The organism is Aliivibrio sp. S4MY1 (genome assembly GCF_028765545.1).
In the GTDB taxonomy this organism is placed as follows: domain Bacteria; phylum Pseudomonadota; class Gammaproteobacteria; order Enterobacterales; family Vibrionaceae; genus Aliivibrio.
The window spans coordinates 57,672-173,014 of the sequence record NZ_JARACP010000006.1; the positions used below are offsets into that span (position 1 = coordinate 57,672).

Genomic DNA, 115,343 nt, shown 5'->3' on the forward strand with positions numbered 1-115,343 from the left:
AGCTACGATGATGAAACGCTAGGTAAGAATCCAGCTGATGGCCGTAAGGTTAAAGGGGTGATTCACTGGGTATCAGCAGAGAAAGCGTTACCAGCAGAAATTCGTTTGTATGATCGTCTGTTTAATGTACCAAACCCTGCAGCGCTAGAAGAGTTTTCAGAGAGTATTAATCCTGAATCATTAGTTGTAATGAACGGTTTTGTTGAACCTAGCTTAGCAACGGCAGAAGCAGAGGCTGGTTATCAGTTTGAGCGTACAGGCTATTTCTGTATTGATAACAAAGATTCTAAGCCAGAAGCTCTTGTATTCAACCGTACAGTAGGTTTACGTGATACTTGGGAAGGTTAATCCTGACTAAGTGATTAATTGATAATAAAAAACCAGCAGAAATGCTGGTTTTTTTATGACTAAAATTTACGGTATTAACCGTTATGAGCGTCATCATTATCAATACAATCACCAGTAATGCAGTGGCCGTATAGATATAAACTGTGATTCGTTAATCGAACATTGTATTTTTTTGCGATCTCTTTTTGACGTTCTTCAATCATTTCATCAGAGAATTCGATTACTTTACCGCAATCTAGGCAAACTAGGTGGTCATGATGGTGCTGAGTTGCTAGTTCAAAAACGGATTTACCGCCTTCGAAGTGGTGACGAGTAACAATACCAGCGTCATCGAATTGGTTTAATACGCGGTATACGGTAGCAAGCCCAATCTCTTCACCAATATCGATTAATTTTTTATATAAATCTTCTGCACTAATATGTTGGCTATCTGGTTGTTGTAGCACTTCTAAAATTTTAAGGCGCGGTAGAGTGACTTTTAAACCGGCTTTTTTTAGTGCTTGGTTGTTATCTGACATCGACTTTTCCTGTATTGACATTCTGCATCGATTTTTTGTGCAGTTTTAATAACTTAATTATAGGGAACATTCAATCCAGTTGATACCTTATCTGTACGATCTCTTACAAAAAAATAGATGTTGATCTTTTGTTAACTATTAAATTATGATGAGGTCCGACCAGAATTAAGGATTGATCAATATGTATAAGTACTTTACCCCAAAAATTGTTAGAAGGGCACTTAATATTTGGCCACCATTCTGGGGTGCTGGGATCTCAATCGCAAATATTTCATCAAACTTTCAAGAGGTTAGTGTTATTTTGAAAGACCGATTTTGGAATAGAAATGCGAATAGAACTCAATATGGGGGTAGCATTTTTTCGATGACAGATCCTGTATTTTCATTCATGTTGATGGGGATTCTAAGAGAAGAGTATTTTGTATGGGATAAACAGTCAGAGATTGATTTTATTTCACCAGGAACTACCGACTTATACGCACATTTTGTGATATCGGATGGACAGTTAGCAGAAATAAAACAAGCAACAAAAGAGGGTGAAAAGCATTTTCCACAATTTGAGGTGTATATATATGATAAAAAAGGAAAGGTGGTAGCAAGAGTGAATAGAACGTTATATGTGAGAAAAAAACCACAATTTAGATAATGCTCTCTATCTATTTTAAGAGATAAGTAGAGAGCATTATAGGAACTAGGATATTAGTCTTCTAGTTCAGCAAGGCACATTTCTTCATGGATTTGATTTACCCATGCAGTTACACGTGCTTCAGTCAGTTCTGGTTGGCGATCTTCATCAATGCATAAACCTACGAAGTTATTTTCATCAACAAGTGCTTTTGATGCTTCGAATTCATAGCCTTCTGTTGGCCAGTAACCAATGATCGTACCGCTTTTTGCTTCTACGATATCGCGAATGTTACCCATAGCATCACAGAAGTATTCTGCGTAATCTTCTTGATCACCACAGCCAAAGATAGCTACCAGCTTAGTCGAAAAATCAATGCCTTCTAGTTCAGGAAAGAAATCATCCCAATCACATTGAGCTTCACCGTAGTACCATGTAGGGATACCTAAAAGAAGAAGATCGAAGTTATCAATATCTTCTTTACTACTTTTTGCAATATCTTGAACATGAACTAGCTTTTTACCAAGCTGTTTTTGAATCATCTTGCCAATAGCTTCAGTGTTGCCTGTATCGCTACCAAAGAAGAGTCCTACACTTGCCATATAATAAATACCTGTATTTGTCTGTATTAATTAAAAAGAGATGTTATTAAATCAGTACTTAGCTAAGGCCTGTGCCTTCCCAGCTTAGTTGAATAATTCCTTTCGCAATAAAACCTGCGCACCCTAAAAAGAGAACAAGCCAAACAATTTTTCGGCCAAAAGGAGGGACATTTGCTTGTTTAAGAACATCTTTGATAGCCATACCAATAAAAAAGAATATTGAGGCAAACAATAAATCTAAACCAATAGACTCAATGAGATCAAAATGTTCATATAGCATGAATCACCTTTAATTCTAGGTTAGCGATCGAAATCTGATCGAATAATTTGGCAAAACTATACCATAGCTTTGCTTTGGTTGGTATGGATTATCTTTTACCAACTTTTTCAATAAATCGATTTATGATTCGATAAATGGTTTCTGGTTTTTCTGCATGTAACCAATGACCGGTACCGCTTACTATATGGGCCTTAGCATTTGGAAATTGTGCCATTATGCTATTTTGGTGTTCGGGGAGAATGTAGTCAGAATTCTCTCCTTTTACAAATAGGACATTGCCTGTGAATGGAGTGATGTTATTCCAACCAATTATATGATGATAGTTTTCCAATAAAGCAGCAACATTAAAACGAAGAGATAGAAACTCGTCTCTTTTATATAACGATTTACTTAAAAATTGACGAACACCTGGCTCTATAATGGAAGTAGCAAGTAGTGCATCGGCTTCTTTTCTCGTTTTAGGTGGCGATTGAATAACTTGGTGTAACCCAGCAAATACAGCATCGTGTTTTCGTTCAGGGTAAGCAATAGGAGCCATATCTAATACAATTAGCGACTTAATTAGATCTGGTTTTTGATCTGCTATAGCCATTGCTACTTTTCCGCCCATAGAATGACCAATAATATGAGCTGATGAGATTGATAAATGAGCGAGTAATTGGATAACATCAGATGCAAGCAAAGGGTAAGAGTGATCTTCTGAGTGGAAAGAAAGTCCATGATTACGAAGATCAATGCTGATCACTCGATATTGATTTTCGAGCTGTCGAGCAAGTAAACCAAGGTTATCTAAGTTACCAAATAAGCCATGTATTAGGATCAAAGGATCCCCATTTCCTTGTTCTTTATAGTTAAGCTGCTTCATTTTTCTTTTTTGTGATAGGTTTGTCGTAGAGTATCACGATTATACAATGTATAATCGTGCCTTCATAAATAGATTATAGAATACGAACCATATAATGAAGACAATTGAAGTAGACGAAGAACTATACCGCTTTATTGCGAGCCAAACTCAACACATCGGTGAAAGTGCCTCTGATATTTTACGTCGCCTCTTAATGCAATCATCTCCTTTAGACTCTGTTATTTCTGTATCAACACCTGTTGAAGTTCAGAAAAAAGGCATTGTAGTCAGTAAAGATGCAGGTAAAGAGACATCAGTAGATCGCGTTAAAGCGGTACGTACCTTATTAATCTCTGATGAATTTTCAGCATTAGATAAAGCAATTGATCGTTTCTTAACGGTGCTTTCAGAATTATATAAAATTGACTCAAAAGCTTTCTCTGAAGCGACAGAAGTTAAGGGAAGAACTCGAGTTTATTTTGCAGACAATCAAGACACATTGATTGCAAGTGGTAAAACAACTAAGCCTCGTGAAATTAACGGCACTCCATTTTGGGTTATCACAAACACCAATACTAATCGCAAGCGCCACATGGTTGAATTGTTGATGGAGCGTATGGGTTTCCATCATGATTTGACAGAAAAAGTGTGTGCGGCGATTTAATTTTTTGAGTCATAATTTGTCACAAGGAATCGTCAAATGGCTATACATCCTCGCGCTGGGCAAAAAGCTCAGCAAGAAGATTTACACAATATCCCAGCATTAGTTTCTAATTATTTTTTACTAGAGCCTAATGCATCTAATCCAGATCAAAAAGTGCAATTTGGTACTTCTGGTCACCGCGGTACATCTGATAAAGCAAGTTTTAATCAGCATCATATTTGGGCTATTGCTCAGGCTGTTGCTGATGTACGTAAAGAAAATGGCGTAACAGGGCCGCTTTTTTTAGGTAAAGATACGCACGCTCTATCTGAGCCAGCATTTACCTCTACCATTGAAGTGCTTGTGGCTAATGGTGTTGAAGTTATTATTCAAGAAGATAATGGTTACACTCCAACGCCAGGTATTTCTCATGCAATTTTAACTCATAATATTCAATCTGATAAAAAAGCAGACGGTATTGTAATCACCCCTTCGCATAATCCTCCTCAAGATGGTGGGATCAAATATAATCCGACACATGGTGGTCCAGCTGAAGGCGAGTTAACTACGGCTATTGAAGACCAAGCAAATGCTTATATCGCGAATGAGTTGAATGGTGTGAAACGCATTGCGATCAATGAAGCAATGAAATCTGATCTGGTTAAGCAGGTGGATTTAGTGAAGCCATATATTGATGATCTTAAAAATGTTATCAATATTGATGCGATTCAAAAAGCGAATCTAAAATTAGGTGTAGATCCATTAGGTGGCTCAGGTATTGAATACTGGCGTCAAATTGGTCAAGCATTTGAGCTGAACTTAACACTCGTAAGTGAAGCAATTGATCCATCATTCCAGTTTATGTCGTTAGATAAAGACGGTGTAGTGCGCATGGATTGTTCTTCGCCTTATGCAATGGCGGGTTTGTTATCATTAAAAGATGATTACGATTTAGCGTTTGGTAATGATCCTGATTATGATCGTCATGGTATTGTAACGCCATCAGGCTTAATGAATCCAAATCATTATTTAGCGGTATGCATTGATTATTTATACCGTAATCGACCAGAGTGGAAGCCAGAAGTTGCTGTTGGTAAAACATTAGTATCTTCAGCGATTATTGATAAAGTCGTTGCTGATCTTGAACGTAATTTATGTGAAGTTCCAGTTGGCTTTAAGTGGTTTGTTGATGGACTGTACAATGGCAGTTTAGGCTTTGGTGGAGAAGAGAGTGCGGGAGCATCTTTCTTACGTTTTGATGGTACACCTTGGTCAACAGATAAAGATGGTATTCTTTTATGTTTACTTGCGGCTGAAATTACCGCGGTAACAGGCATGAACCCACAAGAATATTACAATAAACTTGCAGCTCAACACGGTGAATCAAGTTACAACCGTATTCAAGCAGTAGCAAATAAAGCGCAAAAAGCAGTATTAAGCAAATTATCTCCAGAGATGGTTTCTGCTACAACGCTTGCTGGTGATGAAATTACGGCTCGATTAACGCATGCTTCAGGTAATGGTGCAGCGATTGGCGGGTTAAAAGTGACAACTGAAAATGGTTGGTTTGCTGCTCGTCCATCAGGCACAGAAGAGATCTATAAGATTTACTGTGAAAGCTTTAAAGGTGCAGAGCATTTAGCATTGATTGAGCAAGAAGCTCAAGAAATTGTAAGCAACGTATTTAAAGACGCAGGCTTGTAATTTTTTAACATTATTAGATTAATTGTTCTTAAAGCAGCGCATGTCGCTGCTTTTTTATTATTGTCAGAATTTAAGATAAACAGGTAGGTAGTAGTGAATAATTTTCAGTTAGAGCAGCTATTAAATAAAGAACTTAACCCTCAGTTAATTAAAGATTATTGCCCAAATGGATTACAAGTCGAAGGCAAGCCTGAAGTAAAAAAAATAATTACAGGTGTAACCGCTTCACAAGCATTAATTGATGCTGCAATCGAAAAAAATGCCGATGCATTGCTAGTTCATCATGGTTATTTTTGGAAGGGTGAAAGCGAGTCAATTAAAGGAATGAAAGGTAATCGTATTCGCTCGTTAATTAAAAATGATATTAATTTATTGGCTTATCATCTTCCTTTAGATATTCACCCGACACTTGGTAATAATGCTGAATTAGCACGTTTATTTTCGATTGCAAATGTAGAAGGCCTAGAGCCAACTCCTCAATCTATTTCAATGAAAGGAGAGTTTGAGGTTGCATTATCTGGTAAAGAATTAAGTTTACGAATAGAACAAGTATTGAATAGAACCCCTTTACATATCACCCCTGATGTTGATAAAGAAATAAAAACAGTCGCTTGGTGTTCAGGTGGTGGGCAGGACTATATTGAGCTCGCAGCGCAGCAAGGCATTGATGCATTTATTTCAGGTGAAATTTCAGAAAGAACAACCTATATAGCTCGAGAATTAGGAATTCATTATTTTGCCGCGGGTCATCACGCGACTGAGCGCTATGGTGTAAAAGCCTTGGGTGAATGGTTAGTGAAAGAGTACGGTTTTGATGTTGAGTTTATTGATATTGATAATCCAGTGTAGGACGATATCAGTAAAAATACGTTTTTTATCGTCGTAATAAAAAAGGTTGATGCATTAGCACCAACCTTTTTTGTTTATAAGGCTAATTAATTCCAGTGTTTAAGAATTAATTATTCACGCTCATGAAGAGGCTTAAATTCACGAAGCTCTTCACCAGTATAAAGCTGACGAGGACGACCGATACGGTTGCTTGGGTCACTGTGCATTTCACTCCAGTGAGCAATCCAACCAACTGTACGAGACATAGCAAAGATAACGGTAAACATAGACACAGGAATACCAATCGCTTTTAGGATGATACCAGAGTAGAAATCTACGTTTGGATACAGTTTCTTCGATACAAAATACTCATCCGAAAGTGCAATTCGCTCCAGTTCCATCGCGACATCTAACAGAGGATCTTTGATGTTTAGCTCTTTCAGTACTTCGTGGCACGCTTCACGCATTACCGTTGCGCGTGGATCGTAGTTTTTGTAAACACGATGACCAAAGCCCATTAGACGGAATGGGTCTTCTTTATCTTTTGCTTTTGCAACGTATTCATCAATGTTATCAAGAGAGCCAATCTCTTCAAGCATACGTAAACATGCTTCGTTTGCACCACCGTGAGCAGGCCCCCATAGAGAAGCGATACCAGCAGCAATACATGCGAACGGGTTAGCACCAGATGAGCCCGCTAATCGCACTGTTGACGTTGAAGCATTTTGTTCGTGATCAGCATGCAGAGTAAAGATTTTATCCATAGCGCGAGCAACAACAGGATTTACTTCGTATTCTTCACATGGGTTTGCAAACATCATGTGTAAGAAATTTTCCGCGTAAGTCAGGTCGTTACGTGGATAAATAAACGGCTGACCGATTGAGTACTTGTAACACATTGCTGAAAGTGTTGGCATTTTTGACAATAGCCTAAATGCAGCAATTTCACGGTGCTCGTCATTATTAATATCTAGTGAGTCGTGATAGAAGGCAGCGAGTGCACCAACCACACCACACATTACTGCCATTGGGTGAGCATCACGACGGAAACCATGGAAGAAACTTGAAATTTGCTCATGCACCATAGTATGGCGAGTCACAATATCTTTAAAGGTTTCGTACTCTTCACGGTTTGGAGCCTGACCATTTAAAAGGATGTAACACACTTCTAAATAATCAGCATTATTGGCTAATTGATCGATAGGGAAACCACGGTGTAATAAAACACCTTTATCACCGTCGATATAAGTTATTTGAGACTCACAAGATGCAGTGGCAAGGAAACCAGGGTCAAAGGTAAAGTAACCATTGGCTCCTAATGTACGCACATCAATCACTTCAGGACCAATTGTCCCATCCATGATCGGCATGTCGATAGGCGCTTGACCTTCAATATGAAGCGTTGCCTTTTTATCTGCCATAACATTCTCCTTTTGTTATATTTTTATTCTATCCCGGATATGAGAGTGACAACTTTGTACCCATTACACGGGCTAATGTCAATTATTGTGCGCTTATGTGTGCACTTGTTTATATTTTTAATGAAAAAAAAGTTAATTTTCTGTGGTGTGATGTAGGTATTATTTATAGGTTTGTAATCAGATGTTTCACATCGTATACTGCGGCAGAGTTTCTGGTCTGTCCCTTATTTTATATAGGGTTAGCGTGATTTGCATCTACTTATAAATAGAGTGCGGTTTAGTAATTAAGCAGCATAAAGAGATGTCGCTCACAATGAAAGTTACGAAAATGTTAAATTTTCATGGTTTTTGATAGATCAGAGGTATCTATAACAATAAAATGCTCAATGGAGCTGAGTGAGCCCCTTGTGAAAGTTAAAAAGTCAAGACCTGTCAACCTAGATCTACAAACGATCCGTTTTCCTATAACGGCTATCGCCTCAATTGTGCACCGTGTAAGTGGTGTGATTACTTTTGTTTCTGTTGGAATATTGCTTTGGTTGCTCAACCTATCGCTTTCTTCTCCTATTGGATTCGCACAAGCTGCTGATTATATCGATGGCTTTTTTGTGACATTCATTATGTGGGGAATTCTAACAGCCCTTGCTTACCATATTGTGGTAGGTGTTCGTCACTTATTGATGGACATGGGATATTTTGAAGAGCTTGAGTCTGGTACTCAAAGTGCCAAGGTTGCGTTTGCAATTACGGCTGTATTATCTCTTTTAGCAGGAGTATTGGTATGGTAGCTAACGTATCTTCATTTGGTCGTAATGGCGTACACGATTTTATATTAATTCGTGCTAGTGCGATTATCCTAACCCTCTACACCCTATATATTGTTGGCTTCTGTGCTTTTGGCCCAGATCTAACTTACCTACCATGGACAAACTTCTTTGGCAGTTTATTCACGAAAGTATTTACGATGCTTGCTCTTTTTTCAATCTTGATTCATGCATGGATTGGTTTATGGCAAGTACTGACTGATTATATTAAACCTGTTATGTTGCGTGCTCTGCTTCAGCTTGGTTTAGTATCAGTATTATTAGGATATTTCTTCTCTGGTTTAATTATTGTGTGGGGTGTGTAGTGAGTATTCCTATTAGAGAGTTTGATGCCGTTGTAATCGGTGCTGGTGGTGCAGGTATGCGAGCTGCATTGCAAATTTCAGAACAAGGCCTATCGTGTGCTTTGTTATCAAAAGTATTTCCAACTCGTTCTCACACCGTGTCTGCACAAGGTGGTATTACCGTTGCTCTTGGTAATGCACACGAGGATCACTGGGAACAACATATGTATGACACAGTTAAGGGCTCTGATTATATTGGAGACCAAGATGCGATCGAATACATGTGTAAGAATGGTCCAGAATCGGTTATTGAATTAGAAAAAATGGGTTTGCCTTTTTCTCGTTTTGAAAATGGAACAATTTATCAACGCCCATTTGGTGGTCAGTCTAAGAATTTTGGTGGTGAACAAGCTGCACGAACGGCAGCAGCAGCGGACCGTACTGGCCACGCGCTTCTTCATACGCTTTATCAGCAAAATATTAAGCATAAGACGACGATCTTTTCTGAGTGGTATGCACTTGATTTGGTAAAAAATGAAGACGGTGCAATTTTAGGCTGTACTGCGCTTTGTATGGAAACGGGTGAAGTTTGTTACTTTAAATCTAAAGCAACAATTCTTGCTACTGGTGGAGCGGGTCGTATTTACGCATCAACAACGAACGCACACATCAATACTGGTGATGGCGTAGGCATGGCGATTCGTGCTGGTGTTCCAATGCAAGATATTGAAATGTGGCAGTTCCACCCAACTGGTATTGCAGGTGCAGGTGTACTTGTAACGGAAGGTTGTCGTGGTGAAGGTGGCTACCTATTAAATAAAGATGGTGAGCGCTTCATGGAGCGTTACGCACCAAATGCGAAAGACTTAGCGGGTCGTGATGTTGTTGCTCGTTCAATGATGGTTGAAATTCGTGAAGGTCGTGGTTGTGATGGTCCTTGGGGGCCACACATTAAATTGAAATTGGATCACCTAGGTAAAGAGACGCTTGAATCACGCCTACCGGGTGTATGTGAATTGTCTCGTACCTTTGCTCATGTCGATCCAGTTAAAGAGCCTATCCCAGTAATCCCAACCTGTCATTACATGATGGGTGGTGTACCAACACAAGTTTCTGGTCAAGCGATTAAGCAAAATGAGAACGGTATAGATGTAGAAGTTCAAGGCCTGTTTGCTTGTGGTGAAATCGCATCAGTATCTGTTCATGGTGCAAACCGTTTAGGTGGCAACTCACTGCTTGATTTAGTGGTGTTTGGTCGTGCAACTGGACTTCACCTAGGTGAAACTCTGAAGAAACAAGCAGAAGCTAAACCAGCAACTGAAGCAGATATTGAAGCATCACTTGATCGTTATAATCGTTGGGAAAATAGTACCGGTGGTGAAGATCCAGTTCAAATTCGTAAAGACTTACAGCAATGTATGCAAAACAACTTCTCGGTATTCCGTGAAGGTGACGCAATGGCAAAAGGCCTTGAAGAGCTTAAAGTGATTCGTGAGCGTCTAAAAAATGCTTATCTTGCCGATAAATCAACAGAGTTTAATACGCAGCGTATTGAGTGTTTAGAACTTGAAAACTTAATGGAAACGGCATTCGCGACAGCGGTAGCAGCAAACTATCGTACAGAGAGCCGCGGTGCGCATGCTCGATTTGACTTCCCTGAACGTGATGATGCGAATTGGCTATGTCACTCAGTGTATAACCCTGAGACAGAGTCAATGAGTAAACGTGGTGTAAACATGGAGCCAATCCATCGTGAAGCATTCCCACCTAAAGCACGTACGTACTAAAAGAGGGCAGAAAGATGAAATTAAGTTTTTCAATCTACCGTTACAACCCTGATGTAGATAATGCGCCTCATATGAAGGCGTACACATTAGAAGTGGATGAAGGCTCTGATATGATGGTGCTTGATGCACTTATCTTATTAAAAGAGCAAGATCCTACGTTATCATTCCGTCGTTCATGCCGCGAAGGCGTATGTGGCTCTGATGGTTTGAATATGAATGGTAAGAATGGATTAGCGTGTATTACTCCATTATCTGAATTAACAGGTAAGGGTGATATTGTTATTCGTCCATTACCTGGTTTACCTGTAGTTCGTGATTTGATCGTCGATATGGCGCAGTTCTACGTGAATTACGAAAAAGTAAAACCATTCTTAATCAGTGATGGTGCAACGCCACCTTCAAGAGAAAACTTACAATCACCAGAAGAACGTGAACATTTAGATGGTTTATATGAATGTATCATGTGCGCATGTTGTACTACATCATGTCCATCATTTTGGTGGAATCCTGACAAGTTCATCGGACCAGCAGGGCTTCTTGCGGCTTATCGTTGGTTAATTGATAGTCGTGATACTGCGACAAATGAACGTTTGTCTAATTTAGACGATGCTTTCAGTGTTTTTCGTTGCCATGGCATAATGAATTGTGTAAGTGTATGTCCTAAAGGGTTAAACCCAACAAAAGCAATTGGTCATATTAAGACCATGTTATTGAAAAAAGCGGTATAACTATTATTCCTTCAACTTTACGCATTGGTTTATTCAAGCGTAAGTTGAGGCTTATAAGCCCGGCACAAAAGACCGGGATAGACGTGAAACTACTGGATTAAGGGAAAATAATGCAGAATAGCGTGATGAAGGCATGGTTTGAGTCTTCACATTTAGCTGGCGCTAATGCAACGTACGTAGAAGATCTCTACGAACTCTATCTCAGTGACCCGGAAATCGTTAGCGATGAATGGAGAGATGTTTTTGATACGCTTCCAGTTGAAAGTACTGGCGCATCAGAACAAGCCCATTCCCCTGTACGAGAATATTTCCGCCGTCTTGCGAAAGAAACAAAGCAAGTTAGTGCTCAAGTTAATGATCCAGATGTAGATGCTAAGCAAGTAAGAGTATTGCAATTAATTAATGCGTACCGTTTCCGTGGTCACCAAAATGCGAATTTAGACCCATTAGCATTACAGCAACATGAATATGTGGCAGAACTAGAGCCAGAATTTCATAACCTTACCGAAGACGATTTTGAAGAGACGTTTAATGTAGGTTCTTTTGCTTCAGGGCAAGAGACAATGAAACTGTCTGATCTGTATGAAGCACTACGTGGCACTTATTGTGGCTCTGTTGGTGCTGAATATATGCATATCACCAATACAGAAGAAAAACGTTGGATTCAGCAACGCTTAGAGTCTGTTGCAGGCAAACCAACTTTTACTGCTCAAGAAAAGCTGACTTTTCTTGAAGAGTTAACGGCTGCCGAAGGGCTAGAACGATACCTAGGCGCTAAATTCCCAGGAGCTAAGCGATTCTCATTGGAAGGTGGCGATGCCATGGTTCCTATGGTGAAAGAAATTATTCGTCGTGCGGGTGAAAATGGTGGTCGTGAGGTCGTCATTGGTATGGCTCACCGTGGCCGATTGAACATGCTTATCAACGTTCTTGGGAAGAAGCCTCAAGATTTATTTGATGAGTTTGCTGGTAAGCATGGCGAATCATGGGGAACTGGGGATGTTAAATATCACCAGGGCTTCTCTTCAGATTTTGCAACGGCAGGTGGTAATGTTCATTTAGCATTAGCATTTAACCCATCTCACCTAGAGATTGTTAACCCTGTTGTTATTGGTTCTGTCCGTGCTCGTCAAGACCGCCTAAATGATACGGCGGGCGATAAAGTGATCCCAATTACTATTCACGGTGACTCAGCAATTGCTGGTCAGGGTGTAGTTGCTGAAACATTCAATATGTCTCAAGCTCGAGCATTCCAAGTGGGTGGTACGGTTCGAATTGTTATTAATAACCAAGTGGGTTTCACAACATCAAATCCAAAAGATACACGCTCGACTCAATATTGTACTGATATTGCAAAAATGGTTCAGGCGCCAATATTTCACGTGAATGCTGATGATCCAGAAGCGGTTGCTTTCGTAACTCGTATCGCTCTTGATTATCGTAATGAGTTTAAACGTGATGTGGTGATTGATTTAGTGTGTTACCGCCGTCATGGTCACAATGAAGCTGATGAGCCAAATGCTACACAGCCTTTGATGTACCAAAAAATCAAAAAGCATCCAACACCTCGTAAGATTTATGCAGATATGTTGGTAGCACGCCAAGAACTTGAGTTAGAAACAACCACACAATTGATCAATGAGTATCGCGATGCGCTTGATCATGGTGAAGTGGTAGTGAAAGAGTGGCGACCAATGCAGCTACATAATGTGGATTGGACACCGTTCATCGGTCATGACTGGAATATGGAATGGGCGAGTGAATTCGATAAAACACGTCTAGTTGAGCTTGGTCAACGTGTTTGCCAATATCCAGAAAGTCACAAATTACACAGCCGTGTAAATAAAATGTGTAATGACCGTATTTCGATGGTTTCTGGTGAAAAATCTATAGATTGGGGTATGGCTGAAACATTAGCTTATGCAACTCTGGTCGATGAAGGTAAGCGCATTCGTATTACCGGTCAAGATTCTGGTCGTGGTACATTCTTTCATCGTCATGCTGTTCTTCATAACCAATCAGATGCGAGTACTTACGTACCATTAGCTAATATTCATGATAACCAAGGCCCATTTGAAGTTCATGATTCAGTACTTTCAGAAGCTGCAGTTCTTGCTTTTGAATATGGTTATGCAACCGCTGAGCCGGGTGGCTTAACTATTTGGGAAGCCCAGTTTGGTGATTTTGCTAACTGTGCACAAGTGGTTATTGACCAATTTATCTCATCAGGAGAGCAAAAGTGGGGCAGAATGTGTGGCCTTACTATGTTGCTACCTCATGGTTATGAAGGTCAAGGGCCTGAGCACTCATCAGCTCGACTTGAGCGTTTCTTACAAATGTGTGCTGAGCAAAATATGCAAGTGGTGGTTCCATCAACGCCTGCTCAGGTATATCACATGTTACGACGTCAAGTTGTTCGTCCAATGCGTCGTCCATTGATAGTAATGTCGCCAAAATCACTATTGCGTCATCCTTTGTGCACCTCATCACTTGAAGAGCTTGCAGAGGGTAACTTCCTGTCAGCAATTCCAGAGATTGATGCCTTGGAACCAGCACAAGTGAAACGCGTCGTATTCTGTTCAGGTAAGGTGTATTTTGACTTGTTAGAACAACGTCGCCTAAATGAACAAACGAATGTCGCTATTGTACGTATTGAACAGCTTTACCCCTTCCCTAAAGAAGACGTAGAAGCTGCAATTGCACAATATACCAATGTAGAAGATTATGTTTGGTGTCAAGAAGAACCGCAAAACCAAGGTGCTTGGTACTCAAGTCAACATAACTTCCGTTCGGCGTTACCTGATGGTGCCATTTTACATTATGCAGGACGTCCAGCGTCTGCCTCTCCGGCAGTAGGCTATATGTCGGTGCACGTGAAACAACAAAAAGCGTTAGTTGAAGACGCTCTGACCCTAGATAAGAACTAGAAAGTATAGGAAAACGGATATGACAATCGAAATTCTGGTTCCAGATTTACCTGAATCTGTAGCAGACGCTACTGTAGCAACATGGCATAAACAACCTGGTGATGCAGTTGAGCGTGACGAAATACTTGTAGACATTGAAACAGATAAAGTGGTTCTTGAAGTACCAGCACCTGAAGCTGGTGTATTAGAAGCGATTTTAGAAGATGATGGTGCAACGGTTCTTTCTAAGCAATTAATTGCACGCCTTAAACCAGGTGTTGTGGTTGGAGAGCCAACAAAAGACGTAGCAACGGATACTGAATCATCACCAGATAAGCGTCATACTGCTTCTTTATCAGAAGAAAGTAATGATGCACTAAGCCCAGCAGTTCGTCGTCTACTAGGCGAGCATGATATTGCGTCATCTGATGTGAAGGGTACGGGGGTTGGTGGTCGCATTACACGTGAAGACGTTGATGCACATATTGCTGCATTGAAAACAACACCAAAAGCCGAAAAAGCAGCGGAAGCACCCGCAGAAGCATTAGCACACCGTAGCCAAAAACGCGTACCTATGACACGTCTTCGTAAGACGGTAGCAAAACGTCTACTTGAAGCGAAAAACAACACAGCGATGCTAACAACATTTAATGAAGTAAACATGAAACCAATCATGGAACTTCGTAAGCAATATCAAGAGCAATTTGAAAAACGTCATGGCACACGTTTAGGCTTCATGTCTTTCTATGTGAAAGCCGTAACTGAAGCGCTCAAGCGTTATCCTGAAGTAAATGCGTCAATTGATGGTGATGACATTGTTTATCATAACTACTTTGATATTAGCATGGCGGTTTCGACACCACGTGGCCTAGTAACTCCAGTACTAAAAGACTGTGATGCACTTGGTTTTGCTGATATTGAAAAAGGTATTAAAGAGCTTGCAATCAAAGGCCGTGATGGAAAATTAGCGGTTGAAGATTTAATGGGTGGTAACTTTACTATCACTAATGGTGGAGTGTTTGGTTCATTAATGTCTACTCCAATTATTAACCCGCCACAAGCTGCAATTCTAGGTATGCATAAAATCCAAGACCGCCCAATGGCTGTTGATGGAAAGGTAGAAATTTTACCAATGATGTACCTTGCTTTATCTTATGACCACCGTTTAATCGATGGTCGTGAATCAGTTGGTTTCCTTGTAACTATTAAAGAGTTACTTGAAGATCCTGCTCGTTTACTACTAGACGTTTAATCGTAAACTTTTAGTTATAAACAAAGGCTGCCATGCTCACGGCAGCCTCTTATTCAACTTCATTATTGGATAAAAATAGAAAGATGCCTTAGAGCGTCTTAGGACATTAAAAATTCCTATTTAAGGGAATAACATAAAATGGATAGAACATAATGAACTTACATGAATATCAAGCAAAACAACTTTTTGCTGAATATGGCCTTCCTGTACCTGAAGGCTATGCATGCGATACTGCTCAAGAAGCCTTTGAAGCTGCTGGACGAATCAGTACAGCGAAGAAAGTAGTAAAGTGTCAAGTACACGCCGGTGGCCGTGGTAAAGCAGGTGGTGTTGAACTGCATGATACAAAAGAAGGTGTTAAAGAATTCGCACAAAAGTGGCTAGGTAAAAATTTAGTGACTTTCCAAACGGATGCTAACGGACAACCAGTAACTAAAGTTTTGGTTGAAGAAGCATCAAATATTGCAAACGAATTATATTTAGGTGCGGTTGTTGACCGTGCTACGCGTCGTATCGTTTTCATGGCATCTACTGAAGGTGGTGTGGATATCGAGAAGATTGCTGAAGAAACACCAGAGTTAATTCACCAAGCAGCGATTGACCCATTAGTAGGTCCTCAAGCTTTCCAGGGTCGTGAATTAGCATTTAAGCTTGGCCTTGAAGGCGATCAAATTAAGCAATTTGTTAAGATCTTTTTAGGTCTTGGTAATATGTTCGCTGAGTACGACTTAGCTCTACTGGAAATTAACCCTCTTGTTGTGACAGCAGAAGGCAATCTTCTGTGCCTAGATGGGAAAATTAACATTGATTCAAATGCTATGTACCGTCAACCAAAACTGCGTGAAATGCATGATCCATCTCAAGAAGATGAGCGCGAAGCACATGCGGCACAGTGGGAACTAAACTACGTTGCTCTAGATGGCAGCATTGGTTGTATGGTTAACGGTGCTGGTCTTGCTATGGGCACAATGGACATCGTAAACCTACACGGTGGTCAACCTGCTAACTTCCTTGATGTTGGTGGCGGTGCAACAAAAGAGCGTGTAACAGAAGCGTTTAAAATTATTTTATCAGACAGTAATGTTAAAGCCGTTCTAGTAAACATCTTTGGTGGTATTGTACGTTGTGACCTAATTGCAGATGGCATTATCGGTGCTGTTGAAGAAGTGGGTGTAGAAGTTCCTGTTGTTGTTCGTCTTGAAGGTAACAACGCACCATTAGGTTCACAAAAACTGGCTGAAAGTGGCCTAAATATCATTGCGGCTACTTCATTAACGGAAGCCGCTGAAAAAGTTGTTGCTGCTGCGGAGGGCAAATAATGTCTGTACTAATTAATAAAGATACAAAAGTTATCTGCCAAGGATTCACCGGTGGTCAAGGTACATTCCACTCAGAGCAAGCACTTGATTACGGGACAAAAATGGTTGGTGGCGTATCACCAGGTAAGGGCGGTCAAGTCCATCTTGGTCTTCCTGTATTTAACACCGTTCGGGATGCTGTAGAAGCAACTGGCGCAACGGCTTCTGTTATTTATGTACCTGCGCCTTTCTGTAAAGACGCAATCCTTGAAGCAATTGATGCGGGCATTAAGCTTATCGTAACGATTACAGAAGGCATTCCAACACTTGATCTGCTTGACGTTAAAGTTCGTCTAGATGCTGAAGGCGTAGTAATGATTGGTCCTAACTGTCCGGGTGTTATCACTCCTGATGAATGTAAGATTGGTATCATGCCTGGTCACATTCATAAGAAAGGTAAAGTAGGTATAGTATCTCGCTCAGGTACATTGACTTATGAAGCCGTTAAGCAAACAACGGATGAAGGTTTTGGCCAATCAACGTGTGTTGGTATTGGTGGTGATCCTATCCCGGGTTCAAACTTTATCGATATCTTAAAGTTATTCCAAGAAGATCCAGAAACTGAAGCAATTGTGATGATTGGTGAGATCGGCGGAACAGCGGAAGAAGAAGCAGCTGAGTTTATTAAGCACAATGTTACAAAACCAGTTGTATCTTACATTGCGGGTGTTACTGCTCCTCCTGGTAAGCGTATGGGCCATGCCGGTGCAATTATTTCTGGTGGTAAAGGTACGGCTGAAGATAAGTTTGCAGCCCTAGAAGAAGCAGGCGTTAAAACAGTAAAAAGTCTTGCTGATATAGGTAAAGCACTGCGCGAAGTGACTGATTGGTAATAAGTTAAACCAATACATGAATAACTCAAAAGCCATTTATAGAAATATGAATGGTTTTTTTGTATTTGTTACTTATGGAAACATTTCCTTACAAATATAATGGGCGAAACAAGTATAAGTAATAATCAATCCTCTGATAAGATTTGGCGCTTTTCTTTCTCAGGATACATTCCATACCTATCTAAATAAGTATATGATTTGTTAAATAATCAAGTCACTTATTCAGAACCGTATAACAAAACTCAAAGAATGAATAGCATTTAATATCAAGTTCAATATTGGTATAAATTATTATTAGTTATTTAAATTTGAGAACACATATGCACCTTAATACTACAACTAAGTATGTCATTATTTATCTGATTTTTTCTGCTGCAATGTTTGGGTCTATTATTATGGGCGCATACAACGTTAGGTATACGTTAGAAACAAATAACGTAACAAGGTTAGAAAACTTACTCACAAACGCTAAAAATACAATAGCGACTTTAGAGCAGAAAGTGGTGACAGGTGAGTTGGATGAAAGTAAAGCAAAGAGACTAGCCAGCGAATTAATGCAAAGTTATGCGTACTCAGATAATGAATATATTTGGATGACGGATGAAAATCTAGTCTTTTTAGCTGCACCTTTAGATCCTCAAATTATCGGTCAGTCGTTTGAAAGTATTGTCAGTCATGAGGCAAAAAGTCATATTCTTAGTAACCTTACTGTAGCAGGCAGGTTATTACCTACTCTTGGTTTACAACACGAGAGAACATAACTACAGAAGTGAAATCTATAGCAGTTAAAACCAAGCATTGGAATTGGTATTTAGGTAGTGGTGTTCAAGAGAAAAAAGTAAATGATACTTTTAAAGCTTTTCTTTTTGAGGGTTTAGTCATAGGTTTCATTGTTAATTTATTTATTGGTTTTGTTATGTTTTTTGCGGTACGAAAATATAATAAAACATTAGGTAATGATCCTGAGATTATTTTAAATGTTATTGATCGTATTTCTCGTGGCGATTTAACACACATCAATGTAACAAGTGATCGCCATATTGGGATTTATGGGCGTATTCTTGAAATGGCGCAAAACATTAAAGAACTTGTGACCGATATTAATAAGTTAACTCTTGAGTTAAGTGAATCATCTCATCATTTATCTTCGTCTGCGCATACAATGAATATCAGTATGAAAGCTCAAATGGATCAATTAGGGCAAGCGGCTGTAGCGACAGACCAAATTGTGGTTAGTGTTGATGAAGTAACTAAAAGTGCGATTCAGGCTTCTGATTCGGCCTTAGAAGTTAATCAAACTTCAAGCCATTGCATTGATACTATTGGGAATATGAATAGTGATATGCAAACATTAGCGGTTAATATTCAAGATGTTTCATTAGTTATTGGGAACCTACAAGCTAAAACCGAGAACATAGGCAGTATATTAGATGTGATCCGTAGCATTGCAGATCAAACTAATTTGCTAGCCTTAAACGCAGCGATTGAAGCAGCAAGAGCTGGAGAGAGTGGAAGAGGTTTTGCCGTTGTTGCGGATGAAGTGAGATTGCTTGCGAGTAGAACTCAAGACAGTACCGCACAAATATCGACTATGATTGCAGAATTGCAAGATGAAGCGGTAAAATCAGTAACCTTGATACAAAGTAATTCGGATGATGCTCATCAAATTGCAGAGAAGACGGTAGATACCCAACACACCGTCAGTTCTATTTTTGAGTCTGTTGCGATTATTCAAACAATGAATAGCCAAATTTCAGCGTCAGCAGAAGAGCAACTAACGGCAACATCGAGCGTAAACCAATTAATTTCAGAAATTAATATTGTTGCAAAAGGAAACGCATCAGATGTTGATGCGACAGAAAAAGAATCGGAGCGCTTAGGTAAAATGGCTGATAATTTAACGACAATAGTAAGTCGATTTAAACTCTAAGAAAGTTAAATAAAAGCAATACGAACCATATCGTATTGCTTTTGTTTTTTTATGATGTTATACCGTTTTGGATAAGTAGTTGTTCAGATAATTGCGTAGAAAAAATCGATTAGAGCAAGGCATAAATTACAGTAACTAGTGGTTCTAATTACACCTAATTTTTGCAATAGAAAGGTATAACGCAGATATAGTCGATTTTAACAAGCAAGAATGATCAAATATTTATGTAGATTGGTATTAGCTATGCGCTTTCTTTAATTGGCTTAGCATAAATATAGCAGCCCCAGAAACGACAATAGAAGGCCCAGCAGGTGTATCATAATGCCAAGATAACGCTAAACCAACCATTACCGCGATACAACCAAAGATAGAGGCAAGGACTACCATTTGCTCTGGAGAGCTGGAAAAACGACGAGCAGTCGCTGCTGGAATAATAAGTAAAGACGTAATAATTAATGCACCGACAAACTTCATCGAAATCGCAATCACCAAACCAACCATTAACATTAGGACTAAACGCATTAGTTCCACATTAATGCCTTCGACCTGAGCTAATTCTTCGCTGATTGTTGATGAAAGTAATGGACGCCATACTAAAAGTATTAAGCCAAGAACAATAAACACACCAGTATAAATATAGATTAAATCATCGTAAGTGACTGCCAGCAAATCCCCGAACAAATAAGACATTAAATCGACTCGAACATTATCTAAAAAACTAACCGCAACTAAGCCTAATGAAAGTGAACTATGAGCCAATATTCCGAGTAATGTATCGGTTGCCACTAAGCGTTGTTTTTGTAAGGTAACTAATAACAAAGCAATAGCAACACAACAAACGACTAAAGCTAGGTTTAAATTAATATCAAACAGAAAACCAAGAGATAAACCGAGTAGAGAGGCATGAGCTAACGTATCACCAAAATAAGCCATTTTTCGCCATACAACGAAAGAGCCTAAAGGGCCAGCAAGTAATGCAATGCCTAAACCTGCTAACAGTGCAGGAAGTAAAAATTCAATCATGACGAAGCCTTTTTGTTTTTACTGCAGCATGATCCATCGGCAGGTTCACCGGATAGATTATGATCATGATGGTGGTTATGATGATAAAACGCCAATTGTTGATCACGTTGTTGACCAAATAATGCAATGTATTTTGGATGCTTAGAAATTGATTCTGGAGCTCCTGAACAACAGATATGATGTTGAAGGCAAATAACCTCATCTGTTTTTGCCATAACCAGATGCAAATCATGTGACACCATAAATACCGCACAATTAAAGCGATGACGGATAGATTCAATTAAAGCATACAGGCTAATTTGCCCTTGAACATCAACACCTTGAGCTGGTTCATCAAGAACAAGAAGATCAGGACGTTGTAATAATGCTCTTGCTAACAATACGCGTTGAGATTCACCACCAGATAACTTGTGCATGTTTGAATGAAGTAGATGTTCAGCCTCGACTAATTTTAAGGCATCAAGATGCTCTTGTTGGCTGTATTTTCCTGCTAATTTTAAGAAACCATTGACCGTTAAAGGTAAAGAGTCATTTAAATGTAGTTTTTGAGGAACGTAACCAATACGCAGCTTTTTATTGCGATTTATTGTTCCACTAGTCGGTTTTTGTAGACCAAGAATTGTTTTTACTAACGTAGACTTTCCTGCACCATTAGGGCCTATAAGAGTAATAATCTTGTTTGGTTCGATAGTTAAAGAAACATTATCGATCACATGGCGACCATCGAAGACCACACAAACATCTTGTAAATTGAGTAAAGAAGTCATTTTTTAAATAAGAGTCGTTTGCAATTAGTAAGTGTTATAATGTAACATTTTAGAATTCCAATCGCTATCACATTTTTTAAGAGAAGCAAATGAGAAGAAATATTCAAGTAACCTTGCTGTGTATGTTTACCTTTTTGAGTGGAACGGCACAAGCCACGACAGTATTATCGTCAGTAAAGCCAATTAATCTCATTGTTCAGGAATTAACGAATGGTATTTCTGAGTCTTCTTATCTTGTACCAAGTGGAGCATCTCCGCATGATTATGCCTTGCGTCCATCGGATATTAAGAAAGTTAAGCAAGCAGACGTTGTCGTTTGGTATGGGAATGACTTAGAGCCCTTTTTAAGCAAAATCATCGCAGATAAAAAAAATGTCATCACGATCAGTGAATTTCCTTCAGTAGATTTTCATCATTTTGATGAACATGGGGAGGAGGGGCATTCGCATAAAGATGGTCATTATCATAGTACCGACCCACATTTTTGGTTAGGTCCAAAAGAGTCTTTAGGTGTCGCAAAAGGGATAACTCATCAATTGATCAAAATTGATCCATTGAATAAAGATCGATATGAGTCTAACCTTACAGCCTTTGAAAGTAAGTTAGCACAGGCTGTGGAAACTATTTCAAGTCAATTAAAGCCAGTGCAAGACAAAGGTTATTTTGTTTTTCATGATGCATATGGTTATTTTGAACGTTATTTTGGAATGAATAACTTGGGGCACTTTACGGTGAGTCCGGATAGAAAACCGGGTGCAAAGTCTTTGATTAAAATAAAAAAATCGCTTTTAAATCAACAAGCAGTATGTGTTTTTTCTGAACCTCAGTTTGAGCCAGCAATAGTAACTACTATTACAAGAGGAACAGAAGTTAATAAGGGAGAGCTTGATCCCCTAGCCATACAGCAGCCAGATGAAATGGGAGCATATTTTATATTTTTATCAACCATAAGTAATGAGTTATCACGTTGTTTAAGTCAATAAAATATAAAGAAATAGTTACAACAAGATTGAGCACGCTATCTAAAAGACATAAATTCGCTTTATTGTCGTTATCATTGTTTACTTGTGCCATTTTGATTTGGGAGCCAACACATAATCTACACAGCGTCTCTTCAGAACAAATTAGAGGTGAGGTTAAGTTATCTAGTGAGAATCTGCAGACATTAGCCGATCAAAACAGTGAGCCCGTAGGGACTATTTTTGAACCTGATGATCCTGACTTTAATGCACCAAAAGATGAATTAGATCAGCAAATAGATGCTCAAGATATTGTTCATTCACACACTGTTGCGTCTGGAGAAACTCTAGGAGAGATCTTTAATCAATATGCATTGCCTATATCTGATATGTATGCATTGCTTACTGTAAATAAATCGGCAGCAAACATGCGTGTTGGCGTAGATTTAGAGTGGCAGCAAGATGAAAATGGCAAACTTATAGAGTTACAAATCCATCGAAATATTAAAGACACCGATGTGTATTCTTGGACCGATGGTAAATACAGTTTTACTCAAAAGGAAGAGAAAGGAGAGATTAAGCCAGTTTTTCTTTCTGGTCGAGTAACCAGTAACTTTTATAATTCTGCGCGTTCAGCAGGGCTTACTCCAGGGCAAATTCAAACATTAGCAAAACAGCTTCAATGGAAGTTTGATTTTGGGAAAGAAGCTCGAAAAGGGGATAAATTTGCGGTTGAAATTAATAAAGAGTTTATTGATGGTAAAGCCGTATCCTCAGGTGATGTAGAAGCGGTCTTGTATCAAAATGGTTCTCGAGAAATTACGCTGATTAAACACATTGATGGGAATTATTATGATGTGCAAGGACGCAGTTTAAACCGTGCTTTAGAACGCTATCCCACACATCAACGTTTTAGAATTAGTTCATCATTTAATCCGTATCGTAAACATCCAGTGACAGGGAGAGTTTCGCCACATAATGGTACTGACTTTGCCGCCCCTGTGGGCACATCAGTGTATGCCAGCGGAGATGGTGTTGTGGTAAGAGCACTACATCATCCATTGGCAGGTAACTATGTTGTTATTAAACATGGGCGCGAATACATGACGCGTTATCTTCACCTAAGTAAAATATTAGTGAAGAAAGGGCAAAAAGTATCCATGGGTGACAAAATTGCATTGAGTGGTAATACTGGCCGCTCGACTGGACCACATTTACATTATGAACTGATTAAAAATGGTCGTGCAGTGAACTCAATGAAAGTCCCGCTGCCTCAAGCATCACCAGTAAAAGAGTCTGAGAGAGCGAAATTTAAGCAACAGGCGAGATTGACGATTGATGCTTTGCGAGATCAAGTCTAAGTAACCATATTAACCAGTAAAGCCCTTTCTATTTAAAAGAATAGAAAGGGCTTTTTTGTTGGGCCTTACTTAGCAGTAATAGATTCTACGAATTAATGAATCACTTAGTATTCATTGCTATATAGAAAGAGTTTTCCTATCATGTTGATACTTTTTCTTTATACCCCAAGGCGAGTAGATGCTTTTATTCAGAATACTTATTTTAAGTATTTTCCTTTCTTTCTCTACTTACTCTTTATCTCGTTCAGATAATACTATTTTTTACCCAATGCCAATTCATAGTGATGGTCAGTATATTACAGCTCAGCAACTGTTTCTTCGCGATGATGGAGCATTATGGATGTACGATGTATATGGCCAGCTTCATCTATTTGATGGACAAAATATATTTACGTTAGGGGAAAAGTCAGACAAGACATTGCCTCGGCGAATTTCATTTTTTGATCAAAAATTTTGGTTCATTAAAGAGAATAAAATACAGTCATGGTCTGAAAGTAGTGGTTTTACAAACGAGGCCGCTTTACCTCAAGATTTTAATTTTCGAACCTTAAACCAAGAATATGGAGCTTTTTGGGGGAGCGATGCAGATCGTTTCTTTATCTATGAACCTGATACTCAGGAAGTTTATACATCAGAGATTAACAATTCAAACAGCAGTGTAATTGTTGATGCAATAGAAATTACAGGAGCCATTCAATTTGACAAAAGGTGGTTAGTTTCTACTTCTGCAGGAATATTTGAGTTTAACCTGCTTACAGAGAGCTTTACTCCGTTGCTTTTAGGGCAATATATTGATGCTATATTTTATTCTCAAGAGAAAAAACAGATAATTTTAGGCGCTCATAACAGCGTTTGGATAACAGAAATAAAAGGCGAATCATTAGAAGTCATTAAAAAAGTACCTACAGAGTTATCATTATTGTCTTTTGCTGAAACAACTAATAATTGGTGGTTTGGAACAGAGCAAGGCTTGTATAAGTGGAATATGAACAATGAGCATTTAGAGTATTTTAAAGCGGTAGTCCGTGATGACTATTCACTAGAGGGAAATAAAATATATGCGCTAGTTGCAGATAAAAATAATGGGCTTTGGATAGCAACAGATAATGGTGTGAGCTATTACTCTGAGAGTACACAGTTGTTCCCGCGAGTTCGATATAAAGAAGCAAATGGCCAATTAGATATTAATGAAATCACATCTATATTGCAGAGTGATAATAGCGAGTCTTGGGTTGGCTCATTATCTGGTTTATATTTATTGAATAGTCAAAGTCCTCAATTACCTATTGCTCAAATTATGTCTAAGCCTATTAATGCCATTTCTTCAGATGACATAAATATTTGGGTTGCGACAAAATCTGGTGTTTATCAGGTAGATCGTAAAACCAAATTGATAACAAGACCTTCCTCACTTAAAAGTGTTAACCATCGGAACATTAGTCACATACTTAAAGATTCTACAGGCATTTTATGGTTTTCTAGTGAAAACGGTTTATATAAGTTTAATACAAAAACCCAGCAGTTACTTAACTTGGGTTTTTCTTGGGTTGTTGAACAAAAATATTTAACTCATATAACTCACCTTTATGAGAATAAAAGCGGTTTAATATCTGTGGGTACAAATGTAGGGCTTTATCATTACGATAATGGGGCACTTATCTTTGATTACGCCTATACAAGAGCCGGTAGTATTATTGATATGTCTGATACCGAGTATGATAATACTTGGATTGTCAGTAACTATGGCTTGCAAATAAGAGATAAAAAAGGAATACGAGAAGATGTGGCACTTTCGGCCGAATATACGACGCCACATTGCGTAATGCCAACAAGTAATGGGGTTTGGTTGTCCTCAAGTAAAGGGCTGACTTTATACACACATCAAGGGCGAATAATTAAACATTTCGGGAGTCAGATAGGGTTAATTGATAATGAATTGTTGCCTGATCTATGTTCGATATCTACAGATGGAAACATGATGTTTGCTAGTAAAGATGGCGTAATATTTACGAACGAACTAGCTTTACTTGAGTATCAAATTGCGAAACCAAAGGTAGTACTTGGGAAGATTAACGTTGATCATAGAACAGTCAGTTACGGGGCTGATAAAGAACTAACATCGCCTCTTCCTTATGGCTCTAATATTTCATTTATTTTTGGGATACTTCCTGAATTTCAAAATACGTCACTTTCTTATCAATTAGTCGGAGGGACTGATGATCAGTGGCAAGATTTCGATGGTAATTCACTTATTTTTGATTCATTAAACTCAGGTAAATATACATTACGTATCAAGCCTCGTAATAATGGGCAGAGAAGCAGTAATGTTACTGAGTTTCAGTTCTATGTTGAAGTCCCTTGGTTTTTTGCTCCTTGGTTTATCGTACTAGTGCTTTCTTTATTAGTATTCACTGTTATTGGTATTTATTCTTGGCGTTCTAAAGAGATAAAGAAGAGCAATGAGAGATTGAAAAAAAGCGTAGAAATTAAAACCCAGCAGTTGAGTAATCAAGGCAAAGTTCTGGTTTCTAGTAACCGCCAACTACAAAAGTTACTTACTGTAAGGCAGCATGTTATTTCTGAAATTTCAGAGCAAGCTCAGCTACCAATTAAAGACATTCAAGTCGATCTACAGAAAAAGGGCTCATTAATAAATCTTGCTTTAGCTAATCAGTGTGAATACAGCTTAGCCTTATTAAAGCAGCTTTCTCATATAGAACCGCTAGATTTACGGCAGAAAAATATGCGAACTAATCAAGAACTGTCTTTATTACTAAGAGCTGTATCTAAAGGGTGGAAAGAAGAGTTCCAATCTAAAGGAGTCGTTCTTGAATTAGAAGATAACTCAAAATCTTGTTCAATATATGTTCAGCCTCTGCTGATCGACGCCATTTTTAATAATGTACTTTTAAGTTTATTAAAGAGAAGCGAATGTGGAGAGAAGGTTAATATTCGTATTGAATCTGATGATGTACGAGTAACGATTTACTTTATTAGTGTCGGACAATGTATTCCAGAACATGAGCTTGATGAATTAAAGAGGGTTGATTTAACTCAAGCAATTGAAATGTTTAATCAGGCAGTAGGTTTAGTATCGGTTAAACAATTAACCGTACAGAATGGCGGTCATTTTGAAATTGTAAAAAACACAGATAAAGATAATGAAATATTATTATCGTGGCCAATAGCGCTAGATATGTTAGTTGATAAAAAACTTAATGAATGTGTCGATACAAAGAGTAATGAGTTAAAGAATGTTAACCAAGAATGGTTAATTAGTGTGTATACAGTTGTTGAAGGCAATTACTCTAACCCTGCATTTGGAACCAGGTTAGTTGCAAAAGCATTATTTATCTCAGAGCGAAACTTCCAACGTAAATTTAAGCAGCTCACTCAGCGCTCGTTTATGGAATATCTGATTGACGTTAAGTTAGAAAAAGCTTGTGAGTTATTAATTTCAGGTAGTAAAGTTGCGGATGCAGCATTTGATTCTGGTTTTAATGACCCTTCGTATTTTAGTAAGCGATTCAAGCGACATTATGGTTTATCTCCCACGCAATTCGTTAGTGAGAATGAGGAGTGATGTAAACCATATTAGCTAGCATTATTAATGCTATAGATTAGATTTTTCGACTTATAGCTTAAAAATATGAATTGTAAGTAAGGTGCTGATAATTTATAGGATTATGAATTTAAAGAAGAGAAAAAAAGATCGCGACGTAGCCGGGGGGACTACGTCGCGGGCACCAATGATGCCTTCGCTTGCTGCCGAAGTAATAAGATAAATCTCATTACCTCTATTAGAATAAAAGTTTGAGAAGTTTCCCTCTCGATGTAGAAACTATACGTCGGCTTTCTTTTTTTACATATCAAAATAACGACAATCTACAGGTATAAATCCGCCATCAATTTAAGTTCTAGGTAAGCGGTTGAAATTTAATGTTTTTTGTTTTCTGTCGGTTTTGTTTCTATCCTTGCATTATTTTGACGTTGTTTTTTGCTTGAGGTTTTTGACGTAATTGACGTTGCCTTGGAAACGGTATCACAAAAGATATTTTCCGCATATAAAGTTTGAAATTATAGGTTTTTTGTCAATTTACTGACAAAAATTGATTTAGCGCAAGATAAATGTAAGCGTAAGTTATAGAATGAAACGAAATAATAATGATTCTCACTATCGTGGAGCTTGAGATGAAACTAACGCAATTAGATAGCGGAAAAAAAGCCGTAGTAACAGATATGTCTTTATTACCAACAGACACAAGAAAGAAGCTAATGGTAATGGGAATGCTACCGCATACGGAAATTTCTATTTTGCGTAAAGCTCCAATGGGTGACCCATTACAAATTAGCGTAAGAGGTACTTCTCTGGCTATTCGTAAAAATCTAGCAGAACAAATTACAGTTAAGGAATTATAGAATGCAGTATCAAGTATTAACTGTAGGTAACCCAAACAGCGGTAAAACAACTCTATTTAATGGTCTAACCGGTGCTAAGCAGCAAGTAGGTAACTGGGCTGGTGTTACGGTTGAAAAGAAAACAGGTAAATATACGTGTTCAGGTGATGAGTTTTTACTAACGGATTTACCTGGTATCTACGCACTAGACAGTGGTAATGATGTAAATAGCCTTGATGAAACCATCGCCTCAAGAGCGGTTTTAACACATGATGCTGACGTGATTATTAATGTGGTGGATGCCTCTTGTTTAGAACGTAGTTTATACATGACATTACAGCTGCGTGAATTGGGTCGCCCAATGATCGTTGTACTGAATAAAATGGATGTATTAAAGCGTCAACGACAAGTTCTTGATATTAAAGGTTTAGAGAAAAAACTAGGCTGCCCAGTACTTGCACTTTCTGCAAACAACAATGGCCAAGTTCATAAGTTTAAAGAAAAACTTCATAAATCTATTGCCCAAGGCATCAAAATGGCTCCGCTTGAGTTGACGTATGGCGAGCAAGTTGAGGCGGCAATAGAAGAAGCTTCATCATTATTTACAAGCGATTACGCATCAAGTCGTTCACTGGCTATTCGTGCACTAGAAAATGACGCGTTGGTATTGAATGCATTAGAATCAGAAAAAAGAAATGCAGTGGCTAATATCGTTAATGTATTAACGACGAAAGTCGAAGCTGATTTTCATATTGCGGATTGTCGATACACATTTTTACATCAATTATGTCAGCAATTACGTCGCCAAGAAGGTGGTTTAAGCCACAGTGTTAGTGAGAAAATTGACCGTGTAATTTTGAATAAATGGATTGGGATTCCTTTCTTTTTCTTGGTCATGTACCTGATGTTTATGTTCTCTATTAACATTGGTAGTGCATTTATTGATTTCTTTGATATTGGTGTTGGTGCATTACTCGTTGATGGTAGCCATTATTTATTAGATGGCCATTTGCCTGTTTGGTTAGTTACACTTATCGCTGATGGTGTTGGTGGTGGTATTCAAACCGTCGCGACATTTATTCCTGTGATCGGTTGTTTATACTTATTCCTATCTCTACTTGAAAGCTCGGGTTATATGGCTCGCGCTGCTTTTGTACTTGATAAAGTAATGCAGAAGATTGGTTTACCAGGTAAAGCGTTTGTTCCTTTGGTTCTAGGTTTTGGTTGTAACGTTCCAGCTATCATGGCTACTCGTACTCTAGAGCAGGAGCGTGAACGTAAACTGGCGGCATCAATGGCTCCATTTATGTCATGTGGCGCACGTCTTCCTGTTTATGCTTTGTTTGCTGCAGCTTTCTTCCCAGAAAATGGTCAGAACGTAGTATTTGGTTTGTATTTCTTAGGTATTTTAGCGGCTGTTTTCACAGGCTTACTATTGAAGCACACAATCTATCCAGGCCGTAGTGACACGTTCATCATGGAAATTCCAGATTATGAATTTCCAACAATACGTAACATCATGATTAAAACATGGCAGAAACTGAAGCGCTTTGTTCTTGGTGCAGGTAAAACGATTGTTGTTGTTGTAACTATTTTAAGCTTCTTTAACTCATTGGGTATGGACGGTTCATTTGGTAACGAAGACAGTGAAAACTCTGTATTATCAAAAGCCGCTCAAATCGTAACTCCAGTATTAGCGCCAATTGGTATTCAAGAAGATAACTGGCCAGCAACCGTGGGTATTATTACCGGTATTTTTGCAAAAGAAGCCGTAGTCGGTACATTAAACAGCTTATATTCAGATCCAGCTGATGAAGGTGCTGAGTTTGATTTAATGGCAAGTCTTGAAGAGGCGGTGATGTCTATTCCTGACAACCTATCAGGTTTAAGCTATTCAGATCCATTAGGTGTTGAAGTGGGTGACTTAACAGACTCTAGTGCTGTTGCAGAAGACCAAGGTGTTGCTGATTCAATCTTTGGTAATTTACAAGCTCACTTTGTGACAAGCGCAAGTGCGATGGCTTACTTAATCTTTATTCTGCTTTACACTCCATGCGTGGCTGCAATGGGGGCGTATATGCGTGAGTTTGGTCGTCAATATTCTTACTTTATTGCAGGCTGGACAATGCTATTAGCTTACGTATCAGCAACGCTGTATTACCAAATTGCGAATTTCTCTAATGCACCAATGACAAGCAGCATGTGGATTGCAATTTCGCTAATCGCAATGGCAGTGACTTATCTTGCCTTGAAACACAAGAGTAAAGAAGTAGAGCAACAAGAGGCAGCCTTAGTATGATTTTAACAGAGCTTAAACAATACATTGACGAGCAAGGTCGAGTTGAACGCATTACTTTAGCTAAGAAGTTCAGTATGAGTGAAGATGGTGTCGATGCAATGCTTGAGCTCTGGGTGAAGAAAGGGAAGTTAACTCGTGAGCTTATTGGGTGTGACAAGACTCAGTGTTGCCAAGAGGCAGAGCGTGTCTGGTATCGCCCAGTGTATCAAAACGAGTTAATGACTACTTACATACGATAGTCGCCTAGCTTTATTAGTGTAACAAATAAAAACGAGAGCCAATTGGCTCTCGTTTTTTTGTTTTTAAAACCTAGTCCCTGCTTTATAGACGCAAAAAAGACACGCAACTTTCATCGCGTGCCTTTCTATTTTCGTTAACTAAACTCTATTGCTAGAGCATAAAATTAGTTAATTACTTTTTCTTCAGCTTGCTCTGCTTGAGAAGCTTGGATAGCCGTTAGAGCTACTGTGTAAACGATATCGTCTACTAGAGCGCCACGAGACAAGTCATTTACTGGCTTGCGCATACCTTGAAGCATTGGACCGATAGATACTAGGTCAGCAGAACGCTGAACGGCTTTGTATGTTGTGTTACCAGTGTTTAGGTCTGGGAATACAAATACAGTCGCTTTACCCGCAACAGGAGAGTTAGGTGCTTTAGAAGCAGCTACGTTTTCCATGATTGCAGCATCGTACTGTAGAGGACCATCGATCATTAGATCAGGACGTTTTGCTTGAGCAAGTTTTGTTGCTTCACGTACTTTATCAACGTCTGCACCCTTACCTGATTCACCAGTAGAGTAAGAGATCATTGCAACGCGAGGGTCGATACCAAATGCCGCTGCAGAGTCAGCTGATTGGATAGCGATTTCAGCAAGTTGCTCAGCTGTTGGATCAGGGTTGATCGCACAGTCACCGTATACAAGAACTTGATCAGGCAGAAGCATGAAGAAGATTGAAGATACGATAGAAGCATCTGGTGCTGTTTTGATGATTTGGAATGGAGGAACGATAGTGTTTGCTGTGGTATGAACCGCACCAGACACAAGACCGTCAACTTCACCCGCTTCAAGCATCATAGTACCAAGGAATACAGAATCTTGTAGTTTCTCACGAGCCACAACTTCAGTCATGCCTTTCGCGCCACGTAGCTCAACTAAACGAGCAACGTAGTTTTCACGTACAGCTTCAGAATCGATGATCTCAACGCCAGCACCAAGTTCAACACCTTGTTGCGCTGCAACACGACGGATTTCTTCAGGATTACCTAAAAGAACACAAGTTGCGATACCACGCTCAGCACAGATAGCCGCAGCTTTAACTGTACGAGGCTCATCACCTTCAGGAAGAACGATGCGTTTAGCCGCTTTACGAGCAAATTCAGTTAACTGGTAACGGAATGCCGGTGGGCTTAGACGACGGATGCCTTCAGTACCTTCAGATAGAGAGTCAATCCAAGGGCCATCAATGTGGCTAGCAACGTGCTCGTTAACAAACTCAATACGCTCTTTATCATCTGCAGGAACTTCAAGGCTGAAGCTTTGTAGATTTAGAGAAGTCTGCCAAGTGTTACCTTGCGCTGTGAAGATTGGAAGGCCAGACTCTAGAGCAGGCTTACAAAGTTCAGCAATAGATTGAGGGATCTCGTAACCACCAGTTAGTAAGATTGCACCGATTTCTACGCCGTTCATTGCAGCAAGACATGCAGCAACAATAACGTCAGGACGGTCAGCAGAAGTTACTAATAGAGAACCTGGTTTGAAGTGCTCAATCATGTGCGGTAGAGAACGTGCACAGAAAGTGATGCTCTTAATACGACGAGTCGCGATGTCACCTTCGTTGATGATTTCAGCATTAAGGTGCTTAGCCATATCGATAGCACGCGTAGCGATTAAGTCGATTTTCCAAGGCACACAACCAAGAACACGAATAGGACTAGAGTTGAAGATTTGCATTACTTCAAGATTAGTCTTAGTCGTAGCATCTGCATCATCAAAGATTTCAGATAGGTCAGGGCGAGTACGGCCTGCTTCATCAACAGGTGCATTTAGCTTGTTAATGATAACGCCAGCGATTTGTTTGTTCTTAGTGCCGCCGAAGTTAGAACATGCTACTTCGATACGCTCTTTAAGTTGAGAAGGATTATCTGTACCAGGAGTAGCTACAAACACAATCTCAGCGCCCAGAGTTTTTGCGATTTCACCATTTAATTGGTTAGCAAATGGGTGCTTACGAGTAGGAACAAGACCTTCGATAAGTGTCACATCAGTATCTTCACTGATAGACTTATAACGAGCAACGATCTCTTCTAGAAGAACATCAGATTGTTCGTTACGTAGTAGTTCTTCTGCGCGAGAAACGGTAGTTGGTTCTGCTGCTTTAATATCGCTGCTGCTAGTCACAATTGAAGTAGTTAGATCAGGTTGATCACCACCGTGACGAGGTTGAGAGATAGGTTTGTAAAAAGAAACGCTTACGCCTTTACGTTCCATAGAACGTAAAACACCCAAACTTGCGCTAGTTAGACCAACACCAGCACTGATTGGAACAAGCATAATAGTACGAGACATGGAAGATTCCTCTACACTATTGGGGCAAGAGACCTTATTGAAAAAATAAAGCCATAGAAAGAAAAAAGGCTAACCTAATGGCTAGCCTTTTAGGAGATATATTATAGACCAGTTAATTTAGCTGTGTCTTCTGCGATTACTAGCTCTTCGTTAGTAGAGATAACCATTGCAGGAATGCGGCTGTTTGCTGTAGTGATAGTACCTTCACCACCGAAACGCGCTTTAAGGTTAGCTTCGCTATCAACTTCGATACCGAAGATGCCTAGACGGTTAAGAACCATTTCACGGATTGGAGCAGAGTTTTCACCGATGCCGCCAGTGAAAGTGATTGCGTCTAGACGACCTTCTAGAGTTGCTGTGTAACCTGCAACGTATTTAGCTAGACGGTGACAGAATACATCCATCGCACGAGTTGCTTCTTCTTTCTCGCCATAGTTGTCTTCAACGAAACGACAATCAGAAGTCACTTGAGTTAGACCTTGTAGGCCAGACTCTTTAGTTAGCATGTTGTTGATTTGCTCAACAGAGTAACCTAGTGCGTCATGTAGGTGGAAAACGATCGCAGGATCGATATCACCACAACGAGTACCCATTACTAGACCTTCAAGAGGAGTAAGACCCATAGAAGTATCTACAGATTCGCCGTTCTTGATTGCACATACAGATGCGCCGTTACCTAGGTGACAGTTGATGATGTTAACTTCTTCAACTGGCTTGTTTAATAGACCAGCAACTTCACGAGTGATGAACAGGTGAGAAGTACCGTGCATGCCGTAACGACGGATACCGTGATCTGTGTATAGGTTGTATGGTAGAGCGTATAGGTAAGACTCTGCAGGCATTGTTTGGTGGAAAGCAGTGTCAAATACAGCAACGTTTTGAAGCTCTGGGAAGTTTGCTTTAGCAGCTTCGATACCGATGATGTGAGCAGGGTTATGAAGAGGTGCAAAAGTTGCAGCGTCTTGAATACCTTTAAGTACTTCGTCAGTGATTAGTGCTGACTTAGTGAATTGCTCACCACCGTGTACGATACGGTGACCGATAGCACCTAGGTTAGCTTTAAGCTCTGGCTTAGAAGCAAGAATAGTTTCTACCATAAACGCTAGTGCTTCTTCGTGAGCAGCACCTTCACCTAGTTGAGCTTCGTGCTTGCCATCAAGTTTCCACTTCATACGAGCTTCAGGAAGACCAAGACACTCAGCAAGACCAGTTAAGTGCTCTGCACCAGATTCTGCGTCAACAACCGCAAATTTAAGAGAAGAACTACCGCAGTTTAAAACTAAAACCAGCTTAGACATGTATAAATACCTATTTATTCATCAGTAATTAAAGTTATGTCGTAAATGACATAACAATGACAAACGCAGTTAATTCAGAAGATTATTACCGCATTTGCATAAAAAAGTTGGCTATCCTTAGAAAGAGCATTACAGCAGTCCTTGCCGATTTATCCTTTTTTAGCTTATAGTAGAACTACAGCAAAAAAATAAATCAGCGCATAGGATAACGATTGTGCGCTAAGATAACAAAAATATTTTAAGATAATATTAATTCTAATCAAGTTTATTCTGTATATTTTTGAATAATTAAACTTTTGTTTAGAATATAAGGGGGCAATATGAGTGAAAACGGTTTTCTATTCCGATTTCGAGACGGCCAGACCTACATGGACGCTTGGCCTGAGCGAAAAGAGTTAGCTCCAATGTTCCCAGAACATCGTGTAATTAAAGCTACTAAGTTTGCTGTAAAGGTAATGCCAGCAGTTGCTGTTATTAGCGTTCTAACCCAGATGGCTTTTAATAATACAGCAGGGTTAGCACAAGCGATTATCATTGCATTGTTCGCATTAAGTATGCCATTACAAGGTTTTTGGTGGTTAGGTAATCGAGCGAATACAAAATTACCACCAGCGCTCGCTAGTTGGTATCGAGAGTTATATCAAAAGATTATTGAATCAGGGGCTGCATTAGAGCCAATGAAGAGCCAACCACGTTATAAAGAGTTAGCTAACATTTTAAGTAAGGCGTTTAAACAGTTAGATCGTAGTGAATTTGAACGTTGGTTTTAATGTAATATTGGTATAAATTTCTCGCCGCAATTCCTTTAAAAGATAAAAATGAGAGCCGAACGCTTAAGAGTAGCCTTAGACGTTCGGCTTTCTTGTCCGTGATGATTGACAAGTTGTCAGTCATTTTTAACGCTTAAATGATACTCAATAGTGAAGTTTATTAAGGATAAGTTTGATTTCATCGATGGTGTTTTCACAATAAGCATAAAGTGTATTTTGTTTTTTTTACAAAACATATTTATAGTTGTATATATGAAAAATTATTCATTAAAGAAAAAAATTCTTTTTATTACCCTTTTGTCGCTAGTTTCTGTTGTTTTTCTTCTTTCTTGGCAGAGTTACTCAGAGCAAAAAAAACATGTATATGAAACGGCATTACAGCAATTAAATCGCCTTTCAGATGTACACTCAACAAAAATTGATGAGTGGATGAACTTTAGAATCAGTATTGTCAATGGTTTAGTTAATCAGAAAAATGATAGTGAAGATTTGCTGTATTTGGCACAAAGTTCAGGCGGGTTTTTAATTAGTTATTATACTTATTATGATGGCAGTTTGCTTACGTCCGATCCAACTCTTGACGTAACAGGGTTAGATCTACGTGATGCTGATTGGTATATGGATGCTCAAAAGCAAAGTTCGACCTTAGTAACCTCGCCTTATTTAGAGCCAATTTTAAAAGATACAGTAGTGACAATAGCAAAAGCCACTGATGATGCAGTTGTGGCATCGGATTTATCGATTTCCACGCTAATTAAGCAAGTATCAGAAATGGCTTTACCTGATAATGGAGAAGCATTACTTATTGATAAGAACGGTAAGATCATTGCTTACAAAGATAAAGATTTAGTTCAAAAATCAATATCACAAGTGAGTGCTCAGCTAAATATCCAACAGATAGAGCAAGCCTCTAAAAATAAACAACTGACTCAAGTGATCTTTGACTCTCAAGGTAAGGAAAAATTAGCCTGGGCAACGACAATACCAGATCTTAATTGGACGTTATTACTTGTGATTGATAAAGAAACATTAGACGCGCCATTAAAAGCACAATTAACCAGTCAGTTATTGAGTGCAGGAATTGTTTTATCACTTAGTATTCTTATCATGGTTTATGTGATGAATTTTATGTTTGCTCCATTATTACGAATTACGCATGCATTAGGTGCTATTGCTAATGGTAATGGTGATTTAACACAGCGCTTAAAAATCGAATCTCATGATGAAATTGGTGAATTGGCAAACAGCTTTAATGTATTTACAGATAGCCAACACGCTTTGATCCGTCATATCAATCAACAAAGTGTGGATTTAGAAAAAGACGCGTCACATGGTGTGGAAAATAGTCAATTAACAATGAAGAGTTTAGAAAGTCAGCAAGAAAACCTGATTTCTGTAGCAACAGCCATGAATCAAATGTCCGGAGCGGCGAGTGATATCGCGATGAATGCTGCACAAACAGCGACGGCAGCGCAGCAATCAACGAAAAATTCTGAAGATGGATTAACGTTAGCTAGTTCGACACGTCACTCTGTTCAACAATTGGCGCTTGAAGTATCAAATACGACAGAAGTTATTAGTGAGTTAAATAGCCATGTAAATTCTATTTCTGGGATTTTGGTAACGATTCAAGCTATTGCAGAACAAACGAATCTATTGGCATTGAATGCGGCGATTGAAGCGGCTCGTGCTGGTGAGCAAGGTCGAGGCTTTGCCGTTGTTGCTGATGAGGTTCGTGTATTATCGAAACGAACACAAGATTCAACGCAAGAGATTTATTCAATGATTGAAACATTGCAAAAATCGACAAGTAAAGTAGTTGAGGCAATGGAGTCAAATAAACAAACGGTGGAAGGAACGGTGAGTGATATTGATCATCTCGCTGACAGTTTGAATGAAAGTAACCAAGCTATTGCATTAATTTCAGATATGGCCACTCAAATTGCGACAGCTGCAGAAGAGCAAAGCCAAGTGATTCTTGAAATGAATGATAATACGATGACGATAAAAGAAACCAGTGAAGATATCATGTTATCGGCTCAGAGCAGCCTTGGCCAAGCTCAAGAGTTAAAAATGCATGCTGATTCATTAAATGAGCAAGTATCTCAGTTTAAGATTTAGATAGGTATTACTCTAGTTATAAAAAAATGCCGCTAATGGAAGTTAGCGGCATTTTTTATCGTGCTATGTATTGGTTACATAGTTACTGCTTACATACGCTCTAGCGTTTCAATACCTAATAGTTCTAAGCCTTGCTTGATTGTTTTAGCTGTTAATGCAGCTAGCTTCAGGCGACTTTGCTTAACAGCTTCATCTTCGTTGTTAAGAATAGGGCACGCCTCGTAGAAACTAGAGAATTGACCAGCAAGTTCAAACAGGTAAGCACACATTAAGTGAGGTTGACCTTCACTTGCTACCGCTTGAACGGCTTCTTCAAATTGCATTAGTTTAGAAACAAGTGCTTTTTCTTTCTCATCAGTGATCTTAACTTCACCCGTTAGCTCATCCATAGACAAGCCAGCTTTGCTGAAGATAGAAGCAACACGAGTATAAGCATATTGCATGTAAGGCGCTGTATTACCTTCAAATGCAAGCATGTTGTCCCAATCGAAGATGTAGTCTGTCGTACGGTGCTTAGAAAGATCTGAGTACTTAACTGCAGCCATTGCAACCGTAGTCGCAATTTTCGCTTTTTCCTCAGCAGATAGATCTTTATTTTTCTCTTCGATTAGCGCTGCTGCACGTTGTTCTGCTTCATCAAGAAGATCAGCCAGACGAACTGTACCACCTGCACGAGTTTTAAATGGACGACCATCTTTACCTAGCATCATACCAAATGCGTGGTGTTCTAAAGATACGCTTTCAGGAACATATCCTGCTTTACGAACGATAGTCCACGCTTGCATTAGATGCTGGTGTTGGCGTGAATCGATGAAGTAAAGAACACGATCAGCATTCAGTTCTTCGAAACGGTATTTAGCACAAGCGATATCCGTTGTTGTATAAAGGAAGCCGCCATCACGTTTTTGAACGATAACGCCCATAGGCTCGCCATCTTTGTTCTTATATTCGTCAAGGTAAACCACTTGAGCGCCGTCACTCTCAACCGCTAGACCTTGCTTTTGAAGATCAGCAACGATTGGAGCAAGCATGCTGTTGTACATGCTTTCGCCCATTACGTTATCACGAGTAAGTGACACGTTTAGACGATCATAGTTGCGTTGATTTTGAACCATAGTAACGTCAACAAGTTTCTTCCACATCTCTGCACAGAACTCATCACCGCCTTGAAGTTTAACAACGTAACCACGAGCCGTTACTGCAAACTCTTCGTCTTCGTCATACAGTTTTTTAGATTCACGGTAGAAACCTTCAAGATCAGACAGTTCCATAGAAACTTCGCCTTTCTCTTTTTGGATGCGATCAAGGTTTGCGATAAGCATACCAAATTGAGTACCCCAGTCACCGATGTGATTAGCACGAGTAACGTTGTGACCTAAAAACTCAAGAGTACGAACAACAGCATCACCGATGATAGTTGAACGTAAGTGGCCAACGTGCATTTCTTTTGCAACGTTTGGTGCAGAGTAATCTGCAACGATGTTTTGTTGTTCTTCTTTAGCAACACCTAGGCGTTCATCAGCCAATGCCGCTTCTGCTTGTTGTGCTAGAAATTCTTCTGATAAGAAAATATTGATAAAGCCAGGGCCTGCAATTTCAGTTTTGCTAGCGATGCCATCAAGATCCAAAACATCCAGTACTTTCTGAGCAAATTCTCGTGGGTTTGTACCTAGTCGCTTAGCTACGCCCATTACGCCGTTAGCTTGGTAGTCACCAAATTGTGCTTTTGCAGATTGACGAACTGCTGCAGGGCTGCCTGCTGGCGCGCCGGCTGCTTCTAAGGCTTGAGAAACTTTGTCGTTAATAAGTGATTGAATATTCAAAGAGGTTATCCTTCATATCGCTGTTAAACAGGAATGCTGTTGCATGGAAAGCAAAATAGTGGGTAATAATAGCAATAAAACACGGGATATTTAATAGTTTCTGTTATTTTTTATTGCAACTTAGGGGCTATTTTTCGAAAGGTTCTAAACATCAAGTAAAGAGATTGATACAATTCAGTTTCTCTTTTTTACCGTTAGGTTGCCTTCATGTCATCACTGTTATTAAAACAACAACAATTAGAGCCTCAGCAATTAATTAATGCCTTGCCTTCTTTCATGGAGAGGATTCAAAAATTATTAGATGTATTAGAGATCGATTTAACTCAATATCAAGCGGATCATATTGCATTGCGAATTAATGATTGCGAGGTTGCAGAAGCTGCGCATCAAGCGTGGTTACAACAAGCAGAAGAGTGGTCTAATAATGAGATTAATGGTCGCCCAATTATCGCCTTAGGTTTTAATCAAGCGTTAACAAGTAATGGTTGGTCTATTGAATGTTTAGAGTTGCCATACCCAGGAGATAAAAGTTATCCGCAGCAAGGGTGGGAACATGTAGAGTGGGTGATCCCATGTAATGTGGATTCTCAAGAAGCGTTTTTAGATTACGTATTCAAAACCTTCCCAATATTAAAAGGGAAGTGGGATAACTTAGCGTCTTTAGGTGTAAAAGTTAAACAGAGTTGTCCATCGGGTGATGCAGAGCGAATTGCAAATTATACTATTGCTTTTAAATATCAAGGCGTGTGCATAAAGCTTCATCCACATAGCCTCAAAGCGGTGATCGAGAGTGAGCAAGCATAAATAGGCTTGATACCTAAAAATATAAAAGGCATCCAATCTAGAGGTTGGATGCCTTTTTGGTTTTTTTAGCTATACAGATATTACTGAGTCAATGGCTTACATAATTCAGCGATCACTTTTAAACGGCGTTCTGGTTCAGCAACAAAAGGATTCTCTTCATCCCACGCATAACCCGCCAAAATAGCACTGATCATTTGTTTGATTTTAGGGTTTGAATCTTCATGGAAGATAACATCTTGGAATGACCCTTCGTACCAACCTTCCACATAACAACGGAAGGTGTTTACGCCCTTCATTAGCTTATCTGAGTAATCAATGTGCCAATTAACCTCTTCTTGATTGAATTGTTTAACCAATAACTCGGCAGCTAACTCAGCCGATTTCATCGCAATAGTGACGCCAGAAGAGAACACAGGATCAAGAAACTCACCAGCATTACCTAAAAGAGCAAAGTTGCGATCACAAAGTGTCGTCACATTGGCTGAATAGCCCATGATCTCGCCACTTGGGTTTGGGTATTCAGCACGAGTCAGTAATTGTTTTAGGTTATTGTCTTCTGTTGCGAGTTGCTTTAATGCTTCTATATTATCTTGAGAATAGTTTTCAAAAAACTCAGGCTCACCGACAACGCCAAAAGAACAGGTACCATTGCTGAATGGAATTAACCAATACCACACTTGAGTGTTGGTTGGATGAACCGAGATAAGGATCTTATTTCGGTCATAGTTAATGTCAGTAATATTGTCAGTGATATGAGTAAAAATCGCTTTTCGTGGTGGAAGGCAAGAAGGTTCTTCTAATTCTAAAATTTTTGGAAGCACACGACCAAACCCACTCGCATCTAAGACAAAATCAGCTTCAACTTGATAAGGATTACCATCGGCATCTAAAACAGAAAGCAGGGCTTTAGCTTGAGATACGTTAACATCAGTAATTTCGTGTTGGTAACGGATTTCAACCCCTTGTTCTTGGGCACTGTCTGCCAATACTTTATCAAAGTTTCCACGTTGAACTTGATAAGTTGTTCCTGCGCCAGGAGAGAATTTTTCGGTAAAATTAAATGAAGTAAACGTACCATCAAAATGGAAAGCGGCCCCATCTTTATACTGGAAATTCGCTTTTTCCACGGCTTCAAGCATACCTGCTTTTTTGATTGATTCCATGCAAGCAGGTAAAAGACTTTCACCAATAGAAAAACGAGGGAATGTTGATTTTTCTAAAACAATGCAATCAATATTGTGTTGTTTTAATAACGCAGCAGCAATAGACCCTGATGGCCCAGCACCAATGATGGCAACTTGGGTTGATTGTGGTGATAGCACAAGCGCTCCTAATGAAGATACAAAATCGTCACTTTAGTTAATAAGCTAAGCTAAAGCGACGACAAAACATTTCTAATAATTATAGATATATCAGGTTAAGAAATGTAATTACTTAGCACGAAGCTCCAGTAACGTATGACCTAAACCAATATTATCGGTTTGCTCAGCAACAGCGAATCCAGCCTCTTCAATAATTTCTAAGAAATCACTGCAACGATAAAAACGACTGTTACCATTTGCTAAACACGTAAAGTACAGTGAGGTTGCATTTAGGCTATACGATGCCGCATCGTATTTTTGAGCATCCCAAAATAGCTCAAGAATATACACTTTGGCGTCTATAGACATTGCAGCACGAACGCGTTTTAAAATGCTTAAAATCTCCATTGGAGAGAAGCAGTCTAAGAATTGGCTCATCCACCACACATCAGCACCTTGGGGTAATGGTAGGCTCTTATCGAGCATATTCGTCGGGTGACCATTTATGCGATCAGCAAAGCCTCGTTGTTCTGCATTTTTTAATGCCATTTCGATTTGTTGTGGAAGATCGATAATCGTGACTTCAACATCATTGTCGTAATTACAGCACTGCAGTGCCCACTTACCCGTGTTACCACCAATATCAAAAAGACGTTTTGGTTTTTGACTTAATACTTTTTCTAATAAAATAGGGAATGAACGGTCAGAATAGAAATGATCAAATTTGAACCAACTCTCTTTTGCTTTTTCAGGCAGGCGAGATAAGCCTTCATAAATCGTTGGCCAGTCACCAAGCTCTTTTAGGCCTGCAGGCGTACCTTCTTGAATCGCTTCAGTAAGGTGCATCATTGCGGCGTAGCATACATCAGCGGTAAAATCTAAGTTCGCATTGGTCATGCCATCATGTAATAAAAAGTGACCTAAGTTGGCAAGGACATAATTAGGCTCATTCCATGTAACGATATGCGCACTAAGTGCCATATCTAGGAGAACTTTAACGCCATACTCAGAAACGCCAGTCTCTTGAGATAATTGCACAGCATCTAAACCTTGGTCGTTTGCTTTATCTAGCGCGGTAAGAATACCTAGATCTCTGAGGGTACGAGCGGTATGAAAAACGATAGGGGCAAAAGAGAGTTTCTGTGCTTCTGTTTTTGCTTCTAGTGCATTAAAAGGGTCATTTTTATATTGAGTCACGAAATTAGCCATAGTATTAGAAGATGAAAATGATCATATCAGTGGCGCAGAGTGAAACTTTGTTCAAAAGCAAGAAACCACTGATATTTATTAAAGTTCAATAGAATTAGTCGATAATATTGGAGACTTTATTGTTCTTAAATTCAACTTTAAAAGTATTGAATCTATTTTTCCAATATAGCCATTCATTGCCGTTTAGGTCAGGAGTTTTATGCTCAGGTGGGAAGCCAATCGCATATTTAACCCCTTCTTTGGTCATGCCTTTTGTGACAATTCCTTTTTTAATGCCTTGTTGATCTACTGTGCTGAGTTTTTTAATTTTTGAGCTATTACATTCAGTACCAAAATAGTTACTGAGATATTTTGTAAAATCGGGGGAAGACTTATGCTTAGTCAAAGTATATTGCTTATCTGTACTGCTAATTTTAAAGGTTAAATTTTTATTTGTTACACCAACGATATTAACTTGAGTACAAAGTGGAATTAAACCATCTTGTTGAAAATTAACAGAGTATAGTTTCATTTTTTTTTCATCAGGATGTAAATTTACCAAGGTGTAAACTGGTTTATTGGTTTGAAATAAGTCTTCACCAGTTACTTTATCAGTAAGAGGCATTACACTTGCACAGCCTGATAAAATAAGAGCCCCAGCGGAGAGCATAAATGGTTTGTAAAATGGCATCGTCAATCCCTTATTATCTATTTTTATATTAATTTACCGTATGACTCGTCATTTTTGTATTTGCGCCAAGTCACTGAATTCATATATCCTATATGAGTAGGGTAATAAATTGTAATATTTTTACGACTAGATGGACATCATGGCATACGCAAATTTTAATATTATTGATTGGCACGCAATTTCTGCTGGAATAGGCACAAAAACAGCGTGGCAGGAATGGCAGGAAACTAATTTCATCTGGCCTGAGGGAGAGAAAGCCTCTGTCGATAAAATCCCCGCGATGGCTCGAAGAAGAATGAGCTCATTAAGTAAGTTGGCTGTTCAAACTGCACTTACTTTAGTTCAAGAGCAAGAGGTTGATTATTTAATCTTTGCTAGCCGTCACGGAGAATTAACAAGAACCTGCGCTTTACTAGAAGACATTTTAAAAGGTGAAGATGCCTCTCCAATGGCGTTTTCTCAATCAGTTCATAATACGGCTGCTGGTTTGTTCACTATTACAGCCAAAAAGGCCATCCCAGTAACTTCGATTGCTGCAGGCGAAAATACATTTCATTCTGCATTAATAGAAGCCGCTGCGTATTTGAGTGATAACTCGAATCACCGTGTTTTAGTGATTGACTTTGATGAGCCACTTCCTTCACATTATCAAGAATTCGAACAACAAGAATATCAGGGTTACGCTTTTGGTCTTATATTGAGCGGTGGCGATGATTTTACTCTTCAATGGAACAAGAAACCTTCAATTAAGCCAGATGTAATGCCTCATGGCTTGCAATGTATTTCTAAGTTAGTAGGATCACACTCTCAATGGATGATAGAGAGTTCTTCAACACAATGGACATGGACGCATAAATAACAAATGACTTTGATTTTACGTATTGATAAATGTTGGCGAATCGTAGCCACTGGATTCTGTTTTTCCTTATTCGGAATTGGTGCACTTTGCTTAACGTTTATTGTTTTTCCGTTATTAACGTTTACGGCGAAAAATACCAAACAACGTGAAATCAGAGTACAAGCTATCATACAAAGAAGTTTTCTCCTCTTTTGTAAAACAATGCATTATAGCCGTGCGATTAAATATCAATTTGATGGTGCTGAACTCTTACAGGGTGATAAAAATTGTCTGATTGTCGCAAATCATCCCAGTTTGATCGATTATGTTTTAATTGCTTCACAATTGAAGCAGTGTGATTGTATTGTTAAAGCAGCATTATGGCATAATCCCTTTATCCGCGGGATTGTCAGAGCCGCGGGTTATATTCCAAACAGAGAACCTGAGGCTTTTTTAGAAGAGTGCTCAGAGAAATTAAATTCTGGAAATGTATTATTGGTTTTTCCAGAAGGCACTCGAACAACACCTGGTATCACCTCTAAGCTTCAGCGTGGGGCTGCCCAAATAGCGGTGCGTAGTGAAAGTGATTTACGCATTGTTCATGTGACAGTTACGCCAAGTTTTTTAACCAAAGAAGCAAAGTGGTATCAAGTACCCGATGTTCGTCCTTTTTTTCATATTGAAGTGAAAGAAAAGGTCGCCATTACCCCTTTTATTGAAGACGCTGATTCATCATCTTCAGCGGCTCGAAACGTGAATCGATTTTTAGATACAGCTTTGTATCCTCAAAAATAAATTTAATACATCAAAAGAAAATAAGTAGGTCATTGATGGAAGCATTACACAACGAAATTAAATTATTAATTATTGAAGCACTGAATTTAGAAGATATCTCAGTGGATGATATTGAAACTGATGCACCATTGTTCGGTGATGGCCTAGGGTTAGATTCTATAGATGCTCTAGAATTAGGCTTAGCAATTAAGAAAAAATACAGCTTAGTATTAGATGCTGACGATACTCAAACTCGTGAACATTTTGCGTCAGTGGCAAACTTAGCTGCATACATTACTGCAAATAAAGCGTAAGAGAGTAAGTCATGACAGATGTAAATAGAGAACAAGTATTAGAGCAAGTGACTGCGGCATTAGTTGAATTGTTTGAAATCGATGAAGCAGATATTACGCCTGACGCTCAGTTATATACTGATCTGGATTTAGACAGTATTGATGCCGTTGATTTGGTTGTTCACTTACAAAAAGTAACAGGCAAAAAAATCAAGCCAGAAGAGTTTAAAGAAGTTCGCACCGTTGATGACGTGGTTAACTCTGTAGCAGCGCTTCTAAAATAATGCGTTGGCTGACGGTACTGTCAGCCATTGCACTGCTTGCTTATCCGCTAGCGGTTTACTACGGTCTCCATTTTGGTGGAATTACGACCGTAGCAGGCGTGCTAGCGGTGTTGTTTCTGGTGCGAATGGTTGGTGGAAAACAAGTTCCAATAAAAGAGCTAAAATACATTGCCATGACAAGTGGTGGAGCTGGAATCATTCTTGCTGGATTAGGCTGGTTATTTCGATCAGAAGGATGGTTTACGTTTTACCCTGTGATCGTTAATGTCGTCATGTTTACCGTCTTTTTTTGGACGTTATTTCAGCCTCAAAGTATGATTGAACGTTTTGCTCGCCTTCAAGAACCTGATCTTCCACCAAGTGGCGTGGCCTACACGAGAACCGTAACTAAAGTGTGGTGTGTCTTTTTTGTCATTAACGGTTCGATTTCACTCTCTACTTGTTTTTTAGAGATGAAAGTATGGATGTTGTATAACGGTTTTATTAGCTATTTATTGATAGGGACTTTATTTGTCACTGAATGGCTAGTGCGTCAATGGATAAAGAGAAAAGAAGCATGAGCTACACAGCACTTTCCCATCTTACCAACCAAGAAAACCTAACTCATCATGTGTGCTTTGATGAGCAGCACACTTATGTGAGTTATCAGCAGTTTCAGCGTGATGTGCAACGAGTGTGTGGCTATTTATCTCATCAGTCAGAAGTAAAGTGGGCATTATGCTTTGACGACAGTTATCAGTTTGCTGTCTCTTTTCTTGCTTTGGCTCATGCAGGAAAACACATTATTTTACCAGGTAACCATCAACCTGCGGCATTAACTGAATTATCTGAACATTTTGATGCGCTGTTGCATGATGACATTATTCAAATCATGCCATGCGAACAGCACAGTCATTATCAAACCATTTCCTATAATGTCATGAGTGTATTATCCCCGTTAAAGCTTGATGATATCCGTCTTACTTTGTTTACCTCAGGCTCTACTGATACACCAAAACCGATCGAAAAAACATTGCAATTATTGAGTAATGAAATTGATCAATTGGAACAATTATGGGGTGATAAACTAGACGCGACTGAGATTTACAGCACCGTTTCTCATCAACATATTTATGGTTTGTTATTTCGAGTATTATGGCCATTGTGCGCAGGTCGTGCGTTCAGTAGAACCAATTTCATTTATCCAGAGCAAATTTTATCTCATCAATCTGAGTATAAAAAAACACTCATTTGCAGTCCTGCGCTATTAAAACGTCTTGCTGATCATGAAGGTTACAATCACTACCAAATGGTTTTTTCTTCAGGTGGTCCTTTAGCTATTGAAGGAGCAGAACAGAGCGAAGCAAAACTATCTTTGCGTCCATTTGAAGTGTACGGCAGCACTGAAACTGGTGGGGTCGGTTATCGCCAACAAATAGAACCAACATCCCTCTGGACATTCTTTTCTTCTCATAAAGCTCGCTTGAATATTGAGCATTGCCTAGAACTATTGTCACCTTTTATTGATGAGTCACAGTGGTATCCGACCAGTGATTACTGTGATTTGTTGGATAATGGGCAATTCATGCTAAAAGGGCGAGTCGATAGAGTCATCAAAATTGAAGAAAAACGATTATCACTTACTGAAGTTGAAAAGCGTTTAATGCAACTAGAATGGATTGATGAAGCCGCGGTGATCCCAATGGAAGAAGCCAAACGCACCGTATTAGGGGCCGTTATTGTTCTTTCAGACACTGGGAACAAATTAATGCTACAAGGCTCTAAGGGTAAGTTTTGGTTAAAATTACGCTCTGAATTAAGAGAGTGGCTAGAGCCAGTAGGCATTCCACGTCGCTTTAGAGCGGTTGAAGAGATCCCATTAAATAGTCAAGGTAAGCGTCAAATGCACGACCTACATCAGCTATTTAATGATGTTAATGATTAAAAGAAGTACTCATGAAAAAACGTAAACCGACCATTATTTCTACGAAAATAGACACAGAAGATCAAAATCAACCAAGCGTTGTTATTACAATGCGTGTGGATGAAGATATTTTAGATTTTACTGGTCACTTTCCTGGCCATCCATTATTACCAGGGGTTACTCAGGTAGATTGGGCAATTTATTATGGTCAGCTGTACCTGCAAGCAAATTCTGTTTTTCAAGGTATGGAAGTTTTAAAATTTCAGGAGCCAATCTTACCTAATACAGAAGTTGAGCTAGAGCTTCGTTGGGTAAAAGACAAAGAAAAACTCTATTTTGCTTTTAGTTCTAAACAAGGCGAGAGCATGAGCAAATACTCCTCTGGCCGAATTTTATTAGGACAATAATATGACAACTTTCCGTCCTTGTTTTCTTATTCCTTGTTATAACCATGGCAAAACAGTCCCTGCAGTGGTTGAGTCACTAATGAGCTTTGGTTATCCAATGCTGATTGTTGATGATGGCAGTAATAGAGAAACAAAACAGATATTAGCGGATGTCACAGCCAATAATGATCAAGTAACGTTAATTACGTTAGCTGAAAACCAAGGCAAAGGTGGCGCCGTCATTGCCGGGATTGAAGCCGCATATCAGCGAAGCTTTAGCCATGCGATTCAAATTGATGCTGACGGTCAGCATGATTTAGAGGCTTTACCTAAACTGATTAAAGAGTCACAAACCCACCCAACCGCTTTGATTTCAGGTCAACCAGTTTATGACGAGAGTGTACCTAAGTCTCGTTTATATGGCCGTTATGTTACTCATGTTTGGGTTTGGATTGAGACGCTTTCATTTGCTATTAAAGACAGTATGTGTGGTTTTCGCTCTTACCCAATCGGACCAACTATAGGTGTGTTAGAGCGTGTTGTTATTGGCCGCCGAATGGATTTCGATACAGAGATCATGGTTCGAATGTATTGGAATGAAACGGATATCCGTTTTGTTAATACTCGTGTTATTTATCCAGAAGATGGCATTTCTCACTTTGATACATTATGGGATAACGTAAAAATCAGTTGGATGCATACAAAACTTGTTTTTGGTATGTTGCCACGTATTCCATCGTTGCTTCGTCGTAAGCCTGTTCAAGACGATCATTGGTCTTCACACGCCGAGCGCGGAACGGTTTTAGGTATTCAATTTTTGCTTTGGATTTACTCAACGTTTGGTCGGGGCGTGTTTTCGTTATTGCTAAAGCCTGTAATGGCTTATTACTATTTACGTGGTGGTTCAGTAAAACAAGCGTCTGATGATTTTATTCAACAAGTAAATGCGTACGCTCGAATTAAAGGCATCACACTGCCTGAAAGACTCACCCCTTATCGCCACTTGGTGTCATTTGGCGAAACCATGTTAGATAAATTAGCAGCATGGCGTGGTGATTTTTCTGAAAGAAATTTAACAGTGCATGGTATTGAGCATTATGAAGCGTTATTTAAACGTGAAAAAGGCATTGTTATGCTAGGCTCACATTTGGGTAATTTAGAGTTATGCCGAGCATTAAGTCGTCGTCATAAAGAGTTAAAAATTAATGCGTTAGTATTTACCGAACATGCAGAGCGTTTTAATACCGTGATGAGAACCGTGAATCCTCAATCAGATATCAATTTAATTCAGGTTAGTAAAATGGGGCCAGATACTGCCATTTTATTGCAGCAGAAAATTGATGCTGGGGAGTGGATTGTGATTGTGGGAGACAGAACCTCAGTCACCAAAGAAGATCGCGTTATCTGGGCTGATTTCTTAGGTAAACCAGCACCGTTTCCACAGGGGCCATTTATGTTGGCGTCTATTTTAAAACAACCCGTTTATTTGATGTTTGGACTACGTGACGATACACAAAAAGATCCACGTTTTGAGGTGTATTTTGAACCGTTTTCAGAGCAAATTATTTTACCTCGTGGACAGCGAGAAGAGGCTTTGCAAGAAGTCGTACAAAATTATGCCCAGCGTTTGGAGCATTTCACATTAAAGGCACCATCACAGTGGTATAACTTTTTTAATTTTTGGCAGTTAACTGGAAAGAAAGATGACAACTAATTCAATTACATTTGGTAAGGGACGTCTGACGATTGAAGACGTTGTTGAGATTGCAAATGGTGCTAATGCACAATTAAATAACGCTGACGAATTCACTGCTAAAATTGATCGTGGTGTGGAGTTTCTTGAGCGACTTCTAAAAGAAGAAGGCGTTATCTATGGTGTAACAACGGGATATGGTGATTCTTGTACGGTTGCTATCCCTATGGATTTAGTGGATGAGTTGCCATTACATTTAACACGTTTCCACGGCTGTGGTTTAGGTGAAAATTTAGATGAGCAACAATCTCGTGCGGTATTAGCTACTCGTTTGTGTTCTTTATCTCAAGGTGTTTCAGGCGTCACTCACGATTTGTTAAACCAAATTGTCACCTTAATTAACCACGGAATTTCACCGCGCATTCCTCAAGAAGGTTCAGTGGGCGCAAGTGGCGATTTAACACCGCTATCTTACCTTGCTGCAGCATTAATTGGTGAGCGTGAAGTTATCTATAAAGGTGAGATTCGCGCAACAGCTGATGTGTTTAAAGAGCTAAACATCACACCGATTAAGCTGAAACCAAAAGAAGGTTTAGCGTTAATGAATGGTACGTCAGTAATGACGGCACTGGCGTGTTTGGCTTATAAGCGTGCTGAGTACTTAGCGCAAATGGCAACTAAGATCACTGCAATGGTTTCTGTTGGCATGCAAGGTAATGACTTCCATTTTGACGAAGCCTTATTTGCCGTAAAACCGCATCCAGGCCAGCAACAAATTGCATCATGGTTACGTTCTGATTTACATAACGAAACGCCACCAAGAAACAGTGATCGTCTGCAAGATCGTTACTCTCTACGTTGTGCGCCGCACGTTATTGGTGTTCTGCAAGATAGCCTACCGTTCTTACGTCAAATGATTGAGAATGAACTGAACAGTGCGAACGATAACCCAATTATTGATGGCGATAATGAGCGTGTTCTTCATGGCGGTCATTTCTACGGTGGTCACATTGCCATGGCGATGGACATGCTAAAAACAGCGGTTGCCAACATTGCTGATCTACTGGATCGTCAAATGGCACAGTTAATGGATTATAAGTTTAATAACGGCTTACCATTCAACCTAACTGGTGCAACGGGCGCTCGTAAACCAATTAACCACGGCTTTAAAGCGGTACAAATTGGTATCTCAGCATGGACGGCAGAAGCGCTTAAAGGCACGATGCCAGCAAGTGTGTTCTCGCGTTCAACTGAGTGTCATAACCAAGATAAAGTAAGCATGGGAACTATTGCATCACGTGATTGTTTACGTGTACTTCAACTAACAGAGCAAGTGACGTCTGCCTCTTTATTGGCAGCAACTCAAGCGCTAGTGTTACGTGAGAGACAAGGCGAGTTAAGTGATGACGAGCTAAGTGTTGAGCTAAAAACTATGCGTGATGCTGTGTTGTCAGAGTTTACCTTTGTAGATGAAGATCGTCCGTTAGAGCAAGACTTACGCAACTTCATTGATAAAATTCAACAACAACATTGGACGCTATACTAATGTCAAACTCTGTAGTTAATGCTGAAGAGAATATTCGCGTATTAAGTGCAGAAGTGTTGATCACCACCGCCTTTCAGGATGCAGATCCTATGGGCGTGGTGTATCACGGTAACTATTTTCGCTTCTTCGAGAAAGCACGCCATGAAATGCTTGAGAAGATAGGATATAGCTACCGAGATATGATGGCGTCAGGTTATGTTTGGCCCATCATTGACACTCGTGTAAAATATGTAAAATCCATTCCTTATGATCACACCATTCGCGTGGTGGCTACATTAACCGAATGGGAAAATCGTATGCGTGTAGATTACGTTATTTATGATGCAGACTCAGGCGTTAGAATGACAAAAGCTCATACGATGCAAGTCGCGGTTTCCGTTGAAACCGAAGAGATGTGTTTTGTCTCTCCTCGTATATTTACGGACAAAGTAGAGGCTTACCAACATGGGTAATCATAAACAGCGTTTTACATTATGGATTGTTTCGATCTTTTTATTGTTTAGCGTGAATAGCTTTGCTTTTGATATTGATGATCTGCAGCAACAACTCGCACAATCGACATTGGTTCGTGGTGAGTTTCAGCAAGTTCGAACCATGCAGATGTTTAACCAGCCTTTATCAACATCAGGTACATTTTTGCTGGACCATAAAAAGGGATTACTGTGGCAGCAAATCAAGCCATTCCCAATTAATCTCACATTAACTCAGAACAAACTTCGTCAGTCTATTAATGGTGAAGCACAAGTAATGAATGATTCTGAGAATCCAATGGCGTTCTATTTTACGCGTCTATTTTTGTCTCTGTTTAAAGGCGATACTGACGCGATAGAAGAGAATTTCACATTACAGCTTTCAGGAGAGAAAGACGTTTGGACGCTATTGCTTATACCAACAACCTCGCCAATTGATAGTATATTTAAGTCAATTAAGATTGAAGGTGGACAATACCTGAACCGAGTTGTATTAAGCGAAGTTCGTGGTGATGTCACTGAAATGGTATTTACTCAGCAATCCACTCAACCAAGCTCTTTAACAGAAGAAGAGTTAGCTGCATTTACCTTTTAACGGTATTTAATTAATGATAATGAAACCGCGCTTACTGGCATTAATTTGGTCATTGGTATTATTGATAATCTTGGGTGTGTTTGGTTATCAAACCAGCACCAAAGGCGCATTACCGATTGAAACGAACATCTTAGCGTTACTGCCTGATAATCAACAAGATCCCGTTGCTCAGCAAGCCTTTGATAATATTGCGAATACCATGAGTGATAAAGTGGTGTTTGTCGTGCATCAAAGGCAGAGTAATGATAAAGAGTTGATTACAGCGGTGGATTATCTCAGCCAAACATTAACTGAATTGCCAATGTTTGATTCAGTGACGGCAACGGTGAGTGAAAATCAGCAGCAAGCGTGGGGTCAATACTACTTTCCTGCACGAGCACAACTATTAAGTGAGAAACAGAAACAACAGTTAACGGATAAACCAGAGCAGCAAGTCCAGCAAGTGTTGCATGCGTTATACAATCCTTTTTCTGGGGTGACAGGTGCTGAGTTAGAAAACGACCCATTTTTGCTGTTTCGAGATTATTTATCAGGCTTAGTTCAGAGTTCAGGAAATATCCAAATTGAAAATGGTTATTTAACAGCCATGGTGGATCAACAGAAATACATAGTGATCACCGCCGATCTTGCCGGATCATCCTATCAGCTCTCTTTACAGCAGCAATTGCCTGATTTACTGACAGTAGAGCAGAAGATAGAAACTCAGTTTGATGTTGATATTCAACATACCGGTGTCATCTTCTATGCTGCGCATGGAACAGAGAGTGCAAAAGGGGAGATCAGTACCATAGGCTTAGGTTCATTGATTGGTATTTTTGTACTGGTTTTGGTGGTCTATCGCAGTACCTTGCCATTAGCGTTAGCCCTGTTATCTATAACCACAGGCTTATTCTGCGCCTATGTATTAACCATTAGCTTATTTGGTTCTATTCATTTATTTAGTTTGGTATTTGGTGCCAGTTTAATTGGTGTCTCGATAGATTATGCGTTTCACTTTTTAACTGATCGTTTAAATGCCGGAGCTAAATGGAACTCTGTCGAAGGTATAAAGCAACTTTTCCCAGCAATCACGCTTGGTTTAATCACCAGTTTAATTGGCTACCTTGGAATGCTGATTGCGCCGTTTCCTGGCTTACAGCAATTATCGCTCTTTTCTGCGATTGGTTTAACTGCCGCTTATTTTACCGTTGTCTGTTGGTATCCTGTATTAGCCAGTAAACCGAGCAAGCACCATGTTATTCCTGCTCAACGAGCGCTAAGTCAATGGCTATTGGTATGGCAACAACCGCTGATCCGTTTAGTACTGCCATTCAGCCTTTTAATCGCTTCAGTATTTGGGGTAACACAGGCTAAATACGATGATGATATTCGCCAACTTCAAGCATTGCCTCAAGCATTACAACAGCAAGAAAGAGAAATAAAAGCCATTACTGGTATTGGTGGATCTCAACAATTATTGTTGGTCAGAGCAAAGACAGAAGAAGCGTTATTACAAAAGTTAGAGCGAGTGTCAGATAAGCTTGAGCAGAGTGGTGATTTTGGTGGATTCCAATCCATTAGCCGTTATGTGCCATCACAAAAAACACAGCAAGAGAACTATCAACTCGTTACTGATTTATATAAACAACAAGCAGATACTTATCAAAAAGTGATACAGCAAAAGCAAGCACTGTCAGCATTACAGCCGTATCAAGCGTTAACGATTGAAGGTTTTTTAGCATCTCCAATATCAGAAACCGTAGGCTTTTTGTGGCTTGGTCATATTGATGATGTATTTGCTTCAGTGATCACCTTTAATCAAGAAGTAGACAGTGCAACATTGAGTGAGTTTGCTAAAAATAACGACGCGACTTATCTCAATAAAGCTGAAGAGATCTCTACCTTATTTGCTCAATACCGCCAACGAATTACCGAACTGTTATTAATGGCATATGCAGCAATATTTTTACTTTTATTACCTCGCTATAAAGTGAAACAAGCGTTCTTAATTGTATTGCCTCCGTTTATCGCAGGTTGTGCAGGGCTTGCGGTGACGGTGTTAACGGGGGTGCCATTAAATCTGTTTAATTTATTAGCGTTAATGCTGATTTTAGGAATAGGGATAGATTACACCCTGTTTTTTGCTGAGCAGAATAAACAAGGTGACGATTCCCATAAAGAAAGTACCTTATTGGCGATTTCATTATCGGCATTAACCACGATTCTTTCTTTTGGATTATTGGCATTAAGTGAAACCCAAGCGATCCACAGTTTTGGTATCACGGTATTAACAGGTATCATTGTCGCTTGGTTACTCGCACCACTCAGTCAATTAGCCCCTTCTCATATTCACAGTAAAAGGGATAAATAATGAAGAGTAAGCCGTTAACACTCCGTTATTTTAGTGTCTTTATTTTGTCGTTTATCCTTATGGGATGTGCATCAAAACCGATCAAACAGCCTAATCAAGTTGAGGTAGCTCAAGGAACATTTGTTACGCTACCTCAGCCAGAGCAATATGGCAGTGATTTATCTTTGAGTCAGTTGATTTCGGTTGAGTTTCAAGGAACTAAACAGCAACTGCCAGTTCAATTACAACTAACGGGTAATGATCTGGTTCTTGCAGGTTTTGCTTCATGGGGATCTCGATTACTCAGCTTAGATTATGATGGGTTAACCCTAGAGACCTATGTTATGGCGGGGCTTGCGGATACACTTCCGCCTCCAGAGCAAGTATTGTTTAATGTGATGATTACCTTGTGGCCGCTGGAAGCGTGGCAGTCACCTCTTAATAGCATTGGTTGGACATTAACAGAAAGTGATAATCATCGAGTACTACGTGATGCTGTAGGTAACATTGTTCTTGATGCGCGTTATGATTCAATCAAAGACAAGCTTAGTGGTGATATCACGCTAAGTAGCCCTCATTTGGGCTATATTATTACCATCAAAACGTTTTCACATTCGCAAGAAGCACAAACTCAAAAGAATAATGGATAAATAAAATGAGCGAATTTCCTGTATATATTCATGCCTGTGGTTCGCATTCCGCATTAGGCAAAGAGATAGCTGATATCCATCAGACTCTTCAAGGCATCAAAGCGCCATCAATGAGAGTAGAAGATGGCTGGCTAAATGATGGAAAATCGACCGTTGTTGGAAAAGCGGAAGGTGAACTGCCAATCGTACCATCACGTTTGGCAGCATTTAATACTCGAAATAACCAATTAGTGCTCTCAGCATTACAGCAAATCGAAGATCAAATTCAGCAAGCAAAAGAAAAGTACGGCGCAGATCGTATTGCTGTGGTGGTAGGGACAAGTACTTCTGGGATCTCTGATGGTGAAGTGGCACTTAGTGCCAAGCTAAATACTGGCGAGTTTTCTGATGGCTATCATTACCGCAAGCAAGAGTTAGGTAATCCTGCGGAATTTATCGCAGAGTATTTAGAACTTACAGGCCCAACGTATGCAATTTCAACGGCGTGTTCTTCTAGCGGTCGTGTGTTTTTATCAGCAAAACGATTATTAAAATCAGGCTTTGTTGACGCAGTTATTGTTGGTGGCACAGATACCTTGTGTAAATTAACACTGAACGGTTTTAATAGCCTTGAAGCCTTATCAAATGAGCACTGTTTACCATTTAGCCCTAATCGCAAGGGAATTAATATTGGTGAAGCGAGTGCTTACATGCTATTGAGCGCAGAGCAAAAAGACTCCGATGATCCCATTGCTCTATTAGGCGCTGGTGATAGCTCTGATGCACATCATATCTCAGCCCCTCATCCAGAAGGAAAAGGCGCGATAGAAGCGATGGAAAAAGCCTTAAAAGATGCAGGACTTAATGCCGAAGATATTGGTTATATTAATGCTCACGGTACAGCGACACCATTGAATGATGCGATGGAATCAAAAGCGGCACATGCTGTTTTTGGTTCTCAAACGCCAATCAGTTCAACTAAGCCATTAACCGGACACACTCTTGGTGCTGCAGGTATCATTGAAGCTTCAATTTGTTGGCATATACTCAAATTCAATTTAGCATTACCTGTGCAAATCAACGATGGTGAAAAAGATGTCGAGCTAGCCGAGATTAACTTAGTTCAAAGCCAGAGTTTAGAAAAGAAAGCGATCATCAGTAATTCTTTTGCTTTTGGTGGCAACAATATTAGTTTAATTTTTGGGTTTCATTCATGAGCCATATTCCAGATTTAATCGACCTTTTACCTCATGATATGCCATTAGCTTTAGTTGATGAGTTGATTGATGTTCAGGAATTGTCTATTCATTGTCGAGCAACTATCAGTGATAAGAATATTTTCTTTAATCATGAAACCAAAACACTTCCTGCATGGGTAGGTATTGAGTTCATGGCACAAAGCGTTGCTGGTTGGTCAGGCTATCACGCATGGAAAAATGGCAATAAGTCACCGATAGGCTTTTTGCTTGGCAGTCGTAAATACCAAGCGGAGTGCAGTGAATTTCAACAAGGCGACACACTCGACATTTTTGCAGAGCAAGTACTTGAGAATAATGGCATGGCGGTATTCAGTTGTTATATTGAATCAAATGGTCAGCAAGTGGCTTCGAGCCAGCTTAATGTATTTGTACCAACAGAAGAAAAATTAGAAGAGCTTCTCGCTCCTAAGCAAGACAAGCAGTAGAGGGAATCATGACAAGACAAGTATTAGTGACCGGAGCCAGTAAAGGTATTGGTCGCGCAATTTCAGAGCAGTTAGCCAAAGATGGTTTCTTTGTTGTTGTGCATTATATGAGTGATAAAGCTGGCGCAGAACAAACACTAGCAACGATTGAAGAAAACGGTGGATCAGGGCGCCTAATTCAATTTGATATTAGTGACCGCGCACAATGTAAAGAGAGATTAGAAAGCGATATTGAGACTCATGGCGCTTATTATGGTGTTGTGAGTAATGCCGGTATTACGCGAGATACGGCATTCCCAGCAATGACAGAAGAAGAATGGGATGGGGTTATCCATACCAATCTTGATAGCTTTTATAACGTATTACACCCATGTGTTATGCCAATGGTTCAAAAGCGTAAAGGCGGTCGCATTGTTACGCTTGCATCAGTGTCAGGCATTGTTGGTAACCGTGGTCAAACTAACTACAGTGCAGCAAAAGCAGGCGTGATTGGTGCCACTAAATCTCTTGCATTAGAACTAGCAAAACGAAAAATTACCGTTAACTGTGTCGCACCAGGTTTGATTGATACTGGCATGGTTGATGAGCATGTAAAAGAACATGCATTACCACAAGTACCATTGCGCCGTATGGGTGATCCAGAAGAAGTTGCAGGGCTTGTAAGTTACCTAATGTCAGATGTTGCGGGTTATGTTACTCGCCAAGTTATTTCTATTAATGGTGGTTTAGTATGAGTCGTCGTGTAGTTGTTACAGGTATGTCTGGCGTGACAGCCCTAGGCAGTGATTGGAACACCGTAGGCGAAAACCTTCGTAAGTGTGAAAATGCCACTCAATATATGCCAAGCTTTGAGGTTTATGATGGCTTAAATACCAAACTCGCTGCTCCGATTGATGACTTTACGTTACCAAAGCATTACACCCGTAAAAAGATCCGATCAATGGGTCGAGTATCATTATTATCAACTGTAGCCTCTGAACAAGCTCTAGAGCAGAGTGGCTTAATTGGTAATGATGTACTCACAAATGGTGAAACAGGCATTGCTTTTGGGTCATCAACAGGTTCAACCAATGCCGTTGGTGCATTTGGTGTTATGCTGAATGAAAAGTCAACCAAAGCGATTACTGCAACAACCTATGTGCAAATGATGCCACATACTGCAGCAGTAAACGTCGGTTTATTTTTTGGTTTACGTGGTCGAGTTATTCCTACAAGCAGTGCGTGTACCTCAGGTAGTCAAGCGATTGGTTACGCGTATGAAGCCATTAAGCATGGTTACCAAACCGCAATGGTTGCAGGTGGTGCTGAAGAATTATGCCCAACAGAATCAGCCGTATTTGATACTCTGTTTGCAACAAGTTTAAAAAATGATGAGCCTAAAACGTCACCAAGCCCATACGATCAAGACCGAGATGGCCTAGTTATTGGTGAAGGTGCTGGTGCTTTAGTTCTTGAAGAATACGATCACGCTAAAGCGCGCGGTGCAACAATCTACGCAGAGCTAGTTGGTTTCGCGAGTAACTGTGATGCAGCTCATGTAACACAACCTCAAATGGAAACCATGCAATTATGTATGGAAATGTCACTAAAAGACGCGAACTTATCGCCAGAGAAAATTGGTTATGTATCAGCACATGGTACAGCGACTGAGCGTGGTGATATTGCAGAAAGTACAGCGACAGAGAATGTATTTGGCTCATCTATGCCAATCAGTTCATTGAAGTCTTACTTTGGTCATACGTTAGGGGCTTGTGGTGCGATTGAAGCATGGTTATCGATAGAGATGATGCGTAACAATTGGTTTAGCCCAACCTTGAACTTGAATAATATAGATGAGCGTTGTGGCAAACTTGATTACATTACAGGCACAGGTCGTGAAATTAATTGTGATTACATCATGAGTAATAACTTTGCGTTTGGTGGTATTAATACATCGCTAATCTTTAAGCGTTGGGCTGAAGCGTAGTTTTGACTCTTTAAACTGTTAGCTTAGAAATAACAGATAAGAAAAAACCGGTGAGGGGAATCCACCGGTTTTTTTGTATCTTCAGATTGGTTAGATCGAAGATAGAATAATTAACATGCTTTGATTAGTTTACCCAATCACGCAGTGTGAATGTTAATTCGTGGTCTTGACCTTTAAGGATCAAGTTTTCTTTAGTAAGCGTAATGTCGCTCCATGTAGATAAAGTGCTAGACATAACTTGTTCAGTTGTCATTACATCACCCATACACATTTTCATTGTCATTCCCATTTTCTCAATACGGAATTGACCTTCTTCATTTAGCTCAGCTTGGCCAAAGAAGTTGTTACAACCAGCATTACCGTTTGCAGTCATTTTCTCGCCAATTTCAAGACGAGGTGCTTCCATTTTTTCAGGAGTAGCAACGTCTTTACCATCAACTTGAGTTAGCTGCCAGTTGTGGTGCTGAAGCATATCAGCAGAAACTTGAGCATCAGTATTGTTGTCGCCATTGCTTGCGCATGCAGCCATTAATACAGGTAAAGATACAGCCACTAATAACTTTTTCATTTTAACTCCTAATAGGTTTATGAATTTTTGCTTTTTTAATACACAGAAGTATAGAAGATAATAACCAAATATTGTCAGTAAAACGTAAAAAACACTGTCCAATTACTACTGCCTTATAAATTAGAATGAGAAATGGGAAGGGGATCTTAGTTTTAATTAGAAAAATAGAGAAATTACGCAATTCCTATACGTTAGATAGATTAAAGCCCCGATACTGGTAATATCGGGGCTTTAAAGGGGTTGTTATTTCAATTGGTAAGAGAGAAATAACATAATGCAAAAGAGTAAAACAGACTCGAATTAGATGCGGATGAAGTCCATGTGCTCAACTTTAGGCTTAAACGCGTGACGTTGAACGTCTTGCGGCTTAACCTTAACAGTAGCGCCATTGATTACTAGCTCAATTGCTTCGTAAAACTCAGGCTTATCCATTTGGTTGATAACATCAGAGTGGATTAGTTCGATTGATACTGGAGCTTCTGTGCCACCGTAAACGATTGCAGGGAATTTACCAGCGTGACGAAGGCGGCGGCTCGCACCCTTACCTTGTTCAGTACGTACTACTGCTTCAAATTTCATAGTCTTTACTCTCAAAATAGTAAAATAAAAAAATGCCATTAAGCTTAGCGACCTAACTTAACAGACTTTTCGTTTCGAAAAACGAGCGCGAATAGTACCATTCCATTATTTATCTAACAACCTATTTTCGTGTGTTTTTGATAGGTTTTTGTTAATGTAAAAGTTATCGTGGAATTCAACGATGAATACGTATAGCAATAAAATAGCAGCATGGAGGCAGAGATGAAAAAAATAGGATTAATTACGTTACTTTCTTTATCAGCGGTTGCAGCGGATTACGCCCAAGAAATAGAGACTCGACAAGATAACTTCCAGTATTTGGATACAACGGTTGATTTATTAGATGATGCGTTTGATAAAGAGGCGTTAGATTGGAATGAAATCATGCCACTTGCCCAAAGTGCCCACTTAACGGTTGAAGAGCAAAAGACTTTGTTTCCAGAAGGCAGTGCAGATAACAGCCGAGCACGCACTAAAGTTTGGGCCCAAAAAGCCGAATTTGAAGGTAAGTTCGATACCTTATCTCAGCAATTTATCTTAATTAGTGAAGCCGCAGTAGAGCAAGATGACGTTGCAGCACGAGCAGCCCTTGATAACGCATTTTCTCAGTGCCGCTCTTGCCATATGAATTATCGCTCTTTGTGGTAATCGAGCTTTAAATTGGATGACGGAATAAACAGATTATTCTTCAAAGATCTTATCGCGGATAGACCAAAACTTACCTTGTTTACGCGCAATCACAAAACTCGGTGGGCGAAAACGGTGTTGATTATTCGCGATTTTTATTGCCGTTGTTTCTTCAAATGGACGGTGTCTATCGACCAAGTGGGGGCGTACAAAGTTATTCAAAAATAATTGCTTCTGTTTTTTAGTCGCCATTTGCCACACTTCATGCAGCTCAGAATCATCGTCACCTAAATAAGTCACTTTGATTTGGGGTTTATCGAACTGATTTTTCCCAGCGGTAAGGGTTAAATCAATGCAATTTAGAATACGCGCATCTTTTAGCTTTAAGGCTTCTTTCAATTTTTTATCAGGGTCAACCAAAATGGCGTCGCACTCATGACAAACACGGGCAGCGATATCGTTATCTGCACCGCATTCATTACAATATTTGGCTCTAAAACGATAACCACACTCTTCGCGAGTGCCATCATCATCTTCAAAGTAGCCTTGGCAGCGACGCCCAAAGTGCTCAAGTAAAAAGCCATTGCTGTCTAACTTACCCCAAAAGTTATTATTAAAGCCGCAAGCAGGGCAGGGAATCGTGATAATTTCACTACTGCTATCAGGTTTAGGATCGCCCACTTCAGGTTGATATAAATCATAACAGTTTCCCGCATAATCTAAGATAGTGCACTCTGTTTTTCCTTCAGCAAGACGTAACCCTCTGCCCACAATTTGTTGATACAAACTGACGGATTCGGTTGGACGTAAAATAGCAATTAAATCTACATGAGGTGCGTCAAAGCCAGTAGTTAATACCGAGACATTAACTAAAAATTTAGTTTGTTGTTTTTTGAAGCGTTGAATGATGGCATCACGTTCAATCACTTTGGTATCGCCAATCACCAATTCGGATTGTTCTGGTGGCAGTAATGACAATATTTCTTGAGCATGGCGAACCGTAGCAGCAAAGATCATCACACCTTTTCTCTCTTTGGCGTACTCCACTATTTGCTGAACGATTTGTGGGGTGGCTCGTTTGGACTCTTCAATCACTAAATCCAATTCAGACTCTTTGTATTTGCCGGTAGATGCAGGTTTTAATTGCGAGAAGTCATAGCTCAAAACTGGGGCATCTAGCAGTTTTGCAGGGGTTAAAAAGCCTTCATCCAGTAAATACTGAATAGGTAATTCAAAAATACAATCACGGAAAAAACGAGGCGTGTCTGTTTTGACTTGTCCACGGGTATGGTATTGATAAATCCAACCTATGCCTAAGCGATAAGGCGTTGCGGTTAATCCAAGCACCTTAATACCAGAGTTTTGAGCTTGTAGGTGTTCAATTACCTTGCGATAACTCGTGTCTTTGTTATCTGGTACACGGTGGCATTCATCAATTACTAGTAAAGAGAATTGGTCTTTAAATGAATCAAGATTTCTAACCACAGATTGCACAGAGGCAAACACCACTTTTTTATCGTTTTCTTTACGGCCTAAACCGGCAGAGAAAATAGAGGCTTCTTCGCCATAGCCTTCGTACTTTTCATGGTTTTGTTCGACAAGCTCTTTAACGTGAGCAAGTACCAACACACGACCTTTTGCTATTCGTGCTAATTCAGCAATGACCAAACTTTTCCCCGCACCAGTAGGCAACACAAGCACCGCAGGCGTCGTGTGTTTTCGGAAATAATGGATAACCGCTTTAACAGAATCTTGTTGGTAAGGTCGTAACGTATACATGGATATATAAACAGTAGTTAAGGTAAAAACGCATCATATCAGAATATATAAGATTACTCCTTGTTTTCTTGCTAAGATGAATATAGTCAATTTAAGGATGAAGATGACAATGAGGCGATTAGTTACAGTGTTATTACTTAGCTCAATCTTATTGGGGTGCAGTAATTTTAAAAATCTTTCTCATGAGATGAAAGCGATTGATTCCATTACTCATCAATACACACTTATCTTGAGTCAGCCTACTTCAGATTCTGCTGTGGTTATCGAACAAATTAAAGACATCAATAAAAGTGAAGTGGATGGCTATGACGGCATAATAGACAGCGACAGTATTAAATTACAGCTATCAAATGATGTTCAATATCTACTTGTCTTTGACGATAAAAATCAAGATTTAACCCTCCAAGCGAATGAAGCATTCAGTGTGATTAATCTTCGTGATCATAAAGATAAATCAACAATAGAAACCACCTTAAGTGTTAATGAAAAGGCGATCCCCAAAGCTTTTGTTGATCGTCCATTATCCTCATTATTAAAAATAGAATTAAACCTTGTTGATATCGGTACGGTAGTGAACCTGACGGACCCGCCTTTTGAGAAAGACAATGCCGAACTTGGGATGTGGCAACCTTTAACATTCCTTTTAGAAAATAATGCAGGGCTTTATTTCTTATCTGAATATGACCCAAATAAAATTCCGATCTTATTTGTTCATGGTATTAACTCAACCGCATTAGATTTTGGGCCACTAATCGACAAAGTAGACAAATCTAAATACCAAATATGGGCCTTTAATTATCCTTCAGGCTTATCTTTATCTTTAAACTCCAAAGGTTTGAATAATTTATTACATACAGTGACCACTGAGTACAAGATTAAGAAAATGCATATCGTAGCCCATAGTATGGGTGGGTTAATTGTCACTAACAGTTCGCGGCAATGTAGTATTGGCGATCTATGTCATTTCATAAATAGCATTACGACCATATCTTCCCCGTTTGGTGGGGTAGGGTCAGCCAAGCAAGGTGTTGAATATTCACCAGTTGTAATGCCTGCGTGGATTGACTTAAATCCAGATAGTAAATTTATTGCTGATTTATTTACAGATAACGATAAAATTCATACGCCTCACTTCTTAGCATTTGGCTATAACCCGGGTGATTTGTTTAACACTGACAGCAATGATGGAGTGATTGATTTATCAAGCCAGCTATCGCGCCAAGCTCAACTGCATGCTGAGCAAATTCGGGGTTATGATGAAAACCACCTCAGCATTTTAGATAACGATGAGTTGTTTGATGATTTGTCTGATTTTTGGCTTAAAACAGAACAATAATGAATTATTGGTTATTCAACATTAACAAAGGAAGTTTATTCAATGTCAGTGCTTAAACGCATTCATGTCACTCTATTTTTTGTCGCTATTCTTACTGGGTGTGGTTCGCTTCCTGATGAGGTTGAGCACGCTAATGAATCAGTATCAGCACCATTAAACAGTACACTTTCGGAGTTAAGTAGTGCTTACCAACCGAAACCATCAACATCAGAAACCAGTGCAGTGTTGCTGCAAGATTCTGGTTGGGATGCATTAGCGCAACGGTTGGCATTAATCGAGACAGCAGAGCACAGCATTGATATTCAATATTATATTTGGAACTCAGACTCTTCGGGTCATTACCTTGCCAGTCGTCTATTAGCCGCAGCAGATCGTGGTGTTACAGTGCGTGTCATGTTGGATGACATCAACTTAAATGAACGTGAAGATCTACTTGTGGCGTTAAATGCTCATCCTCACGTTGAGATCCGCGTATTTAACCCCATTCCGACCCGTCGTGGCGTCACCAAATGGGTAAATTTCTTAGGGGATTTTTCTCGTTTAAACCGTCGTATGCATAATAAATCATTCACCGTTGATAGCGTGTTCTCTATTGTTGGTGGACGTAATATTGGTGATGAGTATTTTGATCTTTCTAACGAGATTAACTTTCGTGATCGTGATGTGTTAGTTCGAGGTTCAGTCGTTCGTGACATACAAACCAGCTTTATAGAGTATTGGGACAGTCGTTGGTCTTATCCTGTGGATTTGTTAACAAAAGAAACCTCGCAAGAACCACTTTTACAAAAAAACGTTCCACAAGAGCAACCAGTGTTAGATGAGATTGATGCGCCTGTTTATAAAAACTACCCAGCGTTACCAGAGGGAAATAAAACAGCATATCAATATCTCATCGAGTTAATGAATAAAATGACTTGGGTTAACGCTCAATTTGTTTTTGATCGCCCAGTACCGCTTGATAAAAACAATACCGATGAGCCAAAAGAGACCGCAAAAGCACTCGGAAAATTAGCCAGTGAATCAGACAAAGAGATCTTATTAGAATCGGCTTATCTTATTTTTGATGATAACCAACTTAAAGGGTGGCAAACGCTGATTAATACAGGCGTTGAGATAAAAGCGCTCACTAACTCAATGGCATCCAATGACTTAACGACTAATCACTCAGGTTATGCAGGTCGACGTAAAGACATGCTTGAGCACGGCATTCAGTTATATGAATTAAAACCAGAAACAGAGCTATGTGAAGAATCAACCAAAGACGTTTCTAAATGTGCACCAACATTACCTTACGGACTTCATGCCAAGTCAGCTGTTTTTGATGACCGTATCGCGAGTATCGGCTCTTTTAACTTCAATTTACGCTCAACGTACTTGAATACAGAATCGATTTTAATCATTGAAAATCAAAAAATCGCAGAGCAACTTACTCAAGATATCGAACACGCTATGGATGAAGAAAACAGTTGGCATTTAAAACTGCAAGAGGGGAATGTTCGTTGGTATTCTGGCGATAAAAGCTGGCAAAGCGAACCAGAAACTGGCCGATGGGAGCGTTTTGAGTCTCAGTTTTTGCAGTTATTGCCAATAGAAAAGTATTTGTGATAGAAATAATTATCTGAGTTTAACTTGTTATGACGGTCTGAACTTCGCCAGACCGTTAAAGATAATTATTTTTTAATCATATCTTACGAATTTTAGAATGAGAGTCGTCCTCCAACATTCCAACTATATTCTGTTTCTGTCATACCATAATAAGTATCATGAGGTGTGAAAGCCGAGATTTTTGCATACGGATAGATGTGCCATACAGGACGCATTGTTCCGATTGAGAATTCCAATTCACTTGCTTGCCCTTGGTTGAAATCAAGCATATCAGATCTGTCTTCTGCATAATGGAATTCATACTTACTCGTAATATAAGCATGTTGAAAGTATTTGGCAGCAGAAACATAGCCTGAATATTTATTTGCGTTATCGACAGTAATCCACGTAAATCCATTACGGACAAACTCAGTTGTCATCCCCACCTTTGTTGAATATCCATCAAAAAATCGTGTTGCTGAGAGTTCAATAAAGTGTGTTTTTGTTTTTACGCCATCAATGCCAGCTACTTCTGACATTAACCAATCGTCTTTTAAGCCGTACTCATAATAAGAAGCGAGCTTCCAATTTTGATTAACAAATTGATGATAACCAATCCCTAAACCAACCCAATTATCGTTATCTCCACCTATATATAAATACGTATTTTTAGTTACCGCGGCGGTAACACCAACCTCTACGACATCCTTTTCAATTGATAAATCAATTCCAGCAATAGCTGAACTACAGAGCATCATTGCGCTGCAAATAATTGAAATGGTTTTCATGTTTTAACCTAGGAAGGTGCTCCTAGTACGTAACTAGGAGCGAGGGAAGTTAGTTTAAGCGAGAGCGGATCGAATCACGGATAGTATTACGATCAATATTTCGGTCAGTATTTTCCATTAGAGGACGTAATCCTCCTTGAACCGTATCACGACCAATGATGATTGCTTCACCATCAATAACAATACCAAAATCACCTTCATAGTCACCTTGGCGAATAACACTTACATAATGCTCATTGCCGTCTTTATCTTGAATCATCATAGACTGACCGTGCCAATTTATACTTGTGATTGTGAACACATTGCCGTTGGCATCCGTAATGGTGTTACCTGAAATGGTGTAGCTCGCTTCAGGACCATTATCAATTGGTGGCATTTCAGGACCACCCCATACAGGAGGTAATCGGTCTGGAGTACTCGTTCCTGTATCTATTCCCCAATCAGGTGTGTTATCGATATCAGGAACAGATGGCGTAGGAAGACCAAAATCAGGATCAGCAAGACCCCAATCAGGAGTATCGCCAACATCTAACCCCCACTCTGGAGTATTATCGATATCTGGAATAACAGGATTACCTGGATTCGTTTGTCCAGAACCATTAGAGCCGCCTGAAGAAGAACAACCTGATAATAATAAAGAAGCTGAGACAACAGCTGCTAAAAGAGATTTATTCATAATGTATCACCTAAAGTCTTATCATAATTTACTGACGCTTAAATGGGTCAGTGTAGAAAATATCACCCTTTCCATTGGCGCAATGACAGAGACTTTGTGGGCACATCAACAACCTAGTACCACTGAACAAAAATCAAAACCACGCTATTTGCAAATCCATGCGAGTTATTTGTTGAGAGAGATTATGGTAATTTGAGGTAGGGATATCTAATGATGATTGCTTTTGATGATTATAAGCAATACTTATTACTTAGTTATTAATAATGCCTATCAATAACTTATAAGAAGAAAAACCCCATTTTTTAACGGTCAAAAATTAAAAAGAAATATTTGTGATGCGAATAATAGAATTAATCTAATCACTTTTAACGAGCGAAATATAAATATGAACGCTATTTAACTCGCTCAAGCTGTGATGGATTATCAAACATCGCTTGTAATGTCTGTATGAATTGCCCCACGTGTAAGCCATCCATTAAACCATGATGCACTTCAATAGATAGGGGCATACGCCATTGTTCACCTTGTTGAACCAATTTCCCAAATGCCATTTTTGACACACTGTCAGGGAAGTTAACGTCTCTCGCATGAGTCATACTAGTGAAATCAATCCATGGCAATACGGTTAAATGAATCGTATTCTGCTTCATTTCTTGGCCAATGAACTGCTCTACAATAAAAGGCGTGTTCTTAATCCGCGTTTCAGCGTTGGTGGCACTGGTGGTAAAGTCAGAAAACGTAGGCTCATGGTCTAAATCGCAAAAACGTACCGTATTATCATCGGCGAGTAGCGCTACACTGACGCACATAGGCGAGTAAATACGTACTTCTTCACCTATCAGGCGATAGCTCATCGGTTCACATTTATTTAGCGCTTGCTGAGTTAGGTAAAGATAAGCATGAAAGAAGCGATGATTATGCTGCTTACAATATTGGCGCAGTGCCGTTACGTCGATATTGGAACAAATGTTATACCAAGGATGACTAAAACCTTGATAAAACTTCAAATGTTGAGCTCGCGCCCACTGGCTGACATCTAGCACTTCATATGCCATTTGATTTCCCTATTAGAGTACACTGATTTTGGTTGGGCTGATTCTATATACCTAATCGACGTTAAGATATATTTGAATGTAGAAAAGCTCTAAGAAACGGTACAATACCCAAGTTGCAAGTTAGCAGCATAGAAACTCATTCACATAAAACCGTAAAGTAGCCCTATATGTCTAAAGATTTTAGTGTCACCACAGAATACATACTCGACAAGACTTTCTTTGCAGAGTGTTATGATCAAACTAGCCAACCAATTACTTTTCCGAAAGCCTATTTAAAAGGAATTCTCTTTTTTCTTTTTGGTGTGGCGCTATTAAAACTTGAGCTATTACCTAATGGTTACATTGGTTGGTTCTTTATTGCGTTGAGTATTATTGAAGCGTTCAGTATTTATTTTAAGAAAACGTGGTGGGTATGGCGACAATCCATCAGCTCGCTCTCTGGCAGTAAAGTGGTGTTTCAGGTTGATGCAAATGGTGTGAGTTATAAAAGCCTTAAAAACACCAAAAATTCCCGCACCATCGCTTGGAGTGATATCGACCAAGTTGAACAAAGTGATTTAGGGCTTATTTTTCATATTGGAAAACAGCGCCAATACGTCAGTAAATCGTGCTTAAATGAGGAAGAAATCGCCTTTATTTTAGAGCAGCATGAACAATCAAAAGCTGAGTAATCTAAGCCGCATTTTATTGCGGCTTTTTAGCGCCTATCTAACCCATAAACACTAAATCTTACCGCCTTTAAAATAGGTTTAACTTGTTGTGATGCGAATAGCACCTCTAATCTAATCATTTAATGATGTGATTAGGAGGGTTAATCGCATCATTAAATGATTTGAATAAGCAGGCTATTCGCATCATACTGTGATTAGATTAAGCGAAATTAAATCAGAGGAAGGCATTATGTGGATATGGCAGCAAGATAAATGGCCTCACTTTTATTGGAATGAACACGTTATTGAACCGTTATTAAGGTCGGTTAGATTTAACCAAGGGCTTTTATTAGGCAAGATGACGAGTCAAGACCAAGAAAAAACCATGCTTGATACATTACTCGCCAATATTGTCCACTCAAGCGCAATTGAAGGTGAAACGTTAAATGCGTTTTCGGTACGTTCTTCTTTAGCGAATAAATTAGGGTTAAGTGAAGAAAGGCCTTTTCCAACTACAGAGCAGACTGATGGCCTAGCCGAGATCATGCTTGATGCGGTAGATAATTTAGATACTCCTTTAACGCTTGATCGTATTTTACATTGGCATGATCGCTTATTTCCTCAAGGTTACACCATGTTTAACCCTGTGGTGGGTGGGCAATTGCGTGGTGATGCACCTATGCAAGTGGTATCTGGCCGTATTGATCGTCCTGTGGTTCATTTTGAAGCACCAAGTAGAGACATTCTTGATGTTGAATTGAACCAGTTTATTGATTGGTTCAACACATCAAAAAGCGATGCTTCGTTAGATCCTCTATTAAGAGCGGCAATAACGCATTTATGGTTTGTGACGCTTCATCCACTTGATGATGGTAATGGAAGAATCACTCGTCTACTTACGGATCTCGCATTAGCGCAAGCGGAGCATCAATCGGTTCGATTCTATGCCATGTCAGTGGGTATCTTGGCGAATCGCAAAAGCTATTATGAGATTTTAGAGCAAACCCAAAAAGGGGAGTTAGATATTACCGCTTGGCTACAATGGTTTTTTGAAACTCTTAATAGTACGTTTGCAGAAGTCTTTAACGAAATAGACAGAACGATTTTTAAAACCAATTTTTGGCGCAAGGTTGATCAAACCAAGCTGACAGAAGAGCAAGTTAAAGTACTTAACCGAATGTTAGATGGGGATTTTGAAGATGGAATTAACACCTCTCAATACCATAAAGTTGCAAAGGTCAGTAAGCCCACTGCAACTCGGCATTTAGCAACCTTAGTTGAGCTTGGTTGTTTGGTTAAAACTGGGGCGGGTGGTCGTAGTACTCGTTATGTTTTGGGAGAGTAGGAGTTTTGTTAGCCAAATCAAGATATCAGGGTACTTAACCGACTTATTAAATCATTTAGTATTCCGTTGAGAGTAGCTAAATATTTTTTAGATAACTCGATTTTTGATGGTTTAGGGCATCATATTAACTTTAAGAGTGGGTTAACATTAGTTAGTGGTTAGAATTTTTTATAATTAAAGAGAAAGTTAGTAGCTAAAGGAAGTAAATGAACTTTGATCAAAATTTTATAGATAGTGTTAGATGCTCTGAAATGAAAATACATTGTTTATCTGTCCGTATTTGGCAAAAGCAGATCAATGGTCTGGAACTTAATGGACATGGAACAATAACACAAAATAAATTTGGAACATTAATCTTGGAAATGGTTTGTACGAAAACTCAGTATGAACAGAGAGAGTCTCTAGAGCCTTCAATGAAATTTCCAAAAGACCATTTGAAACCAGAAGAAGAGTTGTTTGCTGAGTTCATAGACATATCAGGCAGAGCATGGGAAACACAAGGCTTTAAGCTGGAGATATCAGGGTTTCAACTATATGAAAATAAAGTTATCTATGCCCCTTTGTTGTATATATCTTCGGAAGAGATCCGAGAAGAAAGTACTGACAGTCCATACTTGCACTTTGAGTTTGAACAGTCTATTGATATACCTTTCAATAAAAGTAATCGAACTATATCAACCGCAACTGGTTCAGAATCATTTGGATTCAATGAACTTAATTTTGAGATAGAAAATATAGAAGTGAGGATTGTTAATGAGGCTGAATATCGCTTTGTCAAAGCTAGCGGTGACTTTGTCCCAAAAGATTTTGAACTGTGCGTCAGGTTTTTTCTTAACTTTTCGTGTGGAGTTTTAATTCAACCTTACATTCTTTTTACAAATATTAGGAATGTATCTCAATGTATAATTCGAAGCTTTAACAACCAAATATTACATAAGCGTTCGACAAATCCGATCCCAAGTAATATTCAAATTCCCGAAGGAAGAGATAATTATAGTATTGATTTATTGCAACGATTTTTAATCTTACAATCCGAAAATATTAAGTATTTTAATTGCTTAAATAATCAGTGGGAACGTGTGTGGCGTGGGTTTAATTCGTCAGATGACATTGCTGAGTTAGTATTATCAGTTGCTGTCGAGGGAATTTTAAATGACATTTACATACCAGATTTTAAGCTTCATAGGCTAGATGAAGATTTAGTTGAAACAATAAAAAAGATAAAGGTGAAATTAAAAACGCTCGATATTGAGCCTGAACATTTAAGCCGTTTGGTATCAAGTATTTCTTATTGGAAAAATATTACAGCTGCTAAAGCGCTTGATATTTTAATATCAGAGTCTGTTTTAGGTGGGAATGATAAGAAACTATGGAATAAAATTCGTAATGCTAGTGCTCACCCGATATCTAAGGATACGAATCATATAGAAGAACAGCAAAAAAGGGATGATTTATATTCATGTATAGATATCTTTCATAAATTGGTATTGAACGTGCTTGCGTATTCAGGGCCAGTGACGTTATTCTCGTTAGATTATAGGAATGCTGTGTATTGGGAGCATCAACAAGTTCTTGGTATTTCAAGTTAATAGTTTAATTGCCTTTTTGCGTCTAATAAAACTAAATGCATAGTTCTAGTTTGTTTATTTTTGTCCAATAGTGAGCAAAACACCAAAAGATAAATGCAATAACTACAACACCACCCACAAAAAAGGGATCTAGCCTAAACCAGCTCCCCCAACATCAAGCCGCATTCCCTGCGGCTTTTTACTATCTATCTAAACCTAACTCTTACGGCTCTTCCGAAATCGGTTTTGGCTTGTAGTGCTCTGAATTCAAACCAAAGTACTCAGGTAAACTTGTACCTACTGAGATAGAAGACCAAGTACCCGTCACGATACCGATGAACATCGCAATCGCAAAGCCTTCTAGTGGACCGCCACCCAATAACCATAAAGAACCAACAGTGATTAGGGTAGTTCCTGATGTCACCATAGTACGAGAGAAGGTTGCCGCAACCGCTTCGTTATTTACTTCTTGGATAGATAACTCAGGCTTGGCAATTAATAGCTCACGAATTCTATCTGCAATGATGATAGAGTCATTCAACGAGTAACCTAAAATCGCCAAAATAGCGGCTAGGGTGGTTAAGTTAAACTCCATTTGAGTCGCAGCAAAGAAACCAAGCACAAACACGATATCGTGGGTTAGGGCAAACAAAGAGCCAGAAGCCAAACGCCATTCAAAGCGGTAGCTTAAGTACGCTAATATAACCAAAACCGACACTAATAACGCCATGCCGCCTTGCTCAGTTAGCTCTTGGCCTACTTGTGGACCAACGATACTGGTGTTCAATACTTGAATATCGGTATGCAGCGGAGCAAGTACCTCAGTCAGCGGTGGAAGTTCAACGCCTTTTGGTGGAATCGCATAACGCAACACCCAACGACCCGGCTCACCAGAGGCAATCACCGCCACATCTTGTTTAAAGCTTGCATCTAATAATGGCGCAATTTCACTGCTTGTGATTTTGCTATCAATTTGAACTTCACTCACGATACCGCCAGTGAAATCTAAGCCCCAGTTAAGGCCTTTCATAGCTATCATCGATAATGCAAAAATCATTAAACCGATAGAAACCACACTCGTCATGTGACGCCATTTTGTTGCATTTTTCATATTTATAAACATAACTTAAACCCTAACATCATGACGAGAATCACGACCCCAAACTAAATTGATAATGGCACGTGACGCGAAGATGCCGGTGAACATACTGGTTAATAGACCTAAGCCCAGAGTTAATGCAAAGCCTTGGATAGGGCCGTTACCGATAGTGTATAGAACCACTGCGGTAATCATTGTGGTGAAGTTGGCATCGAAAATGGTACCAAATGCACTACTAAAGCCTCTATCAATGGCTTGAGCCAATGTTCGACCTTCTTTCTGTTTATCTTTAATACGCTCAAATATCAGTACGTTGGTATCTACCGCCATACCTACGGTCAGTACAAGACCTGCAATACCCGGAAGCGTAAGAACCGCACCCGGAATAAGCGCAAGCAGACCAAATAGCATCACCATGTTGCCAATCAGTGCAATGTTGGCAACCCAGCCTAAACGACGATACCACACCGCCATAAACAGCAGCGTTAAACCAAGACCAAGACCTAAAGCGGCAAAACCATTTTGGATGTTTTCAGCACCTAGCGTTGGACCAATAGTACGTTCTTCAACGATGGTTACTGGTGCAGTTAATGAACCAGCACGTAGAAGCAGAGCAAGCTCTTGAGATTCTTGAAGAGAACCAGAGCCTGTGATTCTAAAACGGCTACCTAGTTGACTTTGAATTGTCGCCACACTGATGATTTGGTTACTTTGCTCTGTGTTACCTGCGCTATCACGGCTGTATTCGTTGTATGAGGTTGCCATTGGCTTGCCGACATTGTGACGAGAGAACTCAGACATGATTTTGCCGCCTGAACTATCAAGAACAATGTTTACTTCCGCCATGCCCATTTCGCCAAGGCTAGCGCGAGCATCAACAATGTGATCACCCGTTAGCACTGGTTTTCTGCCTACGCGAACTGGTTGGCCGTTTTGATCAGGAACGATCATTGTGCTGCCAGTGCCTTGTTCTTTTACTGCGTAGAAAGCAAGACTTGCTGTCGCACCAATAACGTTTTTCGCAGCAGCTGGATCTTGAACGCCCGGAAGCTCGATACGAATGCGGTTTTCACCTTGGCGTTGAACCAGTGCTTCGGTAATACCTAACTCTTCAATACGGCTACGCATGGTTTGAAGGTTTTGCTGTACCGTTAGGTTACGTACGGCAATTTTTTCATCTTCTTTAAGCGTTAATTTAAGATCAAAATCGTCGCCGCTAGTCACTTGCCAAGTTGGGTAGTTTTTATGGATAAACTGACGAGCAGCGTGGCTAGCTTCTTCTGATGGCAAACGCACCACTAAGCTATCACTGCCTTCTTTTTGGAATCGAACGGAACGAATGCGTTCTTCACGCAGCTCTTGTTTTAAAGAATCAGACAGCTCGTTACGTTGTGCTTGGTAAACTTGGTTTACATCAACATCGAGTAAGAATTGCACACCACCACGTAAATCAAGGCCAAGTTTGATTGGTTCAAAGCCCATATTTTGCAACCAAGCAGGTGCCGCTGGCGCAAGAGAGAGTGCTAATGTTGTGCCTTTTTTACTGTCATCAATCACAGAGGCCAGTACGTCTTTAGCGGCAACTTGTTGTGCTTCATCTTGCAAAATAACGATGGTTTTATCGCCTTTTTGCTCGATGCGTTTTACGTTAATGCCTTGTTCTGTCAGGGTGTTTTGTAGCGAGACAACCGTTGGGATTTGTCCTTCTTTGTTGGTGATTTGCACGGCGGCATCTTCACCATACCAAGTCGGGATCGCACTCAGTAGTAGAATTACAAGGGTCGTAATAAGTACGATGTATTTCCATTTAGAATAATGGTTCAGTCGTTGTATTGGTTGTTTTCTTTGCATAATAATTTCACCTCACATACGAAGTTGCGTATGCGAAAAAGTCACAAATCTAGCTAGTTCGTAATAAACGAATAATAACTAAGTGATAAATCAATGGATTTTGGGTGTGAAATTAAGCGTGTGGGTATAACCGCTGGCTGTAGAGAAGGTTACTTTCCTTCCAAGCCGAAATTCGTGAGGTAGATGAATAGGTGTTTAATGCCCAATTGACCGTTGGTTTTGGTTTTTCTTGATAACCAATGGTTAATTGTTCAGCGGGGATTGCTGGGATCTCTAGTGCTAACTCATAAACAGGAAAGACTTCTTCTGGCTCATGACGAGCTAAATTCGCCATACGAGAAGAATAGGCGATGCCTAAATTAACGTCGTGGCTTTGAGATGCATTTTGAGAGTGTAATGCTGTTGGGTCAGTTTGAGCGTTGTCGATGGCACACGTAGAGAAATCAATCGATAGAATAGAAGAGCTATCAACAGAAAGTGTCACAGGAACGGTAGAATGTTGCTCAATGGTCAATTCTGAGAAGTCACTGTAGCTATTTTGATGATATGCAGATGCCTGAGCAAGCGAGCTTACCCCAAAGCAAAGACAAATTATCAATAATCGAAACAGTTGAACCACGAAAAACCCAATGATGTGCAAATAGACCATCGCATCGTATTCGATGAACGGCCTTGCTGGCAAGAACAAATTAATAAATTAAAAAACAATATGTGCTTTTTTCTTAATTATTTATTTTTGTTTCTTTCTGCAGCGGTCAATTCAAATCGCTCAAGTACATGGTCAATAAAAACACGTAATCGTTTTGGTATCAGTTTATTTTGTGGAAACACCAAGCTAATCGCCGCTTTTGGCAAATCCCAATCAGGAAGAATTTGCACCAGTTCGCCATTTTTGATGTGCTCTCGACATAAGAACTCAGGTAAAGAAGCGATGCCTAAACCACTTAAACAAGCAGATTTACACGCCGTAATGGTATTCACTTTCAAGCGATAAGGCAGATTAACGCGAATGGCTTTATCGACTTGGTTAAAATACAGATTAGGCACTTTTACCGCGTTAACGACTTTGATTTGATGATGAGGTGACTGGAGATCTTCTGGTGAGGTAATCATTCCATAAGTGTCTAAATACTCAGGGCTTGCCACAATAATACGCTCAGAAAAATCGATGGTTCGTGCGACTAACGAAGAGTCGTTGATCTCGCCAATTTGGACATAAAGATCAATACCATCACCAATAATATCGACGGCTCTATTGGTCATTTCAACATTAACTGAGACTTCAGGGTAGCGTTTAAGAAAGCTGTTGATGTAATCAGACATGACGTTATGCCCGATCTCTACTGGCATGGCTAAGTTAAGATGACCGCGAATTAAATTTTGATTTGCAGTCAGCTCTAGCTCGGTTTGTTGCATGATATCGAGCACTTTAACGCTGGCTTGATAAAAAACCTCACCTTCCTGAGTTAAGCCTAATTTTCGTGTCGAACGAGTGATCAACTTCACGCCTAGATGCTCTTCAAGCTCTGCAAGTTTTCGACTAACGGTTGATTTTGTCATTCCAAGATTAATAGCGGCTTGAGTAAAGCTACCAGAATCAATCACTTGATTTAATATGGTGATGTTATTCAAATCCATCATTAGGCGATCTCTTATTGATTGGTAAGATTTATGCAACAGTGTTTCCTTTTTTTCCTATCTAATCAACAAATCATTTTCGTTTTATACTCTGCTTCTCTTATTTATTGCATTCATGTTGATTCAGCGTGAATGGCTTCATCTTCAAAGTGGGTACGTATCGTGGCAGAACAACAAAAGAAAAAAAATAAAGCACCTTTGATTGCAACGATTGTGATTATTCTATGTGGTCTTGCAGGGGCGAGTTATTGGTACGGTTATGGACAATACTTCCAATCAACAGACAATGCGTATCTGCAAGGTGATATCACAACGATCAGCCCTAAAGTAGGCGGTTACATTGCCAAAACATTTGTTGAAGATAACCAAGTAGTGAAAGCGGGTGATTTATTGGCAACCATAGACAGTCGTGATTTTGAGGCAGAGAAAGAGAAAGCAGAGGCGAATGTATTAGTTAGCTCTGCTGCAATTAAGAATCTAGCGGCTGAGCGTAAGTTGCAAGACATTCGTATTCGTCAAGCGGCGAGTGAGATTGAATCAGCCAATGCAGAATATGAGCGCGCCCAGCAACAAGTTAAACGTACTAAGGCGTTAATTAAAAAGAATTACTCGTCACAAGATGAGTTAGATAATAACGTTTCGCACCTTAAAGTGTCATTGGCAAATGTGGATGCGGCGAAGGCTAATTACCAAGCATCTAAAGAACAAATCAATGTGATTGAAAGCGAAATTGCTCAAGCGGAGGCTGGGTTAGCTCAAGCCAAAGCGGCGTTAGAACAAACAGAAATTAACCTGTCTTACACTAATATCTATGCCCCGATTGATGGCGTGGTTGGTAAACGTAGTTTGCGCAGCGGTTTATTAGTTCAAGCGGGTATGCCTTTGCTTAGTTTAGTTCCAACAACAGATGTTTGGATTGAAGCAAACTTTAAAGAAACGCAACTGGGTGATATTCACAAAGGACAAAAAGTGTTTGTAGACCTTGATGCCTACCCTGATCTACACCTAAAAGGCATTGTTGATAGTTTTTCTCCTGCAACGGGCGCTAAGTTTGCGTTACTGCCACCAGAGAATGCGACCGGTAACTTCACTAAAATTGTGCAACGTGTGCCAGTTAAAATCAGTATTTTAAATACGGAATTATTAGAAGGTAAGTTGATCCCAGGTCTTTCAGTGGTAGCAACGGTTGATACTCGAGGTTAATTATGTCTCAAGAATTAACACAAGCAGGTGCTTCTGATATAGCGGAAAAACCGGCAGAGCCTGAGATCCCTAGACGTCATTGGATAGCCTTATTTGGTGGTTTGTTGGGTGCGTTTATGGCGATTTTGGATATCCAGATCACCAACTCATCTCTAAAAGACATTCAAGGTGCGCTATCGGCCACCATGGATGAGAGCTCGTGGATATCGACGTCTTATCTTGTGGCAGAAATGATTGCGATTCCATTAAGTGGTTGGCTATCTGTTGCGATTGGTAAACGCCGTTATCTAACTTGGACTACCATCATTTTTGCTGTGGCATCGGTGCTGTGTTCTGTGTCTTGGAATATGGGGTCAATGATCGTCTTTCGTGCGATCCAAGGTTTTAGTGGTGGGGCGTTAATTCCATTGGCTTTCTCTTTGGTTGTTCAGTTATTGCCATTGAATAAGCGTGCAGTTGGGATGGCGTTATTTGGGGTAACAGCGACGTTTGCGCCTTCTATCGGGCCAACACTGGGCGGTTGGTTAACTGAAAACTTCTCATGGCACTATATTTTCTATATCAACATTCCGCCAGCTATCGCGCTTATTTGCATGGTCAATTATGGGCTTGATGATGAGCCATTAAAATTAGACAGTTTGTTAAAAGCCGATTGGTTTGGTATTACCACCATGGCGATTGGTCTTGGTTGTTTGGAGGTGGTACTAGAAGAGGGGAATCGTGAGGAGTGGTTTAGCTCTAGTTTCATCATTACCTTATCTATTATTTCGGCAATTAGCTTAATTTATTTTGTGATTAATGAGCTACAGCATAAGAACCCTCTGGTGAATTTGCGGCTATTGAAACAAAGTCAGTTTGCGATGTCATGTATGGCCTATTTGATATTAGGGATGGCACTGCTGGGTTCTATTTATGTGCTGCCAATGTATATGATCCAAATTCAGGGCTATAACGCGTTGGAGATTGGTGAAGTGTTAATGTGGATGGGTTTTCCTCAATTATTGATCTTCCCATTAGTGCCGAAATTAACGCAGATCATTAAAGCGAAATATTTGGTGTTTTTTGGCTTTTCGATGTTTGGCGTCAGCTGCTTTGTAAATACGCACATGAGTTATTTATTTGGCGGCGACCAATTGATTTTCTCTATGTTATTACGTGCAATTGGCAGTCCGTTCATCATGGTTCCTTTGTCATTGGTAGCGATGGAAGAGATTAAAAAACAAGATGTGGCAGACGCTTCTACCATTACTAATGTATTGCGTAATTTGGGTGGTGCATTCAGTATCGCCATTATCGCGACCATGCTGGATAACAAAACTCGTGAGCATTTGGGGCACATTAAAGAAACACTAACTAGCGTGAGTACCGACGGTTGGTATCAATTGCAACAGAGTGCAGCGATGTTTGTCTCAAAGGGCAGTGATCCTGCAACGGCTATGTTGCAAGCTAAAGCATCATTAACCATGACGATGCAGCGAGATGCGGCGATTATGGCGTATAATGATGTCTTTTTAATGATGACATTCTTCTTAGGTTTTGCTGCTTTTATGATGTTTTTTGTTAAATCAAATTCGAATCCTGCATCAATTGAAGGTGGGGCGCATTAATTTTTTATGTGTGCTCGCTTCTTCAAGTGGTTTGGGTATAATGCGGCAGAATATTGAAATGAGGTTCTCATGCGTTTAGATAAATTTTTGTGCGAAACAACAGGTGCCACTCGTAAAGAAGCAACTCGTATTATTAAAAGTGGTACGGTTACCGTTGATGGTGTGAAAACCAAGGTTACTTCTGTAAAAGTAACGGATGACTCAACGGTTGAGTGGGATGGTCGTGAACTTAAATTCCATGGTCCTCGTTATATTATGCTATTTAAGCCAGATGGTTACGTATGTTCACATGAAGACAATACACACCCATCGGCATTAACGCTTTTAGATGAAGTTAATCTTGAGAAACTGCACTTTGCTGGTCGTCTTGATGTAGATACCACAGGTTTAGTGTTAATTACTGATGATGGTCAATGGTCACATAAGATCACTTCTCCAAAACGTAAGTGCCCAAAAACGTACCGAGTGTGGCTAGCTGAATCTATTGGTGCTGATTACGCCGATAAATTAGCGGAAGGTATTCAACTTAAGAGCGAAACTGGTTTAACGATGCCAGCAGTAATGGAAATTGTTAATGAAGACGAAAATGAGCTTCTATTAACGATTCAAGAAGGCAAATATCACCAAGTGAAACGTATGTTTGCAGCGCTTGGCAATAAAGTTGATGGCTTACACCGTTCTCAAATTGGCGGTTTAGGTTTAGATTATTCACTAGAGCCTGGTGAATATCGTTACCTGACTGAAGAAGAAGTTGAAGCCGTATTCGCATAGCTTCTAGCTGCTTTATAAAGGAAAACGGTATGATCTCGGTCATGCCGTTTTTTTATAATATCAACCTGTATAAATATTTGAGTATCCTTGCGTAAATAAGTGCAAAGTTCTAACAATTGATAAGCAGACAAACGTTTGTCGTGTTAAAATTTCAAACTCCTTTTGCTCTTTCTTTTTGTAGGTTCAGTTATGTCCACAAGCTCTAGCGCTTCTCCTGAGGTACCCACACTCAATTTATTACTTATTGTTATTTTGGGTGCTATTGCGGCATTAACTCCACTTGCAATTGACATGTATTTGCCAGCAATGCCAAGTATTGCGGCTGACTTAGGTGTATCTGCCGGGTCGGTTCAAATGACATTAACGGCTTATACTGCCGGTTTTGCTATTGCTCAACTTATTCATGGCCCGCTTGCTGACAGTTATGGTCGTCGACCTGTTTTAATCATAGGGACTATTTTATTTGCCGTGTGTGCGGTGATTGGTGCTCTGGTTGATAGTATCGAGTCTTTAATGTATATCCGAGTATTGCAAGGCGTAGCTGGGGCGGCGTCATCAGTGGTTATTCAGGCCATTGTTCGTGATATGTTTGATAAAGAAGATTTTGCGAGAACCATGGCGTTTATTACTTTGGTAATGACGGTTGCGCCATTAGCGGCTCCTATGATTGGTGGGCATTTGGCGGTGTGGTTTGGTTGGCGCTCTATCTTTTGGTTATTGGCTGTTTTTTCGGTATTAATCATTTTTGCTATTCTTTGGAAAATTCCAGAAACGTTAAAAGAAGAGAATCGCGAACCGTTCAAATTAAGCTCTTCTTTACGAAATTATTTATCGTTATTTAAGAACCCGGTATCACTTGGGCTGATCTTCTCCGGCGCATTTTCATTCTCTTGCATGTTTGCATTTTTAACCGCTGGCTCATTTGTTTATATTGATATTTATGGAGTGAGTGTTCAGAACTTTGGTTACTTATTTGGTTTAAATATTGTTTTTCTAATTATTATGACGACACTAAATGGCCGCATCGTAAAACGAGCGGGCTCTCATAATATGTTAAAGTTGGGGCTGTCGATCCAGTTGTTCGCTGGCCTACTGATGATGATTGGTCAGTGGTTAGGTTGGGGGTTATGGGGAACAGTTATCCCAGTGGTCTTGTCGGTTGGGTGTATTTCTACTATTGGTAGTAATAGTATGGCGTTATTATTAAGTCATTACCCTAAAATGGCAGGGACAGCGTCTTCTCTAGCTGGTACATTACGTTTCGGTACTGGCTCATTAGTCGGGGTTGGTATTGCAATGCTGCCGTCAGATTCGGCATGGCCTATGGTAGGCGCAATGACGGCGTGTTCTATTTTATCTTTTGGTTGTTATTTTGTTTTTGGGCGAAAAGCGTAAATGAGTGAAAAAAAATCAGTGCAGTATTATCAAGAAATTCAGCGTGTAATCAATGCAGCATTAGGTGATTTACAAGAGTCAAAAGACAGTGGTCGTTTGCCTAAAAACCCTGTCAGTGCGAACCATTTTTTAATTCGCTGGGTAACCACAGCGATTAAGTCACAGCGTTTTGCTCATTGCGTAGCCGGTGATCTAAAAACATGGCAAAAAGAAGGGCGCACAAAAGGAACGGGTACTGAGTTGCCGACTCGTTTTGAGCATTACTCGCGTTTATATGGTGAGTTAGCGCCTGTTGAAAACACAAAGCCTATTACAAAAGAAGCGATTTTAGCGTGGGGTGAGTTTTTAGAAGAGGAGAAAGAGTGGTGTGTAACAACAGAATACGAAGTGCTGCCAAAAGCGTCTTTATTTTCTGATGGTGATCACTCACTAATTATCTGCTCTACACAGCTTGAATCGTGCTTTGACGGTGAAGATGATTCTGCCGAGTTAGTGAAACCATTAACCTGTTATGTTCGCGGTAATCACCATGAGTTTATTGAATCTGCTTATGAGCATGGTTTGATGGTTCACAAGCGTTCTGATTATAAGTCGAAAGTGAAATATCATGGTGAGTACCTGATTTACCCTCGTAATCACAGCTTACAATTAGCAGAAACGCCATTTTCATTTAATGTGAAGAAATAGCGTTTCTCTTTTATTTATCATAGTTAAAAGCGCAGATTATCTGCGCTTTTTTTATACCTACAGTATCGATACTTTCTTATTCTTTTAGTTCTTCGACTTCTGCTTTTTTACAAATAGCTTTCACCATGCCTTTAAAAATAAACAAATGCGCAGGGAACATAGCGAACCAATACATTAATCCCCAAAAGCCTTTCGGGTGCCACCATGCACGGACATCTAACTGGCGATGATTATCATCTATATCTTTGATTGAAAACTCTAATCGCCCTAGCCCTGGGGCTGTCATACCAAACAGTAATGATAAGAACTTATTCTCTTCGCAACGAATCACTTTCCATGAATCAATATAATCGCCTAGTTGTACTTTTCCTGATTCAGGTCTTCTTCTTATTGGGAATGAACCACCAAGTAAAGGATCTAACCATTCTCTGGTTCGCCATAATGCGTTTGCGAAGAAATAGCCTTCTTTACTGCCTAAACGTTCAATTACGGTCCATAATTGTTGAGCTGAGGCGGTGGTTGTAAAGTTTGCCCCTGCTTGTTTTGGATAGTAGCCATAATCTGATTTCCAACGCTTTAATGCACTTGGGTCAAAGCCCCAAATCTCTGTTTTTATTGTTTCGTCATTGGTTTCTTGGGCCTTATTTATGGCATCAGACAATGAGAGTAATGATTGTGGGAATGTACGTTCTATCTTTGAGTTATCCGCAATTAAATCATGGTCAATTCCTGCTAATAGTGCTCGGCCTAAATCTGACGGGACAGAAGTGACAATACCAAGCCATAAACCAGCAAAAGAAGGGGAAATAAACCGCGTTGGAATGATTTTTATAGATCGATGATTACGTTTGGCAATGAGATGGAATAGATCTTGGTAGGTCACCGTTTCAGGGCCGCCGGCTTCGAAGGTGATGGAGTCGGTTAGCGGATAATTAATACATTTAATTAAATAATAGTTTAGATTTTCTATCGCAATCGGGTTTGCTTGTGAGTTAATCCAAACCGGACAGATTAATATAGGGAAATGGTTAACAAAATCAGTCATGATTTCAAAAGCGGCAGAGCCCGTACCAATGATGATTCCTGAATTGATTTCTATGGTAGGGATACCTGTTGAACGCAGTAATTCACCCGTTTTCTTACGTGCAAGTAAATGTTGAGATTGATAGCCTTCTGGCTGTAAGGCACTTAAATAAATGATTTTAGATAGGGATGATTGTTCTGCTGCGATTTTAAAGTTTTCAGCAAGGGAGACTTCATAATCAATAAAGTCGTGTCCGTGGGACATGCCGTGAACCAAAAAGTACGCAATGTCACAGTGTTCTATTATAGGAAGAATAGAATCAGCGTCTTCTAAATCAAGGTAATGACATTGTAAGTTTGGATGGCTAACAACCCTATCGAGTAGATAATCTATATTACGAGCACAAGCAATGACGTTATGTCCTTGTTGTAATAGTTGTGGGATTAATTGTGATCCCACATAGCCAGAGGCACCAACGATTAAGATTGTCTTTTTTTTATTCAAGATTATTCCTTTATCTTGTGAATATAAATATTAATTACATTTTGATTCTAGTACAATTTGTAGGCATATACCTAATGGATCTTATGTAGTGCAAATGGTTAATTTGTTGTTTATTTGAGGTTCTTCATGTCTGTTTTTCTTTCTAATGTCATTGGTCACACTCGTGGCGAGTTTCTTAAGCGATTATTGATGATCGCCATTCCTATTGCCTTGCAAAATATTATGTTTTCAAGCCGTGGCTTAGTGGATGTACTTATGCTTGGTCAGCTCGGTGAAGCTGATATTGCTGCGGTTGGTGTGGCGAGCCGTGCAACATTTGTGACGACGATTATGTTGGTTGGTGTAACAACTGGCGGCGCACTATTAACCGCGCAATATTGGGGTGCACAAAATAAAGAGGGGGTACGCCAAAGTACCGCGCTCACTTGGATGGTGAGTATGGCAATGGCGACCATTCCTGTAGCACTGTTCTTTTTAATTCCAGAACAAATTATGTCATTGGCCACTGACTCTCAAGAAGTCATTGATTTGGGCGCTGATTACCTCTTTATTACCGCACTTACTATGTATGTAGTTTCTTGTGGCAGTAGTATGGCGGTTGGCTTACGCTCTATTCATCAACCGGGTGTTAGTACCTTTTTTAGTGGTATTGGTATTGTCGTCAATGTGTTTTTTAACTGGGTGCTAATCTTCGGTAATTTAGGTGCACCAGCGATGGGTATTAAGGGGGCTGCATTAGCAACCTTGATCAGTGGTATTATTGAAATTGTCTTTTTATATGGCTACCTTTACAGTCGTTCGCACTTATTAAGCTTTGGTATTGAAGAGGTTAAAGCGGTATTAAATTGGCCAAAAATTTCTAAGTTTCTTTCTTTATCTTTGCCTACGACGTTTAACTTTTTAGTTTGGTCTGCGGGGATATTTACCTATCACGCCATCATGGGGCAATCAGGCGTTCAAGGCTTAGCGGCGCTGTCGGTGATTTCTCCTATTGAATCTATTGCGCTTAGCTTTTTGATTGGTGCAGCAGGGGCAGCTTCGGTGTTGATTGGTAATCAGCTTGGCGCTAAAAAATATGAAGCGGTGTATTACCAAAGCTGGGGAGTACTGGGCTTGAGCGTTGCAACGAGCATGGTGATTGCGCTTTTTGTTATGGTATTCCAGCATCAAATTCTAGATATGTTTCCGGCATTAACTAATGAGACTCGTGCTATCGCTGAGAAGTTTATGGCGATCCTTGCCATTATTATTGTGATCCGAAGTGTGCCATTAACGGCAATTGTTGGTGTGCTGCGTGCTGGTGGAGACGTTAAGTATTGTCTGTACCAAGATATTATCTCTCAGTGGTTTATAGGTATCCCAATTGCTGCCGTTGGTGCATTAGTCTTAGGTTTACCTCCTGAGTATGTTTATGCCCTGTTTGTGGTGGAAGAAATAGTTAAATGGTTTGGTTCAATTTATCGAATGAAATCTAAAAAATGGATTAAAAATCTGGTAGATGCGTAGGAAAAGTTCGCTTTTTGATTGGTATTATTCATAGGAGTGCCCTGTGACTATAAAAAGCTTTATGAAAGCAGGGTTATAGTGTAGATTCTGTTGCCGACATCACAAAAAGCGTTGAGGGAACACATGTTAAAACTGACAAACTTGAATAAGGGATATTTGGATGGTGGCGAGTTTCATCCAATCCTTCAAGGGGCAGAATTAACAATAGAACAAGGCGCTCAAATTGCATTAATGGGTGAAAGTGGCTCCGGAAAAAGTACACTTTTAAATCTTATTGCAGGATTAGACAGTGTAGATAGCGGTGAAATTGATATCGCTGGTTTTGCTATGCACTCTCCAAAACAAGGCACTCGTACTTCTTATCGTCGTAATAATATAGGCCTTGTGTTTCAACAGTTTAATCTTCTTCCTACATTGACCATTGCTGATAACATTCGTTTTTGCCGTCAATTAAAAGGCTTACGAGATGATGATGCGTTATGGCGTCAAATTATTTCTGCTCTCGATCTTATGCCATTATTGGGCCGTTACCCTGAGGAAGTATCAGGAGGGCAGCAACAACGTGCAGCGATAGCTCGTGCCTTATACATGGAACCTAAGTTGTTGTTGGCTGATGAACCGACAGGCAGTTTAGATGAAAAAAACGCAGAAGCAGTCATGCGTTTATTAACTCGCTTATCTCGAGATCTACATTGTACTTTATTGTTGGTGACCCACAGTGAGAAAGTCGCTAATCACATGGATGGATTGGTAAAACTTCAAGGAGGCTTACTGAATGTTATTGCCGGTAGCTAAAGCGCTTCTTGGACACTACCGTCGACACCCATTACAAATTTTTTTAGTATGGCTGGGCTTAACTCTAGGTGTCTCGCTTTTGGTTGGTGTGTTAGCAATTAATCACCATGCTAAAATCAGTTATAACGAAGGGGAGAAATTATTTTCAAACCCTTTCCCCAATCGTATTCGTGCCATTCAAGACAATACAGTTATTCCTCAGGCGTTTTATATTAACTTACGTCGAGCAGGTTATACCCAGTGTATGCCTGTGCAAACACAGCATTTAGAAACTAAAGACGATATTAATATTTCGGTTGTTGGAATTGACCCAATAGCACTGATGCAGATATCTGGGAGTAATCTCGCCAAAACCGATGATATGCTTTCATTAATGCGTCCTCCATTCCCTGTGTTGATTAGTCAGCCTTTAGCGTCCTATTTTAGTTTGGGTGATGGCGACTACATCGAATTGCAAAATCAATCTAATATTGGCCCTGTTATTATTGATAAAGCGCAGCGCTTGTCGGGATCTCGAATTTTTTCTGATATTGCTTTGACTAAAATGCTAGGTCATAAAACAGGTTTTGATATTTTGCTTTGTGGCGAGATGTCAGATAAGAAAAAAGAACGTTTAGAAAGAATGCTGCCAAGAGGATTGCAGCTTGAAACACATAAAGAGTCTGGATTAACCGCGTTAACTAATGCATTTCATACCAACTTATTGGCAATGGGTATGCTCTCTTTTGTGGTTGGACTATTTATTTTTTATCAAGCGATGTCGCTTTCTTTTATTCAGCGTCAACCATTAGTTGGAACATTACGACAAATTGGGGTATCAACCAAAGAGTTAATTATTGCCATGAGTCTTGAAGTTTTCTTATGGGTTATTATTGGTTGGGTAAGTGGTAATTTCTTTGGCTTGGTATTGGCAAATGAATTGATGCCTACCGTTTCTAATAGTTTGTACTCTTTGTATAACGCAGATGTAGACCTACTTATTACTTGGAGTTGGAACTGGAGTTATCAGAGCTTATGGATGGCCATTCTTGGCTGTGTATTAGCGTGTGGTTGGCCACTGTATCGATTATTAAGTATTGAGCCAATTCGACTGACTGCTCGCTTATCATTGGCGAGATTTGCAGGTAAAGAGTTTGAGGTTCAAGCCATTATTGCGGGTGTATTTTGTGTTGCGGCTTATTTGATCAAGCTATTGCCTCACAGCCATGAAAATGGATTTATGTTGATCGGATTTTTAATGATCAGCGTTGGCTTATTAACACCATATATTATTTGGAAGTTTTTTGACTGGTTATCTTATCGACTGCCTTCTGCAAAAGCGCGTTGGTTCTTTTCTGATTCGGCGGCGAGTTTAAGCTACCGTGGCGTCGCTGCAATGGCCTTTATGTTGGCATTAGCATCAAATATAGGTGTAGAGACCATGGTGGGTAGTTTTAGGGCTACAACCAATAATTGGCTTGAGCAACGTCTTGCTGCAGATATTTATATAGAGCCGAGTAAAGTATCTGCCAACCGTATTAGTCATTGGTTAGAAAAGCAACCGGAAGTTGAGTCCGTATGGAGGCAATGGAAAATTGATTACCAAACCGAATATGGAAACTTGGAAATCTTAAGTTCTGGACCTACTCTTGGTGAGAAAAACGCACTAACAATGAAGGTTGCTATCCCTGAGTTTTGGTATTCTCTTCACCACAGTCGCAGTTTGCTTATCAGTGAATCGATGGCATTAAAATGGGATATGAAGCCGGGGGATTACTTAGATCTTCCAGCTCCTATGGGAGATAACTGGCAAATATCTGGGGTTTATTATGATTATGGTAACCCGTATAACCAATTATTACTTTCTCACAGTGCTTGGTTAAAAGTATTTGGTGGGCAAGGTAAGACAGGGATTGGTGTTGTGTTAAACGACACTGAGAAACGAACAGAATTGATTGGTCGAGTGTTAAAACAATTCAGATTACCCGTTGAGCAAGTTAATGATAATAATAATATCCAAGTGAAGGCGATGAAGGTCTTTGATCGTACTTTTATTGTGACAGGAACACTTGGCAATTTAACGTTAATTATTGCTGTTTTTGGTCTGTTTTTTGCGACCTTAGTCGGTGAGGTTTCACGTCAGCGGCAGACGGCATTATTACGCTGCTTAGGCCTATCGGGGAAAGAGCTGGTTTTATTAGGAGGTTTGCAACTTCTTACTATTGGGTTGTTTACTATTTTAATAGCGCTCCCTCTTGGTATTATTCTTTCTCAATTGCTTATTGATATCGTGATGAAATATGCGTTTGGTTGGACAATGCAAATCAATTATTTTCCAATGGAATATCTAATGACATTTTCATGGACATTATTGGCATTAACGGTTGCAGGAGCTGCAACGGTTTGGAGAGTAACAAGACGGCAGGCTATTATCTCATTAAGGGAATCGTTGTGATGAAACAGAAGGATGTTAAGAAAGTCAGCCTCACAATATCGCTCTTAATTTGTGTGTGTATTTTGGCGTTTTCTCTTGCTTATTATATCAATTGGAAAGATGTTGATACTGAAGGTGATAACGAGATAAATTCGCTACTTTCTCCATCTAATCACGCGTTTTTTGATCCAGTACTACCTGGTTCTCCTTTATTTTTTCCTAAAGACTTTGGTGAGCATACTTCATTTCAACATGAAAAATGGGTGATGACAGTAAATGCGGTTGATCAAGAAGGCAATAGTCTAGGTATTCAATGGACGATGTTCCGTGTATCCAATGATGATCGAGAAACCAAAGGTTGGTTAGATCCTCGTCTATATGTAGCAAAGGTAATTATAACCACTAAAAATGGTAAATGGGTCGATGAACGCTTAGCGAGAGGGGGAATTGGTCAGGCGGGTCTTTCACAAAGCCCATATCGAATATGGATTGATAATTGGCATTGGCGCAGTTTAGGACAAGGTCCATTCCCAGGACTCTTATCGGCTGAATCTGGTGACTTTTCATTAAAACTTTCTGTTAATGCTAATGATAAACCAATCCCATTAGGCAATGATGGATACTCAAAGAAACACGACTTAATTCCAGTTGCATCACATGAATACATATTTCCCTTTGTAAACGTACGTGGAAACATTACTTTAGATAACAAGGCTTATACCATTTCTGGTAAGGCTATTTTAGAGCATGAATGGGCAAGTGGTTTTCTAGATGAGGATCAGCAAGGTTGGGATTGGTTTATTATAAACCTCACTCAAGAGAGCAAACTGCTTGTAGCGCAATATCGTCATAAAGAACAAGCACCTTATCTCTATGGTGCATTACTTTACAAAAATGGTGATTATGTTTTGTTGAGTGGTAATGACGTTACTTTGCAAACATTACCAGCACGTAAGCTTAAGAACGGTCGTAAATTACCCCTTCAGTGGGTCATTAATATTCCTGAATACGGGCTTAATTTAACAACCCAAGTGATGAGGAATGAGCAATGGCTTGATACGCTTATTCCATACTGGCAAGGCCCAATAACAACAACTGGTTCACATCAAGTTACAGGATTTATGCAATTAACAGGATACTAATTGTAAAAAAAGATATTCGTTGCGAATAAAACATAGTATAACAGCTAACATATCGGTTTTTCCGATGTTTTATCTCTGAAGAAGCGATTATTCTTGATCTAGAACAACGGGTAGACTTTTCTCTTCGTTTTTCAAAAACTAATTTTTATAAGTTAAAGGACATCTTATGAGTGATGTTATTAAGAATTTTTTCAAACTAGAATCTGCCGGCGGGATTCTATTAGTCATTGCTGCAGCGATTGCGATGATGGTTGCTAACTCTTCTTTGGCGCCAATGTACGATACGTTTTTACATTCTTACGTTGGTGGTATGTCGGTTTCACATTGGATTAATGATGGCTTAATGGCTGTTTTCTTTCTTTTGATTGGCTTAGAAGTAAAGCGTGAGTTACTTGAAGGTGCGTTAAAGTCAAAAGAAACTGCGATATTCCCAGCGATTGCCGCTGTCGGTGGCATGCTTGCGCCTGCGCTTGTTTATGTTGCTTTTAATATCGGTGATCCTGAAGCTTTATCTGGTTGGGCTATTCCTGCTGCAACGGATATTGCTTTTGCTTTAGGTATTATGGCACTGCTTGGTAACCGTGTTCCTGTGAGCTTAAAAGTATTCTTACTTGCTCTTGCGATCATCGATGACCTTGGTGTTGTTGTTATTATTGCTTTCTTCTACACGAGTGATCTTTCAGTACTTGCATTGGTTATCGGTTTTGTTATGACAGGGGTCCTGTTCTTACTTAATGCGAAACACGTGTCTAAGATTCGTTGGTACTTATTGGTTGGTTTTATCCTATGGGTAAGCGTACTTCAATCAGGTGTTCATGCGACGTTAGCGGGTGTGGTACTTGGTTTTGCTATCCCACTGAAGGGTAACAAAGGTGAGCGATCTCCACTGAAACACATGGAACATGCTCTTCATCCTTATGTGGCGTTCTTGATTTTGCCAATATTTGCTTTTGCCAATGCTGGTATTTCATTAGAAGGAGTGTCACTCGACAGCTTAAGCACAACGTTACCATTGGGTGTTGCATTCGGTCTGCTTATTGGTAAGCCGCTTGGTATCTTTAGCTTCAGTTATATTGCGGTTAAATCAGGTGTAGCGAAACTACCAACGGGTGTGAATATGATACATATCTTCGCAGTATCGGTGTTATGTGGTATTGGTTTTACAATGTCAATCTTCATCTCATCACTTGCATTTGGTAACGCATACCCTGAATTTGATAAGTTAGCGCGTCTAGGTATCTTAATGGGCTCTACTTTAGCAGCAGTGATTGGTTATATTTTGTTAAGTATTTCACTGCCTAAAAAAGCCAAAGCATAGAGCAAACTAAGCTTTTAAAATAAAAACACCTCGCATTATGCGGGGTGTTTTTTTATCTAGAATGTAATACCAATCGTAGTAAATAACTGAACATCCTAGCTAGTTAAAACGCTCGATAACTGCGTTGGGATTTTTGATTGTAGAATAACTACTTATCGAAACTATCTATTGAAAAGTGCCGCCTTGTTCTCAAGCCTTTTTCCTTCGCTATTTCTGGTCACTTACTTATTGTGATTGGTATAAACAAAAAAAAGCCCAAACAAAAAAATGAATGGGCAAAAAGGAATATAAGGAATTATGAAAAAACTATAGTTGATAAGATAAAATTTGGCGGCCTGCTAAATTTCGGTTGTTTATTATCAACGGGTACTAATTGAGACTTACGATAATTTATTTAGTTCAAAAAAAATTCGTTTTTTTCATTTATTTTTTGAATAGCGAGATTTTAATCTTTCTAATAAAGAAAAACCCACTATCGATAAGCGCCAAAATGGCAGATAGTGGGTTACTTGAATTAATCAAGAAAAAGCAGTGGAATTATGAACATAAATTCAGACTCTAGCTTGCTGAGAAAGTTCAAAATAAAATTCAAATAGAGAAAAAAAGTGAAGATACTTCCATTTTTTTTCTCTAAAACTGGCGACACACCTCCAACCACTCACTATTTTGACAAAAATTTTCATAAATCGGATGCGAACTGGAGAAGAACCTTTTATCCTAGAAGGTAATTATTAAAAGGAAAGTTGAACATGATCATCAAACCTAGAATTCGTGGATTCATTTGTACAACCACTCACCCAATTGGTTGTGAGCAAAACGTGAAAGAACAAATTGCCCTGACTAAAGCGCAAGGCCCAATTGCTAACGCACCTAAACGTGTTTTAGTTGTTGGCTCTTCAAGTGGCTATGGTCTTTCTTCTCGTATTACAGCTGCTTTTGGTGGTGGTGCATCAACAATTGGTGTTTTCTTTGAGAAAGCAGGCACTGAGAAGAAACCAGGCACTGCAGGTTGGTACAACTCAGCGGCATTTGATAAGTTTGCTAAAGAAGAAGGCCTATACTCTAAGAGTTTAAATGGCGATGCGTTCTCTAACGAAGCAAAACAGAAAACAATCGACTTAATTAAAGAAGATTTGGGCCAGATTGATATGGTGGTTTATTCTCTGGCTTCTCCAGTGCGTAAAATGCCAGAAACAGGTGAAGTTATTCGTTCTTCACTAAAACCTATTGGTGAGACGTACACAGCGACGGCTGTTGACACTAATAAAGATGCGATCATTGAAGCATCAGTTGAGCCTGCTACAGAGCAAGAAATCCAAGACACAGTTACCGTAATGGGTGGCGAGGATTGGGAACTGTGGATGAGCGCATTATCTGAAGCAGGTGTTTTAGCTGATGGTTGTAAAACAGTTGCATACAGCTACATCGGTACTGAGTTAACGTGGCCTATCTACTGGGACGGCGCGCTAGGTAAAGCGAAGATGGATTTAGATCGTGCAGCGGCAGCGCTAAACGAGAAACTTTCAGCGACAGGTGGCACGGCAAACGTTGCTGTTCTTAAGTCAGTAGTGACTCAAGCAAGTTCTGCGATCCCTGTAATGCCTCTTTATATCGCAATGGTATTTAAGAAGATGCGTGAAGAAGGCGTACATGAAGGTTGCCAAGAGCAAATTTTACGTATGTTTAGCCAACGTTTATACAAAGAAGATGGTTCTGTTCCAGAAGTGGATGATCAAAACCGTCTACGTTTGGATGACTGGGAGCTTCGTGAAGACATTCAAAAACACTGTCGCGAGCTATGGCCTCAAGTAACGACTGAGAACCTAAAAGACTTAACAGACTACGTTGAGTATAAAGAAGAGTTCTTAAAACTGTTCGGCTTTGGTGTTGAAGGTGTTGATTACGACGCTGACGTAAACCCAATGGTTGAGTTTGATGTTGCTGATATCTAATTTCTAAATAATTAGTAAATAGTAGACAAAATAAAACCCAGAATGAGCGTTCATTCTGGGTTTTTTTATTGCTTAATGGTATTTATTTAGAGTTATTCTTACATATTAGCATTATGCTAGCAGTATCATGATGGTACCTGCTACGGTCATCAGAATATTCGCAATGGCATAAGTACCCGCATAGCCTAGTGCTGGGATGGTACTGCGAGCGTGTTCGTTAACAACATCCATTGCTGGTCCACACGTACGCGCCCCTATGATGGCACCAATTAATAATGCGCGGTTCATGTTCAGGATATAAGCCCCAACAAGATACGCAAGAATTACGGGAATAACACTAACTATTAATGCCGCGGCTAATACTTTAAGACCATCTTCTGAGAAGTATTCAATAATATTGCCACCGGCACTAAGTCCAATACCCACCATGAAAACAAGCAAACCAAGGTTTTTGGTCATGTTTAGTGCCCCTTGAGGTACATAACCAAAGGTAGGGTGGTTTGCTCGTAAGAAGCCTAAAGTGATCCCTGAGATCAATAAGCCAACCGCATTACCTAAACCAAAAGTCACTTGACCAAAGCTCATTGTGATCATACCAAACATGATCCCAAGTATAAAAAAGCTACAGAACGCTAGCAGATCTGATACCTGACTATGGATGGAGATAAAGCCAATTTTGTCTGCGATATGGTGAACTTTACTTTTCTCACCACTTACCTGAAGGATGTCTCCTTTTGCGAGTACGATATCATGCTCAATTGGCATTTCAATTTGCGCTCGAACAACTCGGTTTAGGAAGCAACCGTATTCAGATAAATTTAATTCAGATAGGCGCTTGCCAGCAATATTGTCATTTTTTACCACGATCTCTTCTTCAGCAATACGCAAATCTAATAGGTTGCGATCAAATACTTCTTTGCCGTTTCTGAAACTAGGATCAAGACGAGCATGACTGTCTGGATAACCAACAAGAGCGATTTCGTCACTTTGTTGCAAGATATAATCGCCATCTGGGTTCGCAAGAATACCATTACGACGAATACGTTCAATGTGACAACCAGTCTGGCGATGGATGCCTAGCTCACGTAAGTTTTTACCATCTGTCCAGTCGATGAGTTCTTGGCCAACACGGTAAGCTCGAATAATAGGGAGATAAACTTTTCGTTGGCCAGCGCTGCCTATTCCTCGTTCTTGAGCAATTTGCATTGCGCTGTCTTGCAGGTTTTGTTTTTGCAATTGAGGCAGTAAACGAGCCAATAAAATTAAGCTAGTTAAGCCAATTAAATAAGAAAAGGCATAACCAACACTTAGGTTATCAATTACTTTACTGAACTCTACGCCTTCAGGAAGCGAGGCTAAACCAGAATTCAAAGCATCTTTAGCACCCACTAATACTGGGGTTGCTGTAAGCGCTCCTGCCATCATACCTGTTGAAAGACCGTAATCCAGTTCGAAGTAATGACCGGTTAAAAAACTGAGCCCGACAGCAGAGGTTAATACAACCAATACTAATAATAGGTAGTGTTTACCATCACGCAGGAAGATACCAAAGAAGTTTGGTCCTGCTTCAATACCTACGCAAAAAATAAATAGCATGAACCCGATATTGAGAGAGTCTGCACTAAAAGTATAGCCAAGACTTCCCATAAAGAGGGCGGTGATAAGAACACCAATAGAACTGCCTAATTGAAAGCTACCGATTTTAACTTTAGCGATAAATAAGCCGAGTGCGAGAACAACGAATAAAAGTAAGATATCGTTTTGCGATAACAAGGTCGCAACATCAATGTTCACTGTATTTTGCCTGAAATATTGAAGAAGAAAGTGTGATGCAAGTCTAACTTAAAAATGGCGAATGTATAACCATATTTATAAAGAAAATGAAAAAAAAATCACCGCTAAAGAGCGGTGATTCAAAGTTCATTAGTCTAGGTTATTTATTAATCAAATAGACCTAGTTTTTCTTTTGCATATGCTTCAAATTCAGTACAGCCACCAATGTGCTCTTGGTCGATAAAAATTTGTGGAACCGTATCTACTGGTTTGCCTACTGTCTTTTCTAAATCTGCTTTAGAAATACCTTCAGCGTGAATATCAACATAGCGATAGTTAAAATCGTCACGTTTTTCTTTTAGTGTATCAGCATGCTCTTTTGCACGAACACAGAATGGACAACCAGGACGACCAAAAATAACAACAAACATAGTATTAACTCCAAAAAAATTAGTAACGTATGCGTAATACTCGCAATCAATAAGTACACTATGCCTGTTGATTTAAACAAAGTAAAGACGGTTTTACCTCTTTGATTGATAGGGGTTATCTATTGATCTTGATGTTTTTGTATACGGAAAGGCGATTAAAATTAATTAGATTTATAAAAAAAGAACCGACAATAGAGTCAGTTCTTACAATAAAACTAGAGGTTGAAAATAAGACTAGTGTGAAATGTTGTCTTTCTCATAACGAGAATCTTTTAATGCTTCTTTAACTCGCTTTAAGTTATCTCTAAAACCAGCGCCGCGACGAAGGGTGAAGCCTGTCGCTAATACATCGATAACTGTCATTTGTACTACACGGCTCGCCATTGGCATGTATACATCCGTATCTTCGGGAACATCTAAGCAAATTGCCAGTGATGCCATTTTCTCAAGGGGAGAGTCTTTTGCTGTAATCGCAATAACTGTAGCACCATTAGATTTAGCTAGCTCTGCAATTTCGACCAAGCTTTTGGTGCGACCTGTGTGTGAGATAAGAACGACTACGTCATTTTCAGTACTGTTAATACAGCTCATGCGTTGCATTACAATATCGTCGAAACAGGTAATTGGAATATTGAAACGGAAGAATTTATTCATCGCATCATGAGCGACAGAAGCCGATGCACCAAGACCGAAGAAAGAGATTTTTTTTGCTTGAGTTAATAAATCAACAGCGCGATTTACTTGCATTGGATCTAGGCTGTTTTTTGCAACATCTAAACAAGCCATTGTTGATTCAAAAATCTTATGGGTATAGGCGTCAGGGCCATCGTTTTCTTCAACATTACGGTTTACGTAAGGTGTGCCATTCGCCAAGCTTTGAGCTAAATGCAGTTTAAAGTCAGGAAATCCTTTAGTGTCCAAGCGGCGACAAAAACGGTTAACGGTAGGCTCACTTACATCTGCCATTTTTGCTAATGTAGCAATGCTAGAGTGAATGGCGGTTTGCGGTGATGACATAATAACTTCAGCAACTTTGCGTTCTGATTTACTAAAGTTATCTAAATTATTCTGTATTTTTTCAATCGTATTCATAGTCGCTCTTCTTACATCCTGCCCTTGGTATAACCTTAGCCAGAATAGAGGGTATTCTGGTTAAGGTTATAACGCTGTTATCTATATTTAGTATATACGTTTGTATTGTTTGCCTCTAACAAATGACGAAGTTGAGTGTATTTTTATAACAATAGTATGACAGAACTCTAAAAAAACTTTCAATTTAGAAAGTCTATTTGAGTGAATAGATATCATTAATGTCAAATAATATGGTTTTCTGTGATTAAATTTCAAATTTGAAGGAAAATAATTACAAAAAAGGCGACTTTATATGGATAAAGTCGCCTTTGAATTTCAAGTGCTAATGTTAGTTAGCGCGGGATAGAATTGAGTTTGTTAAAGCAAGAAGCTGAGGCAACGAGATCTCACTACTGTTAGCGATTTCTCTTTGCTCAATAAGTACACTTTGTAAAATTTCTTTTGTGGTTAACGGGTTGGCAAGAACAACTCTAAACACAATCGTAGGGTTATATTGATAAGCCTCTGGAGTCAATCGTGTTCGAGAAACAAAAGATTTTCCGGTCTCGCGTTGCGTTTTTTGGATGTACTTTGTTAAATTATCCAAATGCTCATAGATGTCAGCTCTTTCTGTATCCTTAGCTAAGCGTAATGCTTGTTTCACTTTTAATGGGACATAACGATAAGTCAGTAAACAAAGCTCTGGCTCTGTTACGATCTCAAAATCGTCTTGTTGCTGAATCAACTCAGAGAAATATTTTGCTTTTTCTATACTTTGGTTAATTAATAGCTCGTAACCCGGACGGCTAATAACATTAAAGCAAGAGTATAATAGCATCGCCATTCCGCTACGGGAGCCTTCAAGTGTATGTCGCCCTAGATCTTTTGAGCCTTTTCGTAAGATGTACTCAGCATGATGTTGAATCGAAGACATGAGTTCTGGATCTTTAAAGATAACCATACCTGCCCCCATTGGAACATAAAGCTGTTTATGTGCATCAATAGTTACTGAATCCGCTAAATCAATACCATCTAATAGATGACGATAGGTATTTGACATTAATGTTGCACCACCCCAAGCGGCGTCAACGTGGAAATGACATGCCTCTTTTTGAGCAATTTTTGCAAGTTGGCGTAGTGGATCAATGGTGCCAGTTTCTGTGGTACCAGCAACACCAATAATCGCCAATGGTTTAATGTTTTTCTCTTTTGCGGCAGCAATTTTTAACTGTAAATCATCTAAACAAATACGATTGTTATTATCGGTTTTGACTGCAATAACTCCATCTTGACCAATACCTAAAACATCGGCTGCTTTCTTGAGTGAGTAATGGCCTCGTTCAGAAACGAAAATGGCAAGACCACTGCATTTGTAATGAGTCAGTGCAGCAAATAGGCCTTGTTTAGCAATACCTTCAAAATTACCATCTGGTTTAAATAGTCGGTTTCTTGCTACCCAGAGTGCGGTAATATTTGCAATGGTTCCACCAGAACAGAATGCCCCCAGAGAGTGATCTGCACTGTGCATCCAGTGTTGGTAAAATGCATCTTTCTCGCCATAAATAAGGCGATGTAAGATCCCTAGAACTTGACGCTCTAGCGGAGTAAATGCTTTTGATGTTTCAATTTTAACCAAATTTTGATTTAGAGCGATCATAATTTTAGACAACGGCATTAAGAAATAAGGCAATGCAGAGGTCATATGACCGATAAAACTTGGAGCAGAAGTATGAACAGATTGAGATACAAGGTTATCTAATAAGTGCTCGGTATGTTCAGAAACATAAGTAGGTATTTCTGGCATTGAAGAGTCAGTAAAATCTTTTTCGATTTCAGTTAGAGGCTTCTCTTCTGCAACTATATGTTCTCGTAAGAATTGATTCAGGTTTTGAGAGAGTTCTTGCTCAATTTTTCCAAGAGTCGAATCGGGCGCTTCCGGAACAGTAAAAATTCGCAGCATGCTTTCTAAATTGGCATCCGCTGTCTTGTTGTCTGTTACCATGGTATCTGTTCTATTCTGTTGGTGATTAAAAAAGCAAAGTTGCGTTCTCTTTGCCCATGACTAAGGGCACAATTTAGAACAAAATAAGAAAAATGTCTTGTCTAAATGTGCCACATGGACTTATGAGAGCATAAATTGTTATAAAACTAAGCGCTTTGTTGAATTAATAAACAAATTATTTGCAGCTAATATCGCTGATTTGGGTGATTGTTTTATTATAGGCTTTTAGCGGAGCATCAATTTCTTTTGGGTGGCTAAGAATGTCTGCAAAAGCAGAACGCAATTCGTAGTTTTGTTTATGTGGCGGTGCTTGGCGATCGTCAAAGGTAATTTTTGCTACTTTGCCTAATGCATCATCGTTCATGGAAAGTGACTTTATTTCTTTTTGGTTAAGTTGTAACCATGATTCGATAGATTGATTTGTTTTTACTTTTGAAGGCTCATTCTTTAAATAAAAGTCTACCGCTGCACGATTTAATTCAAAATGATGTTTACGGCCTTTTAGAAACCAGTCGCCAACACTTTCTAAATTTGGATCTTTTTTAACTGTAATAGCAATCAGCTCTTCATACCAAGTTAAAGAAGCATCAACATATTGGCTGTATTTGTCACTTAAACATTCAGTATTAGCTGCTTGAGCAGAGGTAGCTAGTAAAGCGAAAGGTAAAATGAGCGCGGCAAGTTTCATTACAAATCCTTAAGAATGAATCATTATTATTAATTTTGATTGTAGGGAGAGTGACATTAAAAGCAATTGAAACAACTCACAATGTGACGCTTCCCTACTATTTGTATATTATAGAGAAACAAAAAATAGCATTAAAAACGGAACCAATAGACTTAAAATAAAGCCACTCACTATCGCAATAGGAACACAGCGTATGCCTCCACAATTTTGAATTACAGGCAGAGTGAAGTCCATTGCTGTTGCTCCCGCATAACCAATTGAAGTGACTGGGTAGCGATGAATCAAGGTTGGAATCAACAATAGCGCTACTAATTCTCGCATTAACTCATTTAAGAAGGCAGCACCACCATAGACTGGCCCTAATGCATCACCCATTAAAATGCCTGCGAGAGAATACCATCCGAACCCTGATGCCATTGCTAAACCATGCTGCAAAGGAATGCCTAAAATAAGTGCAGCAATAAGCCCACCTATTAACGAGGTCGTTAGGATCACTGTGGCGATGATTATTCCGTGTTTATTTAACAAGATTTGACGAAGTGATAGACCGCTGTTTCGAAGTTGAATTCCAATCAAAAAAAGCAAGATAAGTAGAATTAATTCGCTGGCTTCTTCAACCCAAGATAAATCAACACCGCTGATTAAACCAAAGAGTAAACCAACCGCCACGGCGAGTAATAGCTTGGCTGATTCTAAGATCATTTTAAATAAAGGTAGGGTGTTTTTGTTCCCCTCTGAGTTGAGAGGAAAAAGTTTATCCATTATTGGTAATATGGCTAGGTTACATACACTAATACAGATAAAAAAGGCTGTTGTTATCGTTAATATTTGATTTAAGTTTTGTGCTAAATTATCAAGTGCAGCGAGGCTTAACCCCATAAGGGCAAGTATAATCGTTACTAAATGACTGGTAGCAGCATTAATATATTGAAGAGGTTGTTTTTTGTGTAATGGGATTAAATAACCAAAAAGCAGTGGTAAAAAAACAAATAACATTCCAGAAAGCATGATCTAAACCTCATCCATGAAGAAGCCTTGAGAATATCAAGGCTTTTTAACGACATCAATATAAGTTGGCTGTTTTGATGTAACTAAATTACAAACCACTACTTCTTAATGTTTCTTTGATTCTATCTTTAAATTGACTATCGGTTAGATTACTTAGTGTGTAGAGGGCTTCTGCGCCTTCTAATGTAATTTCAACGTCATGATCATCAATGGCGTCATCTTTGTTTCTAAACATCAAAAGATGGCTGGCAATACGAGCAATGTCTAAGTAATTAATAGGATAACTAGAGTCAGAAGATTTTTCGTCATTGGTTGCTACGGCTAAAAAGTCACCATCAAACTGCCAGTGATTGAGTACATGATAGCTGGTGTCATTACACTCTTTGTTAAAAATATAGACCGCTAATTCAAGATCTAGATAATTACCATTTTCAAGATATTCATAGTATTGATTAACAAGGCAAAATAAACCTATATCCGCAAGTAATCCGGTTAAAAGTGCTTTTTCTGGCTCAAGGTAATCAAGAGAGCCATCTTCAGACGCTTTTGTTATCTCTTCACATACCATGGTCATTACTGCCGCAAATTCACGAGAGCGAGCTGCACTTTTACGTAATAGAGAGTTACATTCTTTATTCAGATCACTTGAGTGCTTTAATTGTTCAATAGCTTGTGCAGTTACAATATCACGCACGCGAAAAATACCGAGACGTGAAACTGCCGTTAATACATCGGTACAAGTAATATTTCGTCGATTAAAGACCACAGAGTTTGCCATTCTAATAACAATAGCGGTGAGGCTCGGGTCTTCTAATAGAGTATCAGATACATCTTTAATTAATGTGCCTTCAAGGGTACATAGCTTTTGGATTTTAAGAACAACATCAGGGATTGGTGGTAATTGGATATCACCTGATGAAATGCGTTGAGATGCCATTTGGCTAAATTCAGTTCTTAAAGCTGCCAGTACCTTTTCTTTATCATGAGATAACCAAAAAAAGGATAGATGATTCATTGTTAATTCATATCTTTGAGTAATACCTGAATGATACAGGATTTTTATCGTTTCTAAAAAAAAACTCAATGAAATGAGATCATTTGCTAAGAAGTAGACATGAAGTAAAAACCAAAAGGGGTTTACTGTTATTACGAAAAGATAAATAAGTTACATAATATAACTAAAGTGAATGATTAATGTGAGCGCTGTCAATGAAACATCAGGCAATAATATGAGACTATAATGTGATATCGGCCTGAAAGAAAACTTACTTTGTTTCATAAATTAATGCTTCAATGTGTGACCGTAATAATAAAAAATACAGTAAACTCATGGCTTATAAGAAAAATAATAGATAAATTGCAGTTGTATGTTTAATATCCACTTGCTTGGTGTCAAATTTATGACAGGGACGGGGGTCGCTAAGTTTAAGATCAAGGAGATCGAAATGAACCATTTAGAGGAACGCTTTTTTAACTTTGTAAAAAAACTAGGTCGATTCAATAAACGCTCAATGTTCGGTGGTGTTGGCTTATTCACTGATGATGCTATGTTTTCACTTGTCACAGAAGGACGTTTGTATGTTCGTGGTGGTGGGGATGTCGATAACAAATTTGAGAAGCTAGGTTGTGAACGTTTTAAGCATGTAAAGAAAACCACTATTGCGACTGTTAATTATTTTGATGTTAGTGACCTATTTGAGAAGAACTCTGCTTTGTTGATGGAGATTATTCAAGAAACTATGGAAAATTCACGACTTGAACGAGAGTTTAAGAAGTCAAAAGAAAATCGTCGTTTACGTGATCTGCCTAATATGCAATTAACGCTAGAAAGAATGGTAAAAAAAGCGGGTGTTCCTGATGTAAGCTCATTTTTTGAAATCGGTGCTGTTGATGTATTTAAAAAAGTAAATACAACTTATGGCGGTGACGTAGATGTAAAATTATTATGGAAATTTGCAGGTGCAGAATCAGGGGTGCACTGGACGTTACTTCAAGAACCAATGAAAAAAGCATTATTACAGCAGGTTTAATGTTCGTTTGGGAAGTTGTTAGATTAGATAGTTTAGTTAGAGTTATAGTCTGCTATATAAAAAATCCTCGTTATCCATTCAGTATGAAGGCATAACGAGGTTTTTTTACACTTTAAATTTACGAGCTAATACCATGTCTGGATAAGTAGTTCTTCAAATACTTATGTAGATTGATATACTATAAACTAGTATTTAAAGCGTGCAGTTAGCATTACTTGGTCGCCATAAATACCGTTAAAACGACCTTCAGCACCAATTGAAAATAGTTCTGTTGAGTGGAAACGACCGTATACTGAAAACAGCGTATCATCGTTATCATCAATTGATAAGTAACCTACTTTACCACCCACTTCTAGTTGAGGACCTAACCATTGGCGTACGCCTAAGTTAAGTTCCATGCCTGTGTCATTTTTGTAGTGTTTGTTATCATCAACAACGCGAAGTAGCATTTCACCAGTAATATCAGCCCAGTTATTTACAGGAGCGTGAAAACCAAGGCCAGTTGCTAAATCGTAATCGCCATCTAATTCAGAATCGATTGAAACAATCGCGTGTGCATTAGGGTGAATTGATTTACTAAAACCAGCACCGAATGTTGATGGGCTAAATCCAATGCGAGCTTCAACATAATCGTAACTGAAGTTACTCATGATTGCATTGTTTGGATCATTATCTGCTGCCATAGATGTTGCTGAAATGAACATTAGGCTTGAAGCTAAAAGTGTCTTACGGATCATGATGTTTGAAACCTATCAAATTAGTGCTGTAACCAAAAAATTATCCTAAATACTAACAGAAATGACTATTTTTGCTAGATAGGAATATACAAAAATTTGGAGTTACTGCAAGAGTCAAAAAATTAACGTAGTGCTTATTAATTTATAATTAAGCAAAATATACGCCAGGTTTATATTTGCAAGCTTCTATTTGTTTTATTAAATAGAACTGTATTGCGCTCTATGAGTTAGGTAAACTGATTGAAATGGATAAAACTTGGATAACAATATGAATGAATTAAAAAAATACGCTGCGATTGGCGGTGCTGTAGCTCTTGTTACTTGCTGGCCATTTGCGACAGGGAAGATTGGAGAGGCGATTTTTAAAGATGGTATTGCTTCGTATCATAATGCGATTATTGAGGTTGAATCTGTATCTTATGATAGAGGCTACCTTAGTTCTCAAGCACAAAGCCGTATTCATGTTATTGATCAAGGTTTAAGTCAGGAGTTAGAACAAGCAGGTTATCCAACTGAAATTTTAGTTAATCACGATATCTCTCATGGCTTATTTTCTGTTTCTTCAGTCTCTAAATTTGTAAGCACAGAAGATACCTCTGAATTTATTCAAGGATTAACTCTGACAACAGACAGTAAGTTAACGGGAACTACAAACTTATTACTGACAAGTAAAGACACTAATTTTGCTACTATGGATTTACAAGCGCAAGGGGTTGAAAAGCTGTTTTTAGCTGCGGCGGAATTATCAGCAACGATTGAGAAAGACGGTCAATTCTCTCTGTCATACCAACTACCTAAAACAGAGCTGCGTTTAGATAACCAATCTGCAATGATTGTTGATAATGTCGCTGGTCAAAGTGTTGGCCATTATATAGATGATATTTTTATAGGTGAAGCGAACATTGCTTTAGATAAATTGACGCTAAGTGATATTGCAAGTAATAGCCATAATGAGATTAAAGGGCTTAAATACACGAGTGTAAATCAGCTAACGGAAGTAAAAGATAAAGCAGAAGAAAATAGCTTTACTACTCAGAATCGATTGACTTTAGAAGAGGCTCTGACAGATGCTGGTGTAGTTAAAAAAGGCGTTTTTGATGTTAGTTTCGAAAACCTAAATTATGATGGTTTAAAAGCACTAGTTCCGCTGCTTCAAGAGCAGGAATTGACCAATGAGAATATTGAGAAGTTACTCCTGTCGTTTGACCTGCTTGCTGCGAAAGGGTTTAACGTTAATATTAATGAATTCAGTGCTGAAGTACTTGGTAGTAAATTAAACAGTAATATTTTGCTTATGTTACCAGCAGGTACGGCGAGAGCATCACAAAATGCTGATCAGTTAATTAAAACAGTAACAGGCTCTACTGAATTAGTCATTGCTAAAAAGTTAGTGGATGAAACGCCAGAGCTTCGCATGCAAATGGATGAGTTACTTATTAATGAATTTGCTGTTGAAGAAGGTGATAATTACCGATTAGCTGCGACTATTTCTGATGGCCAGATCGAATTATTGAATGGTCAGAAAATGCCATTATTTATGTTGTTGGGTTTTTTAAGTTACCTACAGTAACCTGAAAGCATAGAAATAAAATAGCTTACCTCGGTGAGCTATTTTTTTATCTGGATTAGTATTATTCGAGCAATTTAGTGAATTAGATCACTTTATGATTTCTTTGTGGATCAAAAGGTGGTATTAATTTCTACATCAATATTTAAACCTTCAATTTATTATAGATAGCAGGAGCCTTCGAGAAACATGGAAAAAGTATTTAACTTTTGTGCTGGTCCAGCAATGCTGCCAGTAGACGTTCTAGCCCAAGCTCAAAAGGAATTGGTGAATTGGAACGGCTTAGGCACTTCAGTGATGGAGATTAGCCACCGTAGTAAAGAATTTATTAAAGTCGCAGAAGAGTCAGAGCAAGATCTACGTGATTTATTGTCAATTCCTGACAATTATAAAGTGTTATTTTGCCAAGGTGGTGCGCGAGCACAGTTTGCAGCTGTTCCATTAAACTTACTTGATGGTAATACAAAAGCAGATTACGTCGATGCGGGTTATTGGGCGCAAAGTGCGGTAACTGAAGCAAAAAAATATTGTTCACCTAATGTAATCGAAGCCATTATTAATGTTGATGGTAAAAAAGCGGTTCAACCTGCCGCTGAATGGGCATTAAGTGATGATGCTGCTTATGTGCATTTTTGCCCAAATGAAACGATTGATGGCATTGAAATTAATGATTTACCAATAACAGATAAACCAATTGTTGCTGACATGTCGTCTACGATTTTGTCGCGTCAAATTGATGTATCAAAATACGGTGTGATCTACGCTGGTGCCCAAAAGAATATTGGTCCTGCAGGTTTGACGATTGTTATTGTACGTGATGACTTACTTGATCTTGCTGCAGAAGCGCTTCCTAGTGTATTAAATTACGGCGTGTTGGCAAAACAAGAGTCGATGTACAATACACCGCCAACATACGCTTGGTACCTTTCAGGTTTAGTATTTAAATGGCTAAAAGCGAACGGTGGCATTGAAGCGATGGAAGCTCATAACCGTAAGAAAGCAGCCGCTTTATACGATTATATTGACCAATCAGACTTCTATCGTAATGATGTTCATGCAGATAATCGTTCTCTAATGAATGTACCATTCCAATTAGCAAATCCTGAGTTAGATGCACAATTTTTGTCGCTGGCAGATGATGCTGGCTTGAAAGCATTGAAAGGGCATAGAGTAGTCGGTGGAATGCGAGCATCAATTTATAACGCAATGCCATTAGAAGGTGTGCAAGCGTTAGTTGAATTTATGAAGGCGTTTGAAGCACAATACGCGTAATTTTTTATTTTAAGTAACTCATAGCGAAAAGCCGATACTGAATAAACAGTATCGGCTTTTTTATTTCAGCTATATCAATCTAGATAAATAGTTGTTCTGTATTATTTAGAAGCGCTGCCATAATTGGTGGTATGCCCCTTTCAGTGATAGTAGGGTATTATGTGTGCCTTGCTCAACAATTTTACCGTGGTCCATTAAGCAAATATTATCCATTTGCTCAAGGTTCACTAAACGGTGAGTAATAAAGACAACCGTCTTATCTTTAATGTGCTCATTTAAAACTGACATGATTTGTTGTTCTGTTTTCTGATCTAACCCCTCGGTTGGCTCATCCAATAAAACAATAGGGGCATTGTGTAGTAATGCGCGTGCAATACCTACTCGACGACGCTCACCACCAGAAAGTTGACGGCCACCGTCTCCAAGCCACGTATTTAAGCCTTCGTCAGGAGTAAGATCGTCTAGGCCGACTTTACTTAGTGTCTTAATTAACTCTTCATCGCTTGCGGTATCGTTGGCAAGTAAAAGGTTATCTCTTAATGAACCATTAAGAATATCAACACGTTGGCTAACAACCGACATTGCACTACGTAAGCTTGATTCTTTCCACTTAGGCAGCTGAACACCATCAATATAAATTGCCCCTGATTTCGGGTCCCATTGACGAGTCAATAATTGCAGAAGGGTTGATTTACCTGACCCCGTTTGGCCGACAATTGCCATTTTCTGACCGGCAAGTAAATCTAATGAGATGTGCTTAATGGCATCGGTATCTGCATCTAGGTATTGGTAACTCACATCAGAGATGGTTAGATTACCTTTTATCTCTTGAGTCACGCCATTTTCATCAAAAACAGTATCAGGCTCCGCTGTGATAATTTCATTTAATCGACGAGCTGAGCTTAATGTTTGCCCTAAATATTGAAAAGCACCAGCAATTGGCATTAGTAATTCAAAGCTTGCCATTGTAGCAAAGGCAACCATAGCCACCATTGGGTCTGGCGTCATACCAGCAATACCATCGGCAGAAATCCACAACATTAGCAGTAGTGTCCAGCCATTAGCTAAAAGCAATAATCCATTCGCTAAACCAGTTAATGTTGCCATGTGGCGTTGATTTGATAGCAGTGCGACTTGAGCATCTAGAATATGTTGTTGGTATTGCTCTTCAGCACCAAAGATACGCAGTTCAGCATTACCCTGAAGCCAATCTAAAGTTTTAATTCTTAAAGTAGCTTTATTTTGTGTCAGATCTGCACCGTTTTGTTTACCTAGTTTATAAAACAGGGTTGGCCAGATAAGGAGCAGCGCAAATAAGATAGCACCAAGGGTAAGACCAATAGTGACATCAAACCATGCAAGAAAAGCGGTTAAGCCAATAATGCCTAATGTACCCACAATTATAGGGCTGATAAGTCGTAGGTAGACATGATCCATCGCATCTACATCTGCTACGAGACGGTTTAATAAATCGGCATCACGCAGCTTTGAAAAGCGGCCTGGAATGAGTGGTATTAACTTTTTAAAGAAGAAAATACGCAGTTCAGTAAGGAGCTTAAAGGTCGCATTATGGCTGACTACTCGCTCACCCCAGCGTCCTGCTGTTCGACCAATAGAGAAACCACGTACAGCGCCTGCAGGTAGCATGTAATTAAAGGTTTCACGAGCAATGGTTAATCCAGCAATCGCTGAGGCTGAAATAAACCAACCTGAAAGCGTTAATAAGCCTATTGATGCAAACAAAGTAGCAAAGCTAAGTAGCATACCTAAAGTTAGGCCGAACCAGTGTTTTTTATATAATTTAATATAAGGCAGTAAATCACGCATCAAGATCACCTTGCTTTGGTTGTTTTGCGGCAAGCATGGTTGCAAATAAGCCGGAGTCTTTAATTTCATCAAATGAGCCAGATTGAACCACTTGGCCTTTATCCATAACTAGCACCGTATCCATTGCGTGCAATTGGTCTAGGCGATGACTGATCATCAGTGTTGTTAATCCTTGAGTTGCTTCGTCTAAGCTTTTCATAACTAGACGTTCACTTTTTGCATCAAGGCTGGCTGTTGGTTCATCTAAAATCCATAAACGACCTTGCTGTAAAAGCGCACGAGCTAATGCTAGACGTTGAGCTTGCCCAACAGATAATCCTCCAGAGCGATCTGAAATAGCGTGCTGGTAACCAAGTTCATCAATAAACTCATTGGCAAAGGCTTGTTTACTTGCTAAATCAAGTTGTTCTTGAGTTATTCCTTGTTTACCTAAGGTCATATTCTCTTCAATAGTGCCATGAACTAGGGTTGGGTTTTGACCAACCCAGTTAATATCTTGATACCATTGTTTTTGATTTAGTTCAGACAGTTCAGTGCCATTAATTTTGATGCTGCCTTGATAAGGCAAAAACCCCAATATGGCATTAATTAAACTGGTTTTACCTGCGCCGCTTGGGCCAACTAAAGCCGTCTGAGAAGCTTCAAGTAAATGGAAACTAATAGGACCTAATAATCTTTTACCATCATGTGTTGTAACGATGAGATCGGTAACCTGAATATCAAGCGTTGTTGAATCAGACACTTTCTTATCACCATTTGTTTGCGTGTTGGTGTCTGTATTTAAGAATTCAACCAGAGATTCTGCGGCCCCAATGGCCTGTGCTTTGGCATGATAAAATGTTCCTAAATCTCGTAATGGTTGGTAAAACTCGGGAGCAAGAATCAGGATAAATAAACCAGTAAATAAACTAACGGTAGTTCCATAATGACCGAAATCTAACTCTCCAATAAAGGTAAAACCAAAGTAGACCGCAACGATAGCAATAGAAATAGAGGTGAAGAACTCCAATACCGCTGACGATAAGAAAGCCAGTCTTAATACTTCCATCGTTCGTTTACGGAAGATCTCAGATGCACCGTGTAAATGCTCGGTTTCTTGTTTTGTTTTATTGAATAAACGAATGGTCGTCATCGATTGTAGACGATCATAAAAGTGGCCTGATAGGCGTTGTAGTGCTTTAAAGTTACGACGGTTAGCATCTGCTGCTCCCATACCAACGAGTGCCATAAATAAAGGAACTAATGGTGCAGTTAATAAGAACACTAAACCGGCAGCCCAGTTTTGAGGGAAGACTACAATTAAAATAACGAAAGGAATTAAAACAGAAAGAGACATCTGAGGAAGATAGCGAGAGAAAAAGTCCTGCATATCTTCGACTTGTTCAAGCAATAGTGTGGCCCAAGTGCCAGCTGGTTTCCCTTTAATGTAGGCAGGGCCTAATTCTTGCAGTTTATCTAATATTAATTGACGAATATGAATGCGAATGTGCTCGCCACAACGATAACCTGCGACTTCACGGCCCCAACTGCACGCTGCACGAATAGCAACAATAGCAAGAATGGCTACAAAGTGGGGAATGAGTTCATATTTATCAACTTGTTCAATGATAAGTTGATGCAAGATGTCAGCAAGTAATGCTGCTTGTGCTATGAGAAAAAGACTAGAAAGAAAGCCAAGCCCAATAGTGAGGGTTAGCCATTTTTTTGCAAGTTTACTCTGACCTTTAAGCCATTGTCCTAACTCGCGTTGTTGATTTTTATCCATAATATGAAGGCTTACGTTTTGTATTATTTTATCTACGTTACGATTTCTTTTTTAATAATTTGAATATAAGAAACCATATGTACATCAGTAAAATAAGATGAGCAAAAGAAACCCGAAGGATTTGCTTCGGGCTTAACGTTAACTAGAGGATAGTTTAACTTTCTTTTGCTTCTAACGCATCTAAAAAGCGCTCTGCATCTAATGCTGCCATACAACCAGTACCGGCAGAGGTAATTGCTTGGCGGTAATTGTGGTCCATTACATCGCCCGCAGCAAAAATACCTTCAATGCTAGTTTGAGTTGCATTGCCTTCAAGGCCTGATTTTACTTTGATATAGCCATTTTCCATATCAAGTTGATCATTGAAAATAGCGGTATTTGGTTGGTGACCGATAGCAATGAATGCGCCCATGACTTCTAAGTCTTCAGTTGCGTCTGATTTTGTATCTTTTAATCTTACGCCTGTTACACCCATATCATCACCGAGTACTTCTTCTAATGTACGGTCGGTATGAAGAATGATATTTCCGTTTTCTACTTTGTCCATTAGACGATCAATTAAGATTTTCTCAGAACGGAACGAATCACGACGGTGAATTAGGTGAACTTCAGCCGCAATATTTGATAAGTACAATGCTTCTTCAACTGCAGTATTACCGCCACCAACAACCGCTACTTTTTGGTTACGGTAAAAGAAACCATCACAGGTTGCACAAGCAGAAACGCCTCGACCTTTGAATGCTTCTTCTGAGTCTAAGCCTAGATACTTAGCAGATGCACCTGTAGAGATAATTAATGCATCACACGTATATTCACCAGAATCGCCTTTTAAACGGAAAGGGCGCTGGCTAAAATCGGTTTCATTAATATGATCAAAAATAATTTCAGTATTAAAACGCTCTGCGTGAGCTTTCATCTCTTCCATTAAGCCAGGACCTGTCATATCTGAAGCGCCGCCTGGCCAGTTTTCAACTTCTGTGGTGGTCGTTAACTGTCCGCCTTGTTGCATGCCTGTGATCATCACAGGATTAAGGTTCGCTCGAGCGGCATAAACTGCTGCTGTGTAGCCTGCAGGGCCAGAGCCAAGGATCAATAATTTAGAATGCTTTACGTTGCTCATAAGATCTCCGAGCTAAAATCAATGAAAACAGAAAAATAAGGGTAGGGAGCACAGAGGTGCTCACCATCCTTTAGTATCAGATGATTGTATGGAATTTATTGACGTAAAGAAAGGGCGCCATAGTAGGAGCCCTCAAATGATTTGGTTATAGGATATGTCTTTTAAGCGGTAAGTACTGTTTCTGGAGAGACATATTCTAAATCAAAGCTCTCTGCGACTTCTTTACATGTAACTTTACCGTGGATAACGTTTAAGCCATCTAAGAAGCCTTTATCTTCAAGAAGCGCAGCTTTGTAGCCTTTATCTGCCAGCTTAATAATGTATGGAAGGGTTGCATTATTAAGTGCAAAAGTAGAGGTGCGTGCAACTGCACCTGGCATATTTGCTACACAATAATGAACCACTTCATCAACAATGTAGGTAGGGTCAGCGTGTGTTGTTGCATGAGAGGTCTCGAAACAACCGCCTTGGTCGATAGCAACATCAACTATAGCGGCCCCAGGTTTCATACGTTTGATGTGATCTGCGGTAACCAGTTTAGGTGCTGCAGCCCCTGGAATAAGCACTGCACCAATAACTAGATCAGCTTCTAATACATGTTTTTCAATTGCATCAACGGTCGAATAAACGACTTTAGCACGGCCTTGGAACTCTTCATCTAAAGCACGAAGTGTATCAATGTTACGATCTAAAATCGTCACGTCAGCACGCATTCCAACCGCCATTCGTGCAGCATTAGCACCAACAACACCACCACCAACGACGACGACTTTTGCCGGTTCAACGCCAGGTACACCGCCTAAAAGTAAACCACGGCCTCCATTCGATTTTTCAAGAGTTTGGGCGCCTGCTTGAATAGACATTCGCCCAGCAACTTCAGACATTGGTGCTAATAGTGGCAGACGACCCATATAATCTGTTACAGTCTCATATGCGATGCAGACAGCTTTACTCTTAATTAGGTCTTCAGTTTGTGGAAAATCTGGTGCAAGATGTAAATACGTGAATAAAATTTGCCCTTCACGTAGCATTGCTCGTTCAATTGCTTGTGGCTCTTTAACTTTAACAATCATATCAGCTTGAGCAAAAACGTCTTCAGCTGTAGGAAGGATAGATGCGCCTACCGCGATGTAGTCATCGTCGGTAAAACCAATGCCAGAGCCTGCTTTTGTTTCGACAAAAACGGTATGGCCATGAGATATTAATTCGCGAACACTCGCTGGGATCATGCCAACGCGGTATTCATGATTTTTTATTTCTTTAGGTACGCCAATGATCATCCTGATTTCCTTTTATGTAATAGTTATTTTGACTGCTTGTAGGGTTTTTGTTTCGAATTTTTAACTAGTATAATTTGTAATTAGCAAAATTTGATGCTAAATATTAAAAAGTTGTAGTATATTTTTTTGCAAGGAAGTAATAAGGTGGAATAAAAAATGGTAGATAATAAGAAACCTTCCAAGGATCTGGATCGTATCGATCGCAATATTTTAAATGAACTCCAGAAAGATGGACGAATTTCAAATGTTGAATTATCTAAAAGAGTAGGCTTATCGCCAACTCCGTGTTTAGAGCGTGTTCGTCGTTTAGAGCGTCAGGGGTACATCAATGGCTATACTGCCTTGTTGAATCCACAATATCTTGATGCTTCATTATTAGTATTTGTTGAAATCACGCTTAATCGTGGTGCCCCAGATGTGTTCGAGCAATTTAACACAGCGGTTCAACTGCTAGATGATATTCAAGAGTGTCACTTAGTTTCAGGTGATTTTGATTACCTTTTAAAGACTCGTGTATCAGATATGAGTGCTTATCGTCGTTTACTTGGTGATACACTATTACGTCTTCCCGGTGTTAATGACACTCGTACTTATGTGGTAATGGAAGAAGTAAAACAAACCAATCATTTAGTGATTAAAACTCGCTAATTGAATCAAGGTAGTAAATTAGAGATTTTTCTTTCTTTAATTTACAAAATCTTGAAGAGCTTAAAGGCGATTAGGTATATTCTATCTAATACGCTTTTAAGTAATGACGAGCGGCGTTCTGCCGCTCGACTTGTTTTTAATTTCTATAGATTTAGTGATCCTTGCTTCTTTTCTCTTAAATGCATTCATCATAGTGAGAGGGATGACTAAATCTAAGCACAGTAACATTGGATAGTATTTTGTTTACAAAGATTAAAGAAAAGATTTCAGAAAGAAAAATGCAGCTGAGTACACTAAAAGTTGAAGTGGTTGCTGAGCCTGATAAAGAGCGATTGAATGGTAATCAGCGTTTGCAAGAAGCGTGTTTTATCGTTGGCTTACTAGCAACGATTTTTATTACTATCTCTTTATTTAGCTTTAATCCTGCAGATCCATCATGGACTCAAACGTCATGGTCTGGAACCGTAGAAAACGTAGGCGGGTCATTTGGCGCGTGGATAGCAGATACGCTTTTCTTTGCCTTTGGATCTTTGGCTTATTTATTACCAGTAATCTTATTAGGTTGCACTTGGATAGTTTTTCGTAAAAAAGAGCGAGAGGAAAATGAAGAGTTAGATCTTATGATGATCGGAACTCGTATTCTAGGCTTACTTATACTCTTTTTAACTAGTTGTGCATTAGCTGATACAAGCTTCGATGATTTATGGTATTTCTCATCAGGCGGTGTGGTTGGCGATGTCTTGACAAGCATAACAACGCCTATTTTGAATTTACTTGGTTCAACGCTTATCTTTATGTTCTTGTGGGGAGCTGGCTTGACGCTATTCACAGGGGTCTCTTGGCTAACTATTGTTGATAACCTTGGTGGTTTCGCACTAGAAGGGGTCAGAAGTATTGTTAATAAAGTGAGAAAAACCGAAGACGAAACGTACCAAGTCGAACATGAACATCGTCATGAAGAGAAAGACGATGAAGCTGAATTTTCGAAAGCGCTAGACTCATTTGAGACACCTAAAATTTCTTCTCGTGAATTATCTATGTTTGCCAATGCTCCGGAGGAGATGCAAACAAGTAATGTTGACCAATTTGAAAAAGAGACTGCTTATTCTGATGATCCTCTATTCTCGACAGTAAATGAATCTGTTTCTGAACCTATAGTTGAGCCGATAGAAACGACACCAGTTGTAGAAATGGAAAGTGCGGATACTGACAGTATTTATAGTTCTGTAGACGCACCTGTTTATTCTATGGCACCACAAGAGCAGATTGCCCCTGAAAGCTTAGAAGATGGTATTAATTTATCCATGCGTAGTAATGCAACTATTGCAGAGCTGGATAATGAAGCATTAGTTCAAGACCCATTATTAAGCCAAGTTGATGCTGAGCAGTCATTCTCTACTGTTACTACTTCTGTTGCGGCTGTGAGTACAGCGGCAATGGTTGCAGATTCTGAAGCAAGCGTACTTGAACCATTGAGTTCACAATATAATGAGCAATACGGCAATGAGTTTGAGACCCCAGTATTTGATAATGCTCTTGAGGAAATATCAGACAGAGCGGTATCGGTTGATCCTTCTATTGAACTTGAAGATAACCTAGATGAGAAAGAGGGAATTGATACTACTAATGAATCGAGTTTCTCAGCACTTGAGCAAGAAGTTGAAATTGAAGGCTTAGAACAAGAAGAATCCTTCAATGCATTAGAAGAAGAAACACTACCTGCATTTAGCGCCGTTGAAGAGGAGCAATCTGAAACGCTTAATGAATTGCACATAAATGCGTTCGATTCTTCTGTAGAAGAAATTGAAACGGTTGAAGTAGTTGAAGATGAGCTTCCTCATTTATCTGCTACAAGTGTAGCGATAGAAGAGGCAGTCGTTGAAGAAACTAGAACTGAAGAAGCTAGAGACGAAGAGCTAACTGTTGAAGAAGAACCAACGCATTCAGATGCAGATATTGCCGCATTCCAAGCATTAGTTGCCAAAGAAAAGGCAACACAAGCGGCACTGCAGAATCCGTTCTTAGTTAACTCTGAGCCTAATTTACCGAAACCAACATCTCCGATGCCAACCTTGGATTTGTTATTTGCTCCAGATACCCGTGCAGAAATGGAATCTCGAGAATCACTAGAGCATACCGCTCGTTTGGTTGAAGCAAAACTGGCTGATTACAAAATTAAAGCGCGAGTGGTGGATATCTTCCCAGGTCCTGTGATCACACGATTTGAATTAGATTTAGCACCTGGTGTAAAAGTAAGCCGTATTTCTGGTTTAGCAACCGATTTAGCGCGTTCTTTATCGGCAATGGCAGTACGTGTTGTTGAAGTGATTCCGGGTAAGCCTTATGTAGGTCTAGAGTTGCCTAACTTTAATCGTCAAACGGTATTTTTCTCTGATGTGGTTGGCAGTGATACATTTAAAAATGCAAAATCGCCAACAACCGTCGTTATGGGACTTGATATTGCCGGTGAAGCGGTTATTGCTGATTTAGCTAAAATGCCTCACGTACTGGTTGCTGGTACAACGGGTTCTGGTAAATCGGTTGGTGTAAACGTCATGATTTTGAGTGTGTTGTATAAAGCAACCCCAGAAGATGTACGTTTTATCATGATCGATCCAAAAATGTTGGAACTTTCTGTCTATGAAGGAATCCCACATCTATTGACAGAAGTTGTTACTGACATGAAAGATGCAGGTAATGCATTACGTTGGTGTGTTGGTGAAATGGAACGTCGTTATAAATTAATGTCAGCGTTAGGGGTTCGTAACCTACAAGGCTTTAATGATAAATTGAAAATGGCAGCAGCAGCCGGCCATCCAATCCATGATCCGTTATGGAAGCCGGGCGACAGCATGGATGAGATGCCGCCATTGTTAGAAAAACTGCCATCTATCATTGTGATTGTTGATGAATTTGCTGACTTGATGATGGTTGTTGGTAAGAAAGTAGAAGAACTGATTGCTCGTTTGGCTCAAAAAGCGCGTGCGGCAGGTATTCACTTAATTCTTGCAACACAGCGTCCATCGGTAGATGTTATCACCGGTTTGATTAAAGCAAACATTCCAACACGTGTCGCGTTTACTGTGTCAACCAAAACCGACTCTCGAACCATTCTTGACCAAGGTGGTGCCGAATCCCTACTTGGTATGGGTGATATGTTGTATTTAGCTCCTGGGTCTAACCATACCGTTCGTGTTCACGGTGCCTTTGCCTCTGATGATGATGTACATGCAGTGGTTAATGATTGGAAAGCGCGTGGTCGTCCAAATTACATTGAAGCGATTACTAAGAGCGAGCAAGGTGCTGAAGCGTTACTTCCCGGTGAGAAACCAGAAGGCGAAGAAGAGCTAGATCAATTGTTTGATCAAGTGGTTGAGTTTGTAACCACTTCACGCCGTGGATCAGTCTCTGGGGTGCAACGCCAATTCAGAATTGGTTATAACCGTGCCGCTCGTATCGTTGAACAATTAGAAGCGCATGGCATTGTTAGTACTCCGGGCCATAATGGTAACCGTGAAGTGATAGCGCCACCTCCAGTAGGCAGTGGCGATTAATCGAATTGGTATTATTTCTATTTAGATAAGTGAAAATTATTGATGAAAAAGTTTTTAGTTTCTCTGTGTTTGTTAAGTTCTGGTGTATTTAGCGCTGCAGCTTTAGCGTCTCCTCAAAGTGAATTGACTGAGCGTTTAAATCAAAATGCTGGCTTTGAAGCGGTATTTACTCAAAAAGTAGTGAGCCCTGAAGGGGATGTTTTAATGCAAGGCGAAGGGGATGTGAAAATTCTACGTCCTAACTTGTTTCGTTGGCATACTCAAACACCTGATGAGAACTTACTGGTAACTGATGGCGAAACACTATGGTATTACAACCCATTTGTTGAACAAGTTACCTTGATGGGACTTGAAAAAGCGACGACACAGACCCCATTTGTATTATTAACTCGTAATAAGTCTTCTGATTGGGATAATTATTCTGTGACACAAAATGGTGATGCGTTTACGGTGTCTCCAAAATCTGATTCAGCAGTAAAAAGCGACTTTATTGTCAATATACAGCCATCAGGTAATGTCACTGGATTCTCTGTTGTAGAGCAAGATGGACAACGTAGTGACTTTAGCTTTACGAAATTTGAAGCGAAAAAACCAGCACAAAGTAATTTCACTTTTACAGTGCCAGAAGGTGTT

Annotated in this window: 99 protein-coding genes and 2 pseudogenes (2 of these 101 cut by a window edge); 65 read left to right on the forward strand and 36 right to left on the reverse strand. The window is 39.4% G+C overall.

The window, feature by feature from the left end:
- Positions 1-348: the end of a glutamine--tRNA ligase gene (gene glnS, locus PVK71_RS08165; RefSeq protein ID WP_274417927.1), read on the forward strand. It extends 1,311 nt beyond the left edge of the window; 348 of the gene's 1,659 nt are visible here — the last part of the coding sequence; the start codon falls outside the window, past its left edge; the stop codon is at positions 346-348.
- Positions 349-422: 74 nt separating this feature from the next.
- On the opposite strand, the gene fcrX is transcribed toward glnS, so the two are convergent.
- The gene (gene fcrX / locus PVK71_RS08170; RefSeq protein WP_274417928.1) at positions 423-866 is read right to left on the reverse strand and encodes a ferric iron uptake transcriptional regulator FcrX; all 444 of its coding nucleotides are present in this window, start codon (positions 864-866) and stop codon (positions 423-425) included.
- A 181-nt stretch (positions 867-1,047) separates the two neighbouring features.
- Here fcrX and PVK71_RS08175 point away from each other — a divergent pair, with 181 nt between their 5' ends.
- Entirely contained in the window at positions 1,048-1,512 is a 465-nt protein-coding gene (locus tag PVK71_RS08175) for a hotdog fold domain-containing protein (RefSeq protein ID WP_130048073.1), read from the forward strand.
- A 53-nt stretch (positions 1,513-1,565) separates the two neighbouring features.
- On the opposite strand, the gene fldA is transcribed toward PVK71_RS08175, so the two are convergent.
- The 3 genes from fldA to PVK71_RS08190 form a co-directional block, all read right to left on the reverse strand.
- A complete protein-coding gene (gene fldA, locus PVK71_RS08180) occupies positions 1,566-2,093 on the reverse strand; it encodes a flavodoxin FldA (protein WP_274417929.1) in 528 nt (175 codons plus the stop codon).
- Between the two features lie 58 nt (positions 2,094-2,151).
- Positions 2,152-2,373, reverse strand: coding sequence for a DUF2788 domain-containing protein (locus PVK71_RS08185; RefSeq protein ID WP_130043116.1), 222 nt, complete (start codon positions 2,371-2,373; stop codon positions 2,152-2,154).
- An 88-nt stretch (positions 2,374-2,461) separates the two neighbouring features.
- Positions 2,462-3,238 carry an alpha/beta fold hydrolase gene (locus tag PVK71_RS08190; RefSeq protein ID WP_274417930.1) on the reverse strand — a complete coding sequence of 259 codons (777 nt, stop codon included), beginning with the start codon at positions 3,236-3,238 and terminating at the stop codon, positions 2,462-2,464.
- 94 nt (positions 3,239-3,332) lie between these two features.
- On the opposite strand from PVK71_RS08190, the gene seqA reads away from it, so the two are divergent.
- The 3 genes from seqA (at position 3,333) to PVK71_RS08205 (ending at position 6,413) form a co-directional block, all read left to right on the forward strand.
- A complete protein-coding gene (gene seqA, locus PVK71_RS08195) occupies positions 3,333-3,881 on the forward strand; it encodes a replication initiation negative regulator SeqA (RefSeq protein ID WP_130043118.1) in 549 nt (182 codons plus the stop codon).
- A gap of 36 nt (positions 3,882-3,917) precedes the next feature.
- Entirely contained in the window at positions 3,918-5,564 is a 1,647-nt protein-coding gene (pgm, locus tag PVK71_RS08200; RefSeq protein WP_274417931.1) for a phosphoglucomutase (alpha-D-glucose-1,6-bisphosphate-dependent), read from the forward strand.
- Between the two features lie 93 nt (positions 5,565-5,657).
- Positions 5,658-6,413 carry a Nif3-like dinuclear metal center hexameric protein gene (locus tag PVK71_RS08205; protein WP_274417932.1) on the forward strand — a complete coding sequence of 252 codons (756 nt, stop codon included), beginning with the start codon at positions 5,658-5,660 and terminating at the stop codon, positions 6,411-6,413.
- A 110-nt stretch (positions 6,414-6,523) separates the two neighbouring features.
- Here PVK71_RS08205 and PVK71_RS08210 read toward each other — a convergent pair whose 3' ends face one another.
- Positions 6,524-7,813 (reverse strand): citrate synthase, encoded by a 1,290-nt coding sequence (locus tag PVK71_RS08210; protein ID WP_130043121.1) that lies wholly within the window; start codon positions 7,811-7,813, stop codon positions 6,524-6,526.
- A 392-nt stretch (positions 7,814-8,205) separates the two neighbouring features.
- On the opposite strand from PVK71_RS08210, the gene sdhC reads away from it, so the two are divergent.
- The 10 genes from sdhC to PVK71_RS08260 all read left to right on the forward strand — a co-directional run bounded on the left by sdhC (position 8,206) and on the right by PVK71_RS08260 (position 19,715).
- Entirely contained in the window at positions 8,206-8,601 is a 396-nt protein-coding gene (gene sdhC / locus PVK71_RS08215; protein ID WP_207215661.1) for a succinate dehydrogenase cytochrome b556 subunit, read from the forward strand.
- Positions 8,595-8,942 (forward strand): succinate dehydrogenase, hydrophobic membrane anchor protein, encoded by a 348-nt coding sequence (gene sdhD / locus PVK71_RS08220; protein ID WP_274417933.1) that lies wholly within the window; start codon positions 8,595-8,597, stop codon positions 8,940-8,942. Before sdhC ends, sdhD begins: the two co-directional genes overlap by 7 nt.
- Complete coding sequence (gene sdhA, locus PVK71_RS08225; RefSeq protein ID WP_274417934.1) at positions 8,942-10,708, forward strand: succinate dehydrogenase flavoprotein subunit; 1,767 nt, start codon at positions 8,942-8,944, stop codon at positions 10,706-10,708. The genes sdhD and sdhA overlap by 1 nt, the downstream gene beginning before the upstream one ends.
- A gap of 14 nt (positions 10,709-10,722) precedes the next feature.
- Positions 10,723-11,436 carry a succinate dehydrogenase iron-sulfur subunit gene (locus PVK71_RS08230; protein ID WP_274417935.1) on the forward strand — a complete coding sequence of 238 codons (714 nt, stop codon included), beginning with the start codon at positions 10,723-10,725 and terminating at the stop codon, positions 11,434-11,436.
- 110 nt (positions 11,437-11,546) lie between these two features.
- Positions 11,547-14,363: a 2-oxoglutarate dehydrogenase E1 component gene (gene sucA / locus PVK71_RS08235; RefSeq protein WP_274417937.1), complete on the forward strand. Its 2,817-nt coding sequence runs from the start codon at positions 11,547-11,549 to the stop codon at positions 14,361-14,363.
- A 19-nt stretch (positions 14,364-14,382) separates the two neighbouring features.
- Positions 14,383-15,594: a 2-oxoglutarate dehydrogenase complex dihydrolipoyllysine-residue succinyltransferase gene (gene odhB / locus PVK71_RS08240; protein WP_274417938.1), complete on the forward strand. Its 1,212-nt coding sequence runs from the start codon at positions 14,383-14,385 to the stop codon at positions 15,592-15,594.
- 152 nt (positions 15,595-15,746) lie between these two features.
- Positions 15,747-16,913, forward strand: a complete 1,167-nt coding sequence (sucC, locus tag PVK71_RS08245) for an ADP-forming succinate--CoA ligase subunit beta (RefSeq protein WP_122035636.1) — start codon at positions 15,747-15,749, stop codon at positions 16,911-16,913.
- Positions 16,913-17,785 (forward strand): succinate--CoA ligase subunit alpha, encoded by an 873-nt coding sequence (gene sucD, locus PVK71_RS08250; protein WP_274417941.1) that lies wholly within the window; start codon positions 16,913-16,915, stop codon positions 17,783-17,785. The genes sucC and sucD overlap by 1 nt, the downstream gene beginning before the upstream one ends.
- A gap of 320 nt (positions 17,786-18,105) precedes the next feature.
- A complete protein-coding gene (locus PVK71_RS08255; RefSeq protein ID WP_274417942.1) occupies positions 18,106-18,546 on the forward strand; it encodes a cache domain-containing protein in 441 nt (146 codons plus the stop codon).
- A gap of 8 nt (positions 18,547-18,554) precedes the next feature.
- Positions 18,555-19,715, forward strand: a complete 1,161-nt coding sequence (locus PVK71_RS08260; protein WP_274417943.1) for a methyl-accepting chemotaxis protein — start codon at positions 18,555-18,557, stop codon at positions 19,713-19,715.
- Between the two features lie 237 nt (positions 19,716-19,952).
- Here the strand turns inward: PVK71_RS08260 and znuB are convergent, their stop codons facing one another.
- Both znuB and znuC read right to left on the reverse strand, forming a co-directional pair.
- Positions 19,953-20,738 (reverse strand): zinc ABC transporter permease subunit ZnuB, encoded by a 786-nt coding sequence (gene znuB / locus PVK71_RS08265; protein ID WP_274417944.1) that lies wholly within the window; start codon positions 20,736-20,738, stop codon positions 19,953-19,955.
- The gene (znuC, locus tag PVK71_RS08270) at positions 20,735-21,505 is read right to left on the reverse strand and encodes a zinc ABC transporter ATP-binding protein ZnuC (protein WP_274417945.1); all 771 of its coding nucleotides are present in this window, start codon (positions 21,503-21,505) and stop codon (positions 20,735-20,737) included. The genes znuB and znuC overlap by 4 nt, the downstream gene beginning before the upstream one ends.
- An 89-nt stretch (positions 21,506-21,594) precedes the next feature.
- Here znuC and znuA point away from each other — a divergent pair, with 89 nt between their 5' ends.
- The 6 genes from znuA to PVK71_RS08300 all read left to right on the forward strand — a co-directional run bounded on the left by znuA (position 21,595) and on the right by PVK71_RS08300 (position 30,761).
- Positions 21,595-22,488, forward strand: a complete 894-nt coding sequence (znuA, locus tag PVK71_RS08275) for a zinc ABC transporter substrate-binding protein ZnuA (RefSeq protein WP_274417946.1) — start codon at positions 21,595-21,597, stop codon at positions 22,486-22,488.
- Complete coding sequence (gene mepM / locus PVK71_RS08280) at positions 22,485-23,825, forward strand: murein DD-endopeptidase MepM (RefSeq protein WP_274418112.1); 1,341 nt, start codon at positions 22,485-22,487, stop codon at positions 23,823-23,825. Before znuA ends, mepM begins: the two co-directional genes overlap by 4 nt.
- 178 nt (positions 23,826-24,003) lie before the next feature.
- The gene (locus PVK71_RS08285) at positions 24,004-27,408 is read left to right on the forward strand and encodes an AraC family transcriptional regulator (RefSeq protein WP_274417947.1); all 3,405 of its coding nucleotides are present in this window, start codon (positions 24,004-24,006) and stop codon (positions 27,406-27,408) included.
- A 608-nt stretch (positions 27,409-28,016) separates the two neighbouring features.
- On the forward strand, positions 28,017-28,244 hold the full coding sequence (locus PVK71_RS08290) for a FeoA family protein (protein WP_045101569.1): 228 nt from the start codon (positions 28,017-28,019) through the stop codon (positions 28,242-28,244).
- Position 28,245: 1 nt separating this feature from the next.
- A complete protein-coding gene (feoB, locus tag PVK71_RS08295; RefSeq protein WP_274417948.1) occupies positions 28,246-30,522 on the forward strand; it encodes a Fe(2+) transporter permease subunit FeoB in 2,277 nt (758 codons plus the stop codon).
- Positions 30,519-30,761, forward strand: a complete 243-nt coding sequence (locus tag PVK71_RS08300) for a FeoC-like transcriptional regulator (RefSeq protein ID WP_130048058.1) — start codon at positions 30,519-30,521, stop codon at positions 30,759-30,761. The genes feoB and PVK71_RS08300 overlap by 4 nt, the downstream gene beginning before the upstream one ends.
- Positions 30,762-30,925: 164 nt before the next feature.
- On the opposite strand, the gene pta is transcribed toward PVK71_RS08300, so the two are convergent.
- Positions 30,926-33,091, reverse strand: a complete 2,166-nt coding sequence (gene pta / locus PVK71_RS08305) for a phosphate acetyltransferase (RefSeq protein ID WP_130048057.1) — start codon at positions 33,089-33,091, stop codon at positions 30,926-30,928.
- Positions 33,092-33,192: 101 nt separating this feature from the next.
- Positions 33,193-34,389: an acetate kinase gene (locus tag PVK71_RS08310; RefSeq protein ID WP_274417950.1), complete on the reverse strand. Its 1,197-nt coding sequence runs from the start codon at positions 34,387-34,389 to the stop codon at positions 33,193-33,195.
- Positions 34,390-34,709: 320 nt separating this feature from the next.
- Between PVK71_RS08310 and yfbV the strand changes: the two genes are divergently transcribed.
- Together yfbV and PVK71_RS08320 are read left to right on the forward strand one after the other, a co-directional pair.
- Entirely contained in the window at positions 34,710-35,159 is a 450-nt protein-coding gene (yfbV, locus tag PVK71_RS08315; protein ID WP_274417952.1) for a terminus macrodomain insulation protein YfbV, read from the forward strand.
- Positions 35,160-35,411: 252 nt separating this feature from the next.
- Complete coding sequence (locus tag PVK71_RS08320) at positions 35,412-37,280, forward strand: methyl-accepting chemotaxis protein (protein ID WP_274417953.1); 1,869 nt, start codon at positions 35,412-35,414, stop codon at positions 37,278-37,280.
- Between the two features lie 89 nt (positions 37,281-37,369).
- Here PVK71_RS08320 and argS read toward each other — a convergent pair whose 3' ends face one another.
- Positions 37,370-39,103: an arginine--tRNA ligase gene (argS, locus tag PVK71_RS08325; protein WP_274417954.1), complete on the reverse strand. Its 1,734-nt coding sequence runs from the start codon at positions 39,101-39,103 to the stop codon at positions 37,370-37,372.
- Positions 39,104-39,310: 207 nt separating this feature from the next.
- Here argS and PVK71_RS08330 point away from each other — a divergent pair, with 207 nt between their 5' ends.
- The gene (locus tag PVK71_RS08330) at positions 39,311-39,907 is read left to right on the forward strand and encodes a VOC family protein (protein WP_274417955.1); all 597 of its coding nucleotides are present in this window, start codon (positions 39,311-39,313) and stop codon (positions 39,905-39,907) included.
- 80 nt (positions 39,908-39,987) lie between these two features.
- Here the strand turns inward: PVK71_RS08330 and PVK71_RS08335 are convergent, their stop codons facing one another.
- The 3 genes from PVK71_RS08335 to PVK71_RS08345 all read right to left on the reverse strand — a co-directional run bounded on the left by PVK71_RS08335 (position 39,988) and on the right by PVK71_RS08345 (position 43,087).
- The gene (locus tag PVK71_RS08335; RefSeq protein ID WP_274417956.1) at positions 39,988-41,229 is read right to left on the reverse strand and encodes an NAD(P)/FAD-dependent oxidoreductase; all 1,242 of its coding nucleotides are present in this window, start codon (positions 41,227-41,229) and stop codon (positions 39,988-39,990) included.
- Between the two features lie 108 nt (positions 41,230-41,337).
- Positions 41,338-42,405 (reverse strand): methyltransferase, encoded by a 1,068-nt coding sequence (locus tag PVK71_RS08340; RefSeq protein WP_274417957.1) that lies wholly within the window; start codon positions 42,403-42,405, stop codon positions 41,338-41,340.
- Positions 42,406-42,511: 106 nt separating this feature from the next.
- Positions 42,512-43,087, reverse strand: a complete 576-nt coding sequence (locus PVK71_RS08345; protein WP_274417958.1) for a hypothetical protein — start codon at positions 43,085-43,087, stop codon at positions 42,512-42,514.
- Positions 43,088-43,226: 139 nt separating this feature from the next.
- On the opposite strand from PVK71_RS08345, the gene PVK71_RS08350 reads away from it, so the two are divergent.
- The 17 genes from PVK71_RS08350 to PVK71_RS08430 are packed head-to-tail and all read left to right on the forward strand — an operon-like array spanning position 43,227 to position 58,477.
- Positions 43,227-43,946, forward strand: coding sequence for a beta-ketoacyl synthase chain length factor (locus tag PVK71_RS08350; protein WP_274417959.1), 720 nt, complete (start codon positions 43,227-43,229; stop codon positions 43,944-43,946).
- Positions 43,947-43,949: 3 nt separating this feature from the next.
- Complete coding sequence (locus PVK71_RS08355) at positions 43,950-44,720, forward strand: lysophospholipid acyltransferase family protein (protein ID WP_274417960.1); 771 nt, start codon at positions 43,950-43,952, stop codon at positions 44,718-44,720.
- A gap of 35 nt (positions 44,721-44,755) precedes the next feature.
- Positions 44,756-45,013 carry a phosphopantetheine-binding protein gene (locus PVK71_RS08360; protein ID WP_242504782.1) on the forward strand — a complete coding sequence of 86 codons (258 nt, stop codon included), beginning with the start codon at positions 44,756-44,758 and terminating at the stop codon, positions 45,011-45,013.
- A gap of 11 nt (positions 45,014-45,024) precedes the next feature.
- Complete coding sequence (locus tag PVK71_RS08365) at positions 45,025-45,276, forward strand: acyl carrier protein (RefSeq protein ID WP_274417961.1); 252 nt, start codon at positions 45,025-45,027, stop codon at positions 45,274-45,276.
- Positions 45,276-45,836 (forward strand): hypothetical protein, encoded by a 561-nt coding sequence (locus PVK71_RS08370; protein WP_274417962.1) that lies wholly within the window; start codon positions 45,276-45,278, stop codon positions 45,834-45,836. Before PVK71_RS08365 ends, PVK71_RS08370 begins: the two co-directional genes overlap by 1 nt.
- Positions 45,812-47,200 (forward strand): AMP-binding protein, encoded by a 1,389-nt coding sequence (locus PVK71_RS08375; protein WP_274417963.1) that lies wholly within the window; start codon positions 45,812-45,814, stop codon positions 47,198-47,200. The genes PVK71_RS08370 and PVK71_RS08375 overlap by 25 nt, the downstream gene beginning before the upstream one ends.
- A gap of 11 nt (positions 47,201-47,211) precedes the next feature.
- Entirely contained in the window at positions 47,212-47,586 is a 375-nt protein-coding gene (locus PVK71_RS08380; RefSeq protein WP_274417964.1) for a 3-hydroxyacyl-ACP dehydratase FabZ family protein, read from the forward strand.
- Between the two features lies 1 nt (position 47,587).
- Positions 47,588-49,279 (forward strand): glycosyltransferase family 2 protein, encoded by a 1,692-nt coding sequence (locus tag PVK71_RS08385; protein WP_274417965.1) that lies wholly within the window; start codon positions 47,588-47,590, stop codon positions 49,277-49,279.
- Positions 49,269-50,804 (forward strand): HAL/PAL/TAL family ammonia-lyase, encoded by a 1,536-nt coding sequence (locus PVK71_RS08390; RefSeq protein ID WP_130086620.1) that lies wholly within the window; start codon positions 49,269-49,271, stop codon positions 50,802-50,804. The genes PVK71_RS08385 and PVK71_RS08390 overlap by 11 nt, the downstream gene beginning before the upstream one ends.
- On the forward strand, positions 50,804-51,256 hold the full coding sequence (locus tag PVK71_RS08395; protein WP_274417967.1) for an acyl-CoA thioesterase: 453 nt from the start codon (positions 50,804-50,806) through the stop codon (positions 51,254-51,256). The genes PVK71_RS08390 and PVK71_RS08395 overlap by 1 nt, the downstream gene beginning before the upstream one ends.
- Positions 51,249-51,869 (forward strand): LolA family protein, encoded by a 621-nt coding sequence (locus PVK71_RS08400; RefSeq protein WP_274417968.1) that lies wholly within the window; start codon positions 51,249-51,251, stop codon positions 51,867-51,869. The genes PVK71_RS08395 and PVK71_RS08400 overlap by 8 nt, the downstream gene beginning before the upstream one ends.
- A gap of 13 nt (positions 51,870-51,882) precedes the next feature.
- A complete protein-coding gene (locus PVK71_RS08405) occupies positions 51,883-54,219 on the forward strand; it encodes an MMPL family transporter (protein WP_274417969.1) in 2,337 nt (778 codons plus the stop codon).
- Positions 54,219-54,848 carry a DUF3261 domain-containing protein gene (locus PVK71_RS08410; protein ID WP_274417970.1) on the forward strand — a complete coding sequence of 210 codons (630 nt, stop codon included), beginning with the start codon at positions 54,219-54,221 and terminating at the stop codon, positions 54,846-54,848. The genes PVK71_RS08405 and PVK71_RS08410 overlap by 1 nt, the downstream gene beginning before the upstream one ends.
- 5 nt (positions 54,849-54,853) lie before the next feature.
- Positions 54,854-56,044: a beta-ketoacyl-[acyl-carrier-protein] synthase family protein gene (locus PVK71_RS08415; protein WP_274417971.1), complete on the forward strand. Its 1,191-nt coding sequence runs from the start codon at positions 54,854-54,856 to the stop codon at positions 56,042-56,044.
- Complete coding sequence (locus tag PVK71_RS08420; protein WP_274417972.1) at positions 56,041-56,511, forward strand: hotdog family protein; 471 nt, start codon at positions 56,041-56,043, stop codon at positions 56,509-56,511. Before PVK71_RS08415 ends, PVK71_RS08420 begins: the two co-directional genes overlap by 4 nt.
- An 8-nt stretch (positions 56,512-56,519) precedes the next feature.
- Positions 56,520-57,245, forward strand: a complete 726-nt coding sequence (gene fabG / locus PVK71_RS08425; RefSeq protein ID WP_274417973.1) for a 3-oxoacyl-ACP reductase FabG — start codon at positions 56,520-56,522, stop codon at positions 57,243-57,245.
- Complete coding sequence (locus PVK71_RS08430) at positions 57,242-58,477, forward strand: beta-ketoacyl-ACP synthase (RefSeq protein WP_274417974.1); 1,236 nt, start codon at positions 57,242-57,244, stop codon at positions 58,475-58,477. Before fabG ends, PVK71_RS08430 begins: the two co-directional genes overlap by 4 nt.
- 124 nt (positions 58,478-58,601) lie before the next feature.
- Here PVK71_RS08430 and PVK71_RS08435 read toward each other — a convergent pair whose 3' ends face one another.
- Together PVK71_RS08435 and rplY are read right to left on the reverse strand one after the other, a co-directional pair.
- The gene (locus PVK71_RS08435; protein WP_274417975.1) at positions 58,602-59,045 is read right to left on the reverse strand and encodes an META domain-containing protein; all 444 of its coding nucleotides are present in this window, start codon (positions 59,043-59,045) and stop codon (positions 58,602-58,604) included.
- Between the two features lie 300 nt (positions 59,046-59,345).
- Positions 59,346-59,624 (reverse strand): 50S ribosomal protein L25, encoded by a 279-nt coding sequence (gene rplY / locus PVK71_RS08440; RefSeq protein ID WP_069594897.1) that lies wholly within the window; start codon positions 59,622-59,624, stop codon positions 59,346-59,348.
- A 222-nt stretch (positions 59,625-59,846) separates the two neighbouring features.
- On the opposite strand from rplY, the gene PVK71_RS08445 reads away from it, so the two are divergent.
- Positions 59,847-60,272: a cytochrome c gene (locus tag PVK71_RS08445; RefSeq protein WP_274417978.1), complete on the forward strand. Its 426-nt coding sequence runs from the start codon at positions 59,847-59,849 to the stop codon at positions 60,270-60,272.
- A gap of 33 nt (positions 60,273-60,305) precedes the next feature.
- On the opposite strand, the gene PVK71_RS08450 is transcribed toward PVK71_RS08445, so the two are convergent.
- Entirely contained in the window at positions 60,306-62,030 is a 1,725-nt protein-coding gene (locus PVK71_RS08450) for a DEAD/DEAH box helicase (RefSeq protein WP_274417979.1), read from the reverse strand.
- Between the two features lie 109 nt (positions 62,031-62,139).
- Between PVK71_RS08450 and PVK71_RS08455 the strand changes: the two genes are divergently transcribed.
- The gene (locus tag PVK71_RS08455; RefSeq protein WP_274418113.1) at positions 62,140-63,366 is read left to right on the forward strand and encodes an alpha/beta fold hydrolase; all 1,227 of its coding nucleotides are present in this window, start codon (positions 62,140-62,142) and stop codon (positions 63,364-63,366) included.
- Between the two features lie 42 nt (positions 63,367-63,408).
- Positions 63,409-64,971, forward strand: a complete 1,563-nt coding sequence (locus tag PVK71_RS08460; RefSeq protein ID WP_274417980.1) for a phospholipase D family protein — start codon at positions 63,409-63,411, stop codon at positions 64,969-64,971.
- Positions 64,972-65,063: 92 nt separating this feature from the next.
- Here the strand turns inward: PVK71_RS08460 and PVK71_RS08465 are convergent, their stop codons facing one another.
- From PVK71_RS08465 to PVK71_RS08475, 3 genes are all read right to left on the reverse strand, one after another.
- Positions 65,064-65,738, reverse strand: coding sequence for a hypothetical protein (locus PVK71_RS08465; protein WP_274417982.1), 675 nt, complete (start codon positions 65,736-65,738; stop codon positions 65,064-65,066).
- A 49-nt stretch (positions 65,739-65,787) separates the two neighbouring features.
- Positions 65,788-66,414, reverse strand: coding sequence for a hypothetical protein (locus PVK71_RS08470; protein ID WP_274417984.1), 627 nt, complete (start codon positions 66,412-66,414; stop codon positions 65,788-65,790).
- Positions 66,415-66,806: 392 nt separating this feature from the next.
- A complete protein-coding gene (locus PVK71_RS08475; protein WP_274417986.1) occupies positions 66,807-67,469 on the reverse strand; it encodes a CatA-like O-acetyltransferase in 663 nt (220 codons plus the stop codon).
- A 167-nt stretch (positions 67,470-67,636) separates the two neighbouring features.
- Here PVK71_RS08475 and PVK71_RS08480 point away from each other — a divergent pair, with 167 nt between their 5' ends.
- The 3 genes from PVK71_RS08480 (at position 67,637) to PVK71_RS08490 (ending at position 71,053) form a co-directional block, all read left to right on the forward strand.
- Positions 67,637-68,140 (forward strand): YcxB family protein, encoded by a 504-nt coding sequence (locus PVK71_RS08480; protein WP_274417988.1) that lies wholly within the window; start codon positions 67,637-67,639, stop codon positions 68,138-68,140.
- 229 nt (positions 68,141-68,369) lie between these two features.
- Positions 68,370-69,464: a Fic family protein gene (locus PVK71_RS08485; RefSeq protein WP_274417990.1), complete on the forward strand. Its 1,095-nt coding sequence runs from the start codon at positions 68,370-68,372 to the stop codon at positions 69,462-69,464.
- A gap of 206 nt (positions 69,465-69,670) precedes the next feature.
- A complete protein-coding gene (locus tag PVK71_RS08490) occupies positions 69,671-71,053 on the forward strand; it encodes a hypothetical protein (RefSeq protein WP_274417992.1) in 1,383 nt (460 codons plus the stop codon).
- A gap of 202 nt (positions 71,054-71,255) precedes the next feature.
- Here the strand turns inward: PVK71_RS08490 and secF are convergent, their stop codons facing one another.
- The 4 genes from secF to PVK71_RS08510 form a co-directional block, all read right to left on the reverse strand.
- Positions 71,256-72,155, reverse strand: a complete 900-nt coding sequence (gene secF / locus PVK71_RS08495; RefSeq protein WP_274417994.1) for a protein translocase subunit SecF — start codon at positions 72,153-72,155, stop codon at positions 71,256-71,258.
- Positions 72,156-72,158: 3 nt separating this feature from the next.
- The gene (secD, locus tag PVK71_RS08500) at positions 72,159-73,982 is read right to left on the reverse strand and encodes a protein translocase subunit SecD (RefSeq protein ID WP_274417996.1); all 1,824 of its coding nucleotides are present in this window, start codon (positions 73,980-73,982) and stop codon (positions 72,159-72,161) included.
- 112 nt (positions 73,983-74,094) lie between these two features.
- On the reverse strand, positions 74,095-74,601 hold the full coding sequence (locus PVK71_RS08505) for a hypothetical protein (RefSeq protein WP_274417997.1): 507 nt from the start codon (positions 74,599-74,601) through the stop codon (positions 74,095-74,097).
- A gap of 107 nt (positions 74,602-74,708) precedes the next feature.
- Positions 74,709-75,623: a LysR family transcriptional regulator gene (locus PVK71_RS08510; RefSeq protein ID WP_274417999.1), complete on the reverse strand. Its 915-nt coding sequence runs from the start codon at positions 75,621-75,623 to the stop codon at positions 74,709-74,711.
- 129 nt (positions 75,624-75,752) lie between these two features.
- On the opposite strand from PVK71_RS08510, the gene PVK71_RS08515 reads away from it, so the two are divergent.
- The 5 genes from PVK71_RS08515 to PVK71_RS08535 all read left to right on the forward strand — a co-directional run bounded on the left by PVK71_RS08515 (position 75,753) and on the right by PVK71_RS08535 (position 81,283).
- Positions 75,753-76,823, forward strand: coding sequence for an HlyD family secretion protein (locus tag PVK71_RS08515; RefSeq protein ID WP_274418000.1), 1,071 nt, complete (start codon positions 75,753-75,755; stop codon positions 76,821-76,823).
- A 2-nt stretch (positions 76,824-76,825) separates the two neighbouring features.
- A complete protein-coding gene (locus PVK71_RS08520; RefSeq protein WP_274418001.1) occupies positions 76,826-78,430 on the forward strand; it encodes a DHA2 family efflux MFS transporter permease subunit in 1,605 nt (534 codons plus the stop codon).
- Between the two features lie 69 nt (positions 78,431-78,499).
- Positions 78,500-79,201 (forward strand): 16S rRNA pseudouridine(516) synthase RsuA, encoded by a 702-nt coding sequence (gene rsuA / locus PVK71_RS08525; protein WP_274418002.1) that lies wholly within the window; start codon positions 78,500-78,502, stop codon positions 79,199-79,201.
- A gap of 189 nt (positions 79,202-79,390) precedes the next feature.
- A complete protein-coding gene (locus tag PVK71_RS08530) occupies positions 79,391-80,596 on the forward strand; it encodes a Bcr/CflA family multidrug efflux MFS transporter (RefSeq protein ID WP_274418003.1) in 1,206 nt (401 codons plus the stop codon).
- Positions 80,597-81,283: a DUF2913 family protein gene (locus PVK71_RS08535; protein WP_274418005.1), complete on the forward strand. Its 687-nt coding sequence runs from the start codon at positions 80,597-80,599 to the stop codon at positions 81,281-81,283. It abuts the gene before it with no gap.
- A 76-nt stretch (positions 81,284-81,359) separates the two neighbouring features.
- Here PVK71_RS08535 and PVK71_RS08540 read toward each other — a convergent pair whose 3' ends face one another.
- Positions 81,360-82,811, reverse strand: coding sequence for a DUF2867 domain-containing protein (locus PVK71_RS08540; protein ID WP_274418006.1), 1,452 nt, complete (start codon positions 82,809-82,811; stop codon positions 81,360-81,362).
- Positions 82,812-82,937: 126 nt separating this feature from the next.
- Between PVK71_RS08540 and PVK71_RS08545 the strand changes: the two genes are divergently transcribed.
- From PVK71_RS08545 to fabV, 6 genes are all read left to right on the forward strand, one after another.
- Positions 82,938-84,317, forward strand: a complete 1,380-nt coding sequence (locus tag PVK71_RS08545; protein ID WP_274418007.1) for an MATE family efflux transporter — start codon at positions 82,938-82,940, stop codon at positions 84,315-84,317.
- Positions 84,318-84,440: 123 nt separating this feature from the next.
- Positions 84,441-85,112, forward strand: coding sequence for an ABC transporter ATP-binding protein (locus PVK71_RS08550; protein WP_274418009.1), 672 nt, complete (start codon positions 84,441-84,443; stop codon positions 85,110-85,112).
- Complete coding sequence (locus tag PVK71_RS08555; RefSeq protein ID WP_274418010.1) at positions 85,093-87,546, forward strand: ABC transporter permease; 2,454 nt, start codon at positions 85,093-85,095, stop codon at positions 87,544-87,546. The genes PVK71_RS08550 and PVK71_RS08555 overlap by 20 nt, the downstream gene beginning before the upstream one ends.
- A complete protein-coding gene (locus tag PVK71_RS08560; protein WP_274418114.1) occupies positions 87,546-88,667 on the forward strand; it encodes a lipocalin-like domain-containing protein in 1,122 nt (373 codons plus the stop codon). The genes PVK71_RS08555 and PVK71_RS08560 overlap by 1 nt, the downstream gene beginning before the upstream one ends.
- 166 nt (positions 88,668-88,833) lie before the next feature.
- Positions 88,834-89,985: a Na+/H+ antiporter NhaA gene (gene nhaA, locus PVK71_RS08565; RefSeq protein ID WP_274418011.1), complete on the forward strand. Its 1,152-nt coding sequence runs from the start codon at positions 88,834-88,836 to the stop codon at positions 89,983-89,985.
- A 749-nt stretch (positions 89,986-90,734) separates the two neighbouring features.
- Positions 90,735-91,937, forward strand: coding sequence for an enoyl-ACP reductase FabV (fabV, locus tag PVK71_RS08570; RefSeq protein ID WP_130043183.1), 1,203 nt, complete (start codon positions 90,735-90,737; stop codon positions 91,935-91,937).
- 111 nt (positions 91,938-92,048) lie between these two features.
- On the opposite strand, the gene PVK71_RS08575 is transcribed toward fabV, so the two are convergent.
- The 7 genes from PVK71_RS08575 to PVK71_RS08605 all read right to left on the reverse strand — a co-directional run bounded on the left by PVK71_RS08575 (position 92,049) and on the right by PVK71_RS08605 (position 99,925).
- The gene (locus PVK71_RS08575) at positions 92,049-93,731 is read right to left on the reverse strand and encodes an aspartate:alanine antiporter (protein ID WP_130043184.1); all 1,683 of its coding nucleotides are present in this window, start codon (positions 93,729-93,731) and stop codon (positions 92,049-92,051) included.
- Positions 93,732-93,877: 146 nt separating this feature from the next.
- The gene (locus PVK71_RS08580) at positions 93,878-94,141 is read right to left on the reverse strand and encodes a GrxA family glutaredoxin (RefSeq protein WP_130043185.1); all 264 of its coding nucleotides are present in this window, start codon (positions 94,139-94,141) and stop codon (positions 93,878-93,880) included.
- A 234-nt stretch (positions 94,142-94,375) separates the two neighbouring features.
- On the reverse strand, positions 94,376-95,233 hold the full coding sequence (locus tag PVK71_RS08585; RefSeq protein WP_274418012.1) for a MurR/RpiR family transcriptional regulator: 858 nt from the start codon (positions 95,231-95,233) through the stop codon (positions 94,376-94,378).
- Positions 95,234-95,561: 328 nt separating this feature from the next.
- Positions 95,562-97,214 (reverse strand): pyridoxal-dependent aspartate 1-decarboxylase PanP, encoded by a 1,653-nt coding sequence (panP, locus tag PVK71_RS08590; protein WP_274418013.1) that lies wholly within the window; start codon positions 97,212-97,214, stop codon positions 95,562-95,564.
- Positions 97,215-97,389: 175 nt separating this feature from the next.
- Positions 97,390-97,902 (reverse strand): hypothetical protein, encoded by a 513-nt coding sequence (locus PVK71_RS08595; protein WP_274418015.1) that lies wholly within the window; start codon positions 97,900-97,902, stop codon positions 97,390-97,392.
- Positions 97,903-98,010: 108 nt separating this feature from the next.
- Positions 98,011-98,910: a lysine exporter LysO family protein gene (locus PVK71_RS08600; protein WP_274418017.1), complete on the reverse strand. Its 900-nt coding sequence runs from the start codon at positions 98,908-98,910 to the stop codon at positions 98,011-98,013.
- A gap of 88 nt (positions 98,911-98,998) precedes the next feature.
- Positions 98,999-99,925 (reverse strand): HDOD domain-containing protein, encoded by a 927-nt coding sequence (locus PVK71_RS08605; protein ID WP_274418018.1) that lies wholly within the window; start codon positions 99,923-99,925, stop codon positions 98,999-99,001.
- Between the two features lie 385 nt (positions 99,926-100,310).
- Here PVK71_RS08605 and PVK71_RS08610 point away from each other — a divergent pair, with 385 nt between their 5' ends.
- A complete protein-coding gene (locus PVK71_RS08610; RefSeq protein ID WP_274418115.1) occupies positions 100,311-100,940 on the forward strand; it encodes a TfoX/Sxy family DNA transformation protein in 630 nt (209 codons plus the stop codon).
- A gap of 185 nt (positions 100,941-101,125) precedes the next feature.
- On the opposite strand, the gene PVK71_RS08615 is transcribed toward PVK71_RS08610, so the two are convergent.
- Positions 101,126-101,677 (reverse strand): hypothetical protein, encoded by a 552-nt coding sequence (locus PVK71_RS08615; protein WP_274418019.1) that lies wholly within the window; start codon positions 101,675-101,677, stop codon positions 101,126-101,128.
- Between the two features lie 268 nt (positions 101,678-101,945).
- Here PVK71_RS08615 and PVK71_RS08620 point away from each other — a divergent pair, with 268 nt between their 5' ends.
- Both PVK71_RS08620 and serC read left to right on the forward strand, forming a co-directional pair.
- Positions 101,946-103,247: a DUF945 family protein gene (locus PVK71_RS08620; protein WP_274418021.1), complete on the forward strand. Its 1,302-nt coding sequence runs from the start codon at positions 101,946-101,948 to the stop codon at positions 103,245-103,247.
- Positions 103,248-103,433: 186 nt separating this feature from the next.
- Positions 103,434-104,516, forward strand: coding sequence for a 3-phosphoserine/phosphohydroxythreonine transaminase (gene serC / locus PVK71_RS08625; RefSeq protein ID WP_274418023.1), 1,083 nt, complete (start codon positions 103,434-103,436; stop codon positions 104,514-104,516).
- A gap of 105 nt (positions 104,517-104,621) precedes the next feature.
- Here the strand turns inward: serC and cydC are convergent, their stop codons facing one another.
- The 4 genes from cydC to ald form a co-directional block, all read right to left on the reverse strand.
- The gene (gene cydC, locus PVK71_RS08630; protein ID WP_274418025.1) at positions 104,622-106,343 is read right to left on the reverse strand and encodes a heme ABC transporter ATP-binding protein/permease CydC; all 1,722 of its coding nucleotides are present in this window, start codon (positions 106,341-106,343) and stop codon (positions 104,622-104,624) included.
- Positions 106,336-108,108: a heme ABC transporter permease/ATP-binding protein CydD gene (gene cydD / locus PVK71_RS08635; RefSeq protein WP_274418026.1), complete on the reverse strand. Its 1,773-nt coding sequence runs from the start codon at positions 108,106-108,108 to the stop codon at positions 106,336-106,338. Before cydD ends, cydC begins: the two co-directional genes overlap by 8 nt.
- 154 nt (positions 108,109-108,262) lie before the next feature.
- Positions 108,263-109,228 carry a thioredoxin-disulfide reductase gene (trxB, locus tag PVK71_RS08640; protein WP_274418027.1) on the reverse strand — a complete coding sequence of 322 codons (966 nt, stop codon included), beginning with the start codon at positions 109,226-109,228 and terminating at the stop codon, positions 108,263-108,265.
- 161 nt (positions 109,229-109,389) lie between these two features.
- Entirely contained in the window at positions 109,390-110,508 is a 1,119-nt protein-coding gene (gene ald / locus PVK71_RS08645; RefSeq protein ID WP_274418028.1) for an alanine dehydrogenase, read from the reverse strand.
- A 156-nt stretch (positions 110,509-110,664) separates the two neighbouring features.
- Here ald and lrp point away from each other — a divergent pair, with 156 nt between their 5' ends.
- The 4 genes and pseudogenes from lrp to lolA all read left to right on the forward strand — a co-directional run.
- Positions 110,665-111,156: a leucine-responsive transcriptional regulator Lrp gene (gene lrp / locus PVK71_RS08650; RefSeq protein ID WP_130043199.1), complete on the forward strand. Its 492-nt coding sequence runs from the start codon at positions 110,665-110,667 to the stop codon at positions 111,154-111,156.
- A gap of 278 nt (positions 111,157-111,434) precedes the next feature.
- Positions 111,435-111,962, forward strand: a pseudogene (locus tag PVK71_RS20495) (DNA translocase FtsK 4TM domain-containing protein); the annotation flags it as partial.
- A 465-nt stretch (positions 111,963-112,427) separates the two neighbouring features.
- Positions 112,428-114,710: pseudogene (locus PVK71_RS08655) on the forward strand (DNA translocase FtsK); the annotation flags it as partial.
- Positions 114,711-114,752: 42 nt separating this feature from the next.
- Positions 114,753-115,343 carry the 5' portion of an outer membrane lipoprotein chaperone LolA gene (lolA, locus tag PVK71_RS08660; RefSeq protein WP_274418030.1) on the forward strand. Its footprint extends 21 nt past the window's final position, so the window shows 591 of its 612 coding nt (coding positions 1-591); it begins with the start codon at positions 114,753-114,755; its stop codon lies off the right edge, out of view.

Bases quoted from the DNA above. Each gene is read 5' to 3' on its own strand.
- PVK71_RS08595 (WP_274418015.1), bottom strand. From the start codon at position 97,902: ATGAAACTTGCCGCGCTCATTTTACCTTTCGCTTTACTAGCTACCTCT.
- PVK71_RS08620 (WP_274418021.1), top strand. From the start codon at position 101,946: ATGAATGAATTAAAAAAATACGCTGCGATTGGCGGTGCTGTAGCTCTT.
- fabG (WP_274417973.1), top strand. From the start codon at position 56,520: ATGACAAGACAAGTATTAGTGACCGGAGCCAGTAAAGGTATTGGTCGC.
- nhaA (WP_274418011.1), top strand. From the start codon at position 88,834: ATGAGTGATGTTATTAAGAATTTTTTCAAACTAGAATCTGCCGGCGGG.
- PVK71_RS08555 (WP_274418010.1), top strand. From the start codon at position 85,093: ATGTTATTGCCGGTAGCTAAAGCGCTTCTTGGACACTACCGTCGACAC.
- fabV (WP_130043183.1), top strand. From the start codon at position 90,735: ATGATCATCAAACCTAGAATTCGTGGATTCATTTGTACAACCACTCAC.
- PVK71_RS08420 (WP_274417972.1), top strand. From the start codon at position 56,041: ATGAGCCATATTCCAGATTTAATCGACCTTTTACCTCATGATATGCCA.
- serC (WP_274418023.1), top strand. From the start codon at position 103,434: ATGGAAAAAGTATTTAACTTTTGTGCTGGTCCAGCAATGCTGCCAGTA.
- ald (WP_274418028.1), bottom strand. From the start codon at position 110,508: ATGATCATTGGCGTACCTAAAGAAATAAAAAATCATGAATACCGCGTT.
- PVK71_RS08190 (WP_274417930.1), bottom strand. From the start codon at position 3,238: ATGAAGCAGCTTAACTATAAAGAACAAGGAAATGGGGATCCTTTGATC.
- PVK71_RS08585 (WP_274418012.1), bottom strand. From the start codon at position 95,233: ATGAATACGATTGAAAAAATACAGAATAATTTAGATAACTTTAGTAAA.
- PVK71_RS08375 (WP_274417963.1), top strand. From the start codon at position 45,812: ATGGATAAAGAGAAAAGAAGCATGAGCTACACAGCACTTTCCCATCTT.
- rsuA (WP_274418002.1), top strand. From the start codon at position 78,500: ATGCGTTTAGATAAATTTTTGTGCGAAACAACAGGTGCCACTCGTAAA.
- PVK71_RS08410 (WP_274417970.1), top strand. From the start codon at position 54,219: ATGAAGAGTAAGCCGTTAACACTCCGTTATTTTAGTGTCTTTATTTTG.
- PVK71_RS08465 (WP_274417982.1), bottom strand. From the start codon at position 65,738: ATGAAAACCATTTCAATTATTTGCAGCGCAATGATGCTCTGTAGTTCA.
- lrp (WP_130043199.1), top strand. From the start codon at position 110,665: ATGGTAGATAATAAGAAACCTTCCAAGGATCTGGATCGTATCGATCGC.
- PVK71_RS08345 (WP_274417958.1), bottom strand. From the start codon at position 43,087: ATGCCATTTTACAAACCATTTATGCTCTCCGCTGGGGCTCTTATTTTA.
- secF (WP_274417994.1), bottom strand. From the start codon at position 72,155: ATGTTTATAAATATGAAAAATGCAACAAAATGGCGTCACATGACGAGT.
- PVK71_RS08290 (WP_045101569.1), top strand. From the start codon at position 28,017: ATGAAACTAACGCAATTAGATAGCGGAAAAAAAGCCGTAGTAACAGAT.
- PVK71_RS08385 (WP_274417965.1), top strand. From the start codon at position 47,588: ATGACAACTTTCCGTCCTTGTTTTCTTATTCCTTGTTATAACCATGGC.
- panP (WP_274418013.1), bottom strand. From the start codon at position 97,214: ATGGTAACAGACAACAAGACAGCGGATGCCAATTTAGAAAGCATGCTG.
- PVK71_RS08485 (WP_274417990.1), top strand. From the start codon at position 68,370: ATGTGGATATGGCAGCAAGATAAATGGCCTCACTTTTATTGGAATGAA.
- yfbV (WP_274417952.1), top strand. From the start codon at position 34,710: ATGAGTGAAAACGGTTTTCTATTCCGATTTCGAGACGGCCAGACCTAC.
- PVK71_RS08330 (WP_274417955.1), top strand. From the start codon at position 39,311: ATGTCATCACTGTTATTAAAACAACAACAATTAGAGCCTCAGCAATTA.
- PVK71_RS08285 (WP_274417947.1), top strand. From the start codon at position 24,004: ATGCTTTTATTCAGAATACTTATTTTAAGTATTTTCCTTTCTTTCTCT.
- PVK71_RS08545 (WP_274418007.1), top strand. From the start codon at position 82,938: ATGTCTGTTTTTCTTTCTAATGTCATTGGTCACACTCGTGGCGAGTTT.
- seqA (WP_130043118.1), top strand. From the start codon at position 3,333: ATGAAGACAATTGAAGTAGACGAAGAACTATACCGCTTTATTGCGAGC.
- PVK71_RS08445 (WP_274417978.1), top strand. From the start codon at position 59,847: ATGAAAAAAATAGGATTAATTACGTTACTTTCTTTATCAGCGGTTGCA.
- PVK71_RS08480 (WP_274417988.1), top strand. From the start codon at position 67,637: ATGTCTAAAGATTTTAGTGTCACCACAGAATACATACTCGACAAGACT.
- znuA (WP_274417946.1), top strand. From the start codon at position 21,595: ATGAGAAGAAATATTCAAGTAACCTTGCTGTGTATGTTTACCTTTTTG.
- PVK71_RS08455 (WP_274418113.1), top strand. From the start codon at position 62,140: ATGAGGCGATTAGTTACAGTGTTATTACTTAGCTCAATCTTATTGGGG.
- PVK71_RS08535 (WP_274418005.1), top strand. From the start codon at position 80,597: ATGAGTGAAAAAAAATCAGTGCAGTATTATCAAGAAATTCAGCGTGTA.
- sucD (WP_274417941.1), top strand. From the start codon at position 16,913: ATGTCTGTACTAATTAATAAAGATACAAAAGTTATCTGCCAAGGATTC.
- trxB (WP_274418027.1), bottom strand. From the start codon at position 109,228: ATGAGCAACGTAAAGCATTCTAAATTATTGATCCTTGGCTCTGGCCCT.
- PVK71_RS08510 (WP_274417999.1), bottom strand. From the start codon at position 75,623: ATGATGGATTTGAATAACATCACCATATTAAATCAAGTGATTGATTCT.
- PVK71_RS08350 (WP_274417959.1), top strand. From the start codon at position 43,227: ATGGCATACGCAAATTTTAATATTATTGATTGGCACGCAATTTCTGCT.
- fcrX (WP_274417928.1), bottom strand. From the start codon at position 866: ATGTCAGATAACAACCAAGCACTAAAAAAAGCCGGTTTAAAAGTCACT.
- PVK71_RS08185 (WP_130043116.1), bottom strand. From the start codon at position 2,373: ATGCTATATGAACATTTTGATCTCATTGAGTCTATTGGTTTAGATTTA.
- PVK71_RS08360 (WP_242504782.1), top strand. From the start codon at position 44,756: ATGGAAGCATTACACAACGAAATTAAATTATTAATTATTGAAGCACTG.
- PVK71_RS08475 (WP_274417986.1), bottom strand. From the start codon at position 67,469: ATGGCATATGAAGTGCTAGATGTCAGCCAGTGGGCGCGAGCTCAACAT.
- PVK71_RS08605 (WP_274418018.1), bottom strand. From the start codon at position 99,925: ATGAATCATCTATCCTTTTTTTGGTTATCTCATGATAAAGAAAAGGTA.
- PVK71_RS08600 (WP_274418017.1), bottom strand. From the start codon at position 98,910: ATGCTTTCTGGAATGTTATTTGTTTTTTTACCACTGCTTTTTGGTTAT.
- sucA (WP_274417937.1), top strand. From the start codon at position 11,547: ATGCAGAATAGCGTGATGAAGGCATGGTTTGAGTCTTCACATTTAGCT.
- PVK71_RS08560 (WP_274418114.1), top strand. From the start codon at position 87,546: ATGAAACAGAAGGATGTTAAGAAAGTCAGCCTCACAATATCGCTCTTA.
- pta (WP_130048057.1), bottom strand. From the start codon at position 33,091: ATGTCTCGTACTATTATGCTTGTTCCAATCAGTGCTGGTGTTGGTCTA.
- cydC (WP_274418025.1), bottom strand. From the start codon at position 106,343: ATGCGTGATTTACTGCCTTATATTAAATTATATAAAAAACACTGGTTC.
- PVK71_RS08520 (WP_274418001.1), top strand. From the start codon at position 76,826: ATGTCTCAAGAATTAACACAAGCAGGTGCTTCTGATATAGCGGAAAAA.
- PVK71_RS08405 (WP_274417969.1), top strand. From the start codon at position 51,883: ATGATAATGAAACCGCGCTTACTGGCATTAATTTGGTCATTGGTATTA.
- sdhD (WP_274417933.1), top strand. From the start codon at position 8,595: ATGGTAGCTAACGTATCTTCATTTGGTCGTAATGGCGTACACGATTTT.
- rplY (WP_069594897.1), bottom strand. From the start codon at position 59,624: ATGAAATTTGAAGCAGTAGTACGTACTGAACAAGGTAAGGGTGCGAGC.
- PVK71_RS08390 (WP_130086620.1), top strand. From the start codon at position 49,269: ATGACAACTAATTCAATTACATTTGGTAAGGGACGTCTGACGATTGAA.
- PVK71_RS08515 (WP_274418000.1), top strand. From the start codon at position 75,753: ATGGCTTCATCTTCAAAGTGGGTACGTATCGTGGCAGAACAACAAAAG.
- PVK71_RS08450 (WP_274417979.1), bottom strand. From the start codon at position 62,030: ATGTATACGTTACGACCTTACCAACAAGATTCTGTTAAAGCGGTTATC.
- PVK71_RS08380 (WP_274417964.1), top strand. From the start codon at position 47,212: ATGAAAAAACGTAAACCGACCATTATTTCTACGAAAATAGACACAGAA.
- PVK71_RS08580 (WP_130043185.1), bottom strand. From the start codon at position 94,141: ATGTTTGTTGTTATTTTTGGTCGTCCTGGTTGTCCATTCTGTGTTCGT.
- PVK71_RS08550 (WP_274418009.1), top strand. From the start codon at position 84,441: ATGTTAAAACTGACAAACTTGAATAAGGGATATTTGGATGGTGGCGAG.
- sucC (WP_122035636.1), top strand. From the start codon at position 15,747: ATGAACTTACATGAATATCAAGCAAAACAACTTTTTGCTGAATATGGC.
- secD (WP_274417996.1), bottom strand. From the start codon at position 73,982: ATGCAAAGAAAACAACCAATACAACGACTGAACCATTATTCTAAATGG.
- PVK71_RS08320 (WP_274417953.1), top strand. From the start codon at position 35,412: ATGAAAAATTATTCATTAAAGAAAAAAATTCTTTTTATTACCCTTTTG.
- znuB (WP_274417944.1), bottom strand. From the start codon at position 20,738: ATGATTGAATTTTTACTTCCTGCACTGTTAGCAGGTTTAGGCATTGCA.
- pgm (WP_274417931.1), top strand. From the start codon at position 3,918: ATGGCTATACATCCTCGCGCTGGGCAAAAAGCTCAGCAAGAAGATTTA.
- PVK71_RS08365 (WP_274417961.1), top strand. From the start codon at position 45,025: ATGACAGATGTAAATAGAGAACAAGTATTAGAGCAAGTGACTGCGGCA.
- PVK71_RS08370 (WP_274417962.1), top strand. From the start codon at position 45,276: ATGCGTTGGCTGACGGTACTGTCAGCCATTGCACTGCTTGCTTATCCG.
- PVK71_RS08175 (WP_130048073.1), top strand. From the start codon at position 1,048: ATGTATAAGTACTTTACCCCAAAAATTGTTAGAAGGGCACTTAATATT.
- cydD (WP_274418026.1), bottom strand. From the start codon at position 108,108: ATGGATAAAAATCAACAACGCGAGTTAGGACAATGGCTTAAAGGTCAG.
- PVK71_RS08415 (WP_274417971.1), top strand. From the start codon at position 54,854: ATGAGCGAATTTCCTGTATATATTCATGCCTGTGGTTCGCATTCCGCA.
- PVK71_RS08355 (WP_274417960.1), top strand. From the start codon at position 43,950: ATGACTTTGATTTTACGTATTGATAAATGTTGGCGAATCGTAGCCACT.
- znuC (WP_274417945.1), bottom strand. From the start codon at position 21,505: ATGACTTCTTTACTCAATTTACAAGATGTTTGTGTGGTCTTCGATGGT.
- PVK71_RS08400 (WP_274417968.1), top strand. From the start codon at position 51,249: ATGGGTAATCATAAACAGCGTTTTACATTATGGATTGTTTCGATCTTT.
- PVK71_RS08300 (WP_130048058.1), top strand. From the start codon at position 30,519: ATGATTTTAACAGAGCTTAAACAATACATTGACGAGCAAGGTCGAGTT.
- PVK71_RS08430 (WP_274417974.1), top strand. From the start codon at position 57,242: ATGAGTCGTCGTGTAGTTGTTACAGGTATGTCTGGCGTGACAGCCCTA.
- PVK71_RS08615 (WP_274418019.1), bottom strand. From the start codon at position 101,677: ATGATCCGTAAGACACTTTTAGCTTCAAGCCTAATGTTCATTTCAGCA.
- PVK71_RS08470 (WP_274417984.1), bottom strand. From the start codon at position 66,414: ATGAATAAATCTCTTTTAGCAGCTGTTGTCTCAGCTTCTTTATTATTA.
- PVK71_RS08435 (WP_274417975.1), bottom strand. From the start codon at position 59,045: ATGAAAAAGTTATTAGTGGCTGTATCTTTACCTGTATTAATGGCTGCA.
- feoB (WP_274417948.1), top strand. From the start codon at position 28,246: ATGCAGTATCAAGTATTAACTGTAGGTAACCCAAACAGCGGTAAAACA.
- PVK71_RS08530 (WP_274418003.1), top strand. From the start codon at position 79,391: ATGTCCACAAGCTCTAGCGCTTCTCCTGAGGTACCCACACTCAATTTA.
- PVK71_RS08255 (WP_274417942.1), top strand. From the start codon at position 18,106: ATGCACCTTAATACTACAACTAAGTATGTCATTATTTATCTGATTTTT.
- PVK71_RS08490 (WP_274417992.1), top strand. From the start codon at position 69,671: ATGAACTTTGATCAAAATTTTATAGATAGTGTTAGATGCTCTGAAATG.
- PVK71_RS08210 (WP_130043121.1), bottom strand. From the start codon at position 7,813: ATGGCAGATAAAAAGGCAACGCTTCATATTGAAGGTCAAGCGCCTATC.
- fldA (WP_274417929.1), bottom strand. From the start codon at position 2,093: ATGGCAAGTGTAGGACTCTTCTTTGGTAGCGATACAGGCAACACTGAA.
- PVK71_RS08230 (WP_274417935.1), top strand. From the start codon at position 10,723: ATGAAATTAAGTTTTTCAATCTACCGTTACAACCCTGATGTAGATAAT.
- PVK71_RS08395 (WP_274417967.1), top strand. From the start codon at position 50,804: ATGTCAAACTCTGTAGTTAATGCTGAAGAGAATATTCGCGTATTAAGT.
- PVK71_RS08310 (WP_274417950.1), bottom strand. From the start codon at position 34,389: ATGTCTAAGCTGGTTTTAGTTTTAAACTGCGGTAGTTCTTCTCTTAAA.
- PVK71_RS08610 (WP_274418115.1), top strand. From the start codon at position 100,311: ATGACAGGGACGGGGGTCGCTAAGTTTAAGATCAAGGAGATCGAAATG.
- odhB (WP_274417938.1), top strand. From the start codon at position 14,383: ATGACAATCGAAATTCTGGTTCCAGATTTACCTGAATCTGTAGCAGAC.
- PVK71_RS08460 (WP_274417980.1), top strand. From the start codon at position 63,409: ATGTCAGTGCTTAAACGCATTCATGTCACTCTATTTTTTGTCGCTATT.